This is a genomic window from Streptomyces sp. NPDC054883 (genome assembly GCF_053610645.1).
The window spans coordinates 1-112,295 of record NZ_JBSGYT010000019.1 but is presented as its reverse complement, the minus strand read 5'-3'; the positions used below and the strand labels follow the sequence as shown (position 1 = coordinate 112,295).

General features: G+C 74.1%; 98 protein-coding genes and 3 pseudogenes (1 of these 101 running past the window's edge). 54 read left to right on the top strand and 47 right to left on the bottom strand.

Translation table 11 applies throughout. The features are described from left to right. Both ACWGH1_RS16755 and ACWGH1_RS16750 read right to left on the bottom strand, forming a co-directional pair. Positions 1–48, bottom strand: the 5' end (the start) of a protein-coding gene (locus ACWGH1_RS16755; protein WP_453408767.1) for an ABC transporter substrate-binding protein. The gene continues 1,317 nt to the left of window position 1, outside the view; 48 of the gene's 1,365 nt are visible here — the first part of the coding sequence; the start codon lies at positions 46–48; its stop codon lies beyond the left edge, outside the window. A 154-nt stretch (positions 49–202) separates the two neighbouring features. Further along, positions 203–1,291 carry a substrate-binding domain-containing protein gene (locus tag ACWGH1_RS16750; RefSeq protein WP_453408769.1) on the bottom strand — a complete coding sequence of 363 codons (1,089 nt, stop codon included), beginning with the start codon at positions 1,289–1,291 and terminating at the stop codon, positions 203–205. Between the two features lie 192 nt (positions 1,292–1,483). On the opposite strand from ACWGH1_RS16750, the gene ACWGH1_RS16745 reads away from it, so the two are divergent. Genes ACWGH1_RS16745 through galK form a run of 3 tightly spaced genes read left to right on the top strand, consistent with a single transcriptional unit; the run spans position 1,484 to position 5,489 of the window. Next, positions 1,484–3,271, top strand: coding sequence for a glycoside hydrolase family 35 protein (locus tag ACWGH1_RS16745; RefSeq protein ID WP_453352490.1), 1,788 nt, complete (start codon positions 1,484–1,486; stop codon positions 3,269–3,271). Between the two features lie 14 nt (positions 3,272–3,285). Continuing rightward, positions 3,286–4,335 (top strand): galactose-1-phosphate uridylyltransferase, encoded by a 1,050-nt coding sequence (gene galT, locus ACWGH1_RS16740; RefSeq protein ID WP_453352491.1) that lies wholly within the window; start codon positions 3,286–3,288, stop codon positions 4,333–4,335. Then, positions 4,332–5,489, top strand: a complete 1,158-nt coding sequence (gene galK, locus ACWGH1_RS16735; protein WP_453352492.1) for a galactokinase — start codon at positions 4,332–4,334, stop codon at positions 5,487–5,489. The genes galT and galK overlap by 4 nt, the downstream gene beginning before the upstream one ends. A gap of 9 nt (positions 5,490–5,498) precedes the next feature. Here galK and ACWGH1_RS16730 read toward each other — a convergent pair whose 3' ends face one another. Continuing rightward, a complete protein-coding gene (locus tag ACWGH1_RS16730) occupies positions 5,499–5,999 on the bottom strand; it encodes a hypothetical protein (RefSeq protein ID WP_453352493.1) in 501 nt (166 codons plus the stop codon). A 110-nt stretch (positions 6,000–6,109) separates the two neighbouring features. On the opposite strand from ACWGH1_RS16730, the gene ACWGH1_RS16725 reads away from it, so the two are divergent. Then, positions 6,110–7,045 carry an aldo/keto reductase gene (locus ACWGH1_RS16725; RefSeq protein ID WP_453352494.1) on the top strand — a complete coding sequence of 312 codons (936 nt, stop codon included), beginning with the start codon at positions 6,110–6,112 and terminating at the stop codon, positions 7,043–7,045. A 61-nt stretch (positions 7,046–7,106) separates the two neighbouring features. Here ACWGH1_RS16725 and ACWGH1_RS16720 read toward each other — a convergent pair whose 3' ends face one another. Further along, positions 7,107–7,973 (bottom strand): ABC transporter permease, encoded by an 867-nt coding sequence (locus ACWGH1_RS16720; protein ID WP_453352495.1) that lies wholly within the window; start codon positions 7,971–7,973, stop codon positions 7,107–7,109. Then, positions 7,970–10,690: an alpha/beta fold hydrolase gene (locus ACWGH1_RS16715; protein ID WP_453352496.1), complete on the bottom strand. Its 2,721-nt coding sequence runs from the start codon at positions 10,688–10,690 to the stop codon at positions 7,970–7,972. The genes ACWGH1_RS16720 and ACWGH1_RS16715 overlap by 4 nt, the downstream gene beginning before the upstream one ends. 187 nt (positions 10,691–10,877) lie before the next feature. On the opposite strand from ACWGH1_RS16715, the gene ACWGH1_RS16710 reads away from it, so the two are divergent. The 3 genes from ACWGH1_RS16710 to ACWGH1_RS16700 all read left to right on the top strand — a co-directional run bounded on the left by ACWGH1_RS16710 (position 10,878) and on the right by ACWGH1_RS16700 (position 13,286). Next, on the top strand, positions 10,878–12,410 hold the full coding sequence (locus ACWGH1_RS16710; RefSeq protein ID WP_453352497.1) for an ATP-dependent DNA ligase: 1,533 nt from the start codon (positions 10,878–10,880) through the stop codon (positions 12,408–12,410). A gap of 66 nt (positions 12,411–12,476) precedes the next feature. Beyond that, positions 12,477–13,109, top strand: a complete 633-nt coding sequence (locus tag ACWGH1_RS16705) for a helix-turn-helix domain-containing protein (RefSeq protein WP_453352498.1) — start codon at positions 12,477–12,479, stop codon at positions 13,107–13,109. Positions 13,110–13,124: 15 nt separating this feature from the next. After that, entirely contained in the window at positions 13,125–13,286 is a 162-nt protein-coding gene (locus ACWGH1_RS16700) for a DUF6126 family protein (RefSeq protein WP_453352499.1), read from the top strand. Between the two features lie 4 nt (positions 13,287–13,290). Here ACWGH1_RS16700 and ACWGH1_RS16695 read toward each other — a convergent pair whose 3' ends face one another. Together ACWGH1_RS16695 and ACWGH1_RS16690 are read right to left on the bottom strand one after the other, a co-directional pair. Next, the gene (locus ACWGH1_RS16695) at positions 13,291–13,899 is read right to left on the bottom strand and encodes a DUF6629 family protein (RefSeq protein ID WP_453352500.1); all 609 of its coding nucleotides are present in this window, start codon (positions 13,897–13,899) and stop codon (positions 13,291–13,293) included. Positions 13,900–13,914: 15 nt separating this feature from the next. After that, a complete protein-coding gene (locus tag ACWGH1_RS16690) occupies positions 13,915–15,465 on the bottom strand; it encodes an MFS transporter (protein ID WP_453408766.1) in 1,551 nt (516 codons plus the stop codon). 171 nt (positions 15,466–15,636) lie between these two features. Between ACWGH1_RS16690 and ACWGH1_RS16685 the strand changes: the two genes are divergently transcribed. The 4 genes from ACWGH1_RS16685 (at position 15,637) to ACWGH1_RS16670 (ending at position 19,735) form a co-directional block, all read left to right on the top strand. Beyond that, positions 15,637–16,494, top strand: coding sequence for a hypothetical protein (locus ACWGH1_RS16685; RefSeq protein WP_453408765.1), 858 nt, complete (start codon positions 15,637–15,639; stop codon positions 16,492–16,494). A 126-nt stretch (positions 16,495–16,620) separates the two neighbouring features. Further along, a complete protein-coding gene (locus ACWGH1_RS16680) occupies positions 16,621–17,970 on the top strand; it encodes a cytochrome P450 (protein ID WP_453408764.1) in 1,350 nt (449 codons plus the stop codon). Between the two features lie 117 nt (positions 17,971–18,087). Next, positions 18,088–19,416, top strand: coding sequence for a hypothetical protein (locus ACWGH1_RS16675; protein WP_453408763.1), 1,329 nt, complete (start codon positions 18,088–18,090; stop codon positions 19,414–19,416). 28 nt (positions 19,417–19,444) lie between these two features. Further along, a complete protein-coding gene (locus tag ACWGH1_RS16670) occupies positions 19,445–19,735 on the top strand; it encodes a hypothetical protein (protein ID WP_453408762.1) in 291 nt (96 codons plus the stop codon). On the opposite strand, the gene ACWGH1_RS16665 is transcribed toward ACWGH1_RS16670, so the two are convergent. Next, positions 19,732–20,235, bottom strand: coding sequence for a gluconokinase (locus ACWGH1_RS16665; RefSeq protein ID WP_453356049.1), 504 nt, complete (start codon positions 20,233–20,235; stop codon positions 19,732–19,734). The genes ACWGH1_RS16670 and ACWGH1_RS16665 overlap by 4 nt on opposite strands. A gap of 385 nt (positions 20,236–20,620) precedes the next feature. Here ACWGH1_RS16665 and ACWGH1_RS16660 point away from each other — a divergent pair, with 385 nt between their 5' ends. From ACWGH1_RS16660 to ACWGH1_RS16650, 3 genes are all read left to right on the top strand, one after another. Beyond that, positions 20,621–22,033 (top strand): family 2B encapsulin nanocompartment shell protein, encoded by a 1,413-nt coding sequence (locus tag ACWGH1_RS16660; RefSeq protein WP_453356047.1) that lies wholly within the window; start codon positions 20,621–20,623, stop codon positions 22,031–22,033. 114 nt (positions 22,034–22,147) lie between these two features. Continuing rightward, a complete protein-coding gene (locus tag ACWGH1_RS16655) occupies positions 22,148–23,461 on the top strand; it encodes a family 2 encapsulin nanocompartment cargo protein terpene cyclase (RefSeq protein WP_453356046.1) in 1,314 nt (437 codons plus the stop codon). A 14-nt stretch (positions 23,462–23,475) separates the two neighbouring features. Continuing rightward, positions 23,476–24,357, top strand: a complete 882-nt coding sequence (locus tag ACWGH1_RS16650) for a geranyl diphosphate 2-C-methyltransferase (RefSeq protein WP_453356045.1) — start codon at positions 23,476–23,478, stop codon at positions 24,355–24,357. 30 nt (positions 24,358–24,387) lie between these two features. On the opposite strand, the gene ACWGH1_RS16645 is transcribed toward ACWGH1_RS16650, so the two are convergent. After that, positions 24,388–25,080, bottom strand: coding sequence for a DUF4386 domain-containing protein (locus tag ACWGH1_RS16645; protein ID WP_453408761.1), 693 nt, complete (start codon positions 25,078–25,080; stop codon positions 24,388–24,390). A 109-nt stretch (positions 25,081–25,189) separates the two neighbouring features. Between ACWGH1_RS16645 and ACWGH1_RS16640 the strand changes: the two genes are divergently transcribed. The 3 genes and pseudogenes from ACWGH1_RS16640 to ACWGH1_RS16630 form a co-directional block, all read left to right on the top strand. After that, entirely contained in the window at positions 25,190–25,894 is a 705-nt protein-coding gene (locus ACWGH1_RS16640) for a TetR/AcrR family transcriptional regulator (protein WP_453357331.1), read from the top strand. Between the two features lie 9 nt (positions 25,895–25,903). Then, positions 25,904–26,194 (top strand): protein kinase domain-containing protein, encoded by a 291-nt coding sequence (locus tag ACWGH1_RS16635; RefSeq protein WP_453408760.1) that lies wholly within the window; start codon positions 25,904–25,906, stop codon positions 26,192–26,194. After that, positions 26,170–27,171, top strand: a pseudogene (locus tag ACWGH1_RS16630) (serine/threonine-protein kinase); the annotation flags it as partial. The gene ACWGH1_RS16635 and the pseudogene ACWGH1_RS16630, both read left to right, overlap by 25 nt. On the opposite strand, the gene ACWGH1_RS16625 reads toward ACWGH1_RS16630, so the two are convergent. Beyond that, positions 27,162–27,863: an NPP1 family protein gene (locus ACWGH1_RS16625; protein ID WP_453357742.1), complete on the bottom strand. Its 702-nt coding sequence runs from the start codon at positions 27,861–27,863 to the stop codon at positions 27,162–27,164. The pseudogene ACWGH1_RS16630 and the gene ACWGH1_RS16625 overlap by 10 nt on opposite strands. 813 nt (positions 27,864–28,676) lie before the next feature. Next, on the bottom strand, positions 28,677–30,587 hold the full coding sequence (locus ACWGH1_RS16620; protein WP_453408759.1) for an ABC transporter ATP-binding protein: 1,911 nt from the start codon (positions 30,585–30,587) through the stop codon (positions 28,677–28,679). Between the two features lie 126 nt (positions 30,588–30,713). Here ACWGH1_RS16620 and ACWGH1_RS16615 point away from each other — a divergent pair, with 126 nt between their 5' ends. Further along, positions 30,714–32,729 carry an AMP-binding protein gene (locus tag ACWGH1_RS16615; protein WP_453408758.1) on the top strand — a complete coding sequence of 672 codons (2,016 nt, stop codon included), beginning with the start codon at positions 30,714–30,716 and terminating at the stop codon, positions 32,727–32,729. On the opposite strand, the gene ACWGH1_RS16610 is transcribed toward ACWGH1_RS16615, so the two are convergent. Further along, entirely contained in the window at positions 32,684–34,495 is a 1,812-nt protein-coding gene (locus ACWGH1_RS16610; protein WP_453353825.1) for a GNAT family N-acetyltransferase, read from the bottom strand. The genes ACWGH1_RS16615 and ACWGH1_RS16610 overlap by 46 nt on opposite strands. Before the next feature lie 117 nt (positions 34,496–34,612). On the opposite strand from ACWGH1_RS16610, the gene ACWGH1_RS16605 reads away from it, so the two are divergent. Then, positions 34,613–35,035: a DUF350 domain-containing protein gene (locus ACWGH1_RS16605; RefSeq protein WP_453353824.1), complete on the top strand. Its 423-nt coding sequence runs from the start codon at positions 34,613–34,615 to the stop codon at positions 35,033–35,035. A 19-nt stretch (positions 35,036–35,054) separates the two neighbouring features. Here the strand turns inward: ACWGH1_RS16605 and ACWGH1_RS16600 are convergent, their stop codons facing one another. From ACWGH1_RS16600 to ACWGH1_RS16585, 4 genes are all read right to left on the bottom strand, one after another. Further along, positions 35,055–36,266 (bottom strand): acyltransferase family protein, encoded by a 1,212-nt coding sequence (locus tag ACWGH1_RS16600; RefSeq protein ID WP_453353823.1) that lies wholly within the window; start codon positions 36,264–36,266, stop codon positions 35,055–35,057. Beyond that, the gene (locus ACWGH1_RS16595; protein ID WP_453353822.1) at positions 36,263–37,309 is read right to left on the bottom strand and encodes an alpha/beta hydrolase; all 1,047 of its coding nucleotides are present in this window, start codon (positions 37,307–37,309) and stop codon (positions 36,263–36,265) included. The genes ACWGH1_RS16600 and ACWGH1_RS16595 overlap by 4 nt, the downstream gene beginning before the upstream one ends. A gap of 124 nt (positions 37,310–37,433) precedes the next feature. Beyond that, entirely contained in the window at positions 37,434–38,114 is a 681-nt protein-coding gene (locus ACWGH1_RS16590) for a response regulator (protein WP_453353821.1), read from the bottom strand. Continuing rightward, positions 38,111–39,439 (bottom strand): sensor histidine kinase, encoded by a 1,329-nt coding sequence (locus ACWGH1_RS16585; protein WP_453353820.1) that lies wholly within the window; start codon positions 39,437–39,439, stop codon positions 38,111–38,113. Before ACWGH1_RS16585 ends, ACWGH1_RS16590 begins: the two co-directional genes overlap by 4 nt. Before the next feature lie 80 nt (positions 39,440–39,519). On the opposite strand from ACWGH1_RS16585, the gene ACWGH1_RS16580 reads away from it, so the two are divergent. From ACWGH1_RS16580 to ACWGH1_RS16570, 3 genes are all read left to right on the top strand, one after another. Further along, a complete protein-coding gene (locus tag ACWGH1_RS16580) occupies positions 39,520–40,467 on the top strand; it encodes an AEC family transporter (RefSeq protein ID WP_453353819.1) in 948 nt (315 codons plus the stop codon). Between the two features lie 220 nt (positions 40,468–40,687). Then, entirely contained in the window at positions 40,688–40,810 is a 123-nt protein-coding gene (locus tag ACWGH1_RS16575) for a hypothetical protein (RefSeq protein WP_453353818.1), read from the top strand. Between the two features lie 43 nt (positions 40,811–40,853). Continuing rightward, the gene (locus ACWGH1_RS16570; RefSeq protein WP_453408757.1) at positions 40,854–41,294 is read left to right on the top strand and encodes a hypothetical protein; all 441 of its coding nucleotides are present in this window, start codon (positions 40,854–40,856) and stop codon (positions 41,292–41,294) included. Here ACWGH1_RS16570 and ACWGH1_RS16565 read toward each other — a convergent pair. The 4 genes from ACWGH1_RS16565 to ACWGH1_RS16550 all read right to left on the bottom strand — a co-directional run bounded on the left by ACWGH1_RS16565 (position 41,221) and on the right by ACWGH1_RS16550 (position 45,932). Beyond that, positions 41,221–42,360 carry a trypsin-like peptidase domain-containing protein gene (locus tag ACWGH1_RS16565; protein WP_453408756.1) on the bottom strand — a complete coding sequence of 380 codons (1,140 nt, stop codon included), beginning with the start codon at positions 42,358–42,360 and terminating at the stop codon, positions 41,221–41,223. The two genes, ACWGH1_RS16570 and ACWGH1_RS16565, sit on opposite strands and share 74 nt — an antisense overlap. 11 nt (positions 42,361–42,371) lie before the next feature. Next, complete coding sequence (locus tag ACWGH1_RS16560; protein ID WP_453353450.1) at positions 42,372–43,904, bottom strand: FAD-binding oxidoreductase; 1,533 nt, start codon at positions 43,902–43,904, stop codon at positions 42,372–42,374. A gap of 127 nt (positions 43,905–44,031) precedes the next feature. Beyond that, positions 44,032–44,376, bottom strand: a complete 345-nt coding sequence (locus tag ACWGH1_RS16555; protein ID WP_453353449.1) for a hypothetical protein — start codon at positions 44,374–44,376, stop codon at positions 44,032–44,034. Between the two features lie 11 nt (positions 44,377–44,387). Next, positions 44,388–45,932: an IucA/IucC family protein gene (locus ACWGH1_RS16550; RefSeq protein WP_453353451.1), complete on the bottom strand. Its 1,545-nt coding sequence runs from the start codon at positions 45,930–45,932 to the stop codon at positions 44,388–44,390. Positions 45,933–45,986: 54 nt separating this feature from the next. Between ACWGH1_RS16550 and ACWGH1_RS16545 the strand changes: the two genes are divergently transcribed. Both ACWGH1_RS16545 and ACWGH1_RS16540 read left to right on the top strand, forming a co-directional pair. Further along, on the top strand, positions 45,987–47,540 hold the full coding sequence (locus ACWGH1_RS16545) for an IucA/IucC family protein (protein WP_453353448.1): 1,554 nt from the start codon (positions 45,987–45,989) through the stop codon (positions 47,538–47,540). Between the two features lie 110 nt (positions 47,541–47,650). Continuing rightward, entirely contained in the window at positions 47,651–48,385 is a 735-nt protein-coding gene (locus ACWGH1_RS16540) for a GntR family transcriptional regulator (protein ID WP_453408755.1), read from the top strand. 61 nt (positions 48,386–48,446) lie between these two features. Here ACWGH1_RS16540 and ACWGH1_RS16535 read toward each other — a convergent pair whose 3' ends face one another. Next, entirely contained in the window at positions 48,447–48,770 is a 324-nt protein-coding gene (locus ACWGH1_RS16535; RefSeq protein ID WP_453353446.1) for a MarR family transcriptional regulator, read from the bottom strand. Between the two features lie 182 nt (positions 48,771–48,952). Here ACWGH1_RS16535 and ACWGH1_RS16530 point away from each other — a divergent pair, with 182 nt between their 5' ends. The 7 genes from ACWGH1_RS16530 (at position 48,953) to ACWGH1_RS16500 (ending at position 59,313) form a co-directional block, all read left to right on the top strand. Further along, positions 48,953–49,906 (top strand): SigB/SigF/SigG family RNA polymerase sigma factor, encoded by a 954-nt coding sequence (locus ACWGH1_RS16530; RefSeq protein WP_453353445.1) that lies wholly within the window; start codon positions 48,953–48,955, stop codon positions 49,904–49,906. A gap of 287 nt (positions 49,907–50,193) precedes the next feature. Further along, on the top strand, positions 50,194–51,264 hold the full coding sequence (locus ACWGH1_RS16525; protein ID WP_453353444.1) for a quaternary amine ABC transporter ATP-binding protein: 1,071 nt from the start codon (positions 50,194–50,196) through the stop codon (positions 51,262–51,264). Beyond that, positions 51,264–53,057, top strand: a complete 1,794-nt coding sequence (locus ACWGH1_RS16520; RefSeq protein ID WP_453353443.1) for an ABC transporter permease/substrate binding protein — start codon at positions 51,264–51,266, stop codon at positions 53,055–53,057. The genes ACWGH1_RS16525 and ACWGH1_RS16520 overlap by 1 nt, the downstream gene beginning before the upstream one ends. 219 nt (positions 53,058–53,276) lie before the next feature. Next, positions 53,277–53,510 carry a hypothetical protein gene (locus ACWGH1_RS16515; protein ID WP_453353442.1) on the top strand — a complete coding sequence of 78 codons (234 nt, stop codon included), beginning with the start codon at positions 53,277–53,279 and terminating at the stop codon, positions 53,508–53,510. A gap of 223 nt (positions 53,511–53,733) precedes the next feature. Next, positions 53,734–54,807: a PP2C family protein-serine/threonine phosphatase gene (locus ACWGH1_RS16510; RefSeq protein WP_453408754.1), complete on the top strand. Its 1,074-nt coding sequence runs from the start codon at positions 53,734–53,736 to the stop codon at positions 54,805–54,807. 171 nt (positions 54,808–54,978) lie between these two features. Beyond that, positions 54,979–58,206 (top strand): TIM-barrel domain-containing protein, encoded by a 3,228-nt coding sequence (locus ACWGH1_RS16505; RefSeq protein WP_453354391.1) that lies wholly within the window; start codon positions 54,979–54,981, stop codon positions 58,204–58,206. A 165-nt stretch (positions 58,207–58,371) separates the two neighbouring features. Further along, on the top strand, positions 58,372–59,313 hold the full coding sequence (locus ACWGH1_RS16500) for a LysR family transcriptional regulator (protein ID WP_453354390.1): 942 nt from the start codon (positions 58,372–58,374) through the stop codon (positions 59,311–59,313). Here ACWGH1_RS16500 and ACWGH1_RS16495 read toward each other — a convergent pair. Then, positions 59,310–60,668 (bottom strand): tetratricopeptide repeat protein, encoded by a 1,359-nt coding sequence (locus ACWGH1_RS16495; RefSeq protein ID WP_453408753.1) that lies wholly within the window; start codon positions 60,666–60,668, stop codon positions 59,310–59,312. The two genes, ACWGH1_RS16500 and ACWGH1_RS16495, sit on opposite strands and share 4 nt — an antisense overlap. Positions 60,669–60,805: 137 nt before the next feature. On the opposite strand from ACWGH1_RS16495, the gene ACWGH1_RS16490 reads away from it, so the two are divergent. After that, complete coding sequence (locus ACWGH1_RS16490; protein WP_453354388.1) at positions 60,806–62,158, top strand: M64 family metallopeptidase; 1,353 nt, start codon at positions 60,806–60,808, stop codon at positions 62,156–62,158. A gap of 12 nt (positions 62,159–62,170) precedes the next feature. Here the strand turns inward: ACWGH1_RS16490 and ACWGH1_RS16485 are convergent, their stop codons facing one another. From ACWGH1_RS16485 to ACWGH1_RS16470, 4 genes are all read right to left on the bottom strand, one after another. Then, positions 62,171–63,328, bottom strand: coding sequence for a serine hydrolase domain-containing protein (locus tag ACWGH1_RS16485; protein ID WP_453354387.1), 1,158 nt, complete (start codon positions 63,326–63,328; stop codon positions 62,171–62,173). 172 nt (positions 63,329–63,500) lie between these two features. Further along, entirely contained in the window at positions 63,501–64,010 is a 510-nt protein-coding gene (locus ACWGH1_RS16480; protein ID WP_453357601.1) for a mycothiol transferase, read from the bottom strand. A 13-nt stretch (positions 64,011–64,023) separates the two neighbouring features. After that, on the bottom strand, positions 64,024–64,215 hold the full coding sequence (locus ACWGH1_RS16475) for a DUF6381 family protein (RefSeq protein ID WP_453357600.1): 192 nt from the start codon (positions 64,213–64,215) through the stop codon (positions 64,024–64,026). Positions 64,216–64,326: 111 nt separating this feature from the next. Continuing rightward, positions 64,327–64,644 carry a hypothetical protein gene (locus ACWGH1_RS16470; protein WP_453357599.1) on the bottom strand — a complete coding sequence of 106 codons (318 nt, stop codon included), beginning with the start codon at positions 64,642–64,644 and terminating at the stop codon, positions 64,327–64,329. Positions 64,645–64,827: 183 nt separating this feature from the next. Between ACWGH1_RS16470 and ACWGH1_RS16465 the strand changes: the two genes are divergently transcribed. Beyond that, the gene (locus tag ACWGH1_RS16465; RefSeq protein ID WP_453408752.1) at positions 64,828–65,904 is read left to right on the top strand and encodes a hypothetical protein; all 1,077 of its coding nucleotides are present in this window, start codon (positions 64,828–64,830) and stop codon (positions 65,902–65,904) included. Positions 65,905–65,968: 64 nt separating this feature from the next. Here the strand turns inward: ACWGH1_RS16465 and ACWGH1_RS16460 are convergent, their stop codons facing one another. Genes ACWGH1_RS16460 through ACWGH1_RS16450 form a run of 3 tightly spaced genes read right to left on the bottom strand, consistent with a single transcriptional unit; the run spans position 65,969 to position 68,608 of the window. Then, positions 65,969–66,997 (bottom strand): NAD(P)/FAD-dependent oxidoreductase, encoded by a 1,029-nt coding sequence (locus tag ACWGH1_RS16460; protein WP_453408751.1) that lies wholly within the window; start codon positions 66,995–66,997, stop codon positions 65,969–65,971. Beyond that, entirely contained in the window at positions 66,994–67,533 is a 540-nt protein-coding gene (locus ACWGH1_RS16455; protein WP_453357303.1) for an isoprenylcysteine carboxyl methyltransferase family protein, read from the bottom strand. Before ACWGH1_RS16455 ends, ACWGH1_RS16460 begins: the two co-directional genes overlap by 4 nt. A 13-nt stretch (positions 67,534–67,546) precedes the next feature. Next, entirely contained in the window at positions 67,547–68,608 is a 1,062-nt protein-coding gene (locus ACWGH1_RS16450) for a type III polyketide synthase (RefSeq protein ID WP_453408750.1), read from the bottom strand. Positions 68,609–68,715: 107 nt separating this feature from the next. Between ACWGH1_RS16450 and ACWGH1_RS16445 the strand changes: the two genes are divergently transcribed. Beyond that, positions 68,716–69,585: a UbiA family prenyltransferase gene (locus ACWGH1_RS16445; RefSeq protein ID WP_453408749.1), complete on the top strand. Its 870-nt coding sequence runs from the start codon at positions 68,716–68,718 to the stop codon at positions 69,583–69,585. Positions 69,586–69,594: 9 nt separating this feature from the next. Here the strand turns inward: ACWGH1_RS16445 and ACWGH1_RS16440 are convergent, their stop codons facing one another. The 4 genes from ACWGH1_RS16440 to ACWGH1_RS16425 form a co-directional block, all read right to left on the bottom strand. Beyond that, positions 69,595–70,956 (bottom strand): NAD(P)/FAD-dependent oxidoreductase, encoded by a 1,362-nt coding sequence (locus tag ACWGH1_RS16440; RefSeq protein WP_453408748.1) that lies wholly within the window; start codon positions 70,954–70,956, stop codon positions 69,595–69,597. Between the two features lie 92 nt (positions 70,957–71,048). Continuing rightward, positions 71,049–72,107 (bottom strand): PHP domain-containing protein, encoded by a 1,059-nt coding sequence (locus ACWGH1_RS16435; RefSeq protein WP_453355885.1) that lies wholly within the window; start codon positions 72,105–72,107, stop codon positions 71,049–71,051. Between the two features lie 55 nt (positions 72,108–72,162). Next, on the bottom strand, positions 72,163–72,912 hold the full coding sequence (locus ACWGH1_RS16430; protein WP_453355888.1) for a VOC family protein: 750 nt from the start codon (positions 72,910–72,912) through the stop codon (positions 72,163–72,165). 150 nt (positions 72,913–73,062) lie between these two features. Continuing rightward, positions 73,063–73,647 (bottom strand): HPP family protein, encoded by a 585-nt coding sequence (locus ACWGH1_RS16425; RefSeq protein ID WP_453355884.1) that lies wholly within the window; start codon positions 73,645–73,647, stop codon positions 73,063–73,065. 236 nt (positions 73,648–73,883) lie between these two features. Between ACWGH1_RS16425 and ACWGH1_RS16420 the strand changes: the two genes are divergently transcribed. From ACWGH1_RS16420 to ACWGH1_RS16405, 4 genes are all read left to right on the top strand, one after another. Next, entirely contained in the window at positions 73,884–74,372 is a 489-nt protein-coding gene (locus tag ACWGH1_RS16420; RefSeq protein WP_453408747.1) for a hypothetical protein, read from the top strand. A gap of 47 nt (positions 74,373–74,419) precedes the next feature. Next, a complete protein-coding gene (locus tag ACWGH1_RS16415; RefSeq protein ID WP_453408746.1) occupies positions 74,420–75,487 on the top strand; it encodes a GNAT family N-acetyltransferase in 1,068 nt (355 codons plus the stop codon). Between the two features lie 57 nt (positions 75,488–75,544). After that, positions 75,545–76,078 (top strand): GNAT family N-acetyltransferase, encoded by a 534-nt coding sequence (locus ACWGH1_RS16410; protein ID WP_453356304.1) that lies wholly within the window; start codon positions 75,545–75,547, stop codon positions 76,076–76,078. A 146-nt stretch (positions 76,079–76,224) separates the two neighbouring features. Beyond that, positions 76,225–77,586 (top strand): FAD-dependent oxidoreductase, encoded by a 1,362-nt coding sequence (locus ACWGH1_RS16405; protein WP_453356303.1) that lies wholly within the window; start codon positions 76,225–76,227, stop codon positions 77,584–77,586. A 73-nt stretch (positions 77,587–77,659) separates the two neighbouring features. Here ACWGH1_RS16405 and ACWGH1_RS16400 read toward each other — a convergent pair whose 3' ends face one another. After that, positions 77,660–78,151 (bottom strand): hypothetical protein, encoded by a 492-nt coding sequence (locus ACWGH1_RS16400; RefSeq protein WP_453356302.1) that lies wholly within the window; start codon positions 78,149–78,151, stop codon positions 77,660–77,662. A gap of 208 nt (positions 78,152–78,359) precedes the next feature. Between ACWGH1_RS16400 and ACWGH1_RS16395 the strand changes: the two genes are divergently transcribed. The 6 genes from ACWGH1_RS16395 (at position 78,360) to ACWGH1_RS16370 (ending at position 84,358) form a co-directional block, all read left to right on the top strand. Further along, positions 78,360–79,022, top strand: a complete 663-nt coding sequence (locus tag ACWGH1_RS16395) for an NADPH-dependent F420 reductase (protein WP_453356301.1) — start codon at positions 78,360–78,362, stop codon at positions 79,020–79,022. A gap of 357 nt (positions 79,023–79,379) precedes the next feature. Further along, positions 79,380–79,583 (top strand): cold-shock protein, encoded by a 204-nt coding sequence (locus tag ACWGH1_RS16390; protein ID WP_453408745.1) that lies wholly within the window; start codon positions 79,380–79,382, stop codon positions 79,581–79,583. Between the two features lie 135 nt (positions 79,584–79,718). Beyond that, positions 79,719–81,101, top strand: a complete 1,383-nt coding sequence (locus ACWGH1_RS16385; protein ID WP_453357658.1) for a VWA domain-containing protein — start codon at positions 79,719–79,721, stop codon at positions 81,099–81,101. Positions 81,102–81,251: 150 nt separating this feature from the next. Then, on the top strand, positions 81,252–83,006 hold the full coding sequence (locus tag ACWGH1_RS16380; RefSeq protein WP_453408744.1) for a glycosyl hydrolase family 18 protein: 1,755 nt from the start codon (positions 81,252–81,254) through the stop codon (positions 83,004–83,006). 95 nt (positions 83,007–83,101) lie between these two features. Continuing rightward, entirely contained in the window at positions 83,102–83,695 is a 594-nt protein-coding gene (locus tag ACWGH1_RS16375) for a HutD/Ves family protein (RefSeq protein ID WP_453408743.1), read from the top strand. A gap of 69 nt (positions 83,696–83,764) precedes the next feature. Continuing rightward, entirely contained in the window at positions 83,765–84,358 is a 594-nt protein-coding gene (locus ACWGH1_RS16370; RefSeq protein ID WP_453355158.1) for a TetR/AcrR family transcriptional regulator, read from the top strand. A gap of 61 nt (positions 84,359–84,419) precedes the next feature. On the opposite strand, the gene ACWGH1_RS16365 is transcribed toward ACWGH1_RS16370, so the two are convergent. Beyond that, the gene (locus ACWGH1_RS16365; RefSeq protein WP_453355157.1) at positions 84,420–84,923 is read right to left on the bottom strand and encodes a hypothetical protein; all 504 of its coding nucleotides are present in this window, start codon (positions 84,921–84,923) and stop codon (positions 84,420–84,422) included. Positions 84,924–85,343: 420 nt separating this feature from the next. Here ACWGH1_RS16365 and ACWGH1_RS16360 point away from each other — a divergent pair, with 420 nt between their 5' ends. Next, entirely contained in the window at positions 85,344–86,783 is a 1,440-nt protein-coding gene (locus ACWGH1_RS16360; RefSeq protein ID WP_453355156.1) for a multicopper oxidase family protein, read from the top strand. A gap of 14 nt (positions 86,784–86,797) precedes the next feature. Here ACWGH1_RS16360 and ACWGH1_RS16355 read toward each other — a convergent pair whose 3' ends face one another. After that, entirely contained in the window at positions 86,798–87,610 is an 813-nt protein-coding gene (locus ACWGH1_RS16355) for a class I SAM-dependent methyltransferase (protein WP_453355155.1), read from the bottom strand. 69 nt (positions 87,611–87,679) lie between these two features. After that, the gene (locus ACWGH1_RS16350) at positions 87,680–88,021 is read right to left on the bottom strand and encodes a hypothetical protein (RefSeq protein ID WP_453355154.1); all 342 of its coding nucleotides are present in this window, start codon (positions 88,019–88,021) and stop codon (positions 87,680–87,682) included. A 167-nt stretch (positions 88,022–88,188) separates the two neighbouring features. Between ACWGH1_RS16350 and ACWGH1_RS16345 the strand changes: the two genes are divergently transcribed. Together ACWGH1_RS16345 and ACWGH1_RS16340 are read left to right on the top strand one after the other, a co-directional pair. Then, positions 88,189–90,468, top strand: coding sequence for a HelD family protein (locus ACWGH1_RS16345; protein ID WP_453408768.1), 2,280 nt, complete (start codon positions 88,189–88,191; stop codon positions 90,466–90,468). A gap of 114 nt (positions 90,469–90,582) precedes the next feature. Continuing rightward, positions 90,583–92,223 carry an AMP-binding protein gene (locus ACWGH1_RS16340; protein ID WP_453354780.1) on the top strand — a complete coding sequence of 547 codons (1,641 nt, stop codon included), beginning with the start codon at positions 90,583–90,585 and terminating at the stop codon, positions 92,221–92,223. A gap of 3 nt (positions 92,224–92,226) precedes the next feature. Here ACWGH1_RS16340 and ACWGH1_RS16335 read toward each other — a convergent pair whose 3' ends face one another. Then, positions 92,227–92,850, bottom strand: coding sequence for a hypothetical protein (locus ACWGH1_RS16335; protein ID WP_453354781.1), 624 nt, complete (start codon positions 92,848–92,850; stop codon positions 92,227–92,229). Between the two features lie 133 nt (positions 92,851–92,983). On the opposite strand from ACWGH1_RS16335, the gene ACWGH1_RS16330 reads away from it, so the two are divergent. Together ACWGH1_RS16330 and ACWGH1_RS16325 are read left to right on the top strand one after the other, a co-directional pair. Next, positions 92,984–93,661: a response regulator transcription factor gene (locus ACWGH1_RS16330; protein ID WP_453354782.1), complete on the top strand. Its 678-nt coding sequence runs from the start codon at positions 92,984–92,986 to the stop codon at positions 93,659–93,661. Continuing rightward, positions 93,654–95,084: an ATP-binding protein gene (locus ACWGH1_RS16325; RefSeq protein WP_453354783.1), complete on the top strand. Its 1,431-nt coding sequence runs from the start codon at positions 93,654–93,656 to the stop codon at positions 95,082–95,084. The genes ACWGH1_RS16330 and ACWGH1_RS16325 overlap by 8 nt, the downstream gene beginning before the upstream one ends. On the opposite strand, the gene ACWGH1_RS16320 is transcribed toward ACWGH1_RS16325, so the two are convergent. From ACWGH1_RS16320 to ACWGH1_RS16285, 8 genes are all read right to left on the bottom strand, one after another. Continuing rightward, complete coding sequence (locus tag ACWGH1_RS16320; protein WP_453354784.1) at positions 95,081–95,464, bottom strand: hypothetical protein; 384 nt, start codon at positions 95,462–95,464, stop codon at positions 95,081–95,083. The two genes, ACWGH1_RS16325 and ACWGH1_RS16320, sit on opposite strands and share 4 nt — an antisense overlap. Positions 95,465–95,779: 315 nt before the next feature. Beyond that, positions 95,780–96,697 (bottom strand): MurR/RpiR family transcriptional regulator, encoded by a 918-nt coding sequence (locus ACWGH1_RS16315; RefSeq protein WP_453354785.1) that lies wholly within the window; start codon positions 96,695–96,697, stop codon positions 95,780–95,782. A 50-nt stretch (positions 96,698–96,747) separates the two neighbouring features. After that, positions 96,748–98,676 carry a helix-turn-helix domain-containing protein gene (locus tag ACWGH1_RS16310; RefSeq protein ID WP_453408742.1) on the bottom strand — a complete coding sequence of 643 codons (1,929 nt, stop codon included), beginning with the start codon at positions 98,674–98,676 and terminating at the stop codon, positions 96,748–96,750. A gap of 82 nt (positions 98,677–98,758) precedes the next feature. Continuing rightward, positions 98,759–100,162, bottom strand: a complete 1,404-nt coding sequence (locus tag ACWGH1_RS16305) for an MFS transporter (protein ID WP_453408741.1) — start codon at positions 100,160–100,162, stop codon at positions 98,759–98,761. A gap of 199 nt (positions 100,163–100,361) precedes the next feature. Then, the gene (locus tag ACWGH1_RS16300) at positions 100,362–101,603 is read right to left on the bottom strand and encodes an MFS transporter (RefSeq protein WP_453353033.1); all 1,242 of its coding nucleotides are present in this window, start codon (positions 101,601–101,603) and stop codon (positions 100,362–100,364) included. Between the two features lie 66 nt (positions 101,604–101,669). Next, complete coding sequence (locus ACWGH1_RS16295; protein WP_453408740.1) at positions 101,670–103,670, bottom strand: PEP/pyruvate-binding domain-containing protein; 2,001 nt, start codon at positions 103,668–103,670, stop codon at positions 101,670–101,672. Then, positions 103,667–105,091 (bottom strand): ATP-grasp domain-containing protein, encoded by a 1,425-nt coding sequence (locus ACWGH1_RS16290; protein ID WP_453353031.1) that lies wholly within the window; start codon positions 105,089–105,091, stop codon positions 103,667–103,669. The genes ACWGH1_RS16295 and ACWGH1_RS16290 overlap by 4 nt, the downstream gene beginning before the upstream one ends. 201 nt (positions 105,092–105,292) lie before the next feature. Continuing rightward, positions 105,293–105,529 (bottom strand): glycoside hydrolase family 6 protein, encoded by a 237-nt coding sequence (locus tag ACWGH1_RS16285; RefSeq protein ID WP_453353030.1) that lies wholly within the window; start codon positions 105,527–105,529, stop codon positions 105,293–105,295. Between the two features lie 230 nt (positions 105,530–105,759). Here ACWGH1_RS16285 and ACWGH1_RS16280 point away from each other — a divergent pair, with 230 nt between their 5' ends. The 4 genes from ACWGH1_RS16280 (at position 105,760) to araA (ending at position 111,137) form a co-directional block, all read left to right on the top strand. Then, complete coding sequence (locus ACWGH1_RS16280; protein ID WP_453353035.1) at positions 105,760–106,749, top strand: LacI family DNA-binding transcriptional regulator; 990 nt, start codon at positions 105,760–105,762, stop codon at positions 106,747–106,749. 457 nt (positions 106,750–107,206) lie between these two features. Beyond that, complete coding sequence (locus tag ACWGH1_RS16275) at positions 107,207–108,931, top strand: ribulokinase (protein WP_453353029.1); 1,725 nt, start codon at positions 107,207–107,209, stop codon at positions 108,929–108,931. 2 nt (positions 108,932–108,933) lie between these two features. Then, on the top strand, positions 108,934–109,605 hold the full coding sequence (locus ACWGH1_RS16270) for an L-ribulose-5-phosphate 4-epimerase (RefSeq protein ID WP_453353028.1): 672 nt from the start codon (positions 108,934–108,936) through the stop codon (positions 109,603–109,605). A 17-nt stretch (positions 109,606–109,622) separates the two neighbouring features. Then, on the top strand, positions 109,623–111,137 hold the full coding sequence (araA, locus tag ACWGH1_RS16265) for an L-arabinose isomerase (protein ID WP_453353027.1): 1,515 nt from the start codon (positions 109,623–109,625) through the stop codon (positions 111,135–111,137). Between the two features lie 423 nt (positions 111,138–111,560). Here the strand turns inward: araA and ACWGH1_RS16260 are convergent. Continuing rightward, positions 111,561–111,898 (bottom strand): annotated as a pseudogene (locus ACWGH1_RS16260) (pyridoxamine 5'-phosphate oxidase family protein); the annotation flags it as partial. A 96-nt stretch (positions 111,899–111,994) separates the two neighbouring features. Here ACWGH1_RS16260 and ACWGH1_RS16255 point away from each other — a divergent pair. Further along, positions 111,995–112,295: pseudogene (locus ACWGH1_RS16255) on the top strand (aldose epimerase family protein); the annotation flags it as partial.

The window sequence follows — 112,295 nt, the reverse complement described above, 5'->3', positions numbered from 1 at the left end:
GGGTCCCGGCGCCGGTGGGATGGAGGGCAGGCGGAAGCTGCGCGGCATGGTTCGGCTCCTACGGACGACCGCTGGACGCGGCGGATGGGAGAACGCGGCCCATCTTTTGCGCGTACATGCACATCGTCAAGAGCGAATGCGCAACTCGATCAAAACAATCATTCGGGTGCGGTGGCCGCCGGCCTCCCGGCGATCCCGGTCCTCACGAACGGATCGTCAGCCGCGGCAGCAGTTCCAGGTGCTGGCCGGGCTGCTCCGTCCCGGCCTCCGTCAGTCGGGCCAGCAGCAGCCCGGCCGCCCGCGCGCCGACCTCCCGCTTCGCCGGTGCCACCGCCGACAGTGGTACGTCGGCCAGCCCCGCCACCTCGTCGTCGTACGTGATCACCGCCAGGTCCTCCGGCACCCGCACCCCGCGCGCCTGGAGCCGCGGGATCAGCATGATGGCGTCCGTGTCGCTGTGGATCAGGGCGGCGCTCACCCCGCCCGCCGTGACCGCCTCGCACAGGTAGTCCAGCGTCCGCGCGAACCGGTCCGCCACCGACAGCGGCTCCGCCGAGCCGGTCGCCGGCCACGGCGGAGCCGGCACCAGCCCGAGCGCCGCCACGGCCGCCTCGTACCCCGAGCGCAGCCGCGCCGTCGTCGGCGTCTGCTGGCTGGCCAGCGCGATCCGCCGGTGCCCCCGCTCCACCAGGTGCTGCACCGCCAGCGCCGCCCCGTGCGCGTGGTCCGAGCCCACCCGGTCCAGCGCGGCCGCCGGATGCCCGGCCGGGGCCCACCGCTCCACCAGCACCGTCGGCACCGCGAGCCCGGCCGTCCAGGCCCCTTCCCCGGGACCGGGCGAACCCGCCTCCCAGTTCGGCGTCAGCAGCAGTCCGTCCGCCCCGGTGGACAGCAGCCGGTCCGCCTGGGTGCGGTCCTCGCCCGGCAGGTACCGGGTCAGGCCGACCGTCAGCCGCGCCCCCCGCGCCTCGACCACCTCCCGGGCGCCCCGCACGACATCGGCGTAGTAGTACTCGGTGGTCGGCACCACCATCCCGATCACCAGCCCCGCCCGGCCGCCCGGCCGTTCCGGGGACCGGCCGGGCGACGCCTCGGCCGGCCGGTGCTCCACCCGGCTGATCACCCCGTGCATCCGGTGGATCTCGCCCCGGGCCGCCATCGCCTCGATGTCCCGCCGCAACGTCACCGGCGAGATGCCGAGCTCCCGGGCCAGGTCCGCGACGCGCACGCTGCCCCGCTCCCGGACGAGCGCGAGCACCTGCGCCTGGCGCTGGTCGACGTGTGGTCTCAAGGTCATCCCCCTGCGGTCGCGGTCGTCCGCAGTGCTCCCGCGGCCGGTCCCCGCCCATCATAGAGAATCGAAACGATCGATTCGATCGAAGGCGTTCAACCAGTCATTGACGGCGCGGGCGGGACGTTCATATATTCGGCGGGCGACCCGCCTTCCACGCCAGCATCTCGACCTCTCCCGGGAGCCCGCGCCATGCTCACGTACGACCAGGACGGATTCCGGCGCGCAGGCCGCCCCCACCGCATCGTCTCGGGGGCCCTGCACTACTTCCGGGTCCACCCCGGCCTGTGGGAGGACCGGCTCACCCGGCTCCGCGCCCTGGGCGTCAACACCGTGGACACCTACGTCCCCTGGAACTTCCACGAGACCGCCCCCGGCAAGGCCGACTTCACCGGCCCCCGCGACCTCGCCCGGTTCCTCACCCTCGCCCAGGACCTCGGCCTCGACGCCATCGTCCGCCCCGGCCCCTACATCTGCGCCGAATGGGACTTCGGCGGTCTGCCCGCCCGCCTGCTCGCCCTCGACGGTCTGCACCTGCGCTGCTCCGACCCCCGCTTCCAGGCCGAGGTGGACGGCTGGTTCGACGCCGTCGTCCCCGAACTGCTGCCCCTCCTCGCCGGCCGCGGCGGCCCGGTCGTCGCCGTGCAGATCGAGAACGAGTACGGCTCGTACGGCAACGACGCCCGCTACCGGGCGCACATCGAGCGGGCCCTGACCGAACGTGGCGTCGACTGCCTCCTGTTCACCGCAGACGGCCCCGAGGACGCCATGCTCCAAGGCGGCATGCTCCCCGGCCGGCTCGCCACGGCCACGTTCGGGGCCGAACCGGCCGAGCGCCTCGCGCACCTGCGCCGCTACCAGCGGACCGGCCCGCTCGCCGCCATGGAGTTCTGGATCGGCTGGTTCGACCACTGGGGCGAAGAGCACCACGTCCGCTCCGCCGAGGAAGCGGCGCGATCGCTGGACGAACTCCTCGCCACCGGAGCCTCCGTCAACCTCTACATGGCCCACGGCGGGACCAACTTCGGCTTCTGGGCCGGCGCCAACCACACCGGCTCACGCCCCGGCGACCCCGGCTACCAGCCCACCACCACCAGTTACGACTACGACGCGCCGATCGGTGAAGCCGGTGAACTCACCCCGAAGTTCCACGCCTTCCGCGAGGTCATCGGCAGGTACGCACCCCTCCCGGACGGCCCGCTGCCCGCACCCCCGCCCCGCATCGCACCGGCCCTCGCCACCCCCGCCGGCGCCGCGCCGCTCCTCGCCCACCTCCCGCTCCTCGGCGGTGAGCCCATCGAGCGCCCCGCGCCCGAGCCCATGGAGAAACTCGGCCAGGCCCACGGCCTGATCCACTACCGCACCACCGTCACCGGCCCCCGCCCCGCCATGCCCGTACGCATCGACGGCCTCGGCGACCGCGCCTACCTGTTCGCCGACGGCCGCCCCCTCGGCACCCTCGACCGCAACACCCCCGACGACGGCATCGACCTCCCGGTCGGCGAAGGCGGCGTCGTCCTCGACGTCCTCGTCCGCGCACAGGGCCGGGTCAACTACGGGCCGCTCCTGGACGACCGCAAGGGCATCTGGCGCGGCGTCCGCCATGGCCACCAGCACCTGTTCGAGTGGGAGATACGGCCCCTGCCGCTGACCGGCCTCACCGCACTGCGGTGGTCAGCCGAAGCCCCGCGAGCGGGCCACCCCGCCTTCCACCGCTTCACCCACACCCTGCCCACCGGCCCGGCCGACGCCTTCGTGGACGTCCGAGACTGGGGGACCGGCCTGCTGTGGCTGAACGGCTTCCTCCTCGGCCACTACGACACTCCGCGCGGCCCGCAGCGCACCCTCTACGCCCCCGCGCCCCTCTGGCGGACCGGCGAGAACGAGCTCGTCGTCCTCGAACTGGAGCACCCCGGCGCCGAACTGCCCCTGCGCGACCAGCCCGACCTCGGCCGCCCCACGGTCGTCACCCTCCAGTGAGAGAAGGCCCTTACGTGAAGCGCACCGCCGCCCGGCTCGCCGACGGCCGCGAGATCCTCTACTACGACACCGGAGACGGCGCCGCGCGCGCCTTCCCCGACACCCGCGCACTCGACGCGTCCGCGCACGCCACCACCTCCGAGGTGCGCCGCGACCCGCTGCTCGGCGACGCCGTCGTCATCGCCTCCCACCGTCAGGGCCGCACCCACCTGCCGCCGGCCGACGCCTGTCCGCTCTGCCCCACCGCGCCCGGCCGGACCAGCGAGATCCCCGCCCCCGACTACGAGGTGGCCGTCTTCGAGAACCGGTACCCCTCCCTCGCCGGAGACACCGGCCGCTGCGAGGTCATCTGCTTCACCCCCGACCACGGGACCTCCTTCGCCGAACTGGACGAGGACCGCGCCGCCCTGGTCCTGGCCGCCTGGACGGACCGCACGGCCGAACTGTCCGCCCGCGACGGCATCCGGCAGGTCTACTGCTTCGAGAACCGGGGCGCCGAGACCGGCGTGACCCTCGCCCACCCGCACGGCCAGATCTACGCCTTCCCCTACGTCACCCCGCGCACCACCCGCATGCTCGCCAACGTCGCCGCCCACCGCGAGCGCACCGGAGGCAACCTCTTCGAGGACGTACTGGCCCGCGAACTGGCCGACGGCGGCCGGGTGGTCCTCGAAGGGGAGCACTGGAGCGCCTTCGTCCCCTACGCCGCGCGCTGGCCCTACGAAGTGCACCTCTACCCGCGCCACCGCGTACCCGACCTGCCCGCCCTCGGCGACGACGCCCGCGCCGAGTTCCCCCGCCTCTACCTGGAGCTGCTGCGCCGCTTCGACCGGCTCTTCGAGCGCCCCGAACCGACCCCGTACATCTCCGCCTGGCACCAGGCCCCCACCGACCCGGGCCGCGACCGCGACGACTTCGCGCTGCACCTGGAGCTGTTCACCGTCCGGCGCGCCGCCGACAAGCTCAAGTACCTCGCCGGAACCGAATCCGGCATGGAGGCCTTCATGAACGACGTCCGGCCCGAGGACGCGGCCGCGCGGCTGCGCGAGGTGGCGAGCCCGTGAACGCGACGGCGCGCGAATTCCACGACCTGTACGGACGCCGGCCGCACGGGGTCTGGGCGGCCCCCGGCAGGGTCAACCTGATCGGCGAACACACCGACTACAACGACGGCTTCGCCCTGCCCTTCGCCCTCCCGCACCGGACCGAGGTGGCCGCCGCCGCGCGCCCCGACGGCCTGCTGCGGCTGCACTCCGCCGCGACCCCCACCCGAGCGGTCACCCTCGACCTCGCCGCCCTCGACCCGGCCCGCCGGCCGCAGGGCGCCGACGCCTGGGCCGGCTACCCGGCCGGGGTGGCCTGGGCGCTGCGGGAGGCGGGGCTCCCGGTCGGCGGCGCGGACCTCCACGTACGGTCGGACGTACCGGCCGGCGCCGGGCTCTCCTCCTCCGCCGCACTGGAGGTGGCCACCGCCCTGGCCCTCGCCGAGCTGTACGGGCTCGCGCTCACCCGCCCCGAACTGGCCGCGCTCGCCCGCCGCGCCGAGAACGCGTACGTCGGCGTGCCCTGCGGGATCATGGACCAGACGGCCTCCGCCTGCGCCACCGAAGGCCACGTCCTGCGCCTGGACACCCGAGGCCCCGAACACCGCCACATCCCCTTCGACTGCGCGGCGGCGGGCCTGCGCCTCCTGGTCATCGACACCCGGGTCAAGCACGACCTCGCCGACGGGGCCTACGCCGAACGCCGGGCCTCCTGCCACCGGGCCGCAGCCCGCCTGGGCCTGCCGGCGCTGCGCGACCTCCCGTACGGGGAGCTGGACCGGGCGCTGGGCCGCCTGGACGATCCGGTCGCACGACAGCGGGTCCGGCACGTCGTCACCGAGAACGAACGCGTCCTGCGCGTCGGCGCCCTGCTCGGCGCCGGACGGCTGCGCGAGACCGGCCCCCTGCTCACCGAGGGCCACGCCTCCCTGCGCGACGACTACGCGGTGTCCTGCCCGGAGCTGGACCTCGCCGTGGCCACCGCGAACGCGGCGGGCGCGTACGGTGCCCGGATGACGGGAGGCGGCTTCGGCGGCTCCGCCCTGGCCCTGATCGACGCGGAAGCCGAACCGGCGGTGGCGCGGGCCGTGACGGACGCGTTCGTCCGGGCCGGCCACACCCCGCCCCGCATCACCCCGGCCACCCCGTCACCGGGCGCGGCCCGCATCGCATAGGCCCGTCGGTCAGCACCCCGCCGTACAGAAGACGCACCCCTGCCACCAGGGCAGTGCGTCCAGCACCCGGTGGCGTACGCACGAGGCGCACGCCGCCTCGTCCGCGTCCGGCATCACCTTCCGCTCCGGGGAGTCGGCGCTTTCGGGGGCGAACCCCTCGACCAGGGAGCGGAACTCCAGCAGGTAGCCCTCCGCGCGCGCGGGCTCGTAGGAAAGCTCCTCCCACCGGTGCCGGCCGAGCGCCAGATCGACGACGCGGAGCAGGAAGTCCTTCGCCGCCGCCCGCTCGCGCGGCGTGTCACCCCAGTCGAGACCGCCGAGGTCGAAGCCGACCGCGCCCCGCCCCATCACGCTCTGGTCCTGGAGCGTCAGCAGGGCGGCGAAGCGGAAGTGCCACGGCTCCCGGGCGAGCGTGGACACGGCCAGGACCAGTACGTCGACGAAGACGGCGGTCGCGCTGTTGCCCAGGTCCAGGACGCGGCCGGAGCCGCCGCGGAAGAAGTTCGACATGGCACCAGGCTGCCGCACCGGGAAGGTGCCGGGGTCCCGAGCCCCAGGCCGGTGCGTAGACTGCCGGCTTGATCCATCACGTGCCGGACGAGTGTGGAGGAAGAACCCGTATGCGCTATCTCCCCCTGGGCAATTCAGGGCTCCTGGTCTCCGCCGTCGGCCTCGGCTGCAACAACTTCGGCGGCCGCCTCGACGCGCGGGCCACCCGCGCCGTCGTGGACGCCGCACTCGACGCGGGCATCACCCTGCTCGACACCGCCGACATCTACGGCGGGGCCGGCGGCTCCGAACGCCACCTGGGCCAGGCCCTCAAGGGCCGCCGCGACCGGGTCGTGCTCGCCACCAAGTTCGGCTTCCAGGGCGTCGACATGGGCTACGGGCCCGCCGCCGGGTCGCGCGGCGGCCGCGCCTACGTCCGGCGAGCCGTCGAGGAGTCGTTGCGCCGCCTGGAGACCGACCACATCGACCTCTACCAGCTGCACAGCCCGGACCCGGCCGTCCCCGTCGCCGAGACGCTCGCCGCGCTCGGCGAACTCGTCACCGAGGGCAAGGTCCGCTACATCGGCCACTCCAACCTCAGCGGCTGGCAGCTCGCCGAAGCCGCCCACGTCGCCCGCGAGACCGGAGCAACCCCCTTCGTATCGGCGCAGAACGAATGGTCGCTGCTCCAGCGCGCCGCCGAACGGGACCTCGTCCCGGCCGCCCTCCACTACGGAGTCGGCGTCCTGCCCTACTTCCCCCTCGCCAACGGCCTGCTCACGGGCAAGATCCGCCGGGGGGCGCCCGTCCCGCCCGGCTCCCGCCTCGAAGGGCGCGACGCGTACCTCACCGAGGAGCGGCTCGACACCGTAGAGGCCCTCGCCGCGATCGCCGAGAAGTACGGCCGCACCGTCCTGGAACTCGCCATCGGCTGGCTGTCCGCCCAGCCCGGCTGCGCCTCGGTCATCGCCGGCGCCACGTCCCCCGAGCAGGTCCGCGCCAACGCGGCCGTCGCCGACCGCCCGCTGGAAGCGGAGCTGCTCGCGGAGATCGACGCCGTCGCCTGAGCCCGCCGCGCATGCGGGAGCCGTCGAAGACCCCGGTCCTCGACGGCTCCCCGCGACGCGCTCAGGACACGATGTCCTTGCGGGCGAACCCCCCGAACGCGAGGGCGAACAGCACCACCGCGTACGACACCGACACCGCCGCACCCTTGACCATCCCGCCCCACTCCAGCTGCGGCTGGAGCGCGTCCGCCCAGGCGAACTGCCAGTGGGCGGGCAGGAACTCCCGCCAGGAGCCGAGCGCGGTCACCGCGTCCAGCACGTTCCCGACGATGGTCAGCCCGACGGCCCCGCCCACCGCGCCCAGCGGCGCGTCGGTCCGCGTCGACAGCCAGAACGCCAGCCCCGCCGTCACCAGTTGCGACACGAAGACGAAGGCGACGGCCAGCGCCAGCCGCGGTACCGCGTCACCGGCGGCCAGCGCGCCCCCCGTGGGGAGTTTCAGCGGCCCCCACCCGTACGCGGCCGTGCCCGCGGCCAGCGCCACCACCGGCAGCAGCACCATCGCCGCCAGGCTGAACCCCAGCGCGACCACCAGCTTGCTCCACAGCAGCCGCGCCCTCGGCACCGGCGAGGCCAGCAGGTAGCGCAGCGAGGACCAGCTCGCCTCCGACGCCACCGTGTCCCCGCAGAACAGGGCCACCGGCACCACCAGCAGGAAGCCCGCCGACACGAACAGGCAGGTCGCGGCGAAGTTCGCGCCCGAGGCGGTGGCGGTGTCGATGAGCGTGACCCGCCCGTCGCCGCCGGCCCGGCCGCCGTCCTGGCCGCCGCCCACCGCGAACGCGATGATCATCACGAAGGGCAGCGCCGCCAGCACCCCGCCCATGACCAGTGTCCGCCGCCTGCGCCACTGCCGCAGCGCCTCCACGCGCAGCGGGAGCGTCCGCCCGGGCCGGTACCCGGGGGCCGTTTCCACGACCGCCGTCATGCCGCACCTCCGATCAGGGTCAAGAACGCGTCCTCGAGCCGCCGGTGCGGCCCCACCGCGGACACCGGCAGCTCCAGCCGGACCAGTTCGGCGATCAGCCCGGCGGCGCTCGCGCCGTCGAGCCGTACGAGCAGCCCCGCATCGGCGGCCAGCACGGAGCCCACTCCCTCCAGCGCGGCCACCTTGCCGACCACGCCCTCGTCCACCGGTCCGGCCAGCGTCACCAGCAGGGTGTCCCCGCCGCCGGTGATCTCCGCGACCTCGCCCGCCCGCACGAGCCGCCCGCGGTCCATGACCACCAGGTGCGTGCACGACTGCTCGACCTCCGACAGCAGGTGGCTGGAGACGATGACGGTCCGCCCGCCGGCCGCGTACCGGATCATGACGTCCCGCATCTCCCGGATCTGCGGCGGGTCCAGACCATTCGTCGGCTCGTCCAGGATCAGCAGGTCCGGCATCCCCAGCATGGCCTGGGCGATCGCGAGCCGCTGCCGCATGCCCTGCGAGTACGTCCGCACCGCCCGCTCCAGGGCGTCACCGAGCCCGGCGATCTCCAGCGCCTCAGCCATGTGCGCGTCCTCGGCCGGCCGGCCGGTGGCCTGCCAGTACAGCTCCAGATTGGCCCGGCCCGTCAGGTGCGGCAGGAAACCGGCGCCTTCCACGAAGGCCCCGACCCGCGACAGCACCGGGGACCCCTCCCGCACCGGGTGCCCGAACACCCGGATCTCCCCGGCGTCCGGGCGGATCAGCCCCATCAGCATCCGCAAGGTGGTGGTCTTCCCGGCGCCGTTGGGCCCGAGCAGACCGAGCACCTGACCCTGCTCCACCCGGAACGACAGGTCCCGCACCGCGTACCGGTCGCGAGCCTTGGCGTAGCGCTTCGTCAGCCCGGTGATCTCCAGTGGTACGTCGGCCAGTGCGGGGTCGGGCTGCGGTGTGCCCGGCCCGCTCCCGCCGCGGCCCCCGCCGGTCCTGCGGACCACCAACAGTCCAGCGGCCAGCGCCACCGCCGCGAGCGGCAGCCACCAGGTCCAGGCGGGCAGCGCGCCCGCCGAGGTCCTGACCCCGTCGGCGACGGGCACCGCCAACGGCCCCTCCACCGCAACGGTGTACGCGGCGGGCTCGACGGGGGAGGCGTAACCCAGGTCCGTGGCCGCCACCACCAGCCGCAGCCGGTGCCCGGCCTCGACGGCGTGGTCGACGGCGGGGAGCCGCAGCTCCACGCTCCGGCCCTGCCCCGCGTCCGTCACCCGCACCGGCGCCACCAGCTGACTCGGCAGCACCGCCTGCCGCCCGTCGGGCCCGACGTCGTACACCTTGCCGAACAGCACCGCCGAACCGTCCGCCGCCGTCGACCGCACCCTCAGGCGGACGGTCGGGGTCCCGGTGATCCGTACCCCCTCGCTCAGCGGCTGCGACTCGAACCGGGCGTTCTGCCCGGGGAAGTCCAGCGACAGCCCGGCTCCGAAGGCGGCGAGCTGTCCGCCGACGCCGGGCAGCGAGGACAGCGACGGCGGGCTCGCGCCGGCCGGGTTGGCGAAGCCCTGCTCCCGGCCGGCGAGGGCGAACCGGCGCGGGCCGGAGGTCAGCCCCGGGTAGGCGTCGCCGCTCGCACCGCGCAGCCGCACGGCGCCGTCCGTGGAGTCCAGGCCGCCCGAACGCGAGACCCGGAACGCGGGACCGGCGGCCGCGCCCGCTTCGCCCTTGAGGTACCGGTCGAACCAGGCCGTCACCCGGCTCTCGATCCGGCCCGCCTCGCGCAGGCCGCCGTCGTGGCCGCCCGCGGCCCAGTCCACCGCCACCGGCGCCCCGTTGGCGGCTATCGCCCCGGCCATCGCGTCGGCCTGGTCCAGCGGGAACAGGGAGTCGTCCTGGCCCTGCACGATCAGGGCCGGCACCTTGATCCTGTCGCCCACGGCGGACGGGCTGCGCCGCTCCAGCAGCGCTCGTGCCCCGGCGTCGGGCTTCCCGGACACCGCGACCCGCTCGTACATCGCGCACAGCTCCGGCTGGAACCGTCCGCAGCCGGTGGCGCTGGCGCTGGCGGTGGCCGCTGGGTCGGCGGGCGGCCGGCCGGGCGTCGGGGCCTGCGCCGTACCGGTGGTGAAGAAGACCCCGGCCCACAGCTTCTTGAACACGCCGTTCGGGAAGAGGGAATCGGCGAGGTTCCAGTACGCGATCTGCGGGGCGATGGCGTCCACGCGGCGGTCGTACCCGGCGGCCAGGAGCGCCGCCGCGCCGCCGTAGGAGGCCCCGGCCACCCCGACGCGCGGGTCGCCGGCCCCGTCGAGCCGGACTTCCGGGCGCCGGGCGAGCCAGTCGATGAGCCGCGAGACGTCCTTGACCTCGTAGTCCGGGTCGTTCAGCCCGATCCGGCCGCCCGAGCGGCCGAAACCGCGCGCCGACCAGGTCAGCACGGCGTACCCGGCGCGGGCCAGCCGCTCCGCCTGCACGCGGACGTCGTCCTTGCTGCCGCCGAAGCCGTGGCCGAGCAGCACGGCGGGACGGTTGCCCGGGCCCCGCTCTCCCTCGCCGGCGGTGAAGTAGGAGATGTCGATCCCGGCGCCGGGCATCTGCACCACTTGGTCCAGGCGGTGCACCGCCGGCCCGTCGGCGGAGGCCAGGGCCGTCACCGTGCCGGTCCCCGCCAGGACGGCGACCGCGGCCGCGCCGGCGAGGAGGCGGTCCCGGCGGCGCCGTGGGAGTCGGAGCTTCATACGGGAACCCTACGGGTCCGGCCCCGTAGTACCTGAGCGCCCTCAGGCTGAGCCCGGGACGTCCTCAAGGACTACACCGGCGGCCCTGGATACCGCACTCGCGGTACGCGGCCTCCCCGCACGCCGTCCCCGCCCGCCGTCACGCCCCGACCTGCGCGGGACGCCGCGCGGCGGCACTATGGTCCGCATGCTGCTGGCCGAGGTCGCTCGCGTGTCCCGGGAGGTCGCCGAGACCTCCGCCCGCTCCCGCAAGACCGCCCTGCTCGCGGAGCTGTTCGGCGCCGCACCGCCCGAAGAGGCCGCGCTGGTGATCGCGTACCTCGCCGGACGGCTCCCGCAGGGACGCCCCGGCATCGGCTGGAGCACCCTCGGCCGGGAGACCGCGCCCGCCGACCGGCCCACCCTCACGGTCAGTGACGTCGACCGGGCCGTGACCCGCCTGGCCGGAGTCTCCGGCGCGGGCTCGCAAGCCGAGCGGCGCCGCCTCCTCGACGGCCTGCTCGGCGCCGCCACCGAGCCCGAACAGCGGTTCCTGCGCAGCCTGCTGTCCGGCGAGGTCCGCCAGGGCGCCCTGGACGCCGTCGCGCTGGAAGGCGTGGCCGCCGCCGCAGGGGTGCCCGCCGCGGCCCTGCGCCGCGCCGTGATGCTGGACGGTTCGCTGCTTCGGGTCGGGGCCGCGGCCTTGGCCGAGGGCGCCGAAGCCCTGCGGGGCGTGACGCTGCGCGTCGGGCAGCCCGTCCAGCCGATGCTCGCGGGCACCGCCCCCTCGGTCGCCGAAGCGGTTGCCGCGCTCGGCCCCTGCGCCGTCGAGGAGAAGCTGGACGGCATCCGCGTCCAGGTCCACCGCACGGGCGACGACGTACGGATCTACACCCGCTCCCTGGACGAGATCACCAGCCGGCTCCCCGAGGTGGCCGACGCGGCCCGGGAGCTGCCCGGCGACCGGTTCATCCTCGACGGCGAGGTCATCGGGGAGGGCGCCGACGGCCGTCCGGTCCCCTTCCAGGAGATCGCGAGCCGGGTCAGCTCCCGGCTGGACGTGGCCACCGCCCGTCAGACCCTCCCCGTCAGCGCCTACTTCTTCGACGTCCTGGCCGCAGGCGACGACGTCCTGCTCGACCTCCCGGTCGGCGACCGGTACGCGGTGCTCGCGCGGTTGGTGCCCGAGCACTCCCGGGTGCGCCGGCTGGTCGTCGACGACCCCGGCACGCAGTCGGCCGACGCCGAGGCGTTCGCGGCCGAAGCGCTGCGCCGCGGGCACGAGGGCGTGATGGTCAAGGCCCTCGACTCGCCCTACGCCGCCGGGCGGCGCGGCAGACAGTGGCTCAAGGTGAAACCGGTGCACACCCTCGACCTGGTCGTACTCGCCGCCGAATGGGGCCACGGGCGGCGCACCGGCCTGCTGTCCAACCTGCACCTCGGCGCGCGGGCCGCCGACGGCAGCTTCGCGATGCTCGGCAAGACCTTCAAGGGTCTCACCGACGAGATGCTCCGCTGGCAGACCGAGCGGCTGCGGGAACTCGCGGTGCGCGAAGACGGTTACACGGTGTGGGTGCGGCCCGAGCTGGTGGTGGAGATCGCCTACGACGGCTTGCAGCGCTCCCCGCGCTACCCGGCCGGCGTCGCGCTGCGCTTCGCACGGGTGCTGCGGCACCGCCCGGACAAGAACGCGCAGGAGGCGGACACCGTGGAGACGGTGCTCGGCGACCGGACGGACTGAGCCAGCCCTTTTGCCTCAGAGGCAAGGAGAATTGCCCCAGCGGCAAATGTCTGGCTCAATCGGGGCATGACAACCGGTCCTGCCCACGGCGCCGACGCAGCGCCCGGGGGCGAAGAACTGCCCGCCGTCGCTCCGCAGCTGCGCGAGCTGCGCCGCCGCGCCGGGCTCACCCTGGAAGCCGCCGCCGCCCGGGCCCGGCTCTCGCCCGCCCACCTGTCCCGGCTGGAGACCGGCCGGCGACAGCCCTCGCTGCCGCTGCTCCTCGGTCTCGCCCGCACCTACGGCACGACCGTCTCCGAGCTGCTCGGCGAGACCCCGGCCGTGGCCGATCCCATCGTACGGGCGGGCGGACCCGGGGCCCGCGAGGCGGACGGCTGGACGTACTGGCAGGCCGGCGGCTCCGGCCGCGGCATGCAGGCGCTGCGGGTACACGTCCCGGCCGGCCGCGGGCAGGGCGAGCTGGTCCGCGTCCACCCCGGCGAGGAGTGGCTGTACGTGCTCACCGGCACGCTCCGGCTGCACCTGGGCGAGACCGGGCACCTGCTGGAGCCGGGCGACAGCGCGCACTTCGACTCGCTCACCCCGCACCGGATCGGCGCGGCCACCCCCGCCGGCGCCGACCTGCTGTTCGTCCACACCCTGCTGCAGAGCAGCCTCGCCGGGCTGTGCCTCGGCGGGGCGACCACCGACCGCCGCTGACCGAGGAGCCGCGCCATGCCCCACACCCCGCCCGAACAGCCCCTGAGCGTGCTCAAGCGGATCGAGTCCAAGTTCCCGCGCGGCCTGGTCATCCGGCTGGTCGCCTACCTCTTCGTGGGCCACCTCTTCGCCGCCTTCGTCTACCTGCTCTTCGTCCTCGGCGCCCGCAACCAGTGACGGCTCAGCGGCGTCGGCGCACCCACCCGAGCACCAGCCCCGACGCCACCGCCGCGAAGGCGCACCAGGTGGAGGCGAACTCCAGCCGCCACAGCCCCGCGCAGACCAGCGCGCCGACGGCCAGCACCGCCCCGAGCAGCCGCAGCCGGCGGTCACCGGTCAGCAGCAGGGCCCCCAGCGTGGCGAACAGATAGCCGGCCAGGACCAGCGCCGGGTACGGCACGTCGACGCCGTAGCCGACGGCATGACCCCGGATCCGCGCCGACACCGGCCGGGTGGCCAGACAGTACGCCAGGACCCCGGCCGCGGCGAGACCGACGGCCACCGGACCCCACAGCCGCCGCGGAGCCCCCGGCCCGGCGGCCAGCAGCACCCCCGGCGACACCCACACCGGCAGCACCGGCAGGGCGACCACCGCCCACGCGGTGGCGGCGACGCCACGGCCCCCGCCCGCATCCCAGACGGCGGCCTCCAGCAGCTGGTGCACACCGAGCAACAGCGGCAGCGCGGCGACGGGCAGATCGCGGGCCCGCCGGACGCGGACCACACACGCGGCTCCCACAGCGGTGATGACGGCGCCCGCCGTCAGGTCGGCCGTCGCACTCCAGCACATCGCGGTGCCAAGCCCTCACCGCTCCGCCGCACGCGGCGGTTCCAGCGGCGGCGAGGTCACCCCGCAGCAGGTACGGCACAGCGGGTGGCACGCCGCGGGCGCCGGATTGCGTACGGTCGCCCACGCCAGGACCGACCCCGCCACGAGGATCCCCGCGCACCACAGCATGGCCCGCCCGAAAGCCGCGTCGAAAGCCGGCGCGGAGAGGTAGGAGTCGGGACCCATCCCCGCCAGCAGCGGCAGCGCCGCCACCGCGAGCAGCCCCGCCGCCCGCGCGGCGGCGTTGTTGATGCCGCTGGCCAGCCCCGCCCGGCCGGGGTCCACCGAAGCCAGCACCGTCGCCGTCAGCGGAGCCACCAGGGTCACCATCCCCATCCCCATCACGATCAGCGCGGGCAGCACGTCCGCCGGGTACGAGGCGCCCGGCCCGACGCGCAGCATCAGCACCATCCCGCCCGCGCACAGCAGCGGGCCCACCGTCAGCGGCAGGCGCGGCCCGATCCGCTCCCCGAGCGCCCCCGCGCGCGCCGACAGCAACAGCATCAGCACGGTGGTCGGCAGCAGCGCGGCCCCGGCGGCGAGCGCCGAGTACCCGACGACCACCTGGAGCTGGAGCACCACGAGGAAGAAGAAGCCGCCGAACGCCGCGTACACGCACAGGGTGACGAGGTTGACGGCGGTGAACTGCCGGGACGCGAAGATCGACGGCGGCACCATCGGATACTCCCGGTGCCGCTCGACGTAGACGAACAGGGCCCCCAGCAGCAGCCCGCCCACCGCCGCGGCGAAGACCAGCGCCGTGCCGTTGCGCGCCTCGATCAGCGCGTAGGTGAGCAGGCCCAGCGCCCCCGCCCCGATCAGGGCGCCCGCCACGTCGAACCGCCCGTGCGCCTGCGGGTCGCGCGACTCCGGTACGTGTCTCAGCGCCACCGGTACGCACAGCGCCGCCACCGGCACGTTGATCAGGAACACCCAGCGCCAGCCGGGCCCGTCGACCAGCCACCCGCCGAGGAACGGGCCCACGGCCGCCCCCACCCCGCCCAGCCCGGACCACAGGCCGATCGCCCGCGCCCGGTCGTCGGCCCGGATCGAACCCTGGATCAGGGCCAGCGAACCGGGCGTCAGCAGAGCCCCGCCGATGCCCTGGAGGGCGCGGGAGGCGATCAGCACGCCTTCGTTCGGCGCGATGCCGCACAGCAGGGAACCGACGGCGAACCACACCACGCCCAGCACGAAGATCCGCCGGCGCCCGAAGCGGTCCCCGAGCGCCCCGCCGACCAGGATCAGTCCGGCGAGGGTCAGCAGATAGGCGTTCACCGTCCACTGGAGCACCGCGAGGTCGGCGTCGAGATCCCGGCCGATCCGCGGGAGCGCGACGTTGACCACCGTTGAGTCCAGCAGCGCCATGCTCGACCCGAGCACCGTGGTGAGCAGGATCCACCGGCCCCGTCCGGAGCGGAGCGGGACGTCGGGGACGCCGGACCCGCCCGGTGGCGGAACCGGCCGCCCCTGCTTCCCCGGCACGTCGGCGGACGGCTCGGGCGGTGGCTCAGCAGGTGCGGTCATGCCCCCAGGCTGACCCGCCGGCCCCCGAAAGGCCACCCGGCCCGGCCACCCCTTCCGGGACCCGCGGACCGGGGCGCATGCGGATAGTCGTACCGGCATCCGGGTGGAGCGGCCGGGCGCGCCGGAGTCCGCCGAGGGGAGCGGAGCGGCGGCCCGCTAGCGTGGCCGACCATGACGCTGCGGAGCGAGCAGGCGGACCAGGCCGGGCCGGAAGAGGACTCGGCGGCGTGGCAGCGGGCCCTGGCCCGGGCGGCCGGCCCCGATGCCGTCTGGGCCGTCGGAGGCCCCGATCACGCCCTCGCCGCCGGCGGCGACCAGGACGGAGGCCTCGACGTCAGCGGGCTCGCCGCCGTACTGGCGCTCTGGCCCGTCATCGGCGCCCTGGTCGCCCAGGGCGAGCTGGCGCTGCACACCCCCCTCACGGTTTACGGGCCCCTCACGGCTTACGGGCCCCTCACCGCCCACGGGCCCCCCGCCTCATACGAGCCCCTCGGCCGGCCCGGACCCCTCGCCTCCTACGGGCCCCTCGCCGTCCACGGGGCCGAGGCACCCGACGGCAGCACCGCCCACCACCTCCTCACCCGCTCCGGCGGCGTCCCCGTCCTGACCCGGCTCGCCGAACACCTCTGCGGCGGACCGCTCGCCGAGCACGCCCCGGCCCGCGTCTGGCGACCCCTCGGCATGACCCGCACCCGCTTCACCGGCGCCGCCCTGCACAGCACCGCGGCCGACCTCGCCCGGTTCCTGCGCCACCTGCTCTCCACCGCCGACCACCCGGTGCCCCGCGCCTGGACCGCCGAGTCGCTGCGCATCCGTACCGGGGAACTCACCCCGGCCCGCGGCCTCCTCTGGCGCCCGGCGCCCTCCGGCGTCTGGACCCACGGTGACGGCCCGGCCCTGTGGCTCTCGCCCCGCCGACGCCGCTGGGCGGTGCTCGTCCCCGCCTCCCCGGGCGGCCCGTCCGCCACGGCCTTCCGCGAGACGGCGTTCACCGCCCGGCGGCTCCCCGGGACGGCTCCACTCCCGTAGCGCACCCGGAGCGCGCACCCACCACCTCCGACGTACGGTGATCCCGATGTCACCGACCGTTGAACCACGGCTGCGGCGCTCCGCCACCCCCGGGAGCCCGCCCGAACAGGCAAGGTGGTCCCGGCAATGACCCAGTCGACCACGGCGGCCGGCCGTCCGGCCGAGGCCGGAGCCGGGCAGCCCGCCAGGGCCGGACGGGCCGAGACGGTCCGCTTCGCCGCCACCCACGCCCTGCCGGAGCTCGTGCGCGGCTTCGCGAGCCGCCGCCCGCACACGGCCCGGCCCTGGAACGCCCTCACCCGGCCGCACTGGTCCGCCGCCACCCTGCGGGCCATGCGCGCCCGGCACGGCGGGGCGCCCGTACTCGTCCGCGGCCTGTCCGGAACGCTGCTCGTCATCCTCGACCCGCAGGACCTGCACCAGTTCTACGCGGAACCCGTCACCGCCCTCGCCGTGGACCCGCCCGGCCCCCGCGAGGGCCCCGGACCCGTGCCGCCGGCCGGCCCGGTCCGCGCCGACCGGGCCGGCATCAACGACGCCGCCCTCGCACCCGGCACCACCGTCCACCCCTCGTACGGGCCGTTCCTCACCGTCATCGCCGAGGAGGCCCGGCAGTTCACCGCCCCCGGAACCCTTCGGCTCGCCCTCGCCCGGCACCCCGTCGCCCGGGCCGGCCGCCGGATGGTGCTCGGTGACGCGGCCGCGGACGACGAGGAACTGGCCGGCTGGATCCGCCGGTTGCGGGGCGGGGGCGGCCGGCCGGGCCGGCACGGAGGGCTCCCGCGCGCCCTGCGTGAACTGTCCGGCAAGACCGCCGCCCGCATCGAGCGGTACGCCGCCGACGCCGAGCCGTACACCCTCGTCGGGCGGGCCCGCCGGCACACCGGCCCCGCCGGCGCCCCCGACCCCGCCGGCCAGGCCCGGCAGTGGCTCCAGGCCATGGACACCGTCCCCGCCACCCTGCTGCGCACGCTGCTGCTGCTCGCGGCGCATCCCGCCGAGCAGGACGTGGCCGCCGCCGAGGCCCGGGGGGCCGACGCGGCCTCGGGCGAACTGCCCCGGCTGCGGGCCTGCGTCCGGGAATCGCTGCGGCTCTACCCGGTGGTGCCGGACCTGATCCGGGTCACCCGCGCCGAGACCGAGTGGCGCGGTGTGCGCCACCCCGCAGGGACCGCCGTGCTGCTGCCCGTCCTGTTCCACCAGCGCGACCCCGAACACATGCCGGCCGCGCACGTCTTCGTTCCCGGGCGGTGGTCGTCCCACGGGGCCCACCAGGACATCCGGATGGCCCCCTTCAGCCACGGAGCCGGACGCTGCCCCGGCGACCAGCTGGGCCTGCTCGTCGTGGCCGCCTTCTGCGCGGAGGTACTGCGCGGACACCGGCTCCGGGACGGGCGGCCCGCCCTGGACCCGATGGGGCCGCTGCCCGCGACCCTCGACCCGCGGGGGATCCGGCTGCGGCTCGCCCGCCGGTGAGGCCGTCGCTCCCAGCGCCGGCGAGGCCGCCGCTCCGGCCGCCGCCGCGGCCGTAGAGAGCCCGCCGGCGAACGCCTTCGCCGGAGCCCGCCGCCGGATCCGACCACCGAGGTGCCCATGTCCGACGCCCCGACCCACGCGTCCACCACCGAGGACGCCGAACTGCTGCGCGCCCTGTGCCGGGAGCTGGCCGAGGCCGCCGACGCCGTGGCCGAGGCCGCCCGGTACGCCTCCCGACTCGCCCTCGGCGGCCGCCTGCCCGTCACCGCGCTCGGCCGCGGCGGCAGCCACCGGCTGGCGTGGCGCACCCTGCTGCGCACCCTCACCGACCCTGCGGGCCTCGGCTGGGCGGCGCGCGGCCCGGGCGCGGCCCGGGCCGGGTGGCTCGCCGGGATCCTCACCGGCCGGGAGAGCCTCGCCGTCAGCCTCGCGGTCTGCGGCCTCAAGACCAGGATCCGGGCCGCGGGCGAGGCCGAGCCCGCTCTGCTGGCGGACCCCGACTCCGCCGCCGTGTTCCGGGCGGTCGAGGACGACCGGCAGGGCGAGGCCGTCCGGCTGTTCCGCGCGGTCCTGCGCGAGCGGGGGGCCGAGCGCGCGTTCGGCCTGCTGGCCCCCTCCTTCGCCGACATCCTGGCCTGGGACGCGCTGACCGACGACAACCCGTTCAACGATCACGCCGGCTGGCAGATCGCCACCGGCCGGAGCCGGCCCGCCCCGCGGCTGCTCGGTCTCGGCGCCGCCCTCCGGGCCTTCTTCGGCCGCGGTCCCGGCCGGGCCGACCCGGTCAGCGGAGCCCCGGACCCGGTCCGGGCCGCCCCCGCGCGCGGCGGGTACGAAAGCGGCCGGCCGCCTTGCGATCCACCGCATCCCGGACCGCCCGGACCGCACCCGTACGCGCTCGACACCTCCGCCACCCTGGCCGGCTACGCCCGCAATCTGGCGCTGATCGGGGCCGCGGGCACCGTCCTCGTCCAGCAGGTGGCCGGTCCCGACGGAGTCCCGCGCCACGTGGTCCAGCTCGCGAGCCCGTCCGGCCCGGCCGCCGGGAGCGGCCACCACCGGCGCGAAGCGGCCCGGATCGTACGCGTGTCGGTGCCCTCGGGTACCGAACTGGCCCTCGTGGGCAGCGGGGAGGGCGGGGCCATCGCCATGGAACTCGCCGCGGACCGGGACTTCACCGCCCTCTACACGGTGACCCACGTCGTCACCATCGGCTCCCCGCCCCGCGCGGGCGGTCCCGCCGACCCCGGCACCGCCGTCTTCGCCCTGCGTGCCGCAGACGTGCCTGCCGCAGACGTGCCTGCCGCAGACGTCCCTGCCGAAGGCGGACCCGCCGAACAGGACACCGCCGGGGTGATCCCGCTGGTGGCGGCCGAGGCCTCGATGGCCGTCGCCTACCGCGGGCCGGTGACCGCAAGCCTCGTCCACCGGCCCGGCGCCCCGTGAGCGCGGCCCCGACACCCTGGAGCACCCCGTGAACCACCTGCCCGCCACCCCGAGGGTCCGCCCGCGCCCGGCCGCCGCCGTCGACGCCCTTCGCGCCCACTCCGCCGCACTGCGCTCGCACGCCGAGCGGCTGCGCTCCGTCGCCGCGGACCTCGGGCGCCGGGGCCCGCACACCGACCCCCTCGGCACCGAGGTCACCGCCCTCGCCGAGCGCTGCGCCGTCGCGGCCGCCGCGTTCACCCTCGCCGCCGCCCAGCTCGGTGCCCGGCGGCGGGCACGGCGCACGACCGGACCGGCCCTGCGCCGCAAGGATCCCTAAGCGCTGCCGGGACGTTCGGCGGCCGGCGCGCGCAACGCGGTCACGGCCCGCCGCGCGGCCTGCTCCGGGGTACCGGCGACATCGACGACCACACCGGCCTCGTCGTCCTGCAGCGGCTCCAACGCGGCGAGCTGGGAGTCCAGCAGCGCGGCCGGCATGAAATGTCCCGTGCGCCCCGCCAACCGCTCCTCGATCAGCGAGCGCTCCCCGGTGAGGTGCACGAAGACCACCTCCGGGGCCGCGGCGCGCAACCGGTCGCGGTACGCCCGCTTGAGGGCGGACGCGGCGACCACTCCGCCGCCCCGCCCCGCCCGGTCCCCGATCCACTCCCCGACGGCGTCCAGCCACGGCCACCGGTCGGTGTCGTCCAGAGGCGTGCCCCCGGACATCTTGGCGACGTTGGCCGCCGAATGGAACGCATCGCCCTCCGCGTACGGAAGGCCGAGCGCGTCCGCGAGCAGCCGGCCCACGGACGTCTTCCCCGAGCCCGCCACGCCCATCACCACGATCACGCGCCCGGTTGCGGCCCCCTGTTCCGTTCCCTGCCCCACGTCCGGGTACCTCCCCGCTCCTCGCCGCCGGTGGTTCCCGCTGAAGCCGGTCGGGTACGACGTATTCAAGCGGAGCCGGGGCCCGGCGAGCGCCGTCACACCGGGCAGTCCCGGCCCACGGCCGAATACCGTCGGTGGCCCGGGCAAACACCTCACGGGGCGAGATCACCGCTTCGGGGTAACCCACCGGCTTCCCGGGGCAGATCGGGCGTAGCGGCCGCTAGCGTTCCCAGAGATCCGGACGGATTCCCGAACGTTCGCCCTGTTGTTTCCGCTTTCACCGGCGAACGCGCGGGTACGCCGATCACCGCCCTTGCGAAGGAGAGCCCGCCCGATGACCGTTGACACCAGCCCGGAAGCGCAGCTGGAGCCCGTTCCGCGGTCCAGCCTGGGCACGGCGGCCGCCCGCAACCTCGCCACCACGACCAAGTCCGCCCCGCAGATGCAGGAGATCACCTCCCGCTGGCTGCTGCGGATGCTCCCCTGGGTGGAGGCCAAGGGCGGCGCCTACCGGGTGAACCGCAGGCTGAGCTACGCCGTCGGGGACGGGCGCATCGAGTTCGTCCAGGACGGCGCCCGCGTCCGGGTGATCCCCCGGGAGCTCGGCGAACTGGCCATGCTGCGCGGCTTCGACGACGTCGAGGTACTGACCGCGATCGCCGGGCGGTGCGTCCAGCGCGACTTCCGGGCGGGCGAGGTGCTGGCCGAGCGCGGTGACCCCGCCGAGCAGATCCACCTGATCGCACACGGCCGGATCAGGCAGACCTCCGTCGGCAAGTACGGCGACGAGGACGTGCTCGCCGTGCTCGCCGACGGCGACCGGTTCGGTGAGAACGCCCTGCTGGACGGCGAGGCCCGGTGGGACTGCACCGCCACCGCCGAGACCGGCGGCACCCTGCTCACCCTGTCCCGCACCGACTTCGCCGCCGTGCTGTCCTCGGCGCCGCACCTGCGGGAGCACGTCCGGCGGTACGGCTCGCTGCCCCGCCGGCGGCAGAACCGGCACGGCGAGGCCGAGATCGCGATGTCGGCCGGCCACACGGGTGAGCCGGAGCTGCCCGGCACCTTCGTGGACTACGAACTCGAACCCCGCGAGTACGAACTCTCCATCGCGCAGACCGTGCTGCGGATCCACACGAGGGTCGCCGACCTCTACAACGAACCGATGAACCAGACCGAGGAGCAGCTCAGGCTCACCATTGAGGCGCTGCGCGAGCGCCAGGAACACGAGCTGGTCAACAACCGGGAGTTCGGTCTGCTCCACAACGCGGCCTTCAAGCAGCGGATCCAGCCGCACTCCGGCCCGCCCACCCCCGACGACCTGGACGATCTGCTGTGCCGCCGCCGCGGCACCAAGCTCTTCCTCGCCCACCCCCGGACGATCGCGGCGATCGGGCGCGAGCTCAACGCCCGCGGCCTCTATCCGGACCACGTCGACGTCGGCGGGCAGCAGGTCCCGGCCTGGCGCGGGGTCCCGATCCTGCCCTGCAACAAGATCCCGATCAGCAAGGAGAACACCAGCTCGATCCTCGCCATGCGCACCGGCGAGGACAACCAGGGCGTCATCGGCCTGCGTCAGACCGGTCTGGCGGAGGAGTACGAGCCGGGGCTGTCGGTGCGCTTCATGGGCATCGACGAGAGGTCGATCATCTCCTACCTGGTCACCGCCTACTACTCCGCCGCCGTCCTGGTGCCCGATGCGCTCGGCGTGCTGGAGAACGTCCAGATCGCCCACCGGCGCGCGTAGCGGACCCGCCCGAAGCCGGCGAGCCCCGACCGTCACGACAGCCCGTACCTTCCCGGGCCGGCCGAGCGTACCCGGGATCCGGGACAGCCCGCCCACACCACCAAGGAGCCACGGATGCCCGATCCCGGGCCTTCCCCCCTGCAATCGAGCCTGCCCGCCGCAGCCGCCCGCTTTGGAGCCGATCTCCTCCTGGGCGCCCTGGCCAACGCCCCGGGCCCCGATGCCGGGCACGCGCCGTCCGCCGTCCCGGCCCCCGCCTCCGCCGGGGGCGCCCTCCCCGTGGAGGTGCCCGCAGACGTGCCGGTGCCGGAGGGCGCTGCCGTAGCCGTGGAGCGGAGCCCCGCCCTGGAGCGGATCCTGCGCGGCCCCAGCGGTCTGGGCACGGCGAGCCTGTACCCGGCCCGGCGCGTGCCGCCGCCGGCTCCCGAGGCACCCGGGCCGGCGGCACAGGGCCGTCCGGTCCCGGGCCTCTACCACCACCCGGTGCCGGAACCCGACCCCGCGCGGGTGGCGGAGGTCAGCCGGAGGATCAAGGCCTGGGCCCTGGACGAGGTCGAGCTCTACCCCGAGGACTGGGAGGACCAGTTCGACGGCTTTTCCGTCGGGCGCTACATGGTCGCCTGCCATCCCGACGCCCCGACCGTCGACCACCTGATGGTCGCCACCCGGCTGATGGTCGCGGAGAACGCGCTGGACGACTGCTACTGCGAGGACCACGGAGGCTCGCCCATCGGCCTCGGCGGCCGCCTCCTGCTGGCGCACACCGCCCTCGACCCCCTGCACACGACGGAGGAGTACCAGCCGCAGTGGGCGGAGTCGCTCCACGCGGACGCCCCGCGGCGGGCCTACCGCTCCGCCATGGAGTACTTCGTCCAGCAGTCCACGGCCTCCCAGGCGGACCGGTTCCGGCACGACATGGCCCGGCTGCACCTGGGCTACCTCGCCGAGGCGGCCTGGGCCCAGACCGACCACGTCCCCGAGGTGTGGGAGTACCTGGCGATGCGCCAGTTCAACAACTTCCGCCCCTGCCCCACCATCACCGACACCGTCGGCGGTTACGAATTGCCGGCCGACCTGCACGCGCAGCCCGCCATGCAGCGGGTCATCGCGCTCGCGGGCAACGCCACCACCCTCGTCAACGACCTGTACTCGTACACCAAGGAACTCGCCGGCCCCGGCAAGCACCTGAACCTGCCCGTGGTGATCGCCGACCGCGAGGGCGTCTCCGACCGCGAGGGCTACTTGAAGGCGGTCGAGGTCCACAACGACCTCATGCACGACTTCGAAGCCGAAGCCGCCGCCCTGGCCGCCGCCTGCCCCGTCCCGAGCGTGCTGCGCTTCCTGGGCGGAGTGGCCGCCTGGGTCGACGGCAACCACTACTGGCACCAGACCAACACCTACCGCTACAGCCTGCCCGACTTCTGGTAAGGACGGACCCCACTGTGACCAGCACCGATCTCACCGCGGCCACCACCTCCGTGTTCATCCCCGGCCCGGCGACGCCCTACCAGGGCGACATCGCGCGCTACTGGGACGTCGAAGCCAGGCCCGTGAACCTGCGTCTCGGCGACGTCGACGGCCTCTACCACCACCACTACGGCATCGGCGACGTCGACCACGCCGCCCTGGGCGACGCCGGCGAAAGCGGGTACGAGAAGAGGCTGGTCGCCGAACTCCACCGGCTGGAGTCGGCGCAGGCCGAACTCCTGCTGGACCACCTCGGCCCGATCGGGCGCGACGACACGCTCGTGGACGCCGGCTGCGGCCGCGGCGGCTCGATGGTCATGGCCCACCAGCGCTTCGGCTGCAAGGTCGAGGGAGTCACCCTGTCGGCCAAGCAGGCCGAGTTCGCCAACCGGCGCGCCCGCGAACTCGGCATCGACGACCACGTCCACGCCCGCGTCTGCAACATGCTCGGCACGCCCTTCGAGACCGGGCGCGCCGCCGCCTCGTGGAACAACGAGTCGAGCATGTACGTCGACCTGCACGACCTCTTCGCGGAGCACTCCCGCGTCCTCGCGGTCGGCGGCCGCTACGTGACCATCACCGGCTGCTGGAACCCGCGTTACGGCCAGCCCTCGAAGTGGGTCTCCCAGATCAACGCCCACTTCGAGTGCAACATCCACTCCCGCCGCGAGTACCTGCGCGCCATGGCCGACAACCGTCTCGTTCCGCAGGCCGTGATCGACCTGACCCCCGCGACCCTGCCCTACTGGGAGCTGCGCGCCACCTCTTCCCTGGTCACCGGCATCGAAGAGGCGTTCATCAACTCCTACCGGGACGGCTCCTTCCAGTACGTCCTGATCGCGGCCGACCGCGTCTGACCGACCGGCGCCCGAGCGGGGCCGGGCCCGTCAAACGACGGTCCCGGCCTCCGCCGCCGGCTCGAAGCCCCGGGCGATGAGCCGGACGGCCAGTGTCACCTCCCACGCGAAGACCGGGAGCGCCGCGAGCGAGCCCGCCGCCGAGACCTGCGGGTAGAGGCCGAACAGCACGGCGACCGCCGAGGCGCAGATCATGGTTCCGCCGACCAGGCCGAGCACGGCGATGAAGCGCGGCACGAGCCGGGCACCGTACATCAGCGACGCCAGCACCAGGGTGTTCGCCCCCAGTACGAAGTTGGGGCCGAAGAGGAACGTCCAGTCGTGGACGGCGATCAGGGTGTCGCCGGCCGTGGCGAGCGATGCGGCACCGTCGGCGCCCGCTCCCGCCGAGTCCCTGCGCAGCGTGACGAGCGACAGCACGCTGATGATGCCCACGACGATGACGGCCGCCTCCAGCAGCCGCCCGCAGACGTAGCCCAGCGCGGCCCCTTCGCCGTGCCGTTTGACGACCGGGAAGAGGACGACGCCGGTACCGATGACCGCGAGGGCGAGGACGAACTCGCACAGCGCGCCGAGGAACACCCGGGTGTCGGCCCCGGAACCTGTGACGTAGGCAGCGCCGTGCAGCGCGGGGCCGTAGAGCGTGAGCCCGCCGATCGCCGCTGTCTCGGTGACGAGGAACAAGACGCCCGCCACTGCGGCCGTTCTCCTGGTTGAGCTCATCCGGACCTCCTTGGAGGTGTACGGCGTACACCTGGGATGCACGGTAGGTGTACGGCGTACACTCGTCAAGCCGGGCCTCCGGCACCGTCTTCGAAGGGAGCTGACCGGGATGGCCGAACCGACCGGGGCCGCACGCCGGTCCCCCCTGAACCGGGACCGGGTGCTGCGCACGGCCGTCGCGCTGGCCGACCACGCCGGGATCGACGGCCTGAGCATGCGCAGGCTCGCCCAGGAACTGGGCGTCGTGCCGATGGCGCTGTACAAGCACGTCGCCAACAAAGAAGAACTCCTGGACGGGATGGTGGACGTCGTCGTCGGCGAGATCGGGCACCAGCCCCCGGGGGCCGACTGGAAGGACGCGGTCCGGCGGCGGATCCTCGCGGCGCGCGGCGCGCTGCGCGCACACGCCTGGGCGTCCCGGGTGCTCCAGTCCCGGACCAGCCCGACGCCGGCCGTACTCGCCCACCTGGACTCGGTGATCGGGACGTTCCGGGCCGGCGGCCTGTCCGTCGACCTCACCCACCACGTGATGCACGCCCTGGGCAGCCGGGTGCTGGGCTTCACCCAGGAGCTGTTCGAAAACCCGCCGCCGCAACCCGGCCCGCCGCCCGAGGCGTTCGCCGCGGCCGCGCAGCGGTATCCCCATGTCACGGAGCTGGCCCGGGCGGTGGCCCACGACCAGGGGTCCGTCGTGGGCCAGGGCTGCGACGACCAGTTCGAGTTCGAGTTCGCACTGGACCTCCTCCTGGACGGTTTCGAGGAGCTCCACCGGCAGGGATGGAAGTCCTCGGACGCGGGCGGCCCGCGACGTTAGGCTGGCGGCGTGGCAGACGTGGGCGGGGCACTGATCGGCGGCCGGTACCAACTCCTGGAGCCCATAGGCCGGGGCGGCATGGGCCGGGTGTGGCGGGGCCATGACGAGCGGCTGGGGCGCGAGGTCGCCGTCAAGGAGGTCACGCTCCCGCCGGGCATCGGCGAGGAACAGCGTGCCGTGCTGCTGCAGCGCGTCCTGCGCGAGGCGCGGGCCGCGGCGCGGCTCAACCACCCGGGGATCATCACCGTGCACGACGTGGTCGAGCACGAAGGCGCTCCGGTCATCGTCATGGGTACGTGACGGGCCCCTCGCTGGCCGCCGCCGTGGCGCAGGCGGGCAGCTTACCGGTGCGCAGGGTCGCCGAGATCGGCGTGCTGATGCTCAAAGCGCTCTCCCGGGCGCACGCCTCCGGCATCGTCCACCGCGACCTCAAGCCGGACAACGTGCTGCTGATGGACGACCGGGTCGTCATCACGGACTTCGGCATCGCCCACATGGCGGACGCCACTATGACGCTCACCCACACCGGCACCCTCATCGGCACGCCCGCCTACATGGCCCCGGAGCAGCTGGAGGGCAGACCGCCGACGCCCGCCACCGACCTCTGGTCGCTGGGAGCCACGCTGTACAGCGCGCTGGAGGGCCGGCCGCCGTTCTCCGCCGGCACGTTCTCCGCCCTGTGCGTCGCCATCGTCACGAAGGAGCCGCCGGTACCCCAGCGCGCGGGCCCGCTGGCCCCCGTACTCGCCGCCCTCCTGACGAAGGACCCGGACGGCCGGGCCACCACCGACCAGGCGCTGGCCGCACTGGAAGCCGTCTCCGCCGGCGCCGGAGCGGCGGCGCCCGCCGCGCCCGCGGAGCGCGGCCGCATGACGGCTGCCAAGGGCGCCGCCGAGGGCACGGCCACCAGGGTCACGACGCCGCCGCAGGCCCCGGTGTCGCTGCTGTTGCGCGCCGCGTGCTGCTTCGCGCTGATCTGGCTCGGCACCGTACTGCCGTGGAACGAGGTGCGGGACTGGCACGGCTACAAGCGGGAGGTGCTCATCTCCGTCACCGCGGGGGTGATCGCACTGGTGAACGCCGTCCTGCGGCCCCGCTGGCCGGCGGCCGTCGGTTGGCCGCTGTTCGTTCTGGTGAACATGTGGCTGTTCTTCGGCGTCGCCGCCATCTGGCCCATCTGGGGCTTCGTCGGGGTCGTCTCCAACGGCCTCCTCCTCGGCACCGGTTCCTGGCTCCTGTGGTGGCTGGTGCCGGGCGGCGGCCGCCGTCAGCCGTAGGGATCGAAGGGGACGGGCGGCTTCGCGGCATTGAGGGCGTCGTTGAAGCGGGCGTCGGAGATCTTGATGGTGGCGGCGCCGAAGTCGGCGTTCACGAGCTTGTCGCGCAAGCCCGCCGGGTAGCCGTTCCAGCCGACGAGGCGCGGGAAGAACCAGTTGCCCGTGTGGTTCTCCGCAGGCTCGTCGTTCCCGTTGGCCGGCCGGAAGAAGTGCGTCGAGGCGCCGTCCTTGTGGTAGACGGCCTTGGCGTGTGATCCGTCGAACCGGACCTGGGAGCGGGGGTACCACTTCCAGCCGCTGTGCTGGGAGGTCGACACGTACTCCACCCGGTTGTCCTTGACCCAGACGACCACGTGCTCGAAATCGTGCCGGTGTCCGATGGCCGCCGGGCCGAGGGTGGCCTGGTCCTTCTCGAAGTAGCTCGCGTACATGACCGCGCACCAGCCGTTGTTGCACTTTTCGCGGGCGTACGTGTTGGAGTTCTGGAGCTGCGCGTAGTCCCGGCAGTGGCCGTTGACGTCCCCGCCGGGTTTCAGCCCCGGGTTCAGGGTGCCGTCGGGGCTGATGGCGGCGGTGGCGTAGCAGCCGTCCCGGTCGTAGTCGTAGGCGGGGGAGAAGGTCTGCTCCAGGCCGTCGGCGTTCTGCGGGAGTTGTGGAACGACGGCGGCTGTGGCCACGGTCGGGAGCGCCATCACGAGGGAGGCGGCTCCCAGACCGGCGGTGGTCAGGACCCGGCGGAACCGGCGCCGGGGCCCGTTCCCGGGCGAGGCGTTGCGCACATGGACTCCTTGCGGTGGGCGGGAGGTGGCCGGGGCGAGCGCCCCAGTACACCCCGCCCGCCCGGCCTCGGGAACGGCCGGCGGGTGAACTGCCGGTGCGGGCGCCAGAAATGGCGCGAAGCCACCCTCCGGCGGGCACCGGGCCCCGAGGCCCGGGCCCACCGCGACGGCGCTCCGCCCGGCCCGGCAGCCGGGGTCCCTTGCCGACCGGGCGGCCCGGCTGAGGTGGAACTGGGCAGAGCCGGACTCGCCCCGGACCCCGACCGGCTCCGGGTCGGGGCCACCTGAAGGTGGTTCTGGCCGGTCCGGGCAGCCCGCGCCGGTTCTCCGGCGGCGCCGCCCGGCCGTTCGGCGGTGCCGTCGAGCCGCCCGGGGAACCTCCGTACGTGTCCCGGCCGTGGCCGCCGGCCCGGTCACCTGAGGGTGGTTTCCGCCGGTTCCGGATCGCCCGGAGTCCCTCGCTACGGTTGGCGCGCCGTCCGGCAGCCCGCTCCGGTGCCGCCGTGGCGGCGGCGTCGGCGGTCCGGCGGCACGCCACGTGGCCGTTCGGCGGTGGCAGTCGAACATCCGGGGCCACCTGACGGGCGGTTCTGGCCGGCCCGGGGTGCCCCGGTACGGTGCGGCCCGGGCCCGCGCCGCCGTGACGGCGGCCCGCCGGGACGGCGCGCGGCCCGTCCGGTGGTGCCGGCGAGCGCGGCGAGCGCGTCAGTCGGCAACAGCCCCGCGTCAGCCGCCCGAAACCGGTACCGCGCCGTCCGGGGCGGGGCCGGCGGTCTCGGCCGGGGCGAACTGGGTTCGGTACAGCTCTTCGTAGCGGCCGCCCGCCGCCAGCAGCTCGGCATGCGTCCCCCGTTCCGCGATCCGGCCCTCCTCCACCACCAGGATCAGATCGGCCGCCTGCACGGTCGACAGCCGGTGCGCGATCACCACCGCCGTGCGGCCCGCCAGCGCCTCCGCGAGGGCCTCCTGCACGGCCGCCTCGGAGGTGGAGTCGAGGTGGGCGGTGGCCTCGTCGAGGATCACCACCCGCTGGCGTGCCAGCAGCAGCCGGGCGATCGTCAGCCGCTGGCGCTCGCCGCCCGACAGCCGGTAGCCGCGCTCGCCGACGACGGTGTCCAGGCCGTCCGGCAGCGAGGCGACGAGCCCGTCCAGGCGGGAGCGGCGCAGGGCCTCCCAGAGTTCCTCCTCGCTCGCCCCGGGCCGGGCCAGCAGCAGGTTGGCCCGTACCGACTCGTGGAACAGGTGGCCGTCCTGGGTGACCATGCCGAGGGTCGCGCGGACCGAGTCGGCGGTGAGGTCGCGTACGTCGATCCCGCCGAGCCGGACCGCGCCCTCGTCGGCGTCGTACAGGCGCGGGAGGAGTTGCGCGATGGTCGACTTGCCCGCGCCCGAGGAACCGACCAGCGCGATCATCTGGCCGGGCTCGGCGCGGAACGAGACGTCGTGCAGCACCCGGGTACCGCCCCGCGCGTCGAGGGTGGCGACCTCCTCCAGCGAGGCGAGCGAGACCTTGTCGGGGGAGGGGTAGCCGAAGGAGACCCGGTCGAACTCCACGGTCACCGGCCCCTCCGGGACCCGGCGCGCGTCGGGCTTCTCGGCGATCAGCGGCTCCAGGTCGAGGATCTCGAAGACCCGCTCGAAGCTCACCATCGCGCTCATCACCTCCACGCGGGCCCCGGCCAGGGCGGTCAGCGGCGAGTAGAGGCGGGTGAGCAGCAGGGCGAGGGCGACGACGGAGCCCGCTTCGAGGGTCCCGTGCACGGCGTAGTACCCGCCGAGGCCGTAGACCAGCGCGAGGGCGAGCGCGGAGACCAGGGTGAGGGCGGTGATGAACGCCGACTGGGCCATCGCCGTGCGGATGCCGATGTCCCGTACCCGGGCCGCCCGCGCCGCGAACTCGGCGGACTCCTCCGACGGCCGGCCGAACAGCTTGACCAGGGTGGCGCCGGGCGCGGAGAACCGTTCCGTCATCTGTGTGCCCATCGCGGCGTTGAGCGTCGAGGCCTCCCGCTGCATGGCGGCCATCCGGGCCCCCATCCGCCGCGCCGGCAGTACGAACACCGGCAGCAGGACCAGCGCCAGCAGGGTGATCTGCCACGAGATGCTCAGCATCACGGCGAGCGTCAGCAGCAGGGTGACGATGTTGGAGACCACCCCGGACAGGGTGTTGCTGAAGGCCCGCTGGGCGCCGATCACGTCGTTGTTGAGCCGGCTGACGAGGGCGCCGGTGCGGGTGCGGGTGAAGAAGGCGACCGGCATCCGCTGCACGTGGTCGAAGACCGCGGTCCGCAGGTCCAGGATCAGCCCCTCGCCGAGAGTGGCGGACAGTTTGCGGGTCAGCAGGCCGAGGCCGGCCTCCGCCACCGCGATCAGCGCGATGAGCAGGGCGAGCCGGGTGATGGTGGTGCTGTTCCCGCCCGCGACGATCGTGTCCACGACCCGGCTGGCGAGCAGCGGGGTGGCCACGGCCAGCAGTGCGGTCACCACGCTGAGGAGTACGAAGCCGCTCAGACCCCGTCGGTGCGGGCGGGCGAAGCCGGCGACCCGGCGCAGGCCCGCCCGGGAGAGCGGGCGGCGGTCCTGCTGCGCGTTCATGGCGCTGTGCAGCGATGTCCAGGCGGTGACTTCCATGTTCATACACCGAACGTTAAGACCTCAAGCGAACTTGAGGGCAATGGTTTCCTGCGCGGCGGCACAACTGCACATCACAGCAAGGACGTTCACTCTCTCTTGGATGTCCGTGCCGGGTGGCATCATCGGTCCATGACGCAGGGATCAGAGACCACCCGCTCAGGACGGCAGGCCCTCGGCAGTGTCCTCCGGCGTTTCGAACAGTGGGCGCACGACGCCCCCGGGGCCCGCGCGCTCATCGCCGGACCGGACAGTCTCACGTACGGGCAGCTCGACGCCCGCGCCAACCGGCTCGCCCACCACCTGCTCGCCGCCGGGCTGCGCGGCCAGGGCCTCGTGGCCGTGGCCACCGCCCGGCAGCCGGAACTCGTCGTCGCCCTCCTCGCCGTACTGAAGGCCGGCGCGGCCTACACGCTGATCGACGTCGCCGACGCCCGCACGGGCCGGCGCCAGCTGGCCTCGATCCGGCCCGACGCCGTCCTCACGCACGCCGCCCACCACCCCCGGCTCGACGACGGCCGGGGCCTGCGGTTCATCCGGCTCGGCGCCGACGCGGCCGCCATCGCGGAGCGGCCGGCCGACCGGCCCGCGCCCGCGACGCGCGACCGGGCCACCGCAGCACTGTTGTTCACCGGGGCGGACGAACCGCGCCCCGTGCCCGTCAGCCACACCCTGCTGCTCGCCGCCTGCGAGAGCTGGGCCGAGGTCGCGGCGCCCGCCCCCGCCGACCGGCACCTGATCACCGCCGGGCCCGACGTGACCGCCTTCGCCGCCGGCTGGCCCCGCGCGCTGGCCACGGGCGGCGCCCTGGTCCTGGCCGGGCGGACCCCCTGGTCGGCGCAGGACCTCCGCGCGGCGGTCGAGGCCGACGGGGTCACCGTCCTGCACGCCGACCCGGCCGGGGCGGTCCGGCTGCTCCTCGACGACCGCCCGCCCGCTCCCGGCACACCGCCGCGCCCCGGCGCGGCCGTCCGGTCGCTGCGCCTGGTCACCGTCACCGGAGACCGCCTCTACCTGGACGAACACGCCGCCCTGCACGCCCGCCTACGGCCCGGCGCGCGCGTGCTGGCCCTCTACGGGACCACCGAGAGCGCCGGGATCGGCACCTGGTTCGAACCGTCGCGGCTGCCCGCGCCACCCGCCGCCCCCGAACGGCTCGCGCTGATCGGCACCCCCTTCCCCGGCTGCCGCGCCGAGCTGCGCGACGGGCAGATCCTGCTGACCCCGGCCGACGGCGGGGACGCCATGGCCACCGGAGACCTCGGGCTGCTCCGCCCCGACGGCCTGTTGGAGTTCCGCGGCCGCCTCCGCGACCGGATCACCGTCGAGGGCCGGCACCTCGAACCCCACCACCTGGAGTCCCTGATCCGGGGCCACGACGGCGTCGGGTCCGCGCTCGTCGCCGACGTCCGGGACGACGAGGACCCCGGCAAGCGGCCCCAGGCCGGGTCCCGCGGACTCGTCGCCTACCTCGCCCCACCCCCCGGACCCCGGCCGGGCACCGACCTGCCCGACATCGCCGCGCTGCGCGCGCACCTGGCGGACCAGGTCCCTCCCGAGCACCTCCCGCACACCGTTGTCCCGCTGCGCGCCCTGCCCCGTGACCGGGCGGGCCGCGAGGACCGCACCGCCCTGCCGCTGCCGGTCCTGCCGAACAGCAACGCGCGGACCGCCCGCGGCTCGGGCAAGTACGCGGGGGCCGGCGGCGAGGCACTCTCGCCCGGCTGCGCCACCGGCTGCGCGGTGATCCCGCTGACCCTCCTCGGCCTGGCGCTCACCGACGTGTTCTGGCCCGGTTCGACCGACCTCACCGGGGTGCCGGCCCCCTGGGCGGCGCTCTTCTCCGTCCTCTACGTCTTCGAGGCGCTGGCCTTCGCCGTCGGCGTCGTCTTCCTGTTCGGCGGCGGCTCCCCAATGCGGCGCCAGGGCCGGGGCCGCGCCCTGACCAGGGCCGCCCACCTGGCTGTCTGCTACCTGCTCGTCGCCTGGTGGCCCCAGGACAACCTCTACCGGCTCGCGGCCAAGCACGACTGGCCGCGCCAGGCCGCCCTCGTCTACGCCTTCAACATCCCGCTGATGATCGCCGGCGCCGTCGTGGCCTTCTACCTGACCCGGAAACCGGCCTCGGCAGTCGGGGCCGACGGCTGAGGCGGGCGCCCGTCAGTGAACGGCCGCCCCACCGCGAGCGCTCCGGCCCGTACCAGTGCCTCGGCCGCGTCCAGCACCTCCCTGCTGTGCGCGGCCACCAGAACGCCCAACCAGGGCGCCGGCTCGAAGGCCGCGGTCGGGATCGCCGGGACGAACACCGCCCCGAGCCGCGCGCAGGCCCCTGCCAGTTCACCGCACAGCTCGTCGAGCTGCCCGTCCGGCAGCCGAGCCCCCAGATCCACCCGGTCCGCGATCCGCACCAGGTGTCCCGCGCCGCGCAGCGCGTCCAGCCGGGCCGCCACCATGAAGGCGATCGCCGGCCCGGTCAGCCGCAGGTTCGTCTCGGTCGGCGCCAGGCCGCCCGCCCCGTCGGCGACGAAGTCCACGTCGAACCAACCGCGGTAGCCGGCCGCCGCCAACTCCCGCCCCACGGCCGCCCCGAAGGCCAGCAGCGGACCCTCGGCCTCGGCGGGCACCACCCCCGGCCCGACCGTCGCACCCCGGTAGCCGCCGTCGGCCACGTCCATCACCGCCGCGCCCACCGGGTGGACGCGGCCCGCGCCGTCCACGAACCCGTCGTAGGTGAGGTCCCGCAGCTCGCCGCCGGGTTCGCCCGCCGCCGGACCGGGCACGTACTCCTCCACGAGCAGCGGGCCGCGCGGCAGCCGCCGGAGCAACGCCCGCGCCCCGCCGGCCGCCCGCAGCCGCTCGGGGGTGACCACCGTGACCCCCGAACCGCCCACGCCGTACTCGGACTTGAGCACCGAGCCCGCTCCGGCCGCGGCCCGCCGGGCCAGGATCCGCGCCGCCGCCCGCCGGGTCGGGGCCCGCCACTGCGCGGGCAGCCTGATCCGGGGATGCCCGCCCTCCGCCAGGACGCGGCCGAACAGGGCGTGCGCGGCCGACTTCGACTCGTAGTACAGCTCGCCCTGCCGCCACGGCCGGCCCGCGAGCCGCCCGAAGGGCTCCGTCAGCCCCCACGGTACGAGGGGCAGTCCGGCCTCCGTCAGCCGCTCGGCCAGCGCGGGCCGGTCCCGTACGGCCTCCGACAGACCCGGTCCCGCCCCCACCAGGCCGTCGTACACCTCCACCTCGGCCCAGCCCAACTGCCGGCCCACCAGCGCCGGCCACCCCGCCGGTACCCGACTCGGCAGCACCAGGGCCGCCGGTTCGGGGCTGTAGAACGCCGCCAGCGCGGCGTAGTGGTGCGCGGCGAGCTGCTCCCGGTCCAGGGAGGCGTCGGCGAACTGCGCGTTGAACTCGGCGACGTTGCCCACGTGTACCGCACGGACCCCGCCCGTCCACGCCCGCGCCCACCCCGCGAGGGCGGCAGGAGCCACCTCGAACCGCACCAGCCCCGCCGGGGCACCCGAAGCGGCGACCGCGCCCATCACCCGGTAGAACCCGGCCGCGTGCGGGTCGGCGTCGATCAGCAGCCTGCGCACGCCCAGAGCGACCGCCCGGCGCAGCACGTCCCGGTACAACAGCCGCCCCACGCCCAGGCCGATGGCCGCCGGCTCCACGAACAGCAGGCCGAGCCGGGCCCGTACCCCCTCGCCTTCCAGAGAGGCGAGCCCCACCACGGCGCCGCGCCCGTCCTCGGCGACCACCACCCGCCGGGCCGGCACGTCGTCCGGCCGGAGCGTCAACTCCGGTTCACAGGCGGCCAGGAACCGCGCGTCGTACCCCCAGTGGGCCTTGGAGCGCAGGACGAGCGCGGTGAGTTCCCGCGCTTCCCCGGCCCGTGCCGCCCTCAGCCGCACCACCTGCCGACCTCCCCATGGTCCGCCGCCCCGACGTGCGATAGATTCGCCCGGCCCACGGCGGGGGTGCAACCCCCTTCCCGCCCGCTCCCCGGTTCCCACGCGCAGACAGGCTTCCCCATGAGCGACATACTCGACGGACTCGGCCGGACCAGCGCCTTCGGCGCCCTCGGTCTGGTGCTGCTGGTCCTCGGCATCGTCCTGGTGGACGTACTGACCCCCGGGAAGCTCCCGCAGCAGATCTGGGAGGAGCGCAACCGCAACGCCGCGCTGCTGCTCAGTTCCGCGCTGCTCGGGATCGGCGGCATCGTCTTCACCTCGATCTGGACGACCTACGAGGACTTCGGCAAGGGCCTGCTGTCCACCGCGGCGTTCGGCGTGCTCGGGCTGGTGCTGATGGCGGTGGCCTTCCTGGTGCTGGACCTGGTGACCCCCGGAAAGCTCGGCGCCATCGTCGTCGACCCGGAGCCCCACCCGGCGGTCTGGGTCACCGCGTCCTGCAACCTCGCCGTGGCCGCGATCGTCGCCGCCTCCATCGCCTGACGGCCCGTACCGGCGCCCCTCACGCCAGACCCAGGGCGAACACCGCGAACCCCGCCGCCAGCACGCCGGCCAGCGTCCGGCGGACCGCGGTCGCCCGGGTCCACGGCTCCTCGAAGCGGCGCGCGTAGCGGGCGATGCCCACCAGCAGCACCGCGAACACCGGCATCCAGGCGAGGCGAGCCGCGAGCCAGCCCAGGCTGTCGGGGGCCGTCGTCAGACCCGCCAGTTCCCCGGCGAACGAGCCGGGTACGGCAGCGGCGAGCATGGCGCTCTGGTGCCAGCACAGGATCGTCATCGCACACAGGTTGACCACCACGACCGGCGCCCACAGCGCGGGCCGCGACAGCAGCCCCGCCAGCCGGTCGCGCAGCAGCATCGCCGCACCCGACTGGGCCGCGGCCAGCGCCAGTACCAGCAGCGACGGCGGGTGCGAGTTGGTCCGCGCCGCCCCCGGCACCCCGACCATCGACGCCGGATAGTGGAACACCACCAGCAGCGCCGCGAACAGCGCGAGCCCGCCCGCCAGCAGCGTCCACGCCCCGCGCCGCCCGATCCGGCCCTCGCCCCAGGCCACGCCCAGCTGGTACGCGAACAGCCAGCCCGGCAGGATGTTCAGCAGTGCCAGCCAGCCGGGCACCGAGCCGGCCGGCGGCCCGTAGCGCAGGAAGTCCACCACCGCGACGGAGGCCAGCAGCGGGGCCGCCGCCCAGCCGCCGAGCCGGCGCGCCGCCCGCACGCAGTACGGGGTCAGCGCGGTCACCGCCACGTATACCCCGACGAACCACAGCGGCTGGACCACCAGCGTCGCGCCGGTCCGCAGCGTCGCCTCCGGCACGCCGAGCGCGTACAGCGCCGGAGCGGCCAGGGCCCACACGGCCGTCACGCCGAGCACCGGACGGCCGAGCCGGGCGATCCGGCCCCCCAGCCAGGCCCGGGTCGAACCCGCGCGGCGGTGGAAGGACAGCACGGAGGCGTAGCCGCCGACCAGGAAGAAGACACCGAGCATCTGGAGCACCCAGCTCGCCGGGGCCAGACCGCCGAAGGCCGACAGCGGGCTCGCGTTGTGCAGGCCGCCCCCGGCGTCGAGGGTGAAGCCGCCGAGCAGCCAGTGCCCGGTCGGTACGGCCAGCAGCGCCAGGGCGCGCAGCCCGTCGATCGCGCGGTCCCGGTGCGCGGGGGTGCGCTGCTCGATCCGGGCGGCGGTCGCCCGCAGCGCGGTCAGGGCGCTCATCGCACGTCCCCCGTCGCGATCGCGGCGAAGGCCGTCAGGGACTGGGTGCCGGGCGTGAAGTAGCCGGTGTGGCCGTCCACGTCGGCGGCGGGCACCCGGCGGGCGCCGAACGCGGCGGAGGTGGGGTCGGCGCCGTGGCCGAGGCCGGCCAGCTCGACGTTCGGGACGTCGGCGATCCAGTCGGAGGGGCCCCGGGCCGCCCAGACGCGGGCGCCGGTGCGCAGTGCGGCGGCGCTGCCGGCCCGCATGCCCGGCGAGCCGAACGCGACGATGTCGGCGGCGTCCGTGTGCCGGACCGCGAGCCCGCAGACCACCGAGCCGTAACTGTGGCAGAACAGCGCCGGGTCGGGGGCGCCGACCGCGTCGAGCCCCGCCGTGAACCGGGCCAGCCGGGCGGCGCCGGCCTCGGCCAGCCGTCCTTCGGCCGCGTCCAGGCCGACGCCGACGGGAGTGGTGTAACCCGTCCAGGCCACCACGGCGGTGCCCGAGCCCTGCGTGGCGGTGCGCAGCGCCCGGGCCATCCCGGCGGGCCCGGTGGCGGGCTTGCGCGCGGTGTCGTGGCCGGTGGCGTCGTTGTCGGAGCCCGGGACGATCACCGCGACGTGGGCCGCGTGTTCCAGGTCGCCGAACACCTCGGCGACCTGACCCCGGCCGCGTGGGTCGAAGGAGAGTATCTGCCGGCCGGGACGGGCGAGGGAGGCGTACCGGGCCTCCCCCGTGGCGGTGATCGCCAGCCGGTTGGCCTCGTACCGCAGGGTGACCGGCGCGCCCTCCAGATTGCCCACCACCAGCGGGTGGCGGCTCAGGAGTGCTCGCCGCCGGGCGTCGTCGAGCCCCGCGAAGAACCGGGCGACCTCGGGCGCCGACGCGGTCGCCGGGTCGGGCAGCGGCCGCCCCGGCAGCGACTCGGCCAGCCAGCCGGCGGTGCCCGGCGGCGGGCCGGTGACCGGCGCCGTGCTGTCCGCGCCCGCCCATCCGGCGGTGCCCGCGACCAGTGTCGCCGTCAGCGCGGCGGCTGCCAGCGTCCTTCCGAAGCGGCGCATCCGCTTTCCCCTCTCCTCGTGGTGAGGCAGAAGGTAGGAAGGAGGTGCGGACCCCGACGTCGGACCGTGGAGCCAAGTCGGAGTTCATACCTGGGTAGGGGGTGGAGGAGACGCGGCGCGGAACTCAGGCGCTGTCGCCGGGCCGGACCAGCCCCGCCTCGTACGCGAAGATCACCGCCTGGGCCCGGTCCCGCAGGTCCAGCTTGCCCAGCACCCGCCCGATGTGCGTCTTGACCGTCTGCTCCGCCACCACCAGGCGTCCGGCGATCTGCTGGTTCGACAGCCCGCGCGCGATGAGCTCCAGTACCTCGGTCTCACGGGGCGTCAGCCCGTTCAACCGCAGCGCCGGGTCCTTGCGGGGCGCCGGGCGCTGCTGCACGAAGTCCGCGATCAGCCGGCGCGTCACCGAAGGCGCCAGCAGCGCCTCGCCCGAGGCGACGATCCGGACCGCCGCGATCAGGTCCGCCGGCGGGGCGTCCTTGAGGAGGAAACCGGACGCGCCCGCGCGCAGCGCCTCGTACACGTAGTCGTCGATGTCGAAGGTGGTCAGCATCAGCACCTTCGGCCGGTGCACCACGCCCGGCGGCGGTGTGAGGATCTCCCGCGCCGCCGTGAGGCCGTCCATCTCCGGCATCCGTACGTCCATCAGCACCACGTCGGGGTGCACGGTGCGCGAGACCCGCACCCCCTCGCGGCCGTCCGGCGCCTCGCCCACCACATCGATGTCGGGCTGTGCGGACAGCAGTGCGGCGAACCCGGCGCGCACCATCGCCTGGTCGTCGACGATGATCACGCGGATGGTCAACTGGCCTCCTCGGCCGAAGGGTTCACGGGCAGGCGGGCGGCGACGCGGTAGCCGCCACCGGGCAGCGGGCCGGTGTCGAGCGTCCCTCCCGTCAACCGTACGCGCTCGCGCATCCCGACCAGACCGTGGCCCGTGCCCGAGGTCTCCACCGCCACCACGGCGTCGCGTGCCGGGCCGTTGACGACCAGCACGAGCACCTCGTCGGGCCCGTCCGCGGACCGTGTCACCGAGACCCTGGCCGGCGCCCCCGGCGCGTGCCGCACCACATTGGCCAGCGCCTCCTGCACGATCCGGTACGCCGACAGGTCCACCGCCGGCGGCACGCCCCGCTCCGCCCCCGCCGCGAGGGCCAACTCCACCGGCTGCCCCGCCCGTACGGTGGCCTCCACCAGCTGCTGGAGCCGGTCCATCCCCGGCTGCGGAGCCCGTTCACCGGCGGGCCCGTCGCCGCCGTCGCCGCGCAGCACGGTCAGCAGCCGGCGCATCTCGCCCAGCGACTCGCGGGCACTGGCCGCGATCGCCGCGAACTCCTCCCGGACCGGCTCCGCCATGCCCGGCAGCCGGTACGGCGCGGAATCGGCCTGCACCGTGATCACCGACATGTGGTGCGCCACCACGTCGTGCAACTCCCGTGCGATGCGGGCCCTTTCCTCCAGCAGGGTGCGCCGGGACCGCTCCGCCTCGCTGATCCCCTCCTGTTCCGCGATCCGCTGCTGGGCGTCGCCCAGCACGCGCAGCGCCCCCGTCAGCGCGAGGAACGTGCCGCCGAGGACGAAGAGGAGGGGGGCGGTGTCCGTCACCCCCGCAGGCGCGAAGAAGCCCAGCACCACCCCGGCGGCGCCGGTCGCCAGCCATACCCCGACCAGCGTCCGGACGGACTCGCGCAGCCCCAGACAGGCCATCAGCAGCAGGTAGCCGACGATGCCCATCGGCGTCCACGGCCAGGCGTGCCCCGCCACCTCGTCGGCGTGGATCAGCAGCACCGCCCCGGCGGTGTCCGCGAACAGCACCATGCCCCAGGCGGCCAGCGGCCGGCTGACGGCGAGCAGCAGCGGCACCGTCTGCGCGACGCCCAGCGCCCCCGCCCAGCCGCCGCCCGCCTGGTAGTCGTTGGTCAGCACCGCGATGGTCACCGGCAGCAGCGCCACGACGAAGACGGCGGTCACGACGACCGGCGCCCACCGCTGCCAGCGGCGCGGCGCCCGCGCGAAGAGCGGCTCCCCCGGCCGGGCCGGCGTCCGCAGCACCATGGCGAACCGGGTGACCGCACGCGGTCCCCGGACGGGGGCGGGTGAGGGGGCCGTCGCCCCGGGTGCGTCGCTCATGACGGGCCAGACTATGCGGCCGCGACGGCGAAGGCGCGTACGGATAGGCTGCACCCGGTCGATCAAGGAGGACCGTACCCATGGGCGGGGCAGCCGCACTCGAAAAGCTGGTGCCGGTACTGCTGGCCTTCGGCGGCGGGGTGCTGCTGGCGCGCCGCAAGACGGTTCCGCCCGAAGCGTCCAAGGTGTTCGCCGACTACGCCTTCCTCTTCGCGGTCCCCTGCTACCTGTTCGGCAACATCTACGCGAGCGACCTCGGCGCCCTCTTCGACTGGCGCGCCATCGGCGGCTACGCGGCGACCGCGGCCCTCGCGGTGCTCTGCGTGGTCCTCGGCGCGGTCGCCTACGGCATACGCGAGCCCCGCGCCGTCGCGCTGCGCGTCATGGCGGGCGTCCAGGTGAACACGGCCTACTTCGCCGTCCCGGTCTTCATCACCGTGTTCGGGACGGCGGCGCCCATCTTCCCGGTGCTGCTGTTCCAGGTCTGCGTGCTGTCCCTGATCGTCATCGCCATCATGGAGCTGGGCCGCGCGGGCGCGGCGGCCGGCGGCCCCGGAATCCGCCTCGCCCGGGCGGTCCGGGCCTCTCTCGTCACCCCGCTCGTGCTGGCCTGCAACGCGGGCATCGTGTTCAACCTGCTGTCGGTGCACCTGCCGAAGGTGGTGCTCGACGGAGCCGCGTTCGTCGGCGACAGCGCCTCGCCGGTCGCCCTGTTCGCGCTCGGCCTGCACCTCGGCGGCACGGGACTCGGCCTGCGGGACACCACGCGCGAGGAGACGGCCCTGATCGCGGTCAAGTGCCTGGGTTTCCCGCTGCTGGCGTGGCTGGTCTGCGGGGCCGTGTTCGGCGTCCGCGGGGACTGGCTCGCCTACCTCGTGCTGATCGCCGCGATGCCGACCCCGCAGAACCTGTTCATCTTCGCGCAGCGCTACGACGTGGGGGTCGGCCTCTCCGCCTCCGTGGTGATCAAAAGTTCGGTCGTCTCCCTCCTGCTGCTGCCCCTCTGGTTGCAGACTGTCGTCTCATGACCCCCTCCCCGACGCCGCGACCGGCGCGACCCGTCAACGCCGTCACCCTCGGGCTGGCGGCGGCCTGGGCCGTCCGCGACCTGGAAGAGGTCGTCACGACGGCCCGTTGGTCCTGCACCCGCGTGCCCGCCCTGCGCGCCCGCCTTCCCCGCGTCCCGGCCCGGTATCGGCCCCTGTCACGGACGTCGACGGCCGCGAGTTCGCCACCGCCGTCGGATTCATGGGGCTCGTCGTCGCGGCCGGGGTGCTGCGGCCCGCCCGGGCCCGGGACGCGGTGCTCGGCCTCGGCCCGGCCGGAGCGGCGGCCGCCGCCGCGCACGCCGTGGCCCGGCGGATCCGGTAGGGCCTGCTCGTTCCCCCCGGCGGGCTCCGGTCGTTGACCCGGCATGGAGCTGCTGCCGATGAACGCGGCGCCGGGTGTCGGTGAACGGGCCGACGCCGCGGCCGATGCCGCCTGTCACCTCTACGACGCCGTCGCGCCCTGGGGCACCTGCGGGCCCGGCGGGTGGAGCCGGAGCGCCGCCGAGGACGCCGCCGAGACCATCGAGACCACCGCGCACGCGCTGGCCCGCATCCACCCGCGCGCCGAGGTCATCCTCGCCCCGGTGCACACCGCCCTCGCAGAGCTGCGCCGTCAGCTCGCCCTGGCCCCGGCGGACCCGCTGAGCGCCGAGGAGGTCCCGGCGACCCCGCCCACCGTCGGCAATCCGCGCCGCACCCGTTGGGTACGGGTGCACGCGCAGCCGGGGCCGCTCACCCGGCCCGGGCCGCCCGCGTCGCCCGCGACACCCGCGCCGAGGCGACTGCCGTCTCGTACAGCGCCCTGATCTCCGCCCCGAAGTAGGAGCTGTACGAGGTGTCGTCCGTGTCGCCGCCGGTCTTCCAGCCGCCGATGACCCCGATCACGTCACCGGTGAGGCTCCGCCGGTCGAAGTGCGTCAGGAAGGGCCCGCCGCTGGTGCCCCCCGGATAGCCGGTGCAGTCGATCCGCTGGAACGAACCCGGGATCTTCGGATCGGCGCTGGTGAACTTCGTCGTCCGGTTGACGCACAGGCGCGGCCGCGCCGCGGCCGCCGGGTAGCCGACGAGAGTGACCGAGGACTGTGCGTAGGCCGCGCCCGTCACCAGCCGGTTCCCGCCGACGACGTCCTCCACCAGGGCCCCCGAGGAGTTGGGCCCGACCTGGGCGAAGGCCACGTCGAGCGTCGCCGCGCGGTCGGCTCCCTCCCGCCGGTAGCGCGGGTCGATCCACACCTTGGCGCGCCCGGCGGAATCGCGCAGCACCGGGAACATGCCGTACGGCTGCGGCTTGTCGGCCCTGTAGTGCGGTACGAAGGCCACCTGCCGGGCGTCCGCGCCGAGCAGGCAGTGCGCGGCGCTGATCACCAGGTCGCGGCCGGGGGAGGAGACCACGCTCGCGGTGCAGAAGTACGCCCCGCCGCCCGTCATGACGAACATCCGGCCCACGACCGGCATGCCGTCGAAGTCGCGCCCGGTGCCCGGGTGGGCGGCCGCGGCCGCGTAGGCCGGATCGGGCGCGCGGCCGGGCTGCACGGCCGCGACGGTGGGCGAAGGCGTCGGCGTCGGCGTCACCGCGGGCGTCGGCGCCGGGACCGGCATCGGGGTCGCGGTGGGGGAGGCGGACGGAGCCGGAACGGCGGCGCCCGCGGCGGGTTCCGCGGGATCGGGAGAGGCGTCCGGCAGGGGGGAGGCGTCCGGCCCCGGCGGCGCGGGCCGTGCCGAGGCCATCCGCTCGGGCGTCCAGAACGCCTGCGCCTCCACGGCCGACCAGCGCCCGAGGACGGGGGCGCCGCTCGCCTCGGTGACCGCCAGCGGCCCGCCCACCAGCGCCAGCGCGGCCGTGGCCGCCGCCATCGTCAACGTACGTCGCATGCAAGGGCTCCCTAGATGGCTTGGGGAAAGCGGAACAGCCTGGCGGGGTCGTAGGTGCGCCGGACTTCTTCCAGCCGGGCGAGATTCGGGCCGTAGTAGGCCTCGCGCCAGCCGACGAGCTTCGGGTCGACGTAGTTCTGGTACGCGCTGCCGCTCGCCCAGGGCCGCAGGTCCCGCCAGAGCCCGTCCAGCCACTGCTGGTGCCGGGCCACCTCGGCGGCCGGCGCCGAGTCGGGCCAGTAGGCCAGGTACTGGGCGAGGAAGGCGTGGTCGCGGTGGGCGAAGGCGGTGGCCGTGGCCGCCGGGCGGTTCATGGCACCGCCGCACTCCCCGAGGAACTGCACCACCCCGCGGCCGCCCGCGGGCACCGCCTCCCGGTAGCGTCGTACGGCGTCCAGCACGGCCCGGACCGCCGCCTCCGGTAGTCCCGGCTCCGCCCAGAAGTCGGAGCGGCCCGCGTAGGAGTGCCGGCCGACCTGCCCCCGCGGGTCCCGGCCGGGCAGCCGGCCCGGCAGCCGGCACTGGGCGGCGCCGCGCCCGGCGCACCCCGACATGGTCCGTACGGTGTCGCCGTACCCCTGCACGGTGACCGAGCCGTCCTGCGGGTCGCGGCCGACCAGGCCGGACAGCCGCTCCAGTTCCCGCTCCAGCTCGTGGCGCCCGTCGAAGCACAGCACCCTGACGGCGGGGGCGTCGTCGCCGCCCGCTTCGACGAGGAACTCCAGGTGGCTCCAGAACGGGTCCGGGAGCCCGCCCAGCCAGCGCTGCCAGCCGTCGAGCACCGCCGCGCCGTCCGCACCGGGCCAGCGCAGTTCCGCCGAGGCGACGTCGCCGACCGGGTGGGTACGGAAGCGGAACTCGGTGACGACGCCGAAGTTCCCGCCCCCGCCGCCGCGCAACGCCCAGAACAGGTCGGCGTCCCGGCCGGCGTCGGCCTCGCGGACGACCCCGTCCGGGGTGACCACCCGTACCCCGGTGAGGGCGTCGGAGGTGGTTCCGTAGGCCCGCGACGCCAGGCCCATGCCCCCGCCGAGCGCCAGTCCGGCGATCCCGACCGACGGACACAGGCCCGTCGGGATGCCCACGCCCCGGGCGGCGAGGCTGCTGTTCAGGTCCCCGATCCGGGCCCCGGCGCCGATCCGCACCCCGTCCCCCTCGACGGCCAGCGCGGCCATGGCCCCGACGTCGACCACGAGCCCGGCGGCGGCGGTGGACCAGCCCGCGTAGCTGTGCCCGCCGCCGCGCGGCACCACGGGTACGGCGCAGCGCCGGGCGAAATCCAGACAGACGGCCACGTCACCGGCGTGCGCCGGGTAGGCCACCGCGCCCGGCGCGACGGCGTCGTAGCGGGGCTGGAAGAGCTGCCGGGCTTCGGGGTAGTCCCGGTCGCCGGGGAGGATCACCCGGCCGTCCATCGCCCGGGCGAGGGCCCCGAAATCAGGGCCTCGTGAAAGCCTGCGGGAGGAGGCCCGGGCACCCGCCCCCACGGTGGAGAGTACGGCGGCGGCCGTGCTTATCAGGACCAGACGGCGGTGAAGGCTCATCCCTCCTTCCTGCCACCGGCCGGAGCGTTCGGGCCGAAGGCGGGCCAGCAAAGCGCGAGTTGCCCCCCGAACGGCCCAAACCGCTGTTACCTTCCCGTGCCGCCGGCAGTGACGGCCCGGTCCGACGTCATGCCGAGGGCTCGCGCGCCGACAGGAACACCTGCGGGTACTTCTCGTGGCCCTCCGGCTCCCGCACCGGCCGCGCCGCCTCCGCGAGCCCGGCTCCGGCCGGCCGGCCCGCCACGACGTACGGTGGTGTTGTCCCGTACACGTCGAGCCCGAAGAGACGGCCGTCCGCGATGTCACCCGACCGCGACCGCGACCGCGAGCCCGCGTACCGCCCCGTCTCCGCGCACGCGTTCGGCGAAGGCGGCCGGCCTGGCGCGTCGAAAGAGCGGCCGGACAGCCCCTGGTCCTCGGCGACGGCGTCGTACGACGCCCGTACGGCATGGAGGTACGAGGTACCGGCCATGTTCCCGGGCCTCAAGGCCCGCCCCGTCGGGCGGCGATCGGATGGGGCAGCTCCGCCCACTGGTCGCCGGGTACTCCGGGGCTCAGCCGCATCAGGGTCAGGGCCTTCACCGGGAGCGGCTCCCGTGCCAGGGCCGCGCTGTCGGCGGTGGCCGCGAGCGAGTCCAGCTCCGCCAGGGCATCGCCGAGCGCCCGTGCCGAGCCCACCGTGGCCGCGAGCGCCCCGGCCACCGCCGAGCCGAACACCTTGCGCCGCAGCGCCGTCACGTCGTCCGTGATCTGCCGGCCCGGCACGGCCGGCACGGGCAGACCGTTCCGGGCCAGCCGGGCCGGGCTGATCCGGATGTCGCCGAGGTCGCGGTACACGAGCCGGACGGGGGCGCCGTCGGGGGAGAGGACCACCAGCAGGTTCTGCCCGTGTGCCTCCAGCGCGACCCCGAGGTCCAGCACCTCCAGGCACACCGACAGGACGAGCCGGGCGAACTGCCCCCGCCAGGCCGCCGACCGTACCGGCACCGTGCCCGCGAGGGCCGCGACCGGCACCACCTGCTCGCCCGGGCCCGCGTACGTCTCCGGCGGCTCGCGGAGCACGGCCGCCAGGTCGGGACTGTGCGCGGTGACCGCGCCCAGGGTGCGGGTCACGTGCAGGCGCCCGCCGAGCCGTTCGCACAGCACCTGCGCGAAGTCGGAGACGGCCGTCGCCGTCTCGACCGACCGGCCGGAGATGTCCCGCACGGAGGAGGTGAGCCGGGTGCTGAGCGCCGTCTTCACATGGGCGCCGCCGCCGGCCGGGGCGAGGGTCCGCAGTGCCATCAGCGGATGCGCCGGGATGCCGGGGCCGGCCCTAGCCGCGTCGGCCGGAACCATCAGGACGTGCTCCGCCTGCCAGGGGTGCACCGGGATCAGGATCCGGTTCGCGTCCCGCAGCCGGTCCGGCCAGTTCCCCGTCACCAGGTACTCACCGGCCGGGACGGCCACCGTCCCGAGCTCGACCACCGGCCGGTGCTCCGGTGCGTACGCGAGCTCCTCCGCGACCGAGAAGCCGGGACGGGCGCGGCAGTTGGGGTGGTACGGGTGCCCGTCGACGACCCGCTGCTCCCACTGCCAGCCGGTCTCGGGGGCGCCGTCGAGGTCCGCCCGCGGCTGCCCCGCCCGGGACAGGGCGAGCGAGGCCGTGCTGTGGTCCAGTTCGGCGGCGAATCCGGCGCCGTGCGGTACGTCCAGCGCCGCCATCAGCCGCGCGGGCTGCCGGTGGACGCGCCCGTCCAGGCGCAGCTCCGTCACCCGGTCGGCGGTGGCGTACGGGTCGGGCAGCGGGCCTTCCAGCCGCCCGCCCCCGGCCGTGAACACCACCAAGGAGTCCGGCCCGCTCTCGCGGCGCTCCACCCAGGGCAGCGGCTCGAACGCCAGCGCCCGCCACAGCCGGGTCAGCACGGCCGCCCGGGCACCACCCAGCGCGGCCGCGTAGGGCGCGCCGAGTCCAGGGCGGACTTCGCCCAGTTCGGCGGCGACCGTTTCCTCGGCCGAAGGGCGGGGGGCGTGCGTACTGCGGTCCAGGGTCCCGCTCCTCTCTCATAATTGTCTTACCCGATGATCGGTGATGATCACCGAATGGATCGAATGGAACCAGTGGACCTCAACGCCGCCGCCGATGCCTACGCCTCCACCCCACTGCTGAACTGCCTGCTGCGGGAGGCGGCCGATCCCACGGGGGAGGAGGGCGTCCACCGGCTGCGCGGCAGCGGGCGGCTGCTGCGGGCGCGCGGGGTCCGCCGGGCGGAGCGGCCCGAACTGGGCACGGCGCACGGCTGGCGCCGGCTCAGCCATGCCGAGCTGGTGAAGCTGAGCGCCGACGAGCTGCGCCGGTACACCGGTGTCCCCAACGACGAACTGCCGGCCGAGATCAACGACAGCCGGGACACGGTCGCGGCGCTGCTGGCCGCCCGCGCAGCGGCCGAGACCCCGGCGGACCCGTACGTCCGCTCGGAGCAGGCCCTGGTCATGGGGCATCCGCACCACCCCGCCCCCAAGGCCCGCGGCGGCGCCCCCGCCGCGAGCTGGCTGCCTTACGCCCCCGAGGCGCACGCCCGCTTCCCGCTCCACTTCCTCGGGGTGCGCGAGGACCAGGCCGTGGAGGAGGGCGGCCCCGCCGTCGCCGCCGCGATCGAGGCACTGGCCGGCGTCCTGGACGGCCCCCGGGCGCCGGCCGGGTACCGGCTGCTGCCCGCGCACCCGTGGCAGCTGGCCCTGGTCGAAGACCGCCCGGCGGTGCGCGAGGCCTTCGCCGACGGGCGGCTGGTGCGGCTCGGCCCGGGCGGCGGGACGGTCTGGCCCACCGCCTCGGTCCGGACCCTGTACGTGCCGGACCCGGCCCGGGACGTGTTCGTCAAGTTCAGCCTCGATGTGCGGATCACCAACGACGTGCGCCGGCTGTGGCGGCACGACCTGCTGCGGCTGCGGCGCACGGACGACGCGGTCCGGGCCGCCTTCGCCGATCTGCGCCGGGCGGGATCGAACGGGGTCTGGCTCTCCGACCGGGGGTACCGGACGGCCGGCTTCGCGTTCGAGGAACTCGCCGTCGTCGTCCGGGACGGCCTGCACGGGCGGCTCCTGCCCGGAGCCGGCCCGCTGCTGGCGGCCGCGCTCGCCGAAGGCTTCGAGGGAAGCCCGCTCGCGTCCGCCCCGGACCCGGCCGCGTGGTGGCGGGCGTACCTGCGCCAGATGGTGCCGCCGGTGCTGGGGCTGTTCGCCCGGCACGGGATCGTCCTGGAGGCCCACCTGCAGAACTGCCTGGTCGCCGTCGACGGCCGGGGCCTGCCGGTCCAGGCGGTCTTCCGGGACGCGGAGGGCGTCAAGCTGCCGGCCGACCTTCCGCGCGAGGCCGCGTGGCAGCGGCTCGTCTACTGCCTGGTCGTCAACCACCTGGCGGGGATCGCGGAGGCGCTGGCGGACCGGCACCCCCGGGTCGCCGGGCAGCTGTGGCCCGCGGTCCGCGAGGAACTGCTGCGCTTCGACGCCGCCCACGGGCTGCCCGAGATCGCCGGGCTGCTGACCGCCCCCGCCCTGCCCGCGAAGACGAACCTGCTGCTGCGGTGGACCCGGGCGGACGGCGCGGAGGCGCGCTACCTGCCGCTGCCGAACCCGCTGCGCAACCAGCAGGGGTAGGGATTCGGCCAAGGTGGTTCCGGTTGCGCGGCGCATCCGTGTCAAAGGTATAGACCACTGCTACGTTGGACGGCAGACCGCAGCCCTTGGCCCCCGTCAGAGGAGAAGTCATGCCCGGCCCGGCCGCCATGCCCAAGTACCAGCGGATCGCCGTCGCCCTGCGGCAGGAACTCGCCCGAGCGGCGCGGAGCCCGGGCGGCAAGCTGCCTTCCGAGCGCAGTCTCGCGGCCCGCTACGGGGTCAACCGGCAGACGGTCCGGGCCGCGCTCCAGCAGCTGCGGGCGGAGGGGCTGATCGTCACCGGGCGGCGCGGAACCCGCCCCGCACCGGGCGCAGCCGGCCCTACGCCCCCGGCCGCCCCGCCGAGCGGGGGCCCGGCCGCCGCCACCCAGGGCCGGCTCACGCTCGTCAGCGTGCCGCCGTCCTTCGCCGCGATGCTCGGGATGCGCGGCGGGGAGCGGACGCTCGTCCACCACCACCGCGAACTCGGCCCGGCGGGGGAGACGCGCCGGCACGCCGTGACGTACCTCTGCCCGCGCGTCGTGGCACGCACCCCGGAGCTGGCGGACCTGCGCGAGCGCGTGGCCGCCCGGGACCTGGACCTCGCGCCCCTGGAGCGCTGGCTGGAGCGGGCCGCGAACGAGGGGCGGACCGTCGAGACCCTCACCATGACGCGCACCGCCCACCCGGCGGTCCGCGCGGCCCCCGCCTGTGGGCTGACGGTGCGCCGCGCCCTCTACGACCCCTCGGGGACCCTGCTCGCCCTCACGGACCTGGCCTTCCCCGCCTGGGACCGGCTGACCTTCCACCGCGACCGCCCGGTGGACGCGTTCCGGGTGCTCTGACGGTGATCCCGGCCACAGGCGTGACCGAGGGACCATCCGACCCTGATCCGCCGGACACGCCCTAGCCCCCGACCCCGACGCCCGCCCCCGCTTCGGACTCCGTGCCGGTCTCGGGCTGGTGCTGGGTCGGGGCGCCGGCGAGGAGGGCGAGGAGGCCGGCGACCTGGACGCCCGCCTCGGCGGGGTGGCGGAACAGGGCGTTGCCGGAGATCTCGTACCGGTTGCGGCGGCCGTCCCGCAGGCGCCGCAGGTAGCCGTCCGTCTCCAGGTCGGTGACGATCGCCTGGACGGTGCGCTCGGTCAGGGCGCAGGTCATCGCCACGTCCCGCAGGCGTACGCCCGGGTCCCGGGCGATGGCCACCAGGACGCGAGCATGATTCGTCAAAAATGTCCAATTATGTCGCTGAGACGGACTGCCCATACGCTCATGATGCGACACCCGATTCAGGTGGCGCAATACGCGAAACGTGTTTCCGGTATTTCTTGACGTAAGAGCGGAAGCAGTCCAACATCTACCGCAGTCAAGGTCCCGCGCCGCAAGCCGACCAGCCCAAGGAGCGAACCCCCATGCCGGTCCCTGTCCCCTCCTCCCGCACCGCCGACACCGCTCGTCCGGCCGACACGGGAGTCCCCGTCCCCCGCCTCCGTCCTTGCACGGCGGGTCTCCCGCTGATCGAGGACCCGCGGGAGGTGGCCCCGTCGGACGCGCGGGAACTCTCGAAGGTCTTCTTCTCCCGCCTGCGAGAGCTGTCCGAGGGCACCCCGGAGTACCAGTACGTCCGCAACACGCTGATCGAGATGAACGCCTCACTCGTCCAGTACGCCGTCCGCCGCTTCCGCGGCCGGGGCGAGGGCGGCGACATCGAGGACATCGTCCAGGTCGGAACCATCGGTCTGATCAAGGCCATCGACCGCTTCGACCCGACGCTGGAGAACGAGTTCTCCACGCTCGCGATGCCGTACATCACCGGCGAGATCAAGCGGCACTTCCGTGACACCAGCTGGGCGGTCCACGTCCCGCGCAGGCTCCAGGAGCTGCGCATCGACATCGCCAAGGCCAAGGAAGAGCTGACGGTGCGGCTCGACCGCTCGCCGACCGTCGCCGATCTCGCCGCGCACCTGCGCCTCAGCGAGGAAGAGGTCGTCGAGGGGCTGGTCGCCGCCAACGGTCACACCAGCGGCTCCCTCGACGCCCCGCAGTCCGAGCACGGCGACGCGACCGAAGGCCAGAGCCTCGCCGAGGTCATGGGCGAGGAGGAGCCGGCCATGGAGCTGGTCGAGGACATCCAGACCCTCGCCCCGCTGCTCGAACGGCTCACCGACCGCGAGCGCCGGATGCTCCAGCTGCGCTTCGGCGAGGAGCTCACCCAGGCCCAGATCGGTGCCGCCCTGGGCATCTCGCAGATGCAGGTCTCGCGTCTGCTGACCCGGCTGCTGACCCATCTCCGGAAGTCCATGCTGGCCGACCCGGAGCCGTCCGAGGCTCTGGCCGGGCGTTCCGCGCCCGCGCGCCGCGGCTGAGCCGCTCGCACCCGCGAACGCAACCGCCGAAGCCGGCACCACCCGACGCACGTCGCCACCGCAGGCGGCGTGCGTCGTCGTATGCCCGCCGCCATTCGCGCCTTCACCGTGAGGTAGATCACCTTTGCGTTTGCACTGAATGGAGGAGGGAACGAGCGGATCTGGAACGGAACCTTCCACCAGCCTGTCCCATGGCCGGCGGGAGGGGCGGGCGGATCCCGCACCGCTCCACGGTCCGCGCCGCCCCACCGCGCGCGAGCCGTATCCCCACGACCCGCGAGGTGTATGTGTCCACGCTCCAGGCCGAGCACGTGTACAAGGTGTTCGGCAGACGACCCGGCGACGCCGAAGGCGACGCGGAGGTGATCCGCACGCTCGAAAGCGGCACCGACCGCGAGGAACTGCGGGCCGACGGCGTCACGGCCGCCGTGATCGACGCCTCCTTCCGCGTCGAGCCCGGCGAGATCTTCGTCGTCATGGGTCTGTCCGGATCCGGCAAGTCCACCCTCCTGCGCATGCTCAACGGACTGCTGGAGCCCACCGCGGGACGCATCCTCTTCGACGGGGAGGACCTCACCGGGCTCGCTCCGGCCGAACTGCGCCGGGTCCGCTCCACGAAGATCAGCATGGTGTTCCAGCACTTCGCCCTCTTCCCGCACCGGAACGTGCTGGAGAACGCCGGTTACGGTCTGGAGGTCCAGGGCGTCCCCCGGGCCGAGCGCGAACGGCGCGCCGCCGAGGCGCTGGCGCTGTGCGGGCTCGGCGGCTGGGAGAACTCCTGGCCCGACGAGCTGTCCGGCGGCATGCAGCAGCGCGTCGGCCTCGCCCGCGCCCTCGCCACGGACGCCGACCTGCTGCTGATGGACGAGTCCTTCAGCGCCCTCGACCCGCTGATCCGCCGTGACATGCAGGACCAGCTGCTCGAACTCCAGCGCACCCTGAAGAAGACGATCGTCTTCATCACCCACGACCTCAACGAGGCCATGCGGCTCGGCGACTCGATCGCCGTCATGCGCGACGGCCGGATCGTCCAGCAGGGCACCGCCGAGGACATCCTGGTCCGGCCCGCCGACGAGTACGTCGCCTCCTTCATCCAGGACGTCGACCGCTCCCGGGTCCTGACGGCCGACGCCGTCATGGACGAGCCCGAGCCGCACGCGGACGCCTGCGCCTGCCCGACCGTCAGCGCCGGCACCCCGCTCGCCGACCTGTGCGCCGTCAGCGCCCGCGTCCCGCACCCGGTCGCCGTCACCGGCGCGGACGGCGCCGTCGTCGGCACGGTCGGTCAGGACCGCCTCATCGCCTTCATCGGCGACGAACAGCGGCCGCCGATGCGCTGCGCGGAGGTGGCCGCGTGATGCCCCGCATCCCTCTCGGCGCCTGGGTCGACAGCGGCGTCGACTTCCTCCAGCGCCACCTGACCTGGCTCTTCGACGCGATCAGCGCGCTGGTCAGCGGCCTCTACGACGGCATCGACGCCGTCCTTTCCGCCCCCGCCCCGCTGCTCTTCGCCGGCATCCTCGCCGTCGGCGCGTGGTGGCTGCGCGGGCTGCTCGCCGGCCTGCTGGCCTTCGCCGGGTTCGCACTCGTCGCCTCCATCGGCCTGTGGGACGACGCGATGTCCACGCTCTCCCTGGTCCTGGTCGCCACCCTGGTCACCCTCGTGATCGCGGTGCCGCTGGGCGTCTGGGCGTCCCGCTCGGACCGGGTGAGCGCCGTACTGCGGCCCGCCCTGGACTTCATGCAGACCATGCCCGCGATGGTCTACCTCATTCCCGGCATCGTCTTCTTCGGGGTCGGCGTGGTGCCCGGCATCATCGCGACCATCATCTTCTCGCTGCCGCCGGGCGTCCGGATGACCGAGCTCGGCATCCGCCAGGTCGACGGTGAGCTGGTCGAGGCCGCGAACGCCTTCGGCACCACCCCGCGCAACACCCTCGTACGGGTACAGCTGCCGCTCGCCCTGCCGACGATCATGGCCGGCATCAACCAGGTCATCATGCTCGGCCTCTCCATGGTCGTCATCGCCGGCATGGTCGGCGGCGGCGGACTCGGAGGCGCCGTCTACCGCGCCATCGGCAGCGTCGACATCGGCCTCGGCTTCGAGGCCGGCATCTCCATCGTCATCCTCGCCATGTACCTGGACCGGATGACCGGCGCCCTCGGCCGCCAGGTCTCCCCGCTCGGCCGGCGCGCCCTCGCCAAGGCCCGCGCCGCCAAGCGGGGCGCCGCCCGGGTGTGGCAGCACCGGCCCCAGCCGGTACACGCCCTGAGCGGCGTCGTGGTCCTGGCCCTCGTCGCGGGCGGCCTCGGCGTGTTCGGCGGCGGGACCCCGGCCGCGACCGCCTCCGGCCTCCCCGACACCGGCAAGGGCCGCACCGTCAGCATCGGCTACATCCCCTGGGACGAGGGCATCGCCTCCACCTTCCTGTGGAAGGAGCTGCTGGAACGGCGCGGCTACAAGGTCGATGCCCGCCAGCTGGAGCTGGGCGCGCTCTTCACCGGCCTCGCGGGCGGCCAGATCGACGTCCAGACCGACGCGTGGCTGCCGGTCACCCAGGCCGAGTACTGGAAGAAGTACGGGAACCAGCTGGACGACCTGGGTTCCTGGTACGGCCCGACGTCCCTCGAAGTGAGCGTCCCCTCGTACATGAAGGACGTCACCTCGCTCGCCGACCTCAAGGGCAAGGGAAGCCGGTTCAAGGGCCGGATCATCGGCATCGAGCCCAGCGCGGGCGAGATGACGATGCTCAAGGACAAGGTCCTGCCGCAATACGGCCTCGACGGCGAGTACCAGGTGGTCGACGGCTCCACCCCCGGCATGCTCGCCGAACTCAAGCGGGCCTACGCCAAGCGGGAACCGGTCGCGGTCGTGCTCTGGTCCCCGCACTGGGCCTACGCCTCGTACGACATGAAGAAGCTCCAGGACCCGCAGGACGCCTGGGGCAAGGGTGACGGCATCCACACCGTCACCCGCAAGGGCTTCGCCGCCGACGAGCCGGAAGTCGCCGCCCGGATGCGCTCGTTCAAGCTCACCGAGCAGCAGCTGACCGGTCTGGAGGCCAAGATCCAGGAAACCGGCAAGGGCAAGGAACAGCAGGCCGTCCGGGCCTGGCTGGACGCCCACCCGGAGGTCGCGAAGCTCGGCTGAGCGGGCACGGCACACCAGCGCCGGTGCGCGAGGAACCGTACGGTCCTCCGCGCACCGGCGTTTTCGCGCCGGCGGCCCAGGGGCGGCTGAGCGCCGCACCGGCGGGCCGGGCCCGTGAGCGCCCCGTGACCTGCCGGAACCCGGGGCGAATCGCCCGTGCGTACGAAGCGCCGCGCATGGCACAGTGCCAGCAGCACAACCCCGGACCAGGGAGCCGCCATGCGAGACCCGCACACCGCGCCGCCGACGCTCACGGCCGCGCCCGAGAGCCCCGGGGCGCGGTCCGCCCCACTGCCGCCCTGCCCGGTGTGCGCCGCCCGTGCGGAACGGATTTCCTGGCGCCAGCGCCCGGGGGAGCCCGTGGTCCTGGTCTTCGACCCCTGCGGCCACCGGCACGCCGCAGCGGCCCCGCCGCGCCTGGCCGTCAGCCCGGGCGTACCGCTCGACTTCTGACCCCCGTACGAGGTCTCGCCGTCCGCCGGACAGAGCGTCACCCTCCCGGTCCGCCGAGGCCCGTACGAGTGGTTCCCGCGCGGTGTCCGCCGGGCTGTGGCGGGTGCGGATACCGCTCGGCCGGGTGCGCGCCCCTGCGCGGGAGGGAGCAGCGCGGGTGTATGCAGGAGTCATGGACCTACGGCCGCAGCACGGAGGGACCCGCCGGTACCGGGAACCGCGCATGGCGATGTGGTCCGTTCCCCTGGCGCTGATCGCGGTCGTCACCACGGTCGACGTGCTGGCGCCGCCCGATGTCCATCTGGGCCCCTTCCTGGCCGCCGCCCCTGCCGTCACCGCCTCGTTCGCGGGGCCCCGGGCGACCGCCTTCGTCGGCGCCGTGGCGGTCGCGGCGCAGGTGGCGGTGGCCATCGTCAGGACCACCGCCACCGACCTGAACCACACCTTCCAGATCGTCGCGCTCATCCTGATCTCGGTGTTCGTCACCTTCTTCGCGCACCTGCGGGAGGTGCACGAGGCGCAGCTCACCCAGCTCCGATCGGTCGCCGAGACGGCGCAGCAGGTCCTGCTGCGGCCCTTGCGCGAGCGCATGGGCCCCCTGCGGCTGGCCTCGGTCTACCTGGCCGCCGAGGCCGGGGCGCGGATCGGCGGTGACCTGTACGCCGCCGCCCGCACCGACGACAGCACCCGGCTGCTCATCGGGGACGTCCGGGGCAAGGGCCTGGAGGCGGTCGGCGAGGCGGCCATCGTCCTCGGTGCCTTCCGCTCCGCCGCCCACCGCAAGGCCGCGCTGAACGAACTGGTCGCCTACCTCGACGGTGCGGTCGCCGCCGACATGGACGACGACACGCACGAAGACGGCGGCCGGCCGCCGGGGGAGGGCTTCACCACCGCCGCCGTGGTCGACATCCCGGACGCCGAGATGGTCCTGCGGGTCATCAGCTGCGGCCACCCGCCGCCGCTGCTGCTGCGCGGCGGCCGGGCCGTCCCGCTCCAGGTGACCCAGCCGGCACCGCCGCTGGGACTCTCCGAACTGGTACTCGGTGGCTTCACCCCGCAGTCCTTCGCCTTCGAGCCCGGCGATCTGGTGCTCCTGTATACGGACGGGGTCATCGAGGCCCGCAACGAGGCCGGTGCCTTCTACCCCCTGACGGAGCGGGCCGCCGCCTGGACCGGCGGCGGCCCGGAAGGCCTGCTGCGCCACCTCTGCGCGGACCTGCTCCGGCATGCGCCGCGGGGCCGGCTGGGGGACGACGCGGCGCTGGTGGCGATCGAGCGGCTCGACGGCGGCGCCTGAGCCACAGCCCCGAGCCGCCGCGCTGTTCATGCTTGAACCTGCTTGCTACGGCCCAATTTCGAGCAACTTCTTTCATTCGGCCCTCGGCAGCCGCTATCTTGGCCGTGCTGTTTGCCAGGCGCATGCCAAAGCGGTGTGTCCGTGACCCCGGACCGCACGAGGAGCTGCCCCGTGAGACTGACCCTGAGGCGCATCCGTCCCGTCCCCACCCCCGCCCCCACGAGAGCCCGGGTCCGCCCGCGCCGCCGCGGCCCCGGTGCGGCCCTGCTAGCCGGCGCCCTCGCCATGGCGGGGCTGGCCGCCGCCGGCCCGATGGCCGCACCGGCCGACGCGGCCCCGGCCCCCGCCACGGCGGGCAACGCCACCGGCCTCACCCAGTCCGGCAACACCTTCACCGTGACCACGTCCTCCGGCGCCAAGGCCCGCGTGGTCGTCGCCCGGGCCGACATCTTCCGCCTGTGGCTCTCGCCCGACGGTGCCTTCACCCAGGACCCGGCCGGCTCCGACCTCGCCACCACCACCGACTTCGGTCCCGTGAACACGGCCTTCACCGACGCGGGCGCCTACTACCGGATCACCACCGGCGCCCTCTCCGTCCGCGTCGACAAGACGCCCCTGCGGTTCTCCGTCTACCGCGCCGACAACACCACCCTCGTCTGGCAGGAGACCCAGCCCACCTCCTGGACCGGCACCCGGACCACCCAGTACCTCGCCCGGGGCGCGGACGAGCAGTTCTACGGAACCGGCCTGCGCCTCGGGGAATGGGCCCTGCGCGACAAGACCGTCCCCGTCGCCGTGGACAACGGATGGCGCGAGAACGGCAATGCCAGCCCCGCCCCCTTCTACATGTCCACCAACGGCTACGGCGCCATGCGAAACACCTGGGCCCCCGGCTCGTACGGGTTCAACGCGCCCACCACCCTCGCCCACGACGAGAAGCGCTTCGACGCCTGGTACTTCACCGGCGACTCCCTCAAATCGGTCCTCGACGCCTACACCGACGTCAGCGGCAAACCCTTCATGGCGCCGATGTGGGGCTTCGAACTCGGCAACGCCGACTGTTTCAACGCCTCCAACCCCGCCTACCAGGGCGACCACGACCGCCTGCGCCACCAGACCACCCCCGACGTGGTCGGCTACGCCGCGGACGCCCGCGCCGCCGACATGCCCTCGGGCTGGTTCCTGCCCAACGACGGCTACGGCTGCGGCTACACCGCGCCCCTCAAGTCCACCGTCGACGCCCTCAGGGCCAAGGGCTTCCAGACCGGCCTGTGGACCTCCACCGGACTCACCGACATCGCGACCGAAGTCGGCGCCGCCGGCACCCGGGGCGTCAAGACCGACGTCGCCTGGATCGGCGGCGGATACAAGAGCGCCTTCACCGGCGTCCGGCAGGCCGTCGACGGCATCGAGAAGAACTCCGACGCCCGGCGCTACGTCTGGACCGTCGACGGCTGGGCCGGCACCCAGCGCAACGCCGTCGTCTGGACGGGTGACACCAACGGCACCTGGGACGACATGCGCTGGCACGTCCCCGCCATCACGGGCGCCGGCCTCTCCGGCCTCAACTACGCCTCCGGTGACATCGACGGCATCTTCGGCGGCAGCCCCAAGACCTACGTCCGCGACCTCCAGTGGAAGGCCTTCACCCCGGCCTTCATGACCATGTCCGGCTGGGGCGCGGCCAATCCGGCCGCCGGCTACCAGGACAAGCAGCCCTGGCGGTTCGCCGAGCCCTACGTGTCCATCAACCGCAGATACCTCCAGCTGAAGATGCGGCTGATGCCGTACCTGTACACCATGAGCCGTGCCGCGCACGACACCGGAGTGCCCAGCACCCGAGCCATGGTCCTGGAGTACCCGAAGGACCCGGTGGCCCGGGGCAACCTCACCAGCGGCCAGTTCATGGCGGGCGACTCCTTCCTCGTCGCGCCCGTCGTCTCCGACACCTCCGTGCGCGACGGCATCTACCTGCCCGCCGGCACCTGGACGGACTACTGGACCGGCACGACCTACGCGGGCCCGGGCTGGCTCAACGGCTACCGGGCACCCCTCGACACGCTGCCGCTGTTCGTCAAGGGCGGCGCGATCGTGCCGATGTGGCCGCAGATGAACTACACGGGCGAGAAGCCCGTCTCCACCCTCACCTACGACATCCACCCGCGCGGGAACTCCGCCTTCAGCCTCTACGAGGACGACGGCCGCACCCGCGCCTACCAGTCGGGCGCCTTCGCCCGCCAGCAGGTGAACGTCAGCGCCCCCACCGCCGGTACGGGCACCGTCACCGTCTCCGTGGGCGCCCCCACGGGCAGCTACGCCGGACAACCGGCCTCGCGTGGCTACGAGTTCAGCCTCCACGTCGGCTCCGCGCCCACCGCCCTCACCGTCGACGGCGGCGCGCTCGCCCGGCTCACGACGAAGAGCGCGTACGACACCGCCGCCACCGGCTGGTTCTTCGACCCGGCCGACCGCTCCGGCGTCCTGTGGGTCAAGACCGGTACGAAGCAGGGCGCCTTCAGCGTCACGGCCGCCGGGGTCACCCTGCCCGCCGCCGGCGCCATCCCGGCCGGCTCCGCCCCGCTGCCCCAGTCGGCCTGGAGCCTGCTCTCCGCCGACAGCCAGGAGACCGCCGCCGAGAACGGGAGCGCCGCGAACGCCTTCGACGGCGATCCGGCCACGATCTGGCACACGGCATGGTCCTCCGGAACCCCCGCGCCGCTGCCCCACGAGGTACAGATCGACCTCGGCGCCCGCTACACGGTCGACGGCCTGGGCTACCTGCCCCGCCAGGACGGCGGGGTCAACGGCCGCATCGGTTCCTACGAGGTCTACCTGTCCGACACCACCACCGACTGGGGCCCGCCGGCGGCCACCGGAACCTTCGCCGACAGCGCCGCCCTGAAACGGATCGCCCTGCCCGCCACAACGGGCCGCTACCTGCGGCTGCGCGCCCTGACCGAAGCGGGCGGCCGGGGACCCTGGACCAGCGCGGCCGAACTCAGCCTCACCGGACGGGCGACCCCCCTCCCGGCCGACGCCACCCTCGTCAACTCGGCGGCGGGCGGCTGCGCCGACCTGCCGCACAGCAGCACCGCACCCGGCACCGAACCCACCCTGTACACCTGCCACGGCGGCCCCAACCAGCGCTGGACCCTGCTGGGTGACGGCCGCCTCACCGGCCTCGGGGGCGTCTGCCTGGACGCCACGAACGCGGCGGCCGTCACGGTACAGCCCTGCGGCGCGGCCGCCGGCCAGAGCTGGCAGCCGGGACCCGACGGCAGTCTGCGCAACGCCGGCCAGTGCCTGACCCCGGAGGGGTCCGCCACCGCCAACGGCACCCGCCTCACCCGCACGGCCTGCGCCGGTACACCCGCCCAGCGGTGGACGTTCACACCCTGAACCACGGGGTGGGTCGGCACCCGAACCGTGCCCGCTCGGAGTCCGGACTCCGGGCCGGGCGCGGTTCCGGGTTGCCGCCCGGGCCCTGTACCGATCCTCACCGAGCCCAAAACCCAAGTCAATCCCCGGGTTTCGGCGCCGGACCCAAGCTGTAGCTTTGCCCCCATGACCCTCGACGACCTCCGCGTCTTCGTCGCCGTGTGCCGTGCCGGCAGCCTCAGCGCCGTCGCCCGCGAGCTCGGCCGGACCCAGCCCGCCGTCAGCCAGCACGTCCGGCGCCTGGAGAAGGAGACCGGCGCCGCCCTTCTGGAGCGCCACGCCCGCGGGGTGGCCCCCACCGAAGCCGGCCGGATCCTGCTCGCTGCCGCCGCCGACGGCATCGCCGGCCTCGACGGCGCCCTGCGCCGCCTCGACGACCTCGTCCACGGGGACGCCGGCTCCGTCCGGGTCACCACCGGCGCCACGACCGTCCGGCACTTCATGTCCGAGGCGGTCGTCACCTTCCGCCGCCGCCACCCCGAGGTGAGCCTGGAGTTCCAGACCGAGAACTCCAGCCGCAGCTGCTTCGCCGCCCTCGCCGCCGACGACCTCGACCTCGCCTGGATCACCATCGGCGACCCCGTACGCGGCATCGAGCAGCGTCCCGTCATGCACCTGCCGTGGGTCCTCGCGGTCGGCGCGGAGGACCCCCTCGCCACCCGGCCCCGCGTCGAGCCCGCCGAGCTCGGCGGCATCCGGCACATCCGGCTCCCGGAGAACTCCGCCTCCCGCGCCCACCTCGACGCCGCCCTCGCCTCCCGCGGGGTCCGGATCAGCCGCTCCGACACCAGCGTGGCCGACTGGGACACCGCCCTGCTGCTGGCCGAACTCGGCCTCGGCCACGCCCTGATACCGGCCCTGCCCGGCTGGCAGGTCCCCGGAACCGAGGGCCCGCTCCGGCTGCTGCCCGTCCCCGACCTGCCGCCCCTCGCGGTCGGCTGGGCCGTGCGCCGCTGGAGCGCCCTGACCCCGCCGGCCCGGCTCTTCGCCGACGAGGTCGCCCGCTCCTGCACCGCCCGCCCCGCCGGCCCCTCCCCGAGTCCGCACGGCTCAAGCCCGGCCCGTTAGCCACGCTCCCCGGGCGCGGCCGGCGCGCCGGCCGGCGGCGCCGGCGCCGGGCCCAGCGTCGTGGCGCCCGGGACCGCCCGGTGGCCGAGGCCCGTGCGGTACACGTCCAGGGCGGCCTCCGGGCGCCCGTCCCGCCGCAGCAGGTCCCCCAGGAGCCGGCACAGGTCCGCGAGGTCCCCCGCCGCACCGCTGCGCTCCAGCAGCGCCAGCGCCCGTACGTAGTGCCCCTCGGCCGCCCCGGTGTCCCCCCGCTCCTCCGCGATCAGGCCGAGCAGCCGGTGCGCTCCGCCCGCGTGCACGGCGCCGTGCCGCTCGCCCAGCTCCAGCAGCGCCGACAACAGCCCGGTGGCCTCGTCGTACCGCCCGAGCCGGCGCAGTACGTCGGCCAGCTCGACCTCCACCTGGGCGGTGAACAGGGCCGCCCGCTGCGCCGCCAGCATGTCCCGCGCGGTACGCAACTCCCCTTCGGCCGCAGCGAGTTCCCCCCGCTGGGCCTGGACGTAGCCGCGCATCCAGTGGCAGTGCGCCAGATCGGTGCGCATCCTCAGCTGCCGGTAGACCGCCTGCGCCTGGGCGAGGGAGGCGTCCGCGTCGGCCGTGCGTCCCTCCGCGAGGAAGGTCCGCGCGACCTGCCGGTGCATGCCCGCCACCAGCGCCGGGTCCTGGACCTGCGGGGCGAGCGCCAGGGCCAGTTCGGCGGCGTGGGCCGCCCGTGCGTGGGCGCCCATGTCCATGTAGGGGCCGATCGCGGCGGCGTAGAGCAGCACCAGCGCCTCGGGATCGCCCAGCCCGCCCGCGGTCAGCCCGTCGATGGCCGATTCGAGGAGGTAGCACGCGTAGCGCAGTTCCCCGGCGAGCAGATGCGCCACGGCCCGGCCGCGGACGGCGCGGGCGCGGCGGGGGAGCGGCTCCTGCGCCAGCAGCCGCTCGGCCGTTTCGAAGTGGCCCATGGCGTCGGTGAGTTCGCCGCGCTCCAGCGCGCAGTCGCCCAGCCCCAGCTGTGCCTCGGCCCGTTCCGGTTCCAGGCCGAGCTGCTCGGCCTCGGTGAGCAGCCGCCGGAAGAGGGCGGCGGCTTCGTCGGCGGCGCCGGTGGCGAGGGCCCGCTGCGCGTCGGTCAGGGCGAGCCGCAGTTCGGTGGCCAGCCGCGCGGGGCGGCCGGTGGCGAGTTCCTCGTAGGAGGTGCCGAGCCGGTCGGCGAGGAAGCGCAGCGCAGCCTCCGAGGGGCGGACCCGGCCCGACTCCAGGGTGGAGATGTAGGCGGGCGTGTACACGGGCTCCGCCAACTGCCGCTGGGTGAAGCCGCGCTCGGCCCGCAGCCGGTGCACGCGGCGGCCGATTTCGGCCGGTTCATCCATGAAGTCCCCCCTGGTCGTGTGAACTCCCCAGTATTCAACGGGAGATGGCCATTGCGCGGATCCAGTCCGCGCCCCTAACTTAAGCACCCGGTTAAGCCTGCTTATCTTATTGTTTATGTTCCTCGGGGAGGGACTTCATGGGGTCACCCGTCCGCTCGACCGTCCGCCTGGCCGTCGCGGCCCTCGGGGCGAGCGCCGTTCTCCTGGCCGCCGTACCCGCCGCAGCGGCGGCCCCGCCGCCCGGCCCGCCGGCGTCGCACCGGGTGGAGGTCGAGGTGCCGGGGCCCGAACAGGGCGGCGAAGCCGGATCCGGCCACGTCCGCGTCCCGGCCGCCGGCCGCGGCACGGCGCCGCCCGGGCTCTCCGCCGCCGAACGCGAGGCCGACGGGGAGGTCACCAAGACGGTCGACAACGGGCCCACCGCCGACCGTCTCGACGTCGTCGTCATCGGTGACGGCTACACCGCCGCCGAACTGGGGAAGTTCCACGCCGACGCCCGGCAGAAGTGGGCCGAGGTCACGGCCGTCGAGCCGTACGCGACCTACCGCAGCCTGTTCAACGTCTGGACCGTCGACGCCGTCTCCCGCGAGTCCGGCGTCTCCGGCGACCCGGACGCCGCCACCACCCGCGACACGGCCCTCGGCTCCTACTTCTGGTGCGAGGGCATCGAACGGCTGCTGTGCGTGGACCAGCCCAAGGTGGACGCGTACGTGGCGAAGGCACCCGCCGCCGATCTGGTCATCGTCCTGTCCAACAGCACCAAGTACGGCGGGGCCGGCTACAACGAGCCCAGCCCCGGCCTCGGCTACGAGGGCATCTCGACCGCCTCCGCGGGCAACCCGAAGTCCGGCCAGGTGGCCATCCACGAGACCGGTCACTCGCTCGGCAAGCTCGCCGACGAGTACTTCTACCCCGACACCCCCGGCTACGAGCAGTACACCGGCCCCGAGCCCGCAGAGTCGAACACCTCCACCCTCACTGCCGACCGCATGCGCGACGCCCGCGCCAAGTGGTACCGGTGGCTCGGCGAACCCTCCCCCGACGGCGGCACGGTGGGCGCCTACGAAGGCGGCGGATACTACGTCACCGGCCTCTACCGGCCCACCGACAACTCGATCATGCGGGTGCTCGGCAAGCCGTTCAGCCTCCCCGGCGTCGAGGCGATGATCGCTGGCTTCCACCGGCACGCCCATACCCTCACCCCGCTCACCCCCACCGGCCGTACCCTGCGCCCGCGCGACCGGGCGAAGGTCTCCGTCGCGCGCCTCGCCGCCCCCGACGGCCGTCAGCTCGTGGTCCGCTGGTACCTGGACGGCCACGAGCTGAAACGATTCGCCGGGCGGACCGACGTACGGGTGGGGGAGCTGCCCCTCTCCGGCTGGAAGGCCCGCAAGCTGACGGTCACCACCGAGGACGGGACGTCTTCGGTGCGCGACCCGCAGATCTCCGCGAGCCTGCGCACCACGGTCGGCTGGAACGTCCGGCGCTGACCGGGGGTCCGGTCAGGACCCGGCCGCGTACCGCCAGAACTCCTGCATCAGGGCGGGCGAGGCCGGGCCGCCCAGTTCCCGCTGGGTGAGCAGGACCGTGACGGAGCCGGTGGCCGGGACGATGTGCGACGCCGTCCCGGTGCCGCCGATCCATCCGTAACGCCCGGGCTGGTTCCAGAGGTTCCGGCGCGCCACGTCCACGCTGCCGCCGAACCCCCAGCCCTGGCCCTCCAGGAAGAGCGCGCCACCGGCCCGCTGGGCGGGGGTCAGCCAGTCGCTGGTCATCTGCCGGACCGACTCGGCGGAGAGCAGGCGGCGCCCGTCGGCCAACCCGCCGGCGAGCAGCATCCGGCCGAAGGAGCAGAGGTCGTCCGCCGTCGAAACCAGCCCGCCCGCAGCGGAGGGGAAGGCCGGCATCCGGCTCCACTGCCCGTCGGGGGCGTCCACCGGCTCCAGTGCGTCTGCGCCGCCTTGGCCGCCGCCCCGGTAGTACCCGGTGAACCGGCCCAGGTCGGCCGCCGGGACGGCGAATCCCGTGTCCCGCATCCCGAGCGGCTCGAAGATCCGCTCCGCGAGGAACTCGGGCAACGGCTGCCCGGCGACGCGGGCGATCAGCACGCCGAGGATGTCGGAGCACGTGTTGTAGAGCCAGGCCTCACCCGGCTGGTACAGCAGCGGGATCCGGGCCAGAGTCTTCATCCACGCGTCCGGCTCCGCGATCAGCCGGGGCTGCGGGGGACCCTGCTTGAGCTCGGTGAACAGCGCCCGCACCGCGGGCAGCGTGAAGTCCTGGGGAAATCCGTACCCCGCCCGGGACGTCAGCAGGTGCTCCACCGTGATCGGCCGCTCGGCCGGCACGACGTCGTCCACCGGGCTCGACGGCGTACGGACGACCACGGGCGAGGCGAGTTCCGGCAGCCGGTCGCGGACCGGTTCGTCGAGGGCGAGCCGGCCCTCCTCGACCAGCGTCATCGCCGCCGCGGCCGCGACCGGCTTGGTCAGCGAGGCCACCCGGAAGATCGTGTCCCGGGCCATGGGCGCGAAGCCGCCGATCCCGGCCGAGCCGACGGCCGCCACCTCGATCCGGTCGCCGTGGGCCACCAAGCCCACCGCCCCCGGCAGGTATCCGCTGCTCACGTGCGGTGCCAGGATCTCGCGCAGGCTGGTCATGACTCCACCTTCCCGAAGGCTGCGACGGGCGTACGTCCGGCAGCGGACGGCCCCTTGGAATCAAGACCGCCGCGCCGGCCCGGATTCATCGGCGCGCCGCCCACGACGTGCCCGGGGAGGACGCCGCGCGCCGCCCGGACCGCGGCCCGGGCGGCGCGGGATCCCGGCACCGCTACCGGCGCTCCAGCACGCCCCGGGCGAAAGCCGCCTGGCCGGCGTGCTGGAGGTCGTCGGTCAGCACGCTCACCAGCCGCACCCCCAGGGTGACCGGCGGATCCCAGCGCTCGTCGACCACCCGGCCCAGGTCGGCGGCCCCCAGGCCCCGGACGAACCGCAGGGTCTGCTCGTGCACGGCGTCGAAGTAGCCGAGCAACAGCTCGCCCGAATCGACCCGGACCTTCCCGGCCTCCCGCGCCGTGTGGCCGTAGCCGGTGGCGTCGGCCGGCAGCGGCAGCGCGAACCGTTCCGCCCAGCCCCGGGCGTGCCACACCTGCTCCAGCCCGGCCGCGTCCGCCACGTGGTCGTCCTGCACCCGGGTCAGGTGCCAGACCAGCCACGCGACGGAGTTCGCCGCCGGGTCGACCCGCGCGTTGAGTTCCTCGGCCGAGAGCCCGTCCAGCACCTCGTGCACCACCTCGCGGACCCGTCCGTAGGCGTCGGCCAGTACCTCCGTTGCCTTCACGGCGCCCCGTCCGCTACCGCGGGTCCATGCCGGGGTCGTCCATGACGCGGCTCTCCATCTCGCTCTGCTCCTGGAGCCGGCGGGCCTTGTCCTCCAGCCGCTTGCGCTCCTGGGGGTCGTCGGACCGCGCCGCCGCCGTCCTCATCTCCTGGGCCTTCTCGCGCAACTGCCGCGACCGGCCACCGGATCCGCCTGCAACGCTCATGATCTGCTCCTTGGCTCAGTGGTGGAGAGCGGGCGGAACCAGGGAACCAGCAGCGCGGCGCGCACGCATCTCGAAGCCCCGTCCGGCCCGCGGCCCGCCACCGCGGGTGGGCTACTCGCCGGCGATCCCCGTGATCACGGGATCGCCCAGCGGGGCGGCCCCGGGATCCAGCCCGGCGCCGTGCAGCGCCGACGACGCCAGGTCCCGCGCCTTGTCGACCGCCGACGCGGTGTCGGACGCCTCCACCTCCACGTGGAGGCTGAACGCGGAGGAGCCGGAGTAGAACGACAGGATGTCCAGGTCCTCCGCCACCCCCAGCTCGGTGCCCCGCGGATCCGCCGGCCGCAGCGCGCCCACCAGCCGCGCCCGGGCCTCGGGGGTGAGCTCGGTCAGCAGGGTGCCGGGGATGGTGACGAGATAGACAGTCATGCAAGACCGCTTGCCCCGAGGCGGCCCGGGAAATCACCGGCGCCGCGCCACCCCCCGTTTGCCCGCCCCGAATGGCGCAGTGCCCGCATGTGCCGCTCAATGCAACCAAGCGTGCGATTCCCATGACGCACGATGACCGGCGTGCGATGTGTAGACCCCGTGCGTCGGCGAACGGAGCTTTCCATGAATGACCGCAACACCCGCGCGGCGGCACGGTACGACGACCGCGACGGCATCCCCGAACCCCTCCAGGACCGCGCCCCCGCCGCCGAGGAGCGGGCCGCGGAAGCCGGCAGTGCCGGGCGCCCCCCGTCCACCGGGCCGGCCGGTGAACCGCCGGAGTCCGTACGGACCCTGCTGGACACGGCGGCCACCTGCCGGCCGGTCGAGGAGGTCACCGCCCTGGTCGGCCTCCTGAAGGAGACCGGTCTGCTGTCCCGGTCCGGGCAGGAGGCGTTGGCCGCGGCCGCCGTGACGCGTTCCGTCGACGACGTCCGGCACATGGTCGCCCTGCTGGGCGAGCCGCCCGACGGAGAGGTGGAGGCCGGCATCACGCTGCGCGCCGCCGCCCTCGGCCGGCCCATCGAGGACGTGGCCCTCCTGGCCAGGTCGCTCGGCGCCGGCTCCGACCAGCCCCCGGAACCCGCCGCCGACGCCACCGAACCGCCCACCGGTGAACCGCCTCCCGGCGGGCCCAGCGCCCCCGAGCCGCCCGCCGCCCGGGCACCCGGCGCCGACGACGGCGGGGCCGGGGGCCCGGGCGGCGGCCTCCCCGCGGATCCGGCCACGGCGCAGCGCCCCGAGCAGGCCCCCGCGCCGCCTGCCCCCGGCCGCGAGCCCGGCCCGGCCCGGCGCGGCGTCCTGCACCACGTGCTGCGCTGGCCCGCGGCCGCCGTACTGCTGCTGTGCGGGGTCATGCACCTGCCCGGCAACCTGGCCGCCCTGCCGGCCGTGGACCCGATCGGCTACCTGCCCACGGCCGTCTCGGTGCTCTGTCTGGGGCTGGGCGTGCTGCTGGCGGTGTGGGACACCCAGGCGGTGTGGCGGGCCGCGGCGGTCGCCACGCTCGCGGTCGTCGCGCTGCACCTGGCGGGCGGGATCGCCGTGTTCGACCCGCTGGCGGGAGCCCTGGGCGGCCCCCACGCCTGGGCGGGCGTCATCACCGTCCTGTGCGCCGGCGCGGGTTCCGTGCTCGCCGGACTGGCCCTGACCTACGGCTCCCGGCGGGCCGCGGTGGCCGAGGAGGGCGACGGCGCCTGACCTCCCGGACCGGCCCCACCGCGGGGGCCCGGGCGGCGAGCCGCCGCCCGGGCCCCGCGGTCCGTCAGGCGAGCAGGTTGACCGCCCGCGTGAACACCCCGGGCAGCCGCGCGGCGGCCGGCACGATCCGCCCGGCCAGCCAGGGCCGCCCGCGCGCCCACAACAGGGACCCGGTCAGCGCGCGGTAGCTCCGCGACACCTCCCGCCAGGCCCGCTCGTACTCCTGCGGCCGTCCCGCCCGTACGCACCGTACGAGTTCCCCCGCTGCCGCCAGCGCCAGCGTGAGGCCCTCCCCGGTCAGTGCGTCGACGTACCCCGCGGCGTCCCCGACGAACAGCACCCGCCCCGCCACCCTGGCGCGGGAGCGCTGGCGCAGCGGCCCCGCGCCACGCACCGCGTCACCCGGCCCGGGCGGCGGCAGCCGGGCCGACAGCAGCGGGAACCGGGCCAGTTGCTCCTCGAACGGGGCCTGCTCGCAGGTCAGCACCGCCACCCCGATCCGGCGCGGCCCGAGCGGCGTCACGTACGCCTCGCACCGCGCCGCCCAGTGCACCTCCACCAGGTCGCTCCACGGCGCCACCGCGTAGTGGCGGCGCAGACCGTAGCGGGCCGGCCGCCGCGGCGCGGGCGGCGCCGACAGTCCCAGCGCGCGCCGGACCGGCGAGTGGAGGCCGTCCGCCGCCACCAGGTACCGGGCGGTCAAGCCCGCCGCCCCGACCCGGTGCTCGTCCTGGCGGACCTCCGCCACCCGCCGTGCGACCACCCGTACACCGAGGTCCGCGGCCCGCGCCGCGAGCGCCGCCTGGAGGTCCGTCCGCCGTACCCCGCGCCCGGGCCCGTCCCGGAACAGCCCCTCCGCCCGCTGCCCGTTCACCCCGTCGACGTAGCGGATGCCGTGGAAGGCGCGGCCCGTGACCGGGACGCCCAGTTCCGCCAGCCGGCGCACGGCGCCCGGCATCAGCCCCTCGCCGCAGGCCTTGTCGATCGGGGTCGGGCGCGGCTCGGCGACCACGACCTCCAGCCCGGCCAGGGCGCCCTGGATGGCGGTCGCCAGCCCGGCCGGACCGCCGCCAGCCACGAGCAGGTCGATCACGGCGCGGCGCCCACGAGGCCGCCGCCGGTACGGGCGGCCGCCAGCGCGGAATCCTCGCAGCGGATCCGCACCCGCAGCAGCAGCGCGTTCAGTACGCAGAAACCGGCCGCCGTCGCCCAGGCGCAGTGGACCAGCGGCAGCGCGAACCCTTCCACCACCACCGCCAGGTAGTTGGGGTGGCGCAGCAGCCGGTAGGGCCCGGCCGAGACCGGCGCCAGCCCGGGCACGACCAGCACCCGGGTGTTCCACCGCGGGCCGAGCGCGGCGATGCACCGCCAGCGCAGCCCCTGCGCGGCCAGGGCCAGGACGAGCGCCGGCCAGCCGAGCAGCGGCAGGAACGGCCGTCCCGCCGCCCACGGTTCGACGGCGCATCCGGCCAGCAGCGCCGTGTGCAGGGCCACCATGGCCGGGTAGTGGCCGCGGCCGTACTCCCGGGCGCCGCGCGCCAGGCTCCAGGCCGCGTTGCGGCGGGCCACGGCGAGTTCGGCGAGGCGCTCGGCCGCCACGAGGGCGAGGAGCAGCAGGTACCAGGTCATCGGCATGAGGGCGTCACCAGCGCAGGAGGACGAGTTCGGAGGCGAAGCCCGGACCGAAGGCGATCATCAGCCCGACCGAGCCCGGCGGTGGCGGGCCGGCGCTCTGGAGCCCGCCGAGGATGTGCAGCACGGAGGCGGAGGAGAGGTTCCCCGCCATCGCCAGCGAACGCCGGCTGGCGGCGAGTGCCGAGTCGGCGAGCCCCAGGGCTTCCCCGAGGGCGTCGAGGATCTTCGGGCCGCCCGGATGGCAGATCCAGGCGGCCACGTCGGCCGGCTTGAGGTCGTGCCCGGCGAGGAAGGCCTCGACCTCCTCGGCGACGTGCAGCCTGATCAGCCCGGGCAGTTCCCGGCCCATCACCATGCGGAAGCCCCAGTGGCCGATGTCCCAGCCGAGCAGGGACTCGGTCCCCGGGTAGAGGCGGCTGCGCGCGTCCACCACCGTGGGCCCGGCGGCGCTCCCGTAGCGCGGATGGCCGGGGCCCACCGCCAGCAGCGCCCCCGCCCCGTCCCCGAAGAGCGCCCCGGCCACCAGGTTCGCCATCGAGGTGTCGGCGGGCTGGAGGGTGAGCGAGCACAGCTCCGTGGAGAGCAGCAGCGCGGCGTGCCCCGGCCGGCCCGTGAGGTGGTCGTGCAGGTGGCCGAGGCCGGCGGCGCCCGCCGCGCAGCCCAGCCCGAACAGCGGCAGCCGCCGTACGTCGGGCCGCAGACCGGTGCGGGCGGCCAGCCGCGCCTCCAGCGAGGGGGTGGCGAGCCCGGTCACCGTCGTCGACATGACCAGGTCCACGTCCCGCGCGGCGAGGGAGCCGTCGGCGAGGGCGTCCCGGACCGCGCGGGCACCGAGGTCCAGCGCCGACTCCACGAACAGGGCGTTGGTGGTCCCGAAGTCGTTCCCGCGGCCGTACCGCTCCAGCGGGAGCGCCAGATGGCGGCGGTCGACCCGCACCGAGGCGTGCACCCGGCGCAGCAGGCCGCGGTCGGACCCCGGCGGCAGGCAGCGGGCGAGCGCCTCGGTGATCTCCGACTGCCGGTAGGCGTGGGGCGGGAACACGCTGCTCACTGCCAGGACACGTGTCATCGCCCCAACATAGGCAAGAAGCGGCATTTTTCACTGAACCGTACGAACCGGGCGTGCCGCGGCCCGTCCGGCCCGCGGCCCGGGGGCGCGGCCCTTAGCGTGGAGCCGTGCCCGTCACCCGCGAGACCGCGCCGCCCGGGGAAACCGCCGCCCGCCCCGGCCCCGGGACCGTCGCCGCCGCGCTGCTCGCCGCCTGCCACCCGCTCCCGGCGGCCGCCGTCACCCTCTTCACCGCCGTGCTGGCCGCGGCCGCCGGACGCGGACCCGCCGGCTGTGCGGCCTCGGCCGGTGCCGTCGCGCTCGGCCAGCTCTCGGTGGGGTGGTGCAACGACCGGGCCGACCTGCGGCGCGACCGGCTCACGGGCCGGCCGGACAAGCCCTTGGCGGTCGGGGCGGTGCGGCCGACGACGGTCAGCGCCGCCGCGACCGCGGCGCTGGCGCTGTGCGCGGTGCTCTCCCTGGCCTCGGGGTGGCTCGCGGGCACCGTGCACCTGTGTGCGGTGGCGGCCGCCTGGGCGTACAACCTGTGGCTCAAGAGCACCCTCGCGTCCTGGATCCCGTACGCCCTCGCCTTCGGCCTACTCCCGGCCTTCGTCACGCTCGGCCTCCCGGGGCGGCAGTGGCCGCCGCTGTGGCTCGGCGCGGCCGCCGCACTGCTCGGCGTCGGCGCCCACTTCGCCAACGTGCTGCCCGACATCGCGGACGACCTGGCCACCGGCGTGACCGGGCTCCCGCAACGGCTCGGCGCCCGCCGCTCGGCCGCGCTGGCCGCCCTCCTCGTACTCGGCTCGGCCGCCGCCCTGGTCGTCGGACCGCCGGGGCCGGTGACCCCGCTCCGGTGGGGGCTGCTCGCCCTGACGGCGGCCGTGCTCCTCGCCACCGGCCGGGGCCGCGGCCCCGTCCCGTTCCTCGGCACGCTCGCGGTCGCGGCCGCCGACGTCGTCCTGCTCCTGGCCCGCGGCGCGGGCAGCCTGTGAATCTCCGGCTCAGCTCCGCGCGTGCAGTGCCGCGGTGTGCTCGCGGACCTGTTCCGGCGTCAGGTAGGAGTCGGTGTGTTCGAAGTCCCGCAGCGTGGCGGGCCGCTGGGCGAGGAAGCCGGTACGGACGAAGTCGTCCCCCGCGACGGCGTTGAGCAGCCAGTTCGTCAGCACCCGGGTCTTGGCCACATTGGTCCGCAGCGCCGACCAGTGGTAGCCGCGCGCCACCGCCTGCGCCGGCAGGCCCCGCAGTTCCACGCCGAGCGGCTTGGAGACCGCGTCCCGCCCGCCGAGGTCCACCACCAGGCCGAGGTCCTTGTGCACGTACGGGCGCGGCGCCTCGCCCCGCAGCGTCGCGATGACGCTCTCGGCGGCGGCCCGCCCCTGCCGCATGGCGTGCTGCGCCGTCGGCGGGCACAGCGCCTCCCCGCCCCTCGCCAGGTCCGGTACGGCGGCCGCGTCCCCGAGGGCGAACACCCCGTCGGCGCCCGGCACCGTCAGGTCCGGGCGCACCACCAGCCGGCCCTTGAGGGTCTCCGTGTCGAGCGTGCCCACCAGTGGGCTGGCGGCCACCCCCGCCGTCCAGATCAGCGTCCGGCTCGGCAGCACCCGGCCGTCGGTGAGCGTCACCTTCTCGGCGTCCACCTCGGCCACCGACACGCCGAGCGACACCTCGATGCCGCGCCGGCGCAGGATGTCGAGGGCGGTCCTGCCGAGCTTGTCGCCCAGCTCCGGCATCAGCTTGGGGGCCAGGTCCACCAGGTGCCACTTGATCCGGCGCGGGTCGAGCCGGGGGTAGCGGCCCGCCGCGTTGCAGGTCAGGCGCTGGAGGCAGGCGGCCGTCTCGGTGCCCGCGTAACCGCCGCCGACCACCACGAACTGCAGCCGCGCCGTACGCTCCGCCTCGTCCTGGCTGGCGTCGGCCAGGTCGAGCTGCGCGATCACGTGGTCGCGCAAGTACGCCGCTTCGGCGAGGGTCTTCATGCCCCGGGCGTACTCGCCCAGCCCGGGGATGTCGAACGAACGGGTGACGCTGCCCGGCGCCAGGACCAGCAGGTCGTAGGCCTGGTCGACGGTCTCGCCGGTAATCTTGCGGATCACGCAGACCTTGGCCTTCGGGTCCACGCCGATCGCCCCGCCCGGGATGATCCGGGTGCGGTGCTTGCTGCTGCGCCGCAGCGAGACGGCGACGGACTGCGGGGTCAGCACCCCGGCCGCCACCTGAGGCAGCAACGGCAGGTAGAGCTGGTACGAGAACGGTGTGACCAGTGAGATCTCGGCCTCGGCGGGGGACAGCCGGCGCTCCAGCCGCCGTACGCACTCCACCCCGGCGAAGCCGGCGCCCACTACGAGAATCCTCGATCGCGACACGGTGTAGGTCCCTTCGCAAGAGGTCGGTTGCTGTGTCCGGTACGTCTGCCCCGTCGCCGCCGGGCATGAACCCCCGGACGCCCGTTACACGCCTACGAGACGGCTTCGGACCGCCGCAAGGGCGGCCGCCGGGTGCGGGTCCAGGCGAGCAGGTCGTCCGCCGGCCAGGTGTTGACCACCCGGTCCGCCGTCACCCCGCACTCCACCGCCCGCTCGCAGCCCAGCAGCTGCCAGTCCAGCTGTCCGGGGGCGTGCGCGTCCGTGTCGACGGCGAAGAGGGTTCCGCAGGCCACGGCCAGCCGCAAGAGCCGCCGCGGCGGGTCCAGCCGCTCCGGCCTGCTGTTGATCTCCACGGCCGTGCCGGACTCCGCGCACGCCTCGAACACCGCGGTCGCGTCGAACTCCGACTCCGGACGGGTCCTTCCCGTCAGCAGCCGCCCGGTGCAGTGCCCCAGGACGTCCAGCAGCGGATTGCGCACCGCCGCGAGCATCCTGCGGGTCATGGCCGGGGCGTCCATGCGCAGCTTCGAGTGGACGGAGCCCACCACCAGGTCGAGCCGGTCCAGCAGCTCCGGGTCCTGGTCGAGCGACCCGTCGAGCAGGATGTCGCACTCGATGCCGGTGAGCAGCCGGAACGGCGCCCACCGCGCGTTCAGCTCCGCCACCACGTCCAGCTGCTCGCGCAACCGCTCCGACGAGAGCCCCCGGGCCACCTTCAAACTCGGCGAGTGGTCCGTCAGGACGGCCCACTCGTGGCCCAGCTCGGCGGCGGTCCGGCCCATGGCCTCGATGGGACTGCCGCCGTCGGACCACTCGGAGTGCAGGTGGCAGTCACCGCGCAGCGCCGCCCGCAGCGCACGGGCGGCCTCGGTGGCGGGCGGTCCCTCGGGGTGCGCCGCGACCTCGTCCTCCAGCTTGCGCAGGTAGCCCGGGATCTCCCCGGCGACCGCCTCCCGTACCACTTGGGCGGTCTTGGGCCCCAGCCCCTTCACGGCCTCCAGGGAACCGGCCGCCGCCCGCTGGGCCACCTCTTCCGGGCCGAGCCGTTCGACCACGCCCGCCGCCGTGCGGAAGGCCTGCACCCGGTAGGTCGGGGCCCGGCCGCGCTCCAGCAGGAAGGCGATGCGGTTCAGCGCCGCCACCGGGTCCATCGCGCACCTCCTGTGCCCAGTGTGACAAGGGACGGCGCGCCGGGCACATCGGAGATCACAGCTCCAGCGGCGTCGACAGGGACGTCGTGAGGGTGAACAGGGCCCCGTCCGGATCGCGCAGCGCCACCCACCGCTCCCGGGCGTTGGAGGTGACGTCCGAGACGGTGCGGCCGCCGAGCGAGACGGCCGCCTCGATGGCCGGCTCCAGCCGCGGCACCCTGAAGTGCACGTGCCAGCGGGGCCGGCTGTGCGGGCTGTACGAGGCCGCCTCAACGGGCCCGCTGTTCAGCCTGGCGACGGGCTCCCCGTCGTGCCGCAGCACCACCTGGTCCTCCTCGTAGGAGACCTCGCAGCAGCCCGGCCGGCCGGTGGCCCACTCCAGCACCTCCCCGTAGAACAGGGCCGCGTCGAACGCGTTGCGGGTCCGCAGCTCCAGCCACGCCGGGGCCGGACCGCGGCCCACCCGCCAGTCGGAGGGCACCGGGCCCTCCCAGATCCCGAACACCGCGCCGTCCACATCGGCCGCCAGCGCGCCGCGGCCGCCGATGGGGAAGGAGACCGGCCCCACGGCGACGGTGCCGCTGCGCTCCCTGATCCGGCTCACCGCCACGTCCGCGTCGTCCACCGCGAAGTACGGGGTCCAGGCCACCGCCACCGCCAGGTCCACGGCGAGGGCACCGATGCCGGCCACCGGCACCCCGTCGACCCGGGCCACGGAGAAACCCTCACCGAGGCGCGTGCGCCGGAAGCTCCAGCCCACCACTGCCGCGTAGAACCGCTGGGAGGCCTCCAGGTCGCGGGCCATCAAGCTGACCCAGCAGGGTGCCCCGAACACGTCCTTCGTTGAAATCTCCACCGCTTGTTCCGCCCTTCACCGCCACCGTGACCGCCCCGTCCGGTCACAAGAAGTAGCGCCCGAGCACCCTCGGTGGCGCGCAGGCGCGCCACTGTGGAGTCACCACCAATAGGCAGGGTACTTCGGGGCCTTCCGGCGGATGCGGGAGCCGGCGTAGCCGGTGAGGACGAGCAGGACGGTCGAACCGAACAGCAGCGGCACGAACCTGCCCGACGCCGGGGTCTGGAGCACGACGATGACGGCGGTCGCGCAGGCCGCGGAGTGCGGGGTCCGAGCGAGGATGAGCAGGGCCAGGGTGACGCCCGCGGCGACGGCGGCCGCCCAGGCGCTGCTGCCGGCCAGCGCGAGCACCCCGTAGCCGACGGCCGCGCCCAGCAGGTGGCCCAGCACCACCCCGCGCGGCTGCGCCAGCGGCAGCGTGGGGGCGCTGTGCACCAGGGCGGCGCTGGCGGCGAGCGGTGGTACCAGCACCGGCTCGTGGATCATCGCGCCGATCGCCACGAGGCCCAGGAGTACGGTGGTGACGGCGCTGACACTGTGGAAGGCGGCGGCCGGGGTGGGGCGCGCCGGAGCCCTGCCGGTCAGGGTCCGGGTCTGCCGGGACGGCTCGGGGACGACGGGTCCGGCCGGGACGAGGCCGTCGACGGCGGGCGGGGGCGGATACAGGGCGGTGTCGGAACTCATGTGCGGCAGGGCGTTTTCCGGTGCGGGCGGCCGGGCCGGGGCACACGGCGGCAGGGGCGGGGCGGCAGGCGGTGACCTGATGGGGAGATCGCGGTGTCCTGATTTTATCGGTCAGGCGTACGACGACCGTTGTCGGGGGTCGGCAAAGTGCCGATCGGCCACGAATGACCGGAACCGATCGTGTATGACTGCGGGGGCCACCGGGCAGTCCCGCTGAGGGACCAGGAAGGACGAACATGACGACGCACTCGCACCTCGCCGGTGCCCCCACCGACCTGGACGCGGTCATCGCGCAGGCCCCCGCCGACGCCACCGGCGCGCTCTGGCGGCTGACCGAGGCGGGACGCGCACTGGACGCCAACCTGATCCGGCTGCCGCCCGGCGGCTCGATCGCCGAACACCGCGAACCGCTGCTCGACGTGCTGCTGGTGGTGGTCGAGGGCAGCGGCCGGCTCGACACCGACGACGGCCCCCGCGGCCTGCGGCCCCACACCGCGGCCCTACTGGCCAAGAACACCCGGCGCTCCCTCACCGCGGGCCCGGACGGCATCGCCTACCTCACGGTCCACCCGCGCCGCCCCGGCCTCGGCATCGCTGCGCCGTCCGCCGCCGAGGGCGGCGAACCGGCCTGCCTCCTGCACCGGGTGTGCGCCAACTGCGGCCGGCTCGCCTCCGAACGCGAGGCCCGCTACTGCTCCCGCTGCGGCTCCGGCCTCCCCGACTGACCGCACGGAGCCGGACCGGACCCCGGACAGCGCTTAGGGTCGACGCCATGACGCTCTTCACCGCCCGCGACCTCACCCGCACCGTCGCGGAAGCGGTGGGCGCCCTGCGCGAGGTGGCGGACCGCGACTGGTCCGTACCGGCGGCGGGGCTGGAGTGGAGCTGCCACGACACGGCCGTCCACCTGACCGCGGACCTCACGGCGTTCGCCGCTCAGCTGGCCGGCCGCGTCCCCGCCTCCCGGCTGCCGCTCACCGTCGGTGCAGCCCCCCGGACCCCGCCCGGCGGCCTGATCGACCTCGTCGCGGCCGCCGGGCAGCTGTTGGCGGCCGCCGTCCGCGCGGCCGGCCCGCAAGACCCGGCCTGGCACCCCGCGGGCGCGGCCGGCGCCGACGGGTTCGCCGCCATGGGCGCCGCCGAGCTGCTGCTGCACACCCACGACATCCGCCGCGGCCTGGGCGCCGCCGACCGGGCCGGTTCCGCGCGGACCAGCGCCCTGGTCCTCGACCGGCTCTTCCCGCACGCCCCGCGCTCCGCCGCCGCGGACGCGTGGGGCTCGCTCCTGGCCGCGACCGGCCGGGCCGACCTCCCGGACCTGCCGCGCCGGCGCGACTGGCGCTGGTACGCCGACCCGGTCAGGGGCGCGGGCGTGGTGCTGTGCGAGATCGGCCCCCCGGCCGCCGCCGACCTGCACACCGGCGGCCCCGGCGGCTTCGTCTGGGCCGACGACGGCCCGCCCGAGGGAACCCGGATCGCAGCCGGGATGCTGGGCCTGGCGCGCGAGGTCGGGGAGTACCACCCCGGCTGGGGCCCGTACGCCATCGTCCGCGAAGCCGACCACCGGGCGATCGGCGGCATCGGCTTCCACGGCGCGCCCGACCCCGAAGGGCACGCGGAGATCGGCTACGACCTCGTCCCCTCGGCCCGGGGCCGCGGACACGCCACCGAAGCCGTGCGCGCGCTGGCCGGGTGGGCCTTCGCGCAGCCGGGCCTGACCGCGCTGCGAGCCGTGGTCGAAGACGCCAACGCCCCCTCGCACGCCGTCGTCCGGCGGGCCGGATTCGAGCGGGAGGCCGCCGTGGACGGCACCGTCCACTACCTGCTGCGCCACCGCTGAGCCCCCTGGCGGGGGCCCGATTAACCCTGGTGGGGCCGCGTTCGGCAGGATGAGGGCATGACCGAGATCCGTACCCCCCGCCTGCTGCTCCGCCGCTGGACCGACGACGACCTCGTCCCGCTGTCCGAGATCAACGCCGACCCCGAGGTGATGCGCTGGATCGGTGACGGATCCACGCTCGACCCGGAGGAGACGGCCGATGCCATCGAGCGCTGGGAGGACGAGTGGGACGAGGAGGGTTTCGGCCTCTTCGCCGTGGAGCTGCTGGCCTCCGGTGAGCTGATCGGCGTCGTCGGCCTCACGGTGCCGGAGTGGCTGCCCGCGGTCATGCCGGCCGTGGAGATCACCTGGCGTCTCGGCCGCCCGTTCTGGGGCCAGGGGTACGCCTCGGAGGCCGCCCAGGCCACCTTGGAGTTCGCCCTCCAGGACCGCGGACTGGACCGGGTGATCGCAGTCAACCGGGCGGGCAACGAGGAGTCCGAGAACGTCATCCGCAAGCTGGGCATGGAATCGGACCGGCGGGTCGAGGCCCCCGAGTCCGGCGCCCTGCTCGACGTGCACTCCATCGACCTCACCGAGTACGAGGCCTGAGCCCCCGGCCGCACCCCAAAGCGGCCCTTTGGGTTGCCATAAGAGCTGTTTATGAGGTCATAAGCAGGGGCCGGGTGCCGGGTTAGGGTCGCCTTAGCTTAGGGTTCCCTTGATCAGCCAGTTGTCGGTCGAAGGGAACCCACACCATGCCTCGCCCTCTGCGGGTAGCGATAGTCGGCGCCGGCCCCGCCGGCATCTACGCGGCCGACGCGCTGCTGAAGTCCGAGGCGGCCGTCGAACCCGGCGTCTCCATCGACCTCTTCGAACGGATGCCGGCCCCCTTCGGCCTGATCCGCTACGGCGTCGCCCCCGACCACCCGCGGATCAAGGGCATCATCACCGCCCTGCACCAGGTGCTCGACAAGCCGCAGGTCCGCCTCTTCGGCAACGTCGACTACCCGAACGACATCTCCCTCGACGAGCTGCGCGGGTTCTACGACGCGGTGGTCTTCTCCACGGGTGCCACCGCCGACCGCGAGCTGCGGATCCCGGGCGTCGAACTGGACGGCTCGTACGGCGCCGCCGACTTCGTGTCCTGGTACGACGGCCACCCGGACGTCCCGCGCACCTGGCCGCTGGAAGCCGAGAAGGTCGCGGTCCTGGGCGTCGGCAACGTCGCGCTCGACGTGGCCCGCATCCTCGCGAAGACGGCCGACGAGCTGCTGCCCACCGAGATCCCGCCGAACGTCTACGCAGGCCTCAAGGCCAACCGGGCGCTCGAAGTGCACGTCTTCGGCCGCCGCGGCCCGGCGCAGGCGAAGTTCAGCCCGATGGAGCTGCGCGAGCTGGACCACTCGCCGAACATCGAGGTCATCGTCAACCCCGAGGACATCGACTACGACGAGGGCTCGATCGCCACCCGCCGCGCCAACAAGCAGGCCGACATGGTCGCCAAGACCCTGGAGAACTGGGCGATCCGCGATGCCGGCGACCGCCCGCACAAGCTCTTCCTGCACTTCTTCGAATCGCCCGTCGAGGTGCTCGGCGAGGACGGCAAGGTCGTCGGCCTGCGCACCGAGCGCACCGAACTCGACGGCACGGGCAACGTCACGGGCACGGGCCGGTTCACGGACTGGGACGTCCAGTCGGTGTACCGGGCGGTGGGCTACCTCTCCGACGAGCTGCCCAAGCTCCCGTGGGACGTCGAGTCCGGCACGGTCCCCGACGAGGGCGGCCGGGTGATCGAGGCCGGTGCGCACCTGCCCTCGACGTACGTCACCGGCTGGATCCGGCGCGGGCCCATCGGCCTGATCGGCCACACCAAGGGCGACGCGAACGAGACCGTGGCCAACCTGCTCGCGGACCACGCCGAAGGACGGCTGCTCACCCCGGCCGCGCCCGCGCCGGAAGCGGTCGAGGCGTTCCTGGCGGAGCGGCAGGTCCGCTTCACCACCTGGGAGGGCTGGTACAAGCTCGACGCCGCGGAGAGGGCGCTGGGCGAGCCGCAGGGGCGCGAGCGGGTGAAGCTGGTGGAGCGCGAGGACATGCTCGGCGCGAGTGGTGCCTGAGCCCGGTCCGGACGAGGTGTGACAGTACGAGGGGGCCCGCCGCCGGCGGGCCCCTCGTGCGTCGGATCGCGGATCAGCCCTGGATCGCGGTGATCTTGCGCGTCTTGAGGTCGGCCTGGACGTGGATCTCGGTGGTGTCGCCGCCGCCCCAGGTCAAGGTGACCGTGGCGTTCGTCTTGCCCGTGCCGCTGCCGGTGGAGGCGACCTTCCACTGGAGGGGCACGTTCTGTGCGCGCAGCACGCCGTTCGCGTGGTTCGCGGCCTCCCACTGCTCCAGCTCCTGCTGGAGGGGCTTGGAGAGGTAGAAGGCGCGCAATTGGTCGGCCGTCTTGCCGTCACCGTCGTAGACGGCGTCGATGTAGGAGCCGTAGAAGTCGGCGATCCGGGTGAACGCGCCCTCGGGGCTGCCCGACACGACCGGCAGGGCGGCCGCCGTCCGCGCGGAGTGCGGGGCGGGCGTGGAAGCGGACGCGCTGGTGACGAAAGTGAGGGATACCGCGGCCGCGGCGGCGGCCGCCGCGGTGGCGAGGGCAATGGACGTGCGCTTGGCCGGAAGCTTGAGCATATTTTCGTACCTTTCCCCGTGTGCGATATGCGCCGGCACGGTCCCCGGCGCTGCCCCGAAAGACTGCCCTTGGGCCGCTTCGGTTCTCACGCCGCGGAAAATGGCCGAAAATCCACCCGGAAGTAGCGGAGGGGCCGGAATGCCGTGACGCCCCGCGGGGTTCCGACAAAGGCGATACCCCGAAACCGCGTACTGCACTGGAGAGCTCATGAAGATCGGCATCATCGGCGCCGGCAACATCGGCGGCAACCTCACCCGACGGCTCACCGCCCTCGGACACGAGGTCGCCGTGGCCAACTCCCGCGGACCCGAAACCCTCACGGCGCTCGCCGAGGAGACCGGCGCCACGCCCGTCCCGGTCACGGAGGCGGCCCGCGGTGCGGAGGTCGTCGTCGTCACCGTCCCCCTCAAGAACGTGCCCGATCTGCCCGCAGGGCTCTTCGACGGCGCGGCAAACGGCTTCGCCGTCATCGACACGTGCAACTACTACCCGCAGGAGCGGGACGGCCGCATTCCCGGCATCGAGGACGACGGCCTGACCGAGAGCCGCTGGACCGAGAACCACCTCGGCCACCCCGTGGTCAAGGCCTTCAACGGCACCTACGCCGCCGACATCCTGGAACGGCCCCGGCCCGCCGGGGACCCCGACCGGATGGCGCTGCCGGTCGCCGGCGACGACGAGGACGCGAAGAAGACCGTACGGGCCCTCATCGACGAACTCGGCTTCGACACCGTCGACGCGGGCGGCATCGACGAGTCCTGGCGCCAACAGCCCGACACGCCGGTCTACGGCCTGCGCGCGGGCGCCGAAGCCGTCACCAAGGCGCTCGCCGAGGCCTCCCCGGAACGTCCGCAGGCCTTCCGCGGCTGACCGGACCGGGCGGGGCGGGGGGAGGGCGACCGCTCCCGCGGCCCCGCCCCGCACGGGGCTGGAATCCGGCGGCCTGCGAATATCTGTCGCCGCCGGTACAGAAATCCATCGAATGCCGGTGAAGATTCACGGCGTTGGGAATGAAAAAGCAGAAACCTTCCGTGCCGGTGGGGCTGCACTGTGCTACGGTCAGCGCAGTTGCAGTTGTGGTTCCCAAAGACTTCAAGTGCCCCCTTGGATTCACCTCCGCCGGGTGCACTTTTTATTTCCGGATGTTTTTCGGACGGGGCAATCATTACTTCGACGCCGGTGCCCGCACAGTGTGGGTCCGGGAACAGCCCCAAAGGAGAAACTCATATGGCATCTGGCACCGTGAAGTGGTTCAACGCGGAAAAGGGCTTCGGCTTCATCGAGCAGGACGGTGGCGGCGCTGACGTGTTCGCCCACTACTCGAACATCGCCACCCAGGGCTTCCGTGAGCTTCAGGAAGGCCAGAAGGTGAAGTTCGACGTCACGCAGGGCCAGAAGGGCCCCCAGGCCGAGAACATCGTTCCCGCCTGACGCGTAATCGGCGTGTGACAGTCGTCGGGGCCCGCACCGTGAGGTGCGGGCCCCGACGCATTGTCAGGGGCAGGGGGGCAGGCCCCCGTCCCGGGGGCGTTCCGCACCGGCGGGGCGGAAGGCAGACTGGGCGCCGTGACGATACTGAGCAAAGGTGCCAACCTGACCGTCGACGCCTCCTGCGTCAGAGCCGTGCTCGGCTGGTCGCCCGGGCCGGGCGTGCCGGACGTGGACGCCTCCGCGCTCCTGCTGACGGACCGCGGGCGCGTCCGCTCCGACGGCGACTTCGTCTTCTACAACCAGCCCCGGCACGCCTCCGGTGCCGTACGCCACCTCGGCAAGCAGCCCGGCGCGGACGCGCTCGACGTCGATCTGGCCGCCCTGGAACCGGAGGTCGGGCGGGTCGTCCTGTGCGCATCCGCCGACGGCGGCAGCTTCGGCCAGGTCCCCGGACTGCACCTGAGGCTGCTCGACCCGGCGTCCGGGGCCGAGCTCGCCCGCTTCGACATGGCCGCCGAGACCGAGACCGCGTACATCAGCGGCGAGCTCTACCGGCGCGCGGACGCCTGGAAGTTCCGGGCGGTCGGGCAGGGGTACGCGAGCGGTCTGGCCGGGCTCGCGACCGACTTCGGCATCACCGTGGACGAGCAACCGCCGACGGTGGCCCGCGCCCCGGTCCCCGCCGCTCCCGCCCCGGCCCTCACGCCCGCGCCGCTCCCCGTGTCGGTGGCCGAACCCGCGGTCCCCGTCCGGTTGGTCAAGGGCGAGGAGCAGCTGCCCCCCGAGATGCGCGAGCGCCTCTCACTGCGCAAACAGCAGGTCGCGATCAGCCTGATCAAGAGCGGCGCCGCCGGAGTGCGCGCCCGGGTCGTCCTCGTGCTCGACGCGTCCGGCTCGATGTCCACCCTGTACTCGCGCGGCACGGTGGCCGGCGTGGTGGAACGGATGGCCGCCGTCGCCGCGCAGCTCGACGACGACGGCGAGATGCAGGCCTGGACCTTCGCCACCCGTCCCGCCCGGCTGCCCGACCTCACGATCGCCGAACTCCCCGAATGGCTGAGCCTGCACGTCCGCGTCGGCCAGATGAGCCCGTTCGGCCGCAACAAGCCGGCCAAGGGACTGCTCCCGGGGCAGGTCGACATGCGCGCCGTCGGCTTCCAGAACGAGGAGCAGCGGGTCATCGCCGAGGTGCGCGCCTACGTGCGCGACCATCCGGTCCCCGCCCCGACCCTGGTCCTGTTCTTCTCCGACGGCGGCGTCTACCGCAACGCCGAGATCGAACGCGAGCTGCGCGCCGCCGTGGAAGAGCCCGTGTTCTGGCAGTTCGTCGGCCTCGGGCGGGCCGGGTTCGGGGTGTTGGAACGCTTCGACACCATGCCGGGCCGCCGCGTCGACAACGTCGGCTTCTTCGCCGTGGACGACATCGACCGGATCTCGGACGCCGAGCTGTACGACCGGCTCCTGTCGGAGTTCCCGTCCTGGATCGGCGCCGCCCGTGCGGCGGGCATCCTGCGCTGACCGGCGGTGCCGCCGCCAACCGGCGCCCGAGCGGCCGGGGTTGAGCGCGCGGCCGCGCCCATTTCGATTGGTCTGGACCCTTGACCTTCGGCTGGTCCAGACCAATCATGGGGCGTCCGCCCGTTCGCTCGCGCCCCACCGGGAGCTTCGATGAGACGACGTCCACGCCCCGTCCATTCCTTACTCGCCGCCTTCGCCACCCTTGCCGCGTCGGCCGGCCTGGTCCTCGGGGCGGGCAGCGGCGCCGCCCATGCCGCGACCCCGCTGCCCGCCCACGTCTTCGCCCCCTACTTCGAGGCCTACTCCTCCGACAGCCCCGCCGACCTCGCCCAGAGATCCGGCGCCAAGTACCTGACCATGGCCTTCGTGCAGACCGAGGCCAAGGGCTCCTGCACCCCTTACTGGAACGGCAGTACCGGCCAGCCGGTCTCCGCCTCCGTCTTCGGCTCCGACTTCGCCACCATCCGCTCGCGCGGCGGCGACGTGATCCCCTCGTTCGGCGGTTACGCGGCCGACAACGGCGGCACGGAGATCGCCGACAGCTGCACCAGCGCGGACTCGGTCGCCGCCGCGTACGAGAAGGTCATCACCACTTACGACGTCACCCGCCTGGACATGGACATCGAGGACAACTCGCTGACCAACAAGGCGGGCATCGACCGCCGCAACCAGGCGATCAAGAAGGTGCAGGACTGGGCCGCGGCCAACGGGCGCCCCCTCCAGGTCTCCTACACCCTCCCCACCACAACGGGCGGCCTCGCGAGCAGCGGACTGGCCGTGCTCAAGAGCGCCAAGACCGCCGGCGCGCAGGTCGACGTCGTCAACCTGATGACCTTCGACTACTACGACGGCGCCACGCACCACATGGCCGACGACACCCGCACCGCCGCGGAAGGCCTCTACAGCCAGCTCGCCGCCCTCTACCCGGCCAAGACCCCCGCCCAGCTCTGGGGGATGATCGGCGTCACCGAAATGCCCGGCATCGACGACTACGGTCCCGCCGAGACCTTCACCACCGCCGACGCGACGGCCGTCTACGACTGGGCCGCCTCCAGGGGCATCAACACCCTCTCCTTCTGGGCCCTCCAGCGCGACAACGGCGGCTGCCCCGGAACCGGCGGTTCCGACACCTGCTCGGGCATCGCCCAGGACCCGTGGTACTTCAGCCATGCCTTCGCGCCCTTCACGGGCGGCGGCGGACCCGCCGCGGACGACTTCTCCGTGTCGGTCGCTCCGGGCTCCGCCTCCGTCGCACCCGGCGGCACGGCCACCGCCACGGTCGCCACGACGGTCGTCTCCGGCCCGGCGCAGTCCCTCGCCCTGACCGTCACCGGAGCCCCCGCCGGTGTCACGGCGACCCTCACCCCCGCCACCGTCACGGCGGGCGGCTCCGCCCGGCTCACCATCACCGTCGCCGCCTCGGCCGTGCCGGGCGGCTACCCGCTCACCATCACCGCCACCGGGAGCCGGCTCGCCCACTCCGCCGGCTTCACCCTGACCGTGCCCGGACCGGGCGGCGGCAGCGGGGCGCTGGTCAACGGCGGCCTGGAGAGCGGCTCGCTCGCGCCGTGGACCTGCGAGAGCGGCGGCGCGGTCGTCAACGCCCCCGTGCACGGGGGCTCGTACGCCCTCAAGGCCTCGCCGGCCTCCGCGCAGACCGGCGAGTGCGCGCAGAGCCTCACCCTCGCCCCCAACACCGCCTACACGCTCAGCGGCTGGGTGCAGGGCGGCTACGCCTACCTCGGAGTGCGCGGCGGCGCCACCGGCAGCACGTGGACCAGCTCGGCCGGCTGGACCAAGCTGACCGTGCCGTTCACCACCGGCGCCTCCGGCTCGGTCACCGTCTACCTGCACGGCTGGTACGGGCAGGGCGCGGTCTACGCGGACGACCTCGCGGTGGGCTAGCCGCAAGCCGCAAGCCGCAAGCCGCAAGCCGCAAGCCGCAAGCGGCTAGGCTCGGCCGGGCCCGGGTGCGCACCCGGGCCCGGAAGGGCGGCGACATGAGGGACGGCACCACCGACGGCACCGGTGGCGGGGTGCGCGTCCTGCGCGCGGCCGGCCGCGCGGCGGCTCCCTGGAAGAACGGCGGGGGAGTCACCCGGGAGATCGCGGTGCTGCCCGAGGGCGCCGGCACGGAGGACTTCCACTGGCGGGTGAGCCTCGCCGACGTGACCGCCGACGGCCCGTTCTCCGTGTTCCCCGGCGTGGACCGGACGCTCACCCTCGCCGAGGGCGTGGGCATGGACCTGACGATCGGCGGTGCGCGGCGGCTCGTGGACGAACGCTTCGCCCCGCAGCGCTTCCCCGGCGACCGGCCCACCGAGTGCCGGCTCCTGGGCGGCCCCGTGGTGAACTTCAACGTGATGTACCGCAGGGAGGCCGTCGCGGCCGAAGTCGCCGTCGTACGCGGCGATCTGGTGCTCGCCGTGCCGCCACGCGCCACGCTGCTGGTCGTCGCCCTGGACGGGCCGGCGACGCTCGGCGGCTCCCTCCGGCTCGGCGCCTACGACGCCGTCTCGGTCACCGGCCCGGACACCCGTGCGCTCAGCGCCCGCGGCCGGGCGGCCGTGGTCCGGCTGACCCCGCGCCCCTGATGACCGCATGCCGGACGGGGGGCGGATTTCCGGAGCGGCGCCGACCGGTTTCTGTTCTACGCTGACCGCATGGCGAAGCAACAGCGTGGCCGGGCCACTGTCGACCTGGTCCTGGACTCCGCGCTGCGCGTCTATGCCGAGGCCGGACCGCAGGGTTTCACCGTCAACGCCGTCACCAGGGCCAGCGGAGTGAGTCTCGGCAGCCTCTACCACCACTTCGGCAGCTTCGACGGCCTCGCGGCCGCCCTGTACACCCGATGCATGGGCGAGCTGTTCGAGGAGATGACGACCGCCCTGCTGCGCACCCGTACGGCGCGCACCGGGGTGCGGGCGCTGGTCCGTTCCTACCTGCGTTTCACCGAGGAGCAGCGGGCCGCCGCGCTCTTCCTGCACGCCTCGGCCTACTCCGGCTACCTCGCCGTCCGTGCCGAGGAGATCTCCGCGGCGAAGGCCGGCATGCTGCGGCCGATGGCGCAGTGGTTCGGTGCCCGCGTGGCCAAGGGGGAGATCGCCCTGATGCCCGGTCCGGTCATCGAGGTCCTGGTGATGGGGCCGGTCGCGGAAGCCGCGCGGCGCTGGCTGTCCAGCACGTACGAGATCGACCTGGCGGAGGCCGCCCGGCTGCTCCCGGACAGCATCTGGCGTTCCCTGCGCCCAGAGTGAGCGGGACTGCGCGCCGCGGGCCGTGGTGGTCCGAGGCGCGCATCGGGTTCAGCGGCCCGGCTCAGTGGAACAGCATGGAGGCGCCGCCGGCAGCCGTGGCGACCGAGCCCGGGCAGAGGAAACTGCCCGAGACCTTGGTCGCCGTGAAGGCCTGGTTCAGGTACTTCCGGGTGGAGCCGTCACGGTTCCACACGATGTTGGTGGCCTTGTAGCGGCATGAGACGAAGCTCTGTTTGCCGCTGATGTCGATGGCGTCCGTCCTCGCGACACCGCTCGCGTCGTCGAAGGTGAACGCCGGGTTGTTGTTGAGGGCGGCGGTGATGCCGCCGCCGCAGGCCAGGTTGCCGCCGGGTGCGTTGATGGTCGTACGGTCGACGGTCAGGGGGCCGGGCGGGACCGCGCTGGTGCGCGCGTTCGTCCAGCTGCAGGTGTTGCCCGAGACGACGATGACGCCGTCCACCGTCTGGTCGACGGTGGGCCCGAGGGCCAGGGCCGTGGTGGATCCGCCGAGCACCACCGCGGCGACCAGCGCGGTGACACCCGGCCAGGTCGGGAACTTCCTCATGTCGCTCCTCCTTGCCACGTACGTGTGGGGGTGTACGGGCGGGGCCCGGGGGGCCGCGCCGCGGTGCGCCCGGCCGTGGCGGGAGGTGGGGACCCCGTGGGCCGGCCGGGGAGAGAGCCTGCGTGTCCGGACCGGAGAGCGTCCGGTGGACCGGTGCGGTCCGGTCACGTCCACGGAAGGTGCCACAGGGGTCTTGAAATGTCAGGCCCATGCCAAGGAATTGGCCGGATGGCGTCATGTGGCGGGAGGCCGCCCAGGGGGCGTACCGGGCTTGTGCGGCGCACGAGTGAGTCACGACCGCGCACTCGCACACTTGTCCCGTCCACCACCACGTACATGCCGACCCGCCGGCGCGCCAGTCGCCGGAGCAGCACCCTCGGGGGAACAGTGATCAGTCGTAGGACCGTCGTCCGGGCAGGCGTGGCCGCCACCAGCGTCATCGGAACGGGCGGCATGCTGCTGCCCGTCGTGAACGCCGCGGCCGACGAGCCCCGCGCCGCCGGAGCCGAGCTCGACCCGGCCGGCATAGCGAAGTTCACGCAGCGGATGCCGCTGGCGCCGGTGCTCCAGCCCTACCTCACCACCAGCACCACCAGCTTCTACCGGATGAACCTGAAGGAAGCCACCAAGGAGGTCGTACCGGGTCTCAGCACCACGCTGCGCACCTTCAACGGCTCCTTCCCCGGCCCCGTCATCAAGGCCGAGTCGGGCCGCCGGGTCGTCGTCAAGCAGACCAACTCGCTGGACGTGCCCACCTCCATCCACCTGCACGGCGCCCACGTCCCGCAGGACAGCGACGGTTCCCCGATGGACCTGATCGCGGCCAAGGGCGGCACCAAGACGTACACGTACCCCAACACCCAGCCGCACGCGAACCTCTGGTTCCACGACCACGCCCACCACATGGAGTCGGAGAACGTGTTCCGCGGCATGACGGGCACCTACATCCTGACCGACGACACCGAACGCCGGCTGGGCCTGCCGTCCGGCAGCTACGACATCCCCGTCTCGCTGCGCGACGCCCGCTTCACCGACACCGGTGAACTGGTCTACGAGATGGGCGACTTCCGGCACCGCAACGTCATCCTCGCCAACGGCAAGGCGTGGCCCTACTTCGAGGTCGCGGCGCGCAAGTACCGTCTGCGCTTCACCAACACCGCGAACCAGCGGTTCTTCGGCCTGAGCCTCGCGGACGGCTCGGAGCTCGTACAGATCGGCACCGACGGCGGCCTGCTGGCCACCCCCCACCACACCGACACGGTGTCCATCTCCCCGGGCGAGCGGGCCGACGTCGTCATCGACTTCTCCCGCTACCCCGTCGGCACCACCATCGAGCTCCGCAACAAGCACGTCGACCGGGACGAGCCGGCCAACGAGATCGGCGCGGTCCTCCAGTTCCGCGTCACCCGCTCCGCGCGCGACGACAGCGTGGTCCCGGCGAAGCTCAGGACGCTCCCTGCGCTGCCCCCCGCCACCGTCGACCGCAGTTTCGAGATGCGGATGGACGAGACCGGCGCCCCGAGCAGCATGGCGTACATCAACGGCAAGACGTACGACATGGACCGGATCGACACCGAGATCGCGTACGGGGCCACCGAGATCTGGACCGTCCGCAACGCCAACCAGTACGCCCCGCACAACTTCCACATGCACCTGGTGCAGTTCCGGGTACTGGAACGCAACGGCCGGCCGGTCACCGAGGGGCCCGAGACCGGGCTCAAGGACACCGTGCCGCTGAAGCCGGGCGAGACGGTGAAGATCCAGGCGACCTTCACCGGCTACCGGGGCACGTACGTCTACCACTGCCACCTGTTCGACCACGGTGCGATGGGCATGATGGCGAACATGCGCATCTCCTGACCGGCGCGGCCCCGTCAGGGCGCACCGGGGGAGGGCTTGCGGCCCAGGACGGCCCAGGCCCGCACGTCCAGGGTGAGGGAGCCGTCCGGCCGGGCCGGCACGGAAGCGCGCAGCGCTTCGCGCAGCCGCTCCCGTCCGGGCGGGGCGAGGGCCGCCACGTAGCCGGGGGCGGGGCCCTGGCCGGCCAGGAACGGCTCCCACAGCTCGGCGAACGCGGCGAATTCGGCCCGTACCGCTATGGGGGCGACGTGTACGCCTTCCAGTCCGGCCGAGGTCCACAGCGCGCGCAGTTCCGCCGGGCGGCAGAGCGCGAAGCGGCGTCCCTCGTCGAGCGCGGCCGCGTCCGGATCCAGCAGTACGGCCGCGTCCCAGAAGCGGCGCAGGAGCCCCATGCCCTCGGGGTAGTCCCACACGTAGCAGGCGACGAGTCCGCCCGGGCGGGCGACGCGCGCCGCCTCGGCGACCGCGGCGCCCGGCTCGGGCAGGAAGTTGAGGGCGAGCGCGCTGACCACGGCGTCGCAGGTGCCGTCGCGCAGGGGCAGCGACAGGGCGTCGGCGAACACGAACCGCGCCGCAGGGCCGACGGTGGCCCGCGCCGTCGCGAGGAACGCCGCCGACAGGTCGGCCCCCACGATCAGCCGGGGGCGGGCCCGGCCGGTGACCGCGGAGGTCAGGGCGCCGGTGCCGCAGCCCACGTCGAGCCACACGGCGCCGTCCCCGACGCCCAGCCAGTCCACGAACCGGTCGGCGACGAGGCGGCTCCAGCGCCCCATGTACCGCTCGTAGGCGTCCCCCGCCGCCCACACGTCGAACCTCTGCTCCGTCATGGGGCCACGATGACGCACCGGCGCCCGCGCGGCGCCGTGACAGGCCGTCGGGCCCGCCCGAGAGACGGCTCAGCCCGCGGCGGGCGCCCCGTCGAGTTCCCAGGCGTGGCGCTTGAACTCCCGCGCGAAGCCGGGGTGGTCCTCCCACTGGCGGGCGATGCCGCGCAACACGTCCCAGTGGTGTTCCACCGCCTGGTCGATGACGCGGCGCACCGCGGGCTCGGCCGTCGTCCGCGTCTCGATGAGGCCCTTGACCGCGGACGCCTCCAGCACCGCGTTGCGCAGCGCGCGCAGGGCACGGGAGGTGTCGTCCATCGCGAAGCCGTTCTCGCTGCCGGTCTCGGCCGCGAACAGCGGGGTGAGGCGCGCCTCGATGAACGCGGTGATCCGCGCGAAGTGCTGTACGTCCATGGGGGCTCCGTCTCCTGCCACACGGCAACAAAAAACCCCGGACCTCAATGGCGACCGGGGCGATTCCCTGCGTATATTGGTTATTTCACGTCGACCCACAAGGAAGACGCGGAGAAGCTTTACGGGCACACTGTATCGCGTCAGGAGTGGAATTGTCAACCGAGGAAATCCGGAATGAGCAGCAATTCATCACCGGGCTCTACGCACGCCTCGACGACCTGCGTGACCAGGCCGAACGCGCCGTCCGGGGCGCGCTCGCCGAGCCGGGGAGCGGGTTGCAGGCACGGCTGGAGCGGGATGTACTGGTCGCCGAGCAGTCCGGTCTGCTTTCCGCTCTGAACACCGGAGAGAACGGTCTGTGTTTCGGCCGGCTGGAGTTCTCCGACGGCCGGGACCACCACATCGGCCGCATCGGAATCAGGCAGGACGACCGCGACCGCACCCCCCTGGTCCTCGACTGGCGGGCCGAAGTCGCCCGCCCCTTCTACCTCGCCACCGGCCACCACCCCATGGGACTGCGCCGGCGCCGGCACCTCACCACCCGGGGCCGTGAGGTCACCGCACTGCACGACGAGATCCTGGACCTCACCGACACCGAACGCACCGGTCATGAAGGAGCCGACGCGGACGCCGTGCTGCTCGCCGCACTCGACGCCGCCCGCACCGGGCGGATGCACGACATCGTGCGGACCATCCAGGCCGAACAGGACCGCATCATCCGCTCGCCGCACGCCGGCGTCCTGGTGGTGGAAGGGGGCCCCGGCACGGGCAAGACCGCGGTCGCCCTGCACCGCGCGGCGTACCTGCTGTACGCCTACCGGGAACTCCTCGCCAAGCGGGGCGTGCTGATCGTCGGCCCCAACCCGGCGTTCCTCGGCTACATCGGCGAGGTGCTCCCCTCCCTCGGCGAGACGGGCGTGCTCCTCGCCACGGTCGGCGAGCTGTTCCCCGGCGTCCACGCCACCCGCGCCGACCGCCCCGGCGCCGCGGCCGTGAAGGGCCGCGCGGCGATGGCCGACGTCCTCGCCCGGGTCGTCAGCGACCGCCAGGCGCTGCCGGAGACCGTCCCGGCGGGCAGCGGCGAGGACACCTCCGTGGTCCCCGAACCGGCCCTGGAGATCGACCACGACGACTACGGCACGCTGCTGCTGGACCGGACGATGGCCCACGAGGCCCGCGACCGGGCCCGCGGCACCGGGCTCCCGCACAACCTGGCGCGCCCGTACTTCGCGTTCCGGATCATCGACGCGCTCACCGAGCAGCTCGCCGACCGGCTCGGCGCGGACCCGTACGGCGGCCCCAACCTGCTGGGACCCGACGACGTCGCGCAGCTCGGCAAGGAGATCGCCACCAGCGCCGAGGTGCACGCGGCCATCGACACCCTCTGGCCGCCGCTGACCCCCGAGCAGCTGATCGCCGACTTCCTGGCCGACCCCGCCCACCTGGACGCCGCCGACGCCGAGCTGATCCGGCGTCCCGCGACGCAGACCGGCTGGACACCCGCCGACATCCCCCTGCTCGACGAGGCCGCCGAACTGCTCGGCGAGGACGACAGCGCGCGGCGCGCCGCCGAGGAACGGGAGCGGCTGGAGCGGATCGCGTACGCGCAGGGCGTCCTCGACCTCTCGCAGGGCTCGGAGTCCTACGAGTTCGAGGACACCGAGAACGAGTACCTCGCCGCGCACGACATCATCGACGCCGAGCGGATGGCCGAGCGGCACGAGGAGGCGGACCACCGCAGCGCCGCCGAGCGCGCCGCCGCCGACCGGACCTGGGCCTTCGGCCACGTCATCGTGGACGAGGCCCAGGAGCTGTCGGCGATGGCCTGGCGGCTGCTGATGCGGCGCTGCCCCACCCGCTCCATGACCCTGGTCGGAGACCCGGCCCAGACCGGCGACGAGGCGGGCTGCGGCTCCTGGAAGCGCATCCTGGCCCCGTACGTCGGCGACCGCTGGGAACTGGTCCGGCTCGGCGTGAACTACCGTACGCCCGCCGAGATCATGGACGTCGCGTCCGCCGTGCTGCTGGCCCGCCACCCCGGGTTCGAACCGCCCAGCTCGGTCCGGTCCACGGGCGTACGGCCCTGGTCCCGGGCGGCGGACGACCTCCCCGGCGCGGTCGCCGAGGCGGTCCGCGCCGGCACCCCGGCGGAAGGCCGGCTCGCGGTCATCGCCCCGCGCCCGCTGCACCAGGCCCTGGCCGCGGCGCTGCCGGACGTACGGGCCGGCGCGGAACCGGACCTCACCCACGCCGTCGTGCTCCTCGACCCGCGCCAGGCCAAGGGGCTGGAGTTCGACACGGTGCTCGTCGTGGAGCCGGCGGACATCGCGCCGAGCGACCTGTACGTGGCGCTGACCCGCGCCACGCAGACCCTCGGGGTCCTGCACACCGGCCGGCTTCCGGAGGAACTGGCGCGGGCCCTGGAGGAAGAGCCCCCGGCGGGGTGAACCGGCGCCCCTACGGCCACCGCGCAGCCTCTGGCCCCGAGTGGCCCGCGCGGTGATCATAGGGGGGCGTCGGCCCACCCGGCCCCGCGCGCACCACCGATTCCGGGAGGCCACGTGTCGGCAGAGTCCAGCTCCGCAGAGTCCAGCTACGCGTACGGGGTGCACGAGGTCCCGCTGCTCGGCGACACGATCGGCGAGAACCTGGACCGCACGGCGCGCAGGTTCCCCGACCGGGACGCCCTGGTCGACATGGCTTCCGGGCGCCGCTGGACGTACGCGGAACTGGCGGCGGACGTCGACGCGCTCGCGCTCGGCCTGCTGGACCTCGGCATCGCCAAGGGCGACCGGGTCGGCATCTGGGCGCCCAACCGGCCCGAATGGACGCTGGTGCAGTACGCCACCGCCAAGATCGGGGCGGTCCTCGTCACGGTGAACCCCGCCTACCGCTCCCACGAGCTGGAGTACGTACTGCGGCAGTCCGGGATCCGGCTGCTGGTGGCCGCCGGCCGGTTCAAGACCTCCGACTACGCGGCCATGATCGATGAGGTGCGTCCGCGCTGCCCGGCGCTGGAGTTCGTTCTCCTGCTGGAAGGCGGCTCCTGGGCCTCCCTGCTGGAGCGCGGCCGGCAGGGTGACCCCGCCGTACTGGCCGGCGCGCAGGCCGCGCTGAGCCCGGACGACCCCGTCAACATCCAGTACACCTCCGGCACCACCGGCTTCCCCAAGGGCGCGACGCTGTCCCACCACAACATCCTCAACAACGGGTTCTTCGTGGGGGAGTTGTGCCACTACACCGAGCAGGACCGGGTCTGCGTGCCGGTCCCCTTCTACCACTGCTTCGGCATGGTGATGGGGGCGCTGGCGTGTACGAGCCACGGGGCGGCGCTCGTCATCCCGGCGCCCTCGTTCGAGCCGGCGGCCACCCTGGCCGCCGTGGAGGCCGAGTCGTGCACCTCGCTGTACGGCGTGCCGACGATGTTCATCGCCGAACTCGCCGACCCGGACTTCGCCTCGTACGACCTCTCCAGCCTCCGGACCGGCATCATGGCGGGCTCACCCTGCCCGGTCGAGGTGATGAAGGAGGTCATCGACCGGATGGGCATGACGGAGGTCTCCATCTGCTACGGCATGACCGAGACCTCACCGGTGTCGACCCAGACCCGCGCGGACGACTCCGTCGCACGCCGGGTGTCGACCGTGGGCCGCGTCGGCCCGCACCTGGAGGTCAAGATCGTCGACCCGTCCTCCGGACGGACCGTGCCGCGCGGCGCACCGGGCGAACTGTGCACCCGGGGCTACTCCGTCATGCTCGGCTACTGGGGCGAGCCCGAGCGGACCGCCGAAGCCGTCGACGCGGCCCGCTGGATGCACACCGGGGACCTCGCCGTCATGGACGACGACGGCTACCTGAGCATCACCGGCCGGATCAAGGACATGGTGATCCGCGGCGGCGAGAACGTCTACCCGCGCGAGATCGAGGAGTTCCTCCACGGGCACCCGGACGTGCTCGACGTCCAGGTGATCGGCGTCCCCGACGCCAAGTACGGGGAGGAGCTGATGGCCTGGATCAGGATGCGCGAGGGCGCCGAGCCGCTGACCGCGGAAGCCGTCCGCGCGTACTGCGCCGGCCGCCTCGCCCACTTCAAGATCCCGCGCTACGTCCACGTCGTGGACGAGTTCCCGATGACCGTCACCGGGAAGATCCGCAAGGTCGAGATGCGCGAGACGGCCACCCGCCTCCTCGGCACCGGCTGAGGGTCAGCGCGGCGCCTTGGGGCCCTTGTCCAGGACCGTGTTGCCCGTCACCGTGCCGTCGCTCCCGGAGAGGGTGACGTCGTGCCGGACGCCGTCGGGGCCGAGCACCACGGCCTCCCACGCGCTCGCGCCGCCCTGCTCCACCACCACGCGCAGGGATTCCACCTTGCCGCCCGACACGGCTCCCGCCGCCTTGTCCGCGGCCTGCCCGGCCGGCAGCGCGGGGAGCTGCGCGGGGGCCGCCGCCCTCGCACCTGCGCCGCCGGAGAACTCGCGGCCCGGCCGGAACCGTCCGGGCCCGCCGTCCTCGCCGTCCTCGCCGTCCTGGCGGCCGAAGGCCTGGGGGCCGCCGTGCGCCCGGCCGCCCTTCGGACCGTCTCCACGGCCGTGCCCTCCGGCGAAGGCCGGGTGCCCCTCGTGCGCCTCGTGGCGGTGCTCCGCCACGGCGACGGCCGCCGCGGCGCCGCCGCCGACCAGCACCACCAGCCCGAGCGCCACCCACCGCGTGCGGCCCTGGCGCGTCAGCCGGCCGAGCCGGCCCCGGCGCGCCGGGGCGTCCACGGGAACCGCTTTCGTCCCACCGGCGTCCGCCGGGTGCTCGGGAGGCTGGGGAGTGGACTGGGTCATCTGATCGCTCCTCGCGTACTCCGGGCGCTCCGCCCGGCAGGGCAGATCGTGCGCCGCGCTTCCTGAAGCTGCGCTGAAGCGAGCTGAAGACCCCTTCAGCAAGCCCGCCGGGCGACCTGCGAACCTTGACCCCATGCGCGTACTGGTGGTCGAGGACGAGCGGCGGCTGGCCGCCGCCCTGCAGCGGGGGCTGGGAGCCGAGGGCTTCTCGGTGGACGTCGCCCACGACGGCACGCAGGGGCTGTGGCTCGCGGCCGAGCACGACTACGACGCCATCGTGCTGGACATCATGCTGCCGGGCCTCAACGGCTACCGGGTCTGCGCCCGGCTGCGCGCGGCGGGCTGCGAGTCGGGCATCTTGATGCTCACCGCGAAGGACGGCGAGTACGACGAGGCCGAGGCCCTGGACACCGGTGCGGACGACTTCCTGTCCAAGCCCTTCTCCTACGTCGTCCTCGTGGCCCGGCTGCGGGCGCTGATCCGGCGCACCGGCCGCCGCAGCCCGCAGGTCATGACGTTCGGGGACCTGGTGGTCGACCCGGCCGCCCAGCGGTGCACCCGCGGCGGGGCCGAAGCCCGCCTCACCTCGCGGGAGTTCGCCGTGCTGGAGTACCTGGCCCGGCGGGCCGGGGAGGTGGTTCCCAAGCGCGAGATCCTGGAGAACGTGTGGGACGCCGCCTACGACGGTGACCTGAACGTGGTCGAGGTCCACGTCAGCGCCCTGCGCCGGAAGATCGACGCGCCCTTCGGACGGGCCGCCGTGGAGACGGTGCGCGGCGCCGGTTACCGGCTGGCGGCCGACGGTGGCTGAGCCGACGTACCGGCCCGGCGCACGGCCGGGCGCGCGGGCCCGTGCGGTACGAGGACTTCTCGCCGGCGGTCTGCGGCCGCGTTCCGTACGCGCCCGGGCGACGCTCGGGGCGTCCGCCGTGGTCGCCCTGGCCCTGGGGGCGGTCTCCTTCGCCCTGCTCGGACTGCTCCACGGCAACCTGCTGCGCAGCGCCCAGGCCGACGCCGAGCGGCAGGCCGTGGCCACGGCCGGGCTGGCGGCGGGGGGCCGGCTCGATCCCGTTCTGGCCGCCGGGCGCGGCACGGACTTCCTCCAGGTCGTGGACGCCGAGGGCCGGGTGCTCGCGGCCAGCCCGAACCTCGTCGGCCGCCCCGCCGTCTCCGGGGCGCGCCCCGGCAGCCCCGGGACGGTCCGGGGCACCTGGAAGGGCGGCCCGGTACGGGAGGAACACCGCCAGCGCGTCGTACAGGTCACCACCGCCACCGCGTCGGGGCTGGTCACCGTCTACGCGGGCACGTCGCTGCGGCAGGCCGACGCCGCCGGGGACATGATCACCGCCGCGCTGGCGGTCATGGTGCCGTTGCTCGTCCTGACCGTCGCCCTGGTCACCTGGCGGGTGACGGGCTGGGCGCTGCGGCCCGTCGAGGCGATCCGCGCGGAGGTCGCGGAGATCAGCGAGCGCGACCTGCACCGCCGGGTTCCCGTGCCGCCGAGCCAGGACGAGGTGGCCCGGCTCGCGGTGACGGTGAACGCCACCCTGGACCGGCTCGAAGCCGCCGGGATCCGGCAGCGGCAGTTCATCGCGGACGCGTCGCACGAACTGCGCAGCCCCATCACGGTGCTCCGTACGCAGTTGGAGGTCGCACGGGCGCACCCCGACCCGGCCTCGTGGGGCGAGCTGGTCAGCGGCGCGCTGGAGGACACGGTCCGGCTGCAGGACCTCGCGGCGGACCTGCTCCTGCTGGCCCGGCTGGACACCGCCGAACCGGCGCCGGGCACCGCGGTCGACCTCACCGGGGTCGCCCGGGAGGCGGCGCGCCCGCGTGGCGGCGACCGGGTCCCGGTCGAGGCGGAACTCGCCGCCGACGTCATGGTGCGCGGCAGCACGCTGTGGCTGTCCCGGCTGGTGACGAACCTGCTCGACAACGCGCAGCGCCACGCCGCCGGGCGGGTCTCGCTCGTCCTGCGGGTTGACGAGGAGCGGGACGTGGCCGTGCTGGAGGTGTGCGACGACGGGCCGGGCATCGCGGAGGCGGACCAGGAACGGGTCTTCGAACGTTTCACCCGGCTCGATGACGCCCGCAGCCGGGACGAGGGAGGCTCCGGCCTGGGTCTGGCCATAGCCCGCGACATCGCCACCGGCCTGGGCGGCTCCCTCTCGGCCCACGCCGCCCCCGCCGGAGGAGCCCGCCTGGTCGCGACCCTGCCCCGGCTGCCGCTCTAGCGGCGGCGGGTGGCGCCGCTGACGGGGAGGGCGTCGGTGATCAGGCGGACGCCGCGGGCCAGGCGGGCGAGCTGGTCGAGTTCGACGGCGTACATCCTGATGGTGTTCTCGATGACGGACTCGGCGACGCCCAGCGAGGGCAGCTCGGCCCGGCAGGTCTCCAGGGCCACCCGCACGGCGCGGATCTCGTGCTGGAGGTGCAGGCGCGCGTGCCGGGTGAGGAGTACGGGGTGCCGGTTGAAGGTCGGGTAGCCGGCGTAGCGGGCCGGCAGCAGGTCGCGCAGCCAGCGGATGGCGGTGCGTTCCCAGTCGTGACTTCCGGGGGCCTTGACCTGGCAGGGCCAGTCCGGGCTGAGGGTGGCAGAGACCGTCTGGGGCATTCTCGTCGCTTCCGAGTGGTGTCGAACTCTGATCGAGAGGGGGTGGGCGGCCTCGACCCAGGGGTTGATCGAGGCCGCCACGGCGGTCGACGGGATCCGAAAGCCCGGATCGGGTACCCGGAAGCGGGCGTGAGGAGGAGGCGCTCGCTGCTGGGTGCTCGCTCGGGAGGGCGTGGGGTCGCTCTCCCCGGCATCTGGTGGATTCCGGCCGCGCCTCAGTAAACATATATACCGTCGAGTAAGCAAGCGTATGAAAAAATTCATACGTCTCTCACGTGAACGGTTCCATCCGGAAAAGGAGGGCCGGCTTCCGTTCTAAAGGAAGAAACCGTGCAGGTCAGCGGCCTGCTCATAACCTTCGAGGCGGGCTTGCGTGCGCTCCGGGTCCGCGTCCGCCATGGCCTGCAGCAGGGCCGCCGACAGCACCCCGGGGGCCGCGTAGGAGTCGAAGACCAGCCGCGAGCCGGTGCCGGCGGTGAGCACCACGTCCGCCTCTTCCACCAGCGGGCCCAGCGTCGGATCGGTGATCAGCGCGACGCGCAGTCCGGCGCTGCGGGCCGTCCGCACCGCGGCGAGGGTCTCCTTCGCGTGCCGCGGCATGGCGAAGGCCAGCACCCAGCTGCCGCCCGCCGCCCGGGCCTGGAGCAGCGCGTCGTAGGCGACGCTGCCCCCGCCCGTCACCAGGCGTACGTCCGGGTGGATGCGCCGGGCCGCGTAGGCGAAGTACTCCGCCAGGGAAACGGAGATGCGCAGGCCGAGCACGGTGAGGGGGACCGACCGGGCCAGGTCCCGGCCGATGTCCAGGATCTGGTTGGTGTCGGCCAGCAGCCGGCGCACGTTCTCCAGGTTCTCGATCTCGGCGTCCACCGCCGCTTGGAGCTCGTTGTGGCGGATCTGCTCCCGGCTCTCCTGATGGCCCGCGACGGCGTTCAGTGCGATCGGCTGCAACACCTCGCGCAGGGCGGGATAGCCGCTGAAGCCCAGCGCCGCCGCGAACCGGGTCACGGACGGCTGACTCACCCCGACCCGTTCCGCGAGCTCGGTGATCGAGAGGAACGCGGCCTCGGTGAGGTGGTCGATCAGATACTGGGCGATGCGCCGCTGGCCGGGCGACAGCGGGTGCCCGTCGAAGAGCGCCCGGACCCGGTCGGCGGGGGCGCGCTCGTGCTCCGCGGCCTGCCCGCTCGGCGTGATGGCGGCCGCCTGAGCGCGTTCCTGCTGACCCGATGACACCGACGGGCCTCCTTCTCATCACTCGTGATCAAACATAGCTCACCGGTGAGTCACGAGGTCAGACGGTACAGACGCAGGGCCAGCTGGAGCTCCAACGCCGCAGCCGGGGCGTTCCAGTCGTCGCCGAGCAGGCGGCGGATCCGGTCCAGCCGCTGCACCACCGTGTTGACGTGGACGTGCAGGGCCTCCTTCGCCTTCGACAGGCTCGCGCCGTGGGCGAAGTAGGCGTCCAGCGTACGGACGAGATCGGTCCCGCGCCGGGCGTCGTACGCGATGACGGGGCCCAGCACCCGGTCGACGTAACCGCTCACATCGGCGCGGTCGCCGAGGAGCACGCCGAGGAACCCGAGGTCGCCGACGCCGGCGCCCCGGCCCCGCTGCCCGAGGGTGTGCAGGGCCTCGACGCACCGCAGGGCCTCCGCGTACACGGCGGGCAGCGCGCCCGGGCGGTCCGCGGGGCCGGCGGCGCCCACCGTCACCGGGGCGCCGAGGGCGAGTCCGAGCTCGGCGGCCAGCGACCGGGCGAGGTCGCCGGGACGATCCGCCGGAACCACCATCACGACGAGCCCCTGGTGCACGCCCGACAGGCCGTGGGCGGCGCGCGCCCGGCGGGCCGTCTCCGACGCCAGCCGGGCCCGTACCCCCGGATCGCACCGGAGCGCCAGCACGGCGTGCGGCCGGGTCAGGTCCAGACCCAGCCTGCGGGCCCGGATCCGCCGGCTCGCCCCGTCGTGGACCCGGCCCGCCCCCTCCGGGGTGAGCAGGTCGGTCAGCAGTTCGCCGCGCACCCGGTCCTCGGCCTCCGCTATGGAACGCCGCAGCAGCAACAGGAGGGCCGTGACCAGGCCCGCCCGCTCGAACAGGCGCCGTTCGGAGTCGGTGAGTCCGGCCCGGCCGGTCAGGGCGACGCTGCCGAGGAGTTCGGGGCCCGCCATGACCGCCCAGACCCAGGCGCCGTCCACGGCGACGGCGCGGCCGCCCGTACGGGAGTCCGCCACCCCCTGGACCGGCGGGGCGAGCGGGGCGGCGCCGACCCGGGCCAGTTCGGTGCCGTCGGCGTCGTGGACTACGATGCCGCCGCCGAGCAGGGCGGCGACGTCCCGTGCGAGATCGCCCACGTCACCGCCACGGAGCACGATTTCGGTGAGCCGGTCGTGCGTTTCGGTGGCCAGGCGCATCGTCTCGCTGTGGGCGCGGACCGTCTCGTTGGCCCCGTTGAGCTCGACGAGCGCGGCCCGCGTCTCCTCCAGCAGCCGGGCGCCGTCGATGGCCACCGCGGCGTGGTCGGCGAGCGAGGACAGCAGCGCGACCGCGTCGGGGGTGAAGGCCCGGACCGCGCGGTCGGCCGCGTAGAGCACGCCGATCACCCGCGTCCCCACCCGGAGCGGGACGCCCAGGATGCCCCGCAGCCCCTCCTCCCCGACGCCGCGGTCGATGGCCGCGGTGTGCTTGAACCGGCCGTCCGACCCGTAGTCGCTGGAGGCGTAGGGCCGGGCCGTCTGCGCGACGAGGCCGCCGAGCCCCTCGCCCATGCCGAGGCGCAGCTGCTGGAAGGCGGCGGAGACCGAACCGTCCGTGACGCGCATGAACGTATCGCCCACGGCCGGGTCGTTGAGGGTGAGGTAGGCGACGTCGGTGCCCAGCAGGGTCCTCGCCCGCCGGACGATCGCCCGTAGTACGGCGTCCAGGTCGCGCAGGGCGGCCAGATCGCCGGCCGTGTCGAACAGGGCGGTCAACTCCGCCTCCCGGCGCCGGTGCTGACCCAGGGTCCGGCTGATGTCAAGGGCGACGCGGGTGGCGTCCTCGACGAAGGCGAGGTCCGCCGGGGCGGCGCCGCCGGTGCGGACCTCCCCGGCGGCCGCCGCGAACCGCTCGGCCGGCGCGCCCTCGGCCAGCAGGTCGAGCAGTGTGCGGAGCGCGGCCGCCACCGGGTTGCCGTCGGGAGGGCGGGGGCTGGAGGCATCGTTCACGCGGCCCATGCTGACAGTCCTCCCGGCGGCCCCTCCCGGCAGGCCTCCGCCGCGGGAGGCCGGTCCCCGCGATCGGACGGCGGATCCGTGCTCAGGCCGCGTCGGACGGCTGCCCCGCCCGGGCGGCCGCGGTCCGCTGCCCCGGGACCGCCCGACCGTGGCCGACCGCCGCCAGGTTGCGGCCGCGGGTCTCCTTCGCGCACGCCACCGTGATGGTGGTGATCACGGCCGCACCGCAGAGGTAGACGGATACCGGGAGGGCGGAGCCGTAGTCCTTGAGCAGCTCGACGGCGATGATCGGAGCCAGTGCCCCGGCGACGATCGAGGCGAGCTGGGAGCCCATCGAGGCACCGGAGTAGCGGACCCTGGTGTCGAACATCTCGGAGATGAAGGCCGCCTGCGGCCCGTACATCGCCCCGTGCAGCAGCAGACCGACGGTGACCGCCGCCGTGACGACCGTGAACGAGCGCGAGTCGACGAGCGCGAAGAAGGCGAACGCCCAGACGGCCATGCCCACCGAGCCGATCAGCGTCACCGGACGCCGGCCGATCCGGTCCGACAGCGCGCCCCAGGCGGGGATGGTGACGAAGTGGAGGGCCGAGCCGATCAGCACGGCGTTCAGCGCGGTGCTCTTGGGCAACCCGAGGTGGGTGGTGACGTAGACGAGCAGGAAGGAGGTCAGGACGTAGTACGAGATGTTCTCGCCGAACCGGGTACCGACGGCCGTCAGCACCTCGCGCCAGCTCCTGCGGAACACCTCGACCACCGGCGCCTTCGCCTTGCCGGCCTGCTCCGTGCCCGTCCCCTCCTCCTGCCGCGCCCGCGCCTGCGCGGCGAGGAAGACGGGGGACTCCGCGACGGAGATCCGGATCCACAGCCCCGCGGCCACCAGGACGCCGGACAGCAGGAACGGGACGCGCCAGCCCCAGGCGAGGAAGGCCTCCTCGGACTGGACGGACGCCAGCAGCGCCAGGACTCCGGTGGCGAGCATGTTCCCGCCGGGCGCGCCCGACTGCGGCCACGACGCCCAGAACCCGCGGTGCTCCGCGCCGCCGTGCTCGGAGACGATCAGCACGGCGCCGCCCCACTCACCGCCCAGCGCGAACCCCTGCACCAGCCGCAGCACGGTCAGCAGCACCGGCGCGCCGACGCCTATGCCCGCGTACGTCGGCAGCAGCCCCATCGCGAAGGTGGCGCCGCCCATCATCAGCAGGCTGAGCACGAGCAGCTTCTTGCGCCCCAGCTTGTCCCCGAAATGCCCGAAGACCACCCCGCCGAGCGGGCGGGCCAGGAAGCCGATGGCGTAGGTGACGAAGGCGATCAGCGTCCCGGTCAGCGGGTCGGCCGTCGGGAAGAACAGCTTGTTGAACACCAGGGCGGCGGCGCTGCCGTACAAGAAGAAGTCGTACCACTCGATGGTGGTCCCGATGAGGCTGGCGGCGACAACGCGTCTGATGTTTCCGGCGGTTGGGGCGGGTGTGGCAGAGGCGGCCATGAGTACCACTTCCGGGCTGGTTGCGGGGACGTTTCCGTGTCGCCACACCATAGGAATGCCCAGGTCAGAGGCACATGGTGCCCGTCACCACAGTTGCCCCCCGAGGGGTGTGGGCAACATCCATCCCGCCGTCCGGGACACGGCCGCCTGAACCGCCGTGGCGGGCGCCGCCACACCCCCGCGCGGTCGTGCCGCCGGGTCAGGGCCGGCCGGCGTCCGGCCGTACCCCGTCCCCGCCCAGCCGTGCGAGGACGGCGCCCACGACGAGCAGCAGCAGACAGGTGCCCGCCGCCGCGTGCACGAGGAGCGCGTCGAGGCGGTCCGCCGCCAGGTAGGCGCCGACGGCCAGCGCCACCAGCGCGCACACGCCGCGGTCGACGATGGACTCCACCGACAGCAGCGTCGCCCGGTACGGGGTCGGCGGGATGGCCGAGTTGATCAGGTTGCGTTGCACCGGGTACGCCAGGCCCGCCGCGGCGGCGAACACGCACAGCCACAGGATCGTGCCGGGGCCTCCCGACAGTGTGGTGCCCGCGAGCGTGAGCGCCATGACCACGCTGAGAACGGTCACCGCGGTGGTGTCGGACAGCCTGCTGCGCAACCAGCCGGTTCTGGCCGATCCGACGGCCTCGGCGACCGTCATCGCCGACAGCACCGCACCGTGGTCGGCGACGGGGAGGTGTTTTTCGAGGAGCAGCGGTTGGAAGAGGTTGACCTGGCAGATACGGGCGAGCGTGAACACGGCCACGCCCTGCACCATCAACGGCCCGAGGGACCGGGACGTTGCGAGTACCTTCACGGCCCGGCGCGCCGAGTCCAGGAGCCCGACGCGCTCCGCGGGCGGGTGGGCGCCTTCGCGGGGCGCCGCGATCGCCGGGAGGGCCACGGCGCAGGCCAGCGAACCGAGCGCGGAGAGCGCGGTCAGCACGTATGGGGCCTCGTGTCGGATGTTCATCAGAACACCGACCAGCGGCCAGCACACGATCTTCGCCCAGAGGCCGAGTGCCCGGGCGGTGCCCTCGGCCTGTACGTAGTGGGCGTCCGCCCCGTGTTCGTGCAGGTACTCGTACAGGTAGGCGCTGGAGGCCCCGGACACCAGCGAGCGGGCGGCGGCGATGGCGAGGAAGTGCGCCATGAAGCCCGCGAAGGAGGGCGAGGCGACCGGGAGGAGGTTCGCCGCGGTCATCGCGGCCGCCCCGAGTTGCATGCAGCGGCGCTGGCCGATGCGGTCGGCGATGAAGCCGGTGGGTATCTCCAGCAGGCAGAACGCCACGTAGTAGACGCTCTGGATGCCGAAGATCTGGCTGTCCGACAGGCCCGCCTGCTTCTGGTACTGGTAGAAGACCGGCATCCACCACAACAGGTTGAACAACAGCTGGAACCCGTTGTTCAGCCGGATCACGCGGTGCACCGCGGCGGGCGGGCGGACGCGCCGTTTCACGCGTGCACGCAAGGAGATGGGCATGGGTCTGCCTTCGGTGGGCGGTACGCGGCGAAGTACGGACGGTCAGGCGCTGTACGGGCGCAGTTGCAGGATGTGGAGCGCGCCCCCCGGCCCGAGCAGCCATTCGACGTCCAGCGGCCCGGCGAAGGTGTAGTCCGTGGCGAAGTGGGACTGGAGCAGGCGGCCCGCCAGCGCCAGCCTGCCCAAGTGGGCCCGCGTCTCCTGCGCCAGGTCCTCGGTGGCCGCGCCCAGCGAGATCGTGCGGCCACCGCCCTCGACCGTGTTGTACAGGTACTGCAGGGGCATCGTCCGGCCGTCGACGACATCGGCCGTGGACCCGTGCGCGCAGTTGAGGTATACGTTGCGGAAGTCGGCCCGGTTGGTCGGATTGCAGGTGACCATGACCCCGCCGAGCGGGGACGGCTCGTAGCGCTGGACGATCACCCCCATGTAGGTGTCGTCCAGGGAGATGCCGGCCTGATGGCGCAGCCGCACGCTGCGCGGGGAAAGCAACGAGGCCCATACCTGGCGGATGGCGTCGAGCAGCCCCGGCAGGTCGGTGACCTTGGTGTGGGACTCGTAGATCCCGGCCGCGGAGAAGCCCGGCAGGTCCTCGGCGTTCGAGGAGGACCGCACGGCGAAACGGCCCGTGCCCGCCAGGTGCTCGACCACCTGCGTGTCCAGGGCCTGCACCAGGTCCTCGGGAACCGGCAGGGTGCGCACCAAGTGCTGCAACTGGAGGCAGACCGTGTCGACGGCGTCCATGGAGTTCAGCTCCAGTGCCATCTTCAGTTTGCCGATGCTCTGCTGCACGGCCGGTGAGGAGTCCAGGAAACGCTGCTGGACGGAGAACGGAACGGCGATGCCCGCCGGCGCCTGGACGTACCGGGTCAGGAACTCGCCCGCGCACTGGGCGAGATCGCCGTCCTCGGGCATCCCCAGCCGGGCTGCCAGGTGGCCGAGCAGGTCGGCCCGGGGCGGCCGGGGCACGGAGTAGTAGCCGGTCAGCCGCCCCGATCCGTGGCGCAGTACGTGGTGCAGTTCCCCGAGGTTGGCCGCTTTGGTGCCGTAGCGGTTCCGGTCGGCGGCGCGTAACGCGGACAGCGGCACGAGCGGCACGTCCGTCACGTGCGGCGCGTCGAGGCGGACCCGCTGTGTGTGCCACGTCGGTTCGGCGAGGTCCGGGGGCTCCTCGGCGCGCTCCAGGACGAATCCGTCGGCGGTGACTTCGTAACGGACCCAGGCACCGTCCAGTTTCTCGTCGGCGATCGTGTCGAGGACTCCGCGGACGATGGCGTTGGGGATCCCCCAGCCGGCTGCCAGCATGTTCGTGTGCGACAGCGGTGTGGTGGGCAGGGCGTTGACCAGACCCGCGAGCCGCGGGATGTCGTCGGGGACCACCGGCATGGCGACGATGTCGTACCAGGTCAGGTCCGCGCGGGCGGCCAGGTACTCCTCGCCCGAGGCGAAGGCGCGGAGCCGGCCGGTGGCCGAGGCGAGCGTCAACGGCACGAAGGGTGCGGTAGCCGAGAGCGCGTGGGCCCGGGCACGGGGCAGCACGGTCTCCGGCACCGCCGCGAGGGCGTTCTCCTGGCCGTGGTTCGCCGGCTTCACCAGCAGCTCCAGGGCGGGATCGAGGTGGGCCCGTACGAAGGCGTGGAACTCGATCAGCAGGTCCGCGCCCATGGTGTCGGCCTCGGTGGTCTCCAGGACCATGAACGGCTCGTCCTGCTCGGTGCCGCCCCGGGAGTGCAGCGAGAGGACGCCGAGCAGGAAGCGCCGCGCGGGGTCCTGGTAGACGTCGTGGTTGAAGCGGTCGAGTCCGGCGTCGAGCTGCTCGAGGGTCAGCCCCTGTATCTCCGTGGCTATGTAGTTGACGTGGAAGGAGTGCACGGCGCTGTCGAGGACGTGCCAGAGTCCCTGGTCCCGGTCCACGACGACCTTCACGTACGGGTGCCCGCCCAGCACGCCGGCCAGCTGCTCGAACAGGGGGAGCGTGAGCAGGGTGTCCACGGCGGCGCCCCGGTGGGACGGCGCGGGCGGGACGGTGCCGGCGTTCGTCATGCGGTGCTCCCGGGCGTCGAGCGGTCGGCGGACAGGGCGGAGGGCTCGGTGGGGCGGCCGTCGGGGTGACGGGGCGGGGCGGTGAGGACGTTCGGCAGGGCCGTGAGGATGCGGCCGCAGTCGGCCAGCAGCGCCGGCCCGGACTCGGCGGTGAGGAAGCACAGCGCGGCCATGGAATTGGCCCCGCCCGCCTCCTCGTACGGCGGGACCGGGCTGCCCGGCGCGAGACTGTGTTCGCGCACCAGCTCCACGCGGGATCCCGGCGCGACCAGGGCGGGCCAGTCGACCGCGTCGAAGTCCCAGGCCGGGAGCTCGGTCCAGGGCCGGCCCTCCGGGTCGACGGCGAGGACCACGAGCGATCCGGCGGCGCCCTCGCCCTCGGTCAGCATCCGCTCCGGGTAGCCGACGTCCCGGCCGAGCAACTGGCGCACCAGCATGCCGATCATGTCGAGCCCGAAGACGGTCTCCACCTGCCGGGTGGTCATCACCCCACCGAAGCGGGCCGCGGTCTCGATCAACCACATGGCGCCCCCCGCACCGAGTTTGATCTCGGTGTGGGTGGCGCAGGTGTCGAGCCCGAGCGCGTCGACGGCGGCGCGCGACACCTCCTCGATCCGGCGCTGCAACGCGTTCGGGAGGGCGGCCGGGGCCACGCTCCCCCGCTCGGTGAACGGCGCGACGGTCGGCATCCGCCCGGTGATGCACAACGGGTGGTAACGGCCGTCGGCGACGATCCCCTCCACGCTGACGTAGTCGCCCCAACCGGCCCCGTCGAACCAGTCGGAGGCCCTTCCGGTCACGATCTCCTCCAGCAGGAAATCGCTGACGCCGTCGTCCGCGGCGTGCAGCTCCGCGTAACCCTGGGCGGAGGAGGCCTCCATGACGGAGCGCCCGGTCTTCCAGGCCTCCTCGGCCTGCTGCTCGTCCCACACGGTGAGATGGGCCGTGGAACCCGCGCCCCAGGCGGCCTTCAGGAGGAGCGGCGGCCTCAGGGTCTGGAAAGCGGCCGTGATGTCCTGCGGGGCACGGACCTCCGTGAACCCCGGCACGGGCACCCCGGCGTCACGCCAGATCCGGCGCATCAGACGCTTGTCCCGCGCCCCCACGACCCGCTCGCCGGTGCCGCGCAGACCGAGCCGCAAACTCGCGTGGGCGACGGCCACCACCGCGTACTCCGACAGGGTCAGCACCGCCGCGGCGCCGACGCGGCGGGCGTGGGAACAGATCAGATCGACCGGTTCCACCCCCTCGCCCGGCGGGGCCGTGGCGATCGACGCGCACGCGGGCAGCCACACCGACTCGGTGGTCCGGGGCAAGGGTGCGAGCGCCAGGACGTGCACCTCGGCGTGGGCGGCCATGCGCGGGACCGCGTACTCCAGAGGAGGGCCGCCCTTGGCATAGACGAAGAGGATCGGGGTCATGGTGCTCCTCGGGTCGAGGGGGGACGCCGCGTGGCGCAACGGCGTCGTCGGCGGACGCACAGAGGTACGCCTACTCGGTCAGGCGTTCGTCAAACAGCCGCGCTCGCCAAGCGGGGCAGGCAAGGGGGTGTTTCAGCCACTGCCGCGGGGCCCGTCGGTCCGCGCTCCCGGCGCCGTGTCACAGCGTCGGGCAGGCGCTCTTCAGGGGCTCCTGGCACTGGCCGGAAACCACAGGCACACGCACGCGTCGACGCCCGCCGCCGGCGCGGCCCGCGGCCTCTCGCCCAGCCCGGCGCCGGCCTGGTTGCACCAAGTCGGCGCCCGGCCGCGCCGCCCCCAGCCGGTGCGGGAGGTGCCGGTCAGCATGCCGGGGTTCGCGTCGAAGCCCAGGGAGACCAGCGTGCCCCGGTCGAGTCGGTTCCTTGGCCGGATTGCCATGTGATCGCGAACAAATACACTCTCGTGAGCACTCATGAGACAGTCGTAGTGTCCGCGCAGCCCGGGTGACCGGCCGGGATCCCCAGAACGGCCCGCACGCCGATCGCCGTCCCGCACGCCGATCGCCGTCCCGCACGGGCACCGACCGACAGCCGATCCGCACCGTATGACCGACGAGGGGGCCTTGAGTGGGAACTGCGAGCACTGAGCCGGAGTCCCGCCAGCCCGTGATGGCGGATGTGGCGCGGGTCGCCGGTGTGTCCCACCAGACCGTATCGCGGGTCTTGAACGGCGCACCGCACGTCCGGCCCGACACCCGGGACCGGGTGCTCGCCGCCATCCGTGAGCTGGACTACCGCCCCAACTCGGCAGCTCGCGCGCTGGTCACCCGCCGCTCCCAGACCCTCGGGGTGGTCAGTTTCGGCAGCGCGCTCTACGGGCCCGCGTCGATGCTGGACGGGATCGAACAGGCCGCGCGCAGTGCCGGCTACTTCGTCAGCGTCGCGAGCCTGCGTTCGCTGGACAGCCGATCCGTACAGGAGGCGGTGGACCGGCTCCGCGACCAGGGCGTGGAGGGCATCGTCGTCATCGCCCCGCAGACCTCGGCGGTGAGCGCGGTGGCGAAGCTGTCCAGCGCGGTGCCGGTGGTCGCGGTCGGGTCGGGCAGTCGGTCCCGGGTGCCGATGGTCGCCGTGGACAACGAGTCCGGCGCGCTGGCCGCCACCCGGCACCTGCTCGACCTCGGGCACGCGACGGTCCACCACGTCGCCGGCCCGTCCGGCTGGCTGGAGACCACGGCCCGGCAGGACGGCTGGCGAACGGCCCTGGAGACCTGCGGCGCCGAGGTGCCGCAGGTGCAGAGCGGCGACTGGAGCGCGAGGTCCGGGTACGAGGCCGGCCTGCGGATCGCCGAGGATCCCCTCGTCACAGCGGTCTTCTGCGCCAACGACCACATGGCCCTCGGTCTCCTCCGGGCGTTCCACGAGGCGGGCCGCGCGATTCCGCGCGACATCAGCGTGGTCGGGTTCGACGACATCCCGGAAGCCGCGTACTTCGCCCCGCCGCTGACCACCGTGCGCCAGGACTTCGGCGAGCTGGGACGCCGGGCCCTCGAACTGCTGGTGGAAGAGCTGACAGGGGTCGGTCATGCCCGCAGCCACGTACTGATCTCCCCGGAGATGGTGTTGCGCCGCAGCGCGGGCCCAGTGGCACGCAGTTAGTCAGCAGTCCGCCGAGGACGGTCCGGGCTCAGCTGCGGGGAGGGCCGGCCCGACGCCGTGCAGCGGCAGACGGCCCTCTTGTTCCCGGCCCGTGGCCTCTGCCACCCGATCGGCACCGACTCGAACTCCCGCGCCGGCCCGGCCGGTACGGCCTGCGCCCAGACCCGGATCCCGCTGCCCGGGGCCTGTTCGTCCCGCCGGGCGCGCTGATCGATGTGGTGGTGCTGGTGATCGCCTTCGCGGCTGTTCACCACACCCGGCCGGGGCCGGGCGGTGACATGTGCGCGCCCGGCGGAGCGAGCGGAGGGCCGGCTGACGGGGCTCACCGTCGCGCGGGCCGAGACCGCCGGCTCGCAGCCTCCCTTGACACGTCGAATGTTAACGCTAACAATCGCCGGACGGGTCGGGCCGGCCGGTGCCCCTCCGCCCTCCCGGCGCTCCGTACGAAGGATGTGAAGTGACCGTGACCCCACCCACCCAGACCGCGGAGAGCCATGTCGTGGGTGTCGACTTCGGCACGCTCTCCGGCCGGGCCGTGGTGGTCCGCGTACGCGACGGTGAAGAGGTCGGTTCCGCCGTCCACGCCTATCCCCACGGCGTCATCGAACACCAACTCCCCACCACGGGGCGGCCCCTGCCGCCGGACTGGGCCCTGCAGCATCCCGAGGACTGGCGCGAGGTGCTGCGCACCGCCGTCCCCGCCGCGGTGGCCGCGAGCGGCATAGACCCGGCTACCGTCATCGGCATCGCCACCGACTTCACCGCCTGCACCGTCCTGCCCGTGCGGGCCGACGGCACCCCCCTCGCCGAGACCGCGCTGGGCGTGCGCCCGCACGCCTGGCCCAAGCTCTGGAAGCACCACGCCGCCCAGAGCCAGGCAGACCGGATCAACCACCTCGCCCACCTGCGCGCCGAGAAGTGGATCTCCCGTTACGGCGGCAGGATCTCCGCCGAATGGCAGTACGCCAAGGCGCTCCAGCTTCTGGAAGAGGACCCGCAGACCTACGCCGCCACCGAGCGCTGGATCGAGGCCGCGGACTGGATCGTCTGGCAGCTGACGGGCGTCGAGAGCCGCAACACCTGCACGGCGGGGTACAAGGGAATCCACCAGGACGGCCGCTACCCGACCGAGGACTACCTCGCCGCCCTGCACCCCGGCTTCGCCGACTTCGCGCGCACCCGCCTCGAGCACCCGCTCTCCCCGCCGGGCTCCCGGGCCGGCTCCCTCACCGCCGAGGCCGCCGCCTGGACCGGGCTGCCCGAGGGCATCGCGGTCGCCGCCGGCAACGTCGACGCCCATGTCGCCGCCCCCGCCGCCCAGGCCGTCGGGAACGGGCAGCTCCTCGCCATCATGGGCACCTCCACCTGCCACGTCGTCAACGGTGCCGTGCTCGCCGAGGTCCCCGGCATCTGCGGAGTCGTCGACGGCGGCATCATCGACGGCGCCTACGGCTACGAGGCCGGGCAGAGCGCGGTCGGTGACATCTTCGCCTGGTGGCTGCGCCAGGGCGTGCCCGCAAACTACCTGGCCGAGGCCGAAGCCGCCGGCGAGGACCTGCACCAGCTGCTCTCCCGCAAGATCGCCGGCCAGCCGGTCGGCGGCCACGGCCTGGTCGCCCTCGACTGGATGAACGGCAACCGCTCCACCCTGGCCGACCACCACCTCTCCGGTGTCATCGTCGGCCTGACGCTCGCCACCCGCCCCGAGGAGATCTACCGTGCGCTGCTGGAGGCCACCGCCTTCGGTACCCGTACCATCGTCGACGCCCTTGAGCAGGGCGGCGTCCCCGTCACCGAGTTCGTGGTGACCGGTGGACTGAAGAAGAACCCGCTGCTCATGCAGATCTACGCCGACGTACTGCGCCGCGCCGTCTCCCTCGCCGAGTCCGCCCAGGGCCCGGCCCTCGGCTCCGCGATCCACGCCGCCGTCGCCGCCGGCGCCCACCCGGACGTACGCTCCGCGGCCGCGGCCATGGGCCGGGTCCGGCGTGGCGCCTACCAGCCCGATACCGCGCGGGCCGACGCGTACGACCGCCTCTACGCCGAGTACCGCGCCCTGTACGACCACTTCGGCACCGGGCCCGACAAGCTCCTCCACCGCCTCCGTGCCCTCCGCAACGCGGCGCTGACCGCCGATCCGGAGGCCGCTGCGTCCGCCGCCGACCACAAGAGCGAGGTCTGACCATGAACCCTCCGATCGACCTGCTGCGCCGCCAGGTCAGCGAACTGCACCAGGAGCTGGTCCGCTACGGCCTCGTCGTATGGACGGCCGGCAACGTCTCCGCCCGCGTCCCCGGCGAAGACCTGCTGGTCATCAAGCCGAGCGGCGTCCCGTACGACGAACTGACGCCCCGGAACATGATCGTCTGCGACCTGGACGGCAGGGTGGTCGAGGGTGACCACTCCCCGTCCTCGGACACCGCCGCGCACGCCTACGTCTACCGCCACATGCCCGAGGTCGGCGGAGTGGTCCACACCCATTCGACGTACGCGAGCGCCTGGGCCGCGCGCGGTGAGGCCGTGCCCTGCGTACTGACCGCCATGGCGGACGAGTTCGGCGCCGCGATCCCCGTCGGCCCCTTCGCGCTGATCGGCGACGACTCCATCGGCCGGGGCATCGTCGGGACCCTCCGGGGCCACCGCTCACCCGCCGTCCTGATGAAGAGCCATGGCGTCTTCACCATCGGCAAGGACGCCGAGGCCGCCGTCAAAGCCGCAGTGATGTGCGAGGACGTCGCCCGCACCGTCCACATCTCCCGCCAGCTCGGCGAACCCCTGTCGATAGCGCAGGACGACATCGACCGCCTCAACCACCGCTACCGGACCGTGTACGGCCAGCGGCCCGCTGTCCGCTAAGGAGACACCCGCCCCCCATGAAGGCACTGAAGGCAATCGAGGGCCGCGAGGTCTGGTTCCTGACCGGCAGCCAAGCGCTCTACGGTGACGACACCCTGCGTCAGGTCGCCGAGCAGTCCCGCCGCATCGCCGACGCACTCGGCGGCTCCTGCGGCATGCCGGTGGACATCGTCTGGAAACCGGTGCTCACCGACGCCGGCGTGATCCGGCGGGTCTGCCTGGACGCCAATGCCGACGACGCCTGCATCGGCCTGATCACATGGATGCACACCTTCTCCCCGGCGAAGATGTGGATCTCGGGCCTGGACGCACTGCGCAAGCCGCTGCTCCACCTGCACACCCAGGCCAATGCCGCACTGCCCTGGGCATCGATCGACATGGACTTCATGAACCTGAACCAAGCGGCCCACGGTGACCGCGAGTTCGGGTACATCCAGTCGCGCCTCGGCGTCGCACGCAAAACCGTCGCCGGGCACGTCGGCGATCCCTCGGTCGCCGCCCGGATCATCTCCTGGGCCCGGGCCGCCGTCGGCTGCGCCGAGCTGCGCGGCCTCAAACTGGCGCGGTTCGGCGACAACATGCGCGATGTCGCCGTGACCGAGGGCGACAAGGTCGAGGCCCAGCTCCGCTTCGGCGTCTCGGTCAACACCTACGGCGTCAACGACCTGGCCGAGGCGGTCGACGCGGCCACCGACGCGGACGTCACCGAACTGGTCGAGGAGTACGAGGGCACCTACCGTCTCGCGCCCGAGCTCCGCGCGGACGGGGACCGGCACGACGCACTGCGTTACGCCGCCCGTATCGAGCTGGGCCTGCGCGGCTTCCTGGCGGGCGGCGGCTTCCACGCCTTCACCACCAACTTCGAGGATCTCGGCGGGCTCCGCCAGCTGCCGGGCCTGGCGGTGCAGCGGCTGATGGCCGACGGCTACGGGTTCGGCGGCGAGGGCGACTGGAAGACCTCCGCCCTGCTGCGGACGCTGAAGGCGATGTCCGCCGGGCTGCCGGGAGGCACCTCGTTCATGGAGGACTACACCTACCACCTGGAGCCGGGGCGGGAACTGATCCTCGGCGCGCACATGCTGGAGGTCTGCCCGACCATCGCGTCGGACGTACCGTCCTGCGAGGTCCATCCGCTGGGCATCGGCGGACGAGAGGACCCCGTCCGCCTCGTCTTCGACGCCCGGACCGGCCCCGCCGTCGTGGTCGGACTGGCCGACATGGGCGACCGGTTCCGGATGGTCGTCAACGAGATCGACGTGGTCGAGCCCCTCGAACCGCTGCCCCGCCTCCCGGTCGCGCGTGCGGTCTGGCAGCCGCGGCCGAACCTGCGCACCTCGACCGAGGCATGGCTGACGGCCGGCGCGCCCCACCACACCGTGCTGTCCGGCGCGCTCGGGACCGAAGAGCTGGCCGACCTCGGGGACATCCTCGGCACCGAGCTGCTGCTCATCGACGCGGACACCACGATCCGTCAGTTCGCCAAGGAGATCCGCTGGAACCAGGCGTACCACCGCCTGGCCCAGGGGTTCTGACGCCGAGCGGGGTGCGGGCCGCCGCCCGTCCCACCCCGTCCCGCCCCGGATCGGAGCGACGAAGCCACGGCCGACGCGTGCACCGCCCTCACCGGCGGAGCCCCGGCGATCCGCCGCGAGCCCTACGCGCATCCCGCACGGGCGCGTCGCGTCGGGCGCCGGACCCGGCGTCCCGCACGCAAGCGGCATCCGGACCGGCTGGTGTTCCAGGCATCCTGTCCGTCCGGCACACCGGGATCTCCTGGGAACACCTACCGCAGGACCGGGCTTCGGTTCGGGCATGACCTGGCGTCGCCCGGCCGAGTGGAACGCGGCCGCGGCCCCGCGGCTCCTAGACCGGGTCAAGCCCCGTCGATCGGCGCAGAGCGGGCGGTAAACGTCCGAATTCACTCGTAACGCAGGCGCAGTGACTCCCGTTCGCCGGGCGCCGGCGCGCATCAGCGCCTTCGGGCAGTGCGGACGGACCTGCTCGACGTGCACCACCAGCGCCGTCACCGGCGGTTTGCCGACGGGAGCGAGTCGGGCGAGCAGCTCCGGGCGCGCGGGGACGCACGCGCGGCCATTGACGCGCGGTGTCGTCGGGCGGCCGGGGATGAGGAAGAGCAGGCCGACGCGTCCGGTCTGCGGCACGTGGTGCATGGTGTCGAGGCGCTTGTCGCCGGTCGCGTCGGGGATCACAAGGGCCGCTCGTCCAGCACCGGCACGAACCCGGCCGGGCCGCCACGCGGCGTAACGTCCGCCCGGCCCCCGACGTCCGCACTCACCGGGGCAGTGCGCGGGTCAGCACGTGAGGGCCCGGAGGCAGTGCCGTCACGGCCGGGGGGTGCGGCCTCGCGCCCGGTCCGGGCGCTGTGCGCCCGGACCGGGACGGGCAGCGGGCCGACACCGTGCGGGGCGGCGTGAGCGTGACGGACCGGCCCGGCGAGGCGGAGTGCTTCGGCGCGACCATCGGCCGTTACGCGAACCGGATCGCGGGCGCCCGCTTCGAGCTGGACGGCAAGGAGTACCGGCTCGCGGCGAACAACGGGCCCAACTCCCTGCACGGCGGCGAGCGCGGCTTCGACAAGCGCGTGTGGGAGGCTCAGGCGCTCGAACACGGCGTCCGGCTGTCCCGGGTGAGCCCGGACGGCGAAGAGGGCTTCCCGGGCCGTCTGGAGG

What these genes read in the sequence shown, in the direction of transcription:
- ACWGH1_RS16745 (WP_453352490.1), top strand. Translation starts at nt 1,484, where the DNA reads ATGCTCACGTACGACCAGGACGGATTCCGGCGCGCAGGCCGCCCCCAC.
- ACWGH1_RS16730 (WP_453352493.1), bottom strand. Translation starts at nt 5,999, where the DNA reads ATGTCGAACTTCTTCCGCGGCGGCTCCGGCCGCGTCCTGGACCTGGGC.
- ACWGH1_RS16725 (WP_453352494.1), top strand. Translation starts at nt 6,110, where the DNA reads ATGCGCTATCTCCCCCTGGGCAATTCAGGGCTCCTGGTCTCCGCCGTC.
- ACWGH1_RS16720 (WP_453352495.1), bottom strand. Translation starts at nt 7,973, where the DNA reads ATGACGGCGGTCGTGGAAACGGCCCCCGGGTACCGGCCCGGGCGGACG.
- ACWGH1_RS16715 (WP_453352496.1), bottom strand. Translation starts at nt 10,690, where the DNA reads ATGAAGCTCCGACTCCCACGGCGCCGCCGGGACCGCCTCCTCGCCGGC.
- ACWGH1_RS16710 (WP_453352497.1), top strand. Translation starts at nt 10,878, where the DNA reads ATGCTGCTGGCCGAGGTCGCTCGCGTGTCCCGGGAGGTCGCCGAGACC.
- ACWGH1_RS16705 (WP_453352498.1), top strand. Translation starts at nt 12,477, where the DNA reads ATGACAACCGGTCCTGCCCACGGCGCCGACGCAGCGCCCGGGGGCGAA.
- ACWGH1_RS16700 (WP_453352499.1), top strand. Translation starts at nt 13,125, where the DNA reads ATGCCCCACACCCCGCCCGAACAGCCCCTGAGCGTGCTCAAGCGGATC.
- ACWGH1_RS16695 (WP_453352500.1), bottom strand. Translation starts at nt 13,899, where the DNA reads ATGTGCTGGAGTGCGACGGCCGACCTGACGGCGGGCGCCGTCATCACC.
- ACWGH1_RS16690 (WP_453408766.1), bottom strand. Translation starts at nt 15,465, where the DNA reads ATGACCGCACCTGCTGAGCCACCGCCCGAGCCGTCCGCCGACGTGCCG.
- ACWGH1_RS16685 (WP_453408765.1), top strand. Translation starts at nt 15,637, where the DNA reads ATGACGCTGCGGAGCGAGCAGGCGGACCAGGCCGGGCCGGAAGAGGAC.
- ACWGH1_RS16680 (WP_453408764.1), top strand. Translation starts at nt 16,621, where the DNA reads ATGACCCAGTCGACCACGGCGGCCGGCCGTCCGGCCGAGGCCGGAGCC.
- ACWGH1_RS16675 (WP_453408763.1), top strand. Translation starts at nt 18,088, where the DNA reads ATGTCCGACGCCCCGACCCACGCGTCCACCACCGAGGACGCCGAACTG.
- ACWGH1_RS16665 (WP_453356049.1), bottom strand. Translation starts at nt 20,235, where the DNA reads ATGGGCGTGGCGGGCTCGGGGAAGACGTCCGTGGGCCGGCTGCTCGCG.
- ACWGH1_RS16660 (WP_453356047.1), top strand. Translation starts at nt 20,621, where the DNA reads ATGACCGTTGACACCAGCCCGGAAGCGCAGCTGGAGCCCGTTCCGCGG.
- ACWGH1_RS16655 (WP_453356046.1), top strand. Translation starts at nt 22,148, where the DNA reads ATGCCCGATCCCGGGCCTTCCCCCCTGCAATCGAGCCTGCCCGCCGCA.
- ACWGH1_RS16645 (WP_453408761.1), bottom strand. Translation starts at nt 25,080, where the DNA reads ATGAGCTCAACCAGGAGAACGGCCGCAGTGGCGGGCGTCTTGTTCCTC.
- ACWGH1_RS16640 (WP_453357331.1), top strand. Translation starts at nt 25,190, where the DNA reads ATGGCCGAACCGACCGGGGCCGCACGCCGGTCCCCCCTGAACCGGGAC.
- ACWGH1_RS16625 (WP_453357742.1), bottom strand. Translation starts at nt 27,863, where the DNA reads ATGGCGCTCCCGACCGTGGCCACAGCCGCCGTCGTTCCACAACTCCCG.
- ACWGH1_RS16620 (WP_453408759.1), bottom strand. Translation starts at nt 30,587, where the DNA reads ATGAACATGGAAGTCACCGCCTGGACATCGCTGCACAGCGCCATGAAC.
- ACWGH1_RS16615 (WP_453408758.1), top strand. Translation starts at nt 30,714, where the DNA reads ATGACGCAGGGATCAGAGACCACCCGCTCAGGACGGCAGGCCCTCGGC.
- ACWGH1_RS16605 (WP_453353824.1), top strand. Translation starts at nt 34,613, where the DNA reads ATGAGCGACATACTCGACGGACTCGGCCGGACCAGCGCCTTCGGCGCC.
- ACWGH1_RS16600 (WP_453353823.1), bottom strand. Translation starts at nt 36,266, where the DNA reads ATGAGCGCCCTGACCGCGCTGCGGGCGACCGCCGCCCGGATCGAGCAG.
- ACWGH1_RS16595 (WP_453353822.1), bottom strand. Translation starts at nt 37,309, where the DNA reads ATGCGCCGCTTCGGAAGGACGCTGGCAGCCGCCGCGCTGACGGCGACA.
- ACWGH1_RS16585 (WP_453353820.1), bottom strand. Translation starts at nt 39,439, where the DNA reads ATGAGCGACGCACCCGGGGCGACGGCCCCCTCACCCGCCCCCGTCCGG.
- ACWGH1_RS16580 (WP_453353819.1), top strand. Translation starts at nt 39,520, where the DNA reads ATGGGCGGGGCAGCCGCACTCGAAAAGCTGGTGCCGGTACTGCTGGCC.
- ACWGH1_RS16575 (WP_453353818.1), top strand. Translation starts at nt 40,688, where the DNA reads ATGGGGCTCGTCGTCGCGGCCGGGGTGCTGCGGCCCGCCCGGGCCCGG.
- ACWGH1_RS16570 (WP_453408757.1), top strand. Translation starts at nt 40,854, where the DNA reads ATGGAGCTGCTGCCGATGAACGCGGCGCCGGGTGTCGGTGAACGGGCC.
- ACWGH1_RS16565 (WP_453408756.1), bottom strand. Translation starts at nt 42,360, where the DNA reads ATGCGACGTACGTTGACGATGGCGGCGGCCACGGCCGCGCTGGCGCTG.
- ACWGH1_RS16560 (WP_453353450.1), bottom strand. Translation starts at nt 43,904, where the DNA reads ATGAGCCTTCACCGCCGTCTGGTCCTGATAAGCACGGCCGCCGCCGTA.
- ACWGH1_RS16555 (WP_453353449.1), bottom strand. Translation starts at nt 44,376, where the DNA reads ATGGCCGGTACCTCGTACCTCCATGCCGTACGGGCGTCGTACGACGCC.
- ACWGH1_RS16545 (WP_453353448.1), top strand. Translation starts at nt 45,987, where the DNA reads ATGGATCGAATGGAACCAGTGGACCTCAACGCCGCCGCCGATGCCTAC.
- ACWGH1_RS16540 (WP_453408755.1), top strand. Translation starts at nt 47,651, where the DNA reads ATGCCCGGCCCGGCCGCCATGCCCAAGTACCAGCGGATCGCCGTCGCC.
- ACWGH1_RS16530 (WP_453353445.1), top strand. Translation starts at nt 48,953, where the DNA reads ATGCCGGTCCCTGTCCCCTCCTCCCGCACCGCCGACACCGCTCGTCCG.
- ACWGH1_RS16520 (WP_453353443.1), top strand. Translation starts at nt 51,264, where the DNA reads ATGCCCCGCATCCCTCTCGGCGCCTGGGTCGACAGCGGCGTCGACTTC.
- ACWGH1_RS16515 (WP_453353442.1), top strand. Translation starts at nt 53,277, where the DNA reads ATGCGAGACCCGCACACCGCGCCGCCGACGCTCACGGCCGCGCCCGAG.
- ACWGH1_RS16510 (WP_453408754.1), top strand. Translation starts at nt 53,734, where the DNA reads ATGGCGATGTGGTCCGTTCCCCTGGCGCTGATCGCGGTCGTCACCACG.
- ACWGH1_RS16500 (WP_453354390.1), top strand. Translation starts at nt 58,372, where the DNA reads ATGACCCTCGACGACCTCCGCGTCTTCGTCGCCGTGTGCCGTGCCGGC.
- ACWGH1_RS16495 (WP_453408753.1), bottom strand. Translation starts at nt 60,668, where the DNA reads ATGGATGAACCGGCCGAAATCGGCCGCCGCGTGCACCGGCTGCGGGCC.
- ACWGH1_RS16490 (WP_453354388.1), top strand. Translation starts at nt 60,806, where the DNA reads ATGGGGTCACCCGTCCGCTCGACCGTCCGCCTGGCCGTCGCGGCCCTC.
- ACWGH1_RS16485 (WP_453354387.1), bottom strand. Translation starts at nt 63,328, where the DNA reads ATGACCAGCCTGCGCGAGATCCTGGCACCGCACGTGAGCAGCGGATAC.
- ACWGH1_RS16475 (WP_453357600.1), bottom strand. Translation starts at nt 64,215, where the DNA reads ATGAGCGTTGCAGGCGGATCCGGTGGCCGGTCGCGGCAGTTGCGCGAG.
- ACWGH1_RS16470 (WP_453357599.1), bottom strand. Translation starts at nt 64,644, where the DNA reads ATGACTGTCTATCTCGTCACCATCCCCGGCACCCTGCTGACCGAGCTC.
- ACWGH1_RS16465 (WP_453408752.1), top strand. Translation starts at nt 64,828, where the DNA reads ATGAATGACCGCAACACCCGCGCGGCGGCACGGTACGACGACCGCGAC.
- ACWGH1_RS16455 (WP_453357303.1), bottom strand. Translation starts at nt 67,533, where the DNA reads ATGACCTGGTACCTGCTGCTCCTCGCCCTCGTGGCGGCCGAGCGCCTC.
- ACWGH1_RS16450 (WP_453408750.1), bottom strand. Translation starts at nt 68,608, where the DNA reads ATGACACGTGTCCTGGCAGTGAGCAGCGTGTTCCCGCCCCACGCCTAC.
- ACWGH1_RS16435 (WP_453355885.1), bottom strand. Translation starts at nt 72,107, where the DNA reads ATGGACCCGGTGGCGGCGCTGAACCGCATCGCCTTCCTGCTGGAGCGC.
- ACWGH1_RS16430 (WP_453355888.1), bottom strand. Translation starts at nt 72,912, where the DNA reads ATGGCCCGCGACCTGGAGGCCTCCCAGCGGTTCTACGCGGCAGTGGTG.
- ACWGH1_RS16425 (WP_453355884.1), bottom strand. Translation starts at nt 73,647, where the DNA reads ATGAGTTCCGACACCGCCCTGTATCCGCCCCCGCCCGCCGTCGACGGC.
- ACWGH1_RS16420 (WP_453408747.1), top strand. Translation starts at nt 73,884, where the DNA reads ATGACGACGCACTCGCACCTCGCCGGTGCCCCCACCGACCTGGACGCG.
- ACWGH1_RS16415 (WP_453408746.1), top strand. Translation starts at nt 74,420, where the DNA reads ATGACGCTCTTCACCGCCCGCGACCTCACCCGCACCGTCGCGGAAGCG.
- ACWGH1_RS16410 (WP_453356304.1), top strand. Translation starts at nt 75,545, where the DNA reads ATGACCGAGATCCGTACCCCCCGCCTGCTGCTCCGCCGCTGGACCGAC.
- ACWGH1_RS16405 (WP_453356303.1), top strand. Translation starts at nt 76,225, where the DNA reads ATGCCTCGCCCTCTGCGGGTAGCGATAGTCGGCGCCGGCCCCGCCGGC.
- ACWGH1_RS16400 (WP_453356302.1), bottom strand. Translation starts at nt 78,151, where the DNA reads ATGCTCAAGCTTCCGGCCAAGCGCACGTCCATTGCCCTCGCCACCGCG.
- ACWGH1_RS16395 (WP_453356301.1), top strand. Translation starts at nt 78,360, where the DNA reads ATGAAGATCGGCATCATCGGCGCCGGCAACATCGGCGGCAACCTCACC.
- ACWGH1_RS16390 (WP_453408745.1), top strand. Translation starts at nt 79,380, where the DNA reads ATGGCATCTGGCACCGTGAAGTGGTTCAACGCGGAAAAGGGCTTCGGC.
- ACWGH1_RS16380 (WP_453408744.1), top strand. Translation starts at nt 81,252, where the DNA reads ATGAGACGACGTCCACGCCCCGTCCATTCCTTACTCGCCGCCTTCGCC.
- ACWGH1_RS16375 (WP_453408743.1), top strand. Translation starts at nt 83,102, where the DNA reads ATGAGGGACGGCACCACCGACGGCACCGGTGGCGGGGTGCGCGTCCTG.
- ACWGH1_RS16370 (WP_453355158.1), top strand. Translation starts at nt 83,765, where the DNA reads ATGGCGAAGCAACAGCGTGGCCGGGCCACTGTCGACCTGGTCCTGGAC.
- ACWGH1_RS16365 (WP_453355157.1), bottom strand. Translation starts at nt 84,923, where the DNA reads ATGAGGAAGTTCCCGACCTGGCCGGGTGTCACCGCGCTGGTCGCCGCG.
- ACWGH1_RS16355 (WP_453355155.1), bottom strand. Translation starts at nt 87,610, where the DNA reads ATGACGGAGCAGAGGTTCGACGTGTGGGCGGCGGGGGACGCCTACGAG.
- ACWGH1_RS16350 (WP_453355154.1), bottom strand. Translation starts at nt 88,021, where the DNA reads ATGGACGTACAGCACTTCGCGCGGATCACCGCGTTCATCGAGGCGCGC.
- ACWGH1_RS16335 (WP_453354781.1), bottom strand. Translation starts at nt 92,850, where the DNA reads ATGACCCAGTCCACTCCCCAGCCTCCCGAGCACCCGGCGGACGCCGGT.
- ACWGH1_RS16330 (WP_453354782.1), top strand. Translation starts at nt 92,984, where the DNA reads ATGCGCGTACTGGTGGTCGAGGACGAGCGGCGGCTGGCCGCCGCCCTG.
- ACWGH1_RS16320 (WP_453354784.1), bottom strand. Translation starts at nt 95,464, where the DNA reads ATGCCCCAGACGGTCTCTGCCACCCTCAGCCCGGACTGGCCCTGCCAG.
- ACWGH1_RS16310 (WP_453408742.1), bottom strand. Translation starts at nt 98,676, where the DNA reads ATGGGCCGCGTGAACGATGCCTCCAGCCCCCGCCCTCCCGACGGCAAC.
- ACWGH1_RS16305 (WP_453408741.1), bottom strand. Translation starts at nt 100,162, where the DNA reads ATGGCCGCCTCTGCCACACCCGCCCCAACCGCCGGAAACATCAGACGC.
- ACWGH1_RS16295 (WP_453408740.1), bottom strand. Translation starts at nt 103,670, where the DNA reads ATGACGAACGCCGGCACCGTCCCGCCCGCGCCGTCCCACCGGGGCGCC.
- ACWGH1_RS16290 (WP_453353031.1), bottom strand. Translation starts at nt 105,091, where the DNA reads ATGACCCCGATCCTCTTCGTCTATGCCAAGGGCGGCCCTCCTCTGGAG.
- ACWGH1_RS16285 (WP_453353030.1), bottom strand. Translation starts at nt 105,529, where the DNA reads ATGGCAATCCGGCCAAGGAACCGACTCGACCGGGGCACGCTGGTCTCC.
- ACWGH1_RS16280 (WP_453353035.1), top strand. Translation starts at nt 105,760, where the DNA reads ATGGCGGATGTGGCGCGGGTCGCCGGTGTGTCCCACCAGACCGTATCG.
- ACWGH1_RS16270 (WP_453353028.1), top strand. Translation starts at nt 108,934, where the DNA reads ATGAACCCTCCGATCGACCTGCTGCGCCGCCAGGTCAGCGAACTGCAC.
- araA (WP_453353027.1), top strand. Translation starts at nt 109,623, where the DNA reads ATGAAGGCACTGAAGGCAATCGAGGGCCGCGAGGTCTGGTTCCTGACC.